This is a genomic window from Acinetobacter sp. Ac8 (assembly GCF_055392545.1).
Genome location: NZ_AP043689.1, coordinates 1206956 through 1322298, shown reverse-complemented (window position 1 = coordinate 1322298; position 115343 = coordinate 1206956). Strand labels below are relative to the sequence as shown.

Genomic DNA, 115343 nt, shown 5'->3' with positions numbered 1-115343 from the left:
GAATCAAGACTTAAACGCTTTTCTTCAAGCTTAACAATACGGTCTAAGCGACCTTGAAGCTGAAACTGGCTTTTTCGATCATTAGGCACAGACACTTCGACTTTATCTGCGGTATAGATCCAATTATTGATATAGGCATGTTGAGTCAAGACACCCAGTTCACCTGCATCTGTAACACTAATTTCGACATCTGCGAACGGGGTCCAAAGCGCCTCATCTTGTGTGCGATAAGCAATACCGCCCGTTTCGGAACTACCAAAAATTTCGGTGATGCTGGCATTGAGCAGCGGACGCACTCCAGCATCCAGTTTACCACCTGAAGAATAAACCACTGAATACTGTTCAAGTAATACATCAGAGGTCCAACGTTTTAAAAGTGCTGGGCTGGAAACCACATAATGATTTGAACCAAAGTGATCGTGGCTTAAATGCTGTAGCTTTTTTTGTGCTTCAACCACATCTTCAGGAAATGCCAATTGCGGATTATAAAAAGCTCTGCCACTGGCAAGTGGCCAAAGTAATTTAAATAATAGACCATAAATATGTTGATGACTGACTGTAGCAAGCGCCAGTGCATTTTCTGCTAGATCAAAACTTTGATCTAAACCCTGTACTTCATTAAGCAGCTGTTTTAGGCTACGCGGAATCTTTTTAGGTTGTCCTGTAGAACCCGAAGTATAAAAAAACACTGCTGCACGATTTAAAAAATCATCATTTAGATCAATGTGATGAGTATCTTCAACCACAGGATTAATCTGTTTATATTGTCGTTCAATAAAATAAATATTCTGAGCTGCTAAGCTTTTTTCCAAATCACGCACACGATTTGGCGGGAGAATCACCTGTTTATCTGCCAGTAAAACTGCAAAAAATAACACTAAAAAATCATAACTGTCATTTTGCCACAAGGCCCATGCACTTTCAGCGGATTGTTCAATGTGTGTTTTTTCACTCAACACTTCCTGCCAAAATTGGGAGAATGTTTTGACACTAAAATCAGAGGTGATACACAGACATTTTTCAGCATGAATGTGGCTTTGAAAATGACACAACATAAGCGTTTATTTTAACTCGTATGATTTTTAGCTTGATGAATTTTTCGCAGTACAAATTCACCTGCAAATAACAAACCCATCAAAAGATAAGAAATAAAACTATTATAAAGTACCCACATTTGAGTACTGCTAAATAACACTGTATAAAGCGCAATACAGGCATTTAAAATAAAAAAGCCACACCAAACAATCGTAACATTTTTGGTCCAGATCACCCCAGACGCGGGCAAATCAGGTTCAACCAAACGTGCAAAACGCTCAATCATTGAGGGTGGTTTGATTAAGGTGGTCGCAAAAATTATCAACGCGCCCACACTCATCAATACTGGATACAGCTTTAACCAAGCATGATCTTTTAAAATCAAACTCAGCCCACCACAAATAATGGCAAACCAAGTCAATGGCCACATAAGATCGCTTCTTTTAAAAAATAAGCGTGATCCACCAAGCAGAACCAACAAAGCACTCACCCAAATAAAATGACCATGCGCTAGGCTGTAGCCCACGATAAATGGGTAAAGTAAAAATAAGACGGTGACTCCACTGCGGATCAAATGCTTCATTCTGCAGACATATTTTGAATCACAACCACAACATCTTGCACTGTTCTGACATTTTTAAAATCTTCAGGTTTAACTTGCTTACCGGTTAATTCTTTAATTTTAACAACTAAATCAATAGCGTCGATGCTATCAACATCTAGATCAGAATACAGGTTTGACTCAAGCTGGATATCAGCAGGTTCAATTTCAAATAGTTCTTCCATCCACTCACGTAGATTTGTTAAGACGATTTCTTCAGATAACATAACGACCTCTTAAGCAGCGCGTTGCGCTTCAACCAAGTCCACTAAACTTTGCACAGAGGCGAAATGTTGCTTGGTTTCCTGTGATTCAGCATTTAAATGAATGTTATAGCGTTTTTTCAAAGCCAAACCTAATTCTAGGGCATCAATAGAATCCAGCCCTAATCCATCACCAAAGAGTGGTGCATTGGTATCAATATCTTCAATTGAAATATCTTCCAAAGCCAACACATCAATGATCATTTCTTTTAACTCATCAGCAAGATTGCTCATTTGTAGATAACTCTTGTTTAATTAACGCTTGATTAAATAAGTTGTGCAAAAAATGATTGAGCTGTTTCACCTGTTTTGAGTTAACAGCAGCATCATCCAATATATCCTGTACATGTACCGCATCTAACACTGTAATCTGAATGTGAAATGGTTCATTTGGAATGTGATACCACTTTTCATTTTTGGTCAGTGTCGAGGGCGTGCATTCTATCAAAATCGGACGAATTGGAACATTCGCTCGAATCGCAATATTTGACGCACCGCGTTGGAATTCATTCAGTGATGCACCCTTTTCTGTTCGTGTCCCTTCTGGAAATATCAATAATGAGGCTGCATCTTTTTCTTGGAGTTTTTTAACGCAGTCCAAAATGAATTGCTCAGATCCCTCATTTAAAATATAACCTGCACTACGCACTGGCCCCAATGTAAATGGATTACGCCAAAGTGCTTTTTTTACAATACAGTTGGCCTTTTCCATTAAGCCAATCAAAATCACCACATCAATCAAGGTTGGATGATTTGCAATGACTAACTCTTGACGGCTATGGGCCAGCTTTTCCAAGCCTTCGACCTCATAGGTCATGATGCCCAATTTAACCATCATTTCAGTAAAGCCTTTAAAGCTATATTTAATGGCTTTTTGCGCACGATCTTGTCTTTTTCTTGTATCAAATGTGCTGACTTTCACCAATGGTGCAACCACACCTCCAATCACAATTCCGCCCAAGCCAAAACTTGCAAAACTAAAACCTGTAGCACCAACACGCCAAGCGTAATTTAACTTTTTCTTTACTTTATTGATATTTAGCATTTGACCCAAGCACCCTTTTCTATCAGGTTTTGATTGTGCCAAAACGCATTAAAATCTTGAGCCTCTAAATATTTGCTCTGTTGCAGTTGCAGATTTTCTACAGCAATTTTTAAATTGGCATTTTCTAAACTGACCACTCCAGCCAATGAAAAAGCTTTAAAATTCTGATACTCATCATATATTTCTGGTAAGGCTTGGTCATAATAAATCACCAAGGCATTTTTGGCATTGTGGTGGGTTTTTAAATAAGCATAAGCTTCGACTAAAGCTTCAGACCATGACGCTGCCAAACTGGTCGCGAGCGTATTATCTTGACAAAATATAGAATACAAACCTGAAACTGCATTATGTACAGAGGTTGAAAAAAGTGTCGGAGATGGGGTTTGGTCTGACAAAACATCTTGTAAAATTTTAAGTGTTTTTTCTTCATCGCCATATTGTGAGCTCCAAACAATATAGTCGACCTGAATCCCCTGCAAACTTTGAATTGCACTATTCAGTGCAATTTTAGCAATACTTGATAACCGTCTACGTTGCATCGCAGGAATTTTTTCAAGTGCTAAAAATGTATCACCATCTTCGCTCAAGGTGAGCCTAGAAATATTTAATTGAAGCATGTTTTATTCATCAACATCAGCTAATTTAATTGGCTTAAAAAGCCTTCTTTAGACAAATTATAACATTTGAATAACAATAAATACAAAAAATACAATTGAACTTTGTCTAATAATTAGTTTCTTAATTAAAAGATCCTCTTGCAACACTATTTTTTACTGCAACAGTTTATTCAATCCCATTTCATCAAGTGGCGTATTATACTTATAAAACTTATTTTAAAAGCTTGTTTACTGTTAATTATCGCTAAGTAATGCTATTTTTTATATGACTGTGTTGATGACAGACTCAGGGTTTTATACAAAATATTAATTCGAAATAACACAGTATTTTGAACAGTCGATTGCTCTCTAAACAACATATCTTTGCTACAACAAACCGAAGCTTTGAACACAGCTATTTATACAACTCCAGATTGTAATTTTCCTGTAATTGCTGATTTTAAATCACAATGAATATTTTAAACTGAACATTAAAGATTTTTCATAAATCAAAAAAATGATCATGTGGAGTAAAGCAATTTGGTATTGAAAATTCCTTCTCCCTCGGGAGAAGGCTAGGATGAGGGGGATTTTATGTTGATCTATGGTTTTAAAAAGGACTTATGGAACAAATTTATTGTTGGCATCCCTTTGCCATGGCTGATTGATTGCTACACGTCATGATCAGCCAAACATACATCTAACAGATCAGCCTGCTGCACTTTCCGCAACCCATTGTGAAAATTTACTTGGAACACCTTTGGTATTTTCATCAAAGCCAAAGAACTTAACACCATCTTCAGTATCGGAATAAGCCGCCATGACTTTTCCTGTTTTGGTATTGATCGCAATGACAGCCTTACTCGAACCCGCCCCACGTGGGTCATAACCACTGCCTACCAGCCAATCACCCTGACGCTGCATTGCACTGGATACCACTAAAGCTGAAGTGAGATTTGCATATGATTTGCCAACTAATTGCTGAAAACGAGCTTTCCAAGGTGCTGCCTGTATAACGTCATGTGGGTGTTTACCATCTGGTTTCGCCATACCTGTTGTTGGAACAGGACGTGTACCGCACTTACTTTTGATTTCTGACTCATAGCCGATATTACCAACTTCTTGCACATCGATACTACGCCCAACCTTATCGGCACAGTCAGCCCATTGTTGTGGTGTTTTTGCCTGTGCAACAATTGGCGTGATCAGCATACCCGCCAATAAAAAACTAACAATTTTCATGATTTATTTCCTTTAAACTTTAAATATGTATTTAATTTAACATCGCGATAACAATGGTCTTTTAATAACCTGAGCTTTTAACCAGTTTAGCTGTATCTGCTTTTTGGACTGATACCAATTTTGCCAGATCAGTACCATCACTTTCGCCCTTATAAACCGCATATTCTCCAACCGTTACAGTTGCATGTCCTGTATAGCCAATATAGCCTTCCTTAGGCCTTTTATTGAGTTTCAATGCCTGAGCAGCTTGTTGAGTGTCACGAAAACAGAACCAACGAGAACGGCGATCATCCGGCTTACGCGGTATCAACTGATCTGAAGGTGCACTGGGATGAAAACAGATAACATCACCTGCCACTTCATCATCAAAATAATATGAATATTCTCCATTTACTGTAATTTGACCACGATATTGATCAAATTCCTGTGTGCTTTTTTGCAGTTTCAAGGCATCTGCATGTGCAAACAAGGGCAAAGCTAAAATACTGCCCAGTAAAAAACTAACCGCTTTCATCATTTTTATCCTTTAAAAAGATCCGATCTTTTATTTAAATATATTTTACTTCAAATACTTATCTCGGGTTTATCACAATAGGCGATGTGACTTAAAGCAGAACCGCTATGTATTACCACCAATAAAATATACTGACGCCCGGCTCGTAATAAGTACTACATGCTGAGTAAACCACTTTACACTCTTGCTTGTTTTTACTTTGACATTCATAAGCAGCTAATGCTTTGGCGCCTGCGGGCGTACGATCAATTCTAATCACAGACTCTTGACCACCTTGAGTCGGATCAGCCAAGGCAACACATTTATTGTTATAGGTAAAGATGACTTCACAATTTTTACCTCCCTTTTTTTGGCAATTTTCCAAGGCTACTTTTTTAGCCCCACGTTCGGTTCGTGTCGCTTGGGCATAACCTGTAGGTCGAGAAGGTGCTGCCTTATCTTCAGCAATCGCGCCCCAACGTTTTTCCCAAAGTGAGGGTTCCCATTTATATGTGCCACCACCGCCACCACCATTACTACCGCCACTTGGAATCGGTGCACACCCTTGCAGGCCTTGCCCACCAATTGGATAATAACCAGGAGGACAATTGCCCTCTGCGGCCACATGGCCTGACCACATCAAAACAACAAACGCCAACACAAGCGTGTTTGCAATCCCCATGAATTGTTTAAAATAGTGTTGCTCTGTGATCGTGAATGTTTTAAACATAATAAAAGCCCTCATGGCCAATAATCATTAACAAATTGAATGATTACTATCCAAAATAACAAACAATATATGATCAATTTTCTGATTGATGGAATGTTAATATTTTATCTAACGTTCAAACTTAGATTAAAACTTCTACAACTTTTTTCTGCAAGTCATTTTTATTCATTAAATTTTCTCTAAGCATTCCCATTAAGATTAAATGCAGAGCAGCTAAACACAAACAATTAAATCATGTGAAAAATCAATACAAAAACATGTTTTAAAACAGCAAAATACAGATAAATTTAACCACATCATCCTTAATTAAATCGCCAGTAAACATGCAACACGATATGATGACCAGCAGAAGTTGTGAAAACAATTCAACTGAAGCATTCCATGTATTGGCTAAAAGCAGACTGACCGATTTGAATAAAGCGATAAAACAAAAATCGTAATGTATTTACATAGCAAGGAATAAAATGAAACTGATAAGGATATGCACTTTACTGATATTGCCCATCGTTTTAACAGCATGCCAATTCAGTACGGTAAATAAGCTGATAAGAGAACTGCCCTCTCCTGATGGCCGTTTTCAAGTGGAAGTTCTTCAGTGCCGAGCCAATGATGTAATGTTTGGTGGCGCAACCCAAGTTCAGATTTCAGTTCTGAAAAAAGGTGAAACTGAAAAATGTCGTTCATTTATTCATGCTTTGGCGCAATTTGATGTAAAAACCATCGACTTTGGCGCAAAGGATAATGCTTTGCATATAGTGTGGCTGTCAGACACTGAACTTAGTGTGTGGCATCGTAGTTTTGCAACATCTCAAGGCAAGAATTATATAGGGCCTGATGTACAGCAAAGTCAGGCTAACTCTCCAATTAAAGTGATTTTCTCGCCTTTGGCTGCGCAAATTGGAATACCATCTCAAATAAAAAAATAAAGCGCTATACACAATCAACCGTTGTATAAATCGTCTAGTTTTGATTGCTGCTGTTATGCAGCAGAAGCTTATAGGGTAAGTCTGGCTTCCAAACTATAGTCAAACCATCTAATTATTCATACAAGTGATTTGCATCAAGTCATTGAACATAAATGAAGCTTATGTTTTGAATGAACTTTTATAAACAGTTGGTTATCAATTCATTTTTTGTACTTTTGAATCCTAGATGGTGATCATATCGTGGGGCATTGAAAACTTGATCTTCATACATCTATTTCTATGCGATGGTAAAAGTTTCATAGTTGATAAAGCTTAACTACATTTAGAAATCACTCCAAAGCTTCATTTGCAAAACTCTATTAAAAAACAATGATCTTGACGGAGTCTTGCTGAATTTTATTCAATTCCAGAATCAGCCTACCTCAGACAGTTGCAGATGACATTTCCGAATATCCTTTTTCATCAAGAATTTTTATCAAACTCAGCTTAGATCTACTCATTCAATGAGCATTTTTGATCAAAAAACCGTACTCACTTATATCAATAATAAGCAACAACACTGTACACAGCACATCTAAACCAAGCCCTCAGATTAATCACATTAATTCATATACTTTTCATAAAAAAAGATAAGGGCGTCAAATACAAATTAATTATGCACAAAATACAAAGTTATCTATTGTGATGTAAGTCACTATAACCCTGCATTTATTTAAGTACATTACTATTTTATTAAACAGTGCGACTAAGTGTAATTTATTGAAATCATAAAAAATGATTTTAAATAAATATTAAAAATCAACCTTCTAAAATGAATGGGTTTTACTATGAAATTAGCTCTATTAAGTACTGCAACTTTATCTGCTTTAACGCTTTCTGTTTCAGCTTTCGCTGCTGATCCTGTAACTGTTAACGGTGGAACAGTACATTTTACTGGTGAAATCGTAAATGCAGCATGTGCTGTAAGTACAGAATCTTCAAATCAAACTGTTGATTTAGGTCAATACCGTACTGCACGTTTAGCTGTTGCTGGCGATAAAACAACTCCAGTACCGTTCCAAATCAAACTTGTTGACTGTGATCCAACAGTTCAAGCAACTGCTGCTGTTGCATTTTATGGTCAGTCTGTAACGTCTAATGCAAACTTACTTTCAGTTGCTGCTGGTGGTACAAACTCTACTGCTGCAACAAATGTAGGGATTGAGATTGCTGATGACACTTCAAAAATCTTAGGTGTTACTGGTGCTAGTTTCTCTACACCTAAAACATTGATCACTGGTGATAACACACTTCAATTCAGCGCTCGTTATGTAGCGACTGGTGCATCTACACCAGGTCAAGCAAATGCTGATGCAACTTTTGTAGTGAAATATGAATAATTTATCTACTTAAGATAATTATTAAATATTTGATTACATGAGCTTATTTACCATGAAAAAGTATATAACCCTGATTGTTGGAATATTAGTAAGTACTCATATTTACGCAGAAAGTTATGTATTTGGTGGAAGAGCTCATTTTCAGGGAGTTTTGATAAATCAAAGCTGCTCAATCTTGATTGAGAATAATGCTGCTGTATCTATTAAAACTCCCAATTCTCCAATTCAAATCAATTTTTCATTATGCCCTGTAAGCATCTACGACAATCTCGCCATTGGTCTATCTGAACAAAATAAACCAACCCATGAGATGTTTTATACAGATCCAAAAGCAAGAAATGATTTTGATATTCATCAAGAATTAAACATTCAAGATTTTGAACAGACCCGTCTGGATCAGAAATTTATTCGACAAATTGATCGACCTGAACGTTATGACAGTTTCGCTAAAAATAGGATTGGTATTCTCCTCAACCAAACCTCAGAAAAGCCATCCGCTCAAGCATCGAATATTTTAATTTCTGTTTTTTATCCATAAATGAATTCTAAGGACTTATATGAAACTGAACTTATTTAAAAATGGTGTTCTTAGTATAACCTTAGCCTGCTTAGCATCCACCAGCTTAGCCAATAACAATATTATTGGCGGTATATCACTTGGGGCAACTCGTGTTATTTACCCAACCGATGCCAAGCAAGTTTCATTAGCGATTGTCAACAGCAACAATAAAGAACGCTTTTTAATTAACTCGTGGATTGAAAATAATCTAGATGAAAAATCAAAAGATTTTCTGATTACTCCTCCCTTATTTGTCGCAGAAGCAAATAGCGAAAATACATTAAGAATTGTCAATGTTGCTACCAACTTACCCCAAGATAGAGAGTCGGTATTTTGGGTCAATGTCAAAGCAATTCCTTCGATTGATAAATCGACTTTGATTGACAAGAATATTTTGCAACTTGCTGTTTTATCTCGAATCAAACTGTTTGTAAGACCGATAAATCTAAAAACTAAACCTGAAGCCGCATTAGAAACACTTAAGTTTTCAAAATCAGCAGAAGGCATCATGGTGAATAATCCATCTCCTTATCACGTTTCTTTTGTGAACGTTTTTGTTGATAACCAAAAAGTGCCAAATGTGATGGCGAGTCCTTTTGCCCAAACAAAAATTTCAGCGACTTCAGGCAATAAGCTGAGTTATCAAACGGTCAATGATTACGGTGGTTTAACGGCTAAAGTTGATTTAGAACTGAAGTAATAATTATGAATAGTCTATTTTCAATGCCATACAGTGTTGTATGCATAAGGAGAAATATCAAGCGATATCCAGTGGGTATCGCAGTGACTATGCTGATTTCAATCGTAGTCCCAAGAACCAGTCATGCAGAACAGGTATTTAACCCTGCATTTTTAACAGATAACTTATCCAATTCACAAATTTCTGATTTGAGCAGATTTGAGAAATCGACCCATCAATTGCCGGGCGTGTACCGGGTTGATGTGTATGTCAACGATCAATATGCGTTTACCCGTGACATCAATTTTATTGAAAAATCAGGTATTCAAGATACAACGGGGTTGTTTCCGTGTTTAGACAGCAAAACATTGCAGGGATTTGGGGTTAATATTGCCCAATACGAGCAATTGTCTAGCTCCAACCCACAATGTGTGGATTTTATTTCAATTATTGAAGGTGCAAACAGCCACTTTCAATTTGATAAACAAAAATTATTGATCAGTTTGCCGCAAGCGTCTTTACGCAACCAAATTCGCGGCTATATTCCACCCGATCAATGGGATGAAGGGATCAACGGCTTTTATACCAACTATAATATTTCGGGTTATGATAACTCTAAAACAGATACCAACAGTTTATTTTTACGTCTGGATAATGGACTCAATATTGGCTCATGGCAGTTCCGACATTCAGGCAGTTTTAACGCCAATTCACACAACGGTAAAACCACAAATCAATGGAATAATTTAAATACCTATGTACAAAAAACCATTATTCCTTTAAAAAGCCAGCTGGTAATTGGTGACGGTTCAACAAGTAGCGAAATTTTTGACAGCTTTGGTTTCCGTGGCGCACATTTGTCGACTTCTGAGGCAATGTATCCTGACAGTCAGCAAGGCTATGCGCCTACCGTTCGTGGGGTTGCAAAAACCAATGCAAAAGTGGTGATTAAACAAAATGGTTTTGTGATCCATCAGGTAAATGTCGCACCCGGACCATTCCTTATCCAAGATTTAAATCCAACCTCAATCAGTGGTGACCTTTTGGTTACGATTGAAGAAAATGACGGTTCGATTCAAAGCTTTCAAGTGCCCTATTCAAGCCTTCCGGTGCTACAACGTGAAGGACGTACAAAATATAGTCTGGTGGTGGGTGAGTACCGTAGCGGATTGGATTCTCAAGATAATCCGTCATTGCTACAGGCAACAGCAATTCACGGTTTAAAAAATGGTATATCCGTTTATGCTGGTACGCAATTATCAGAAAAATATAAGAGTGCATTGGTGGGTCTAGGTGCCAACCTCGGCGATTATGGTGCTCTGTCTTTTGACCTTACTCATGCGGACAGTGAGTTGGCGGATCGATCCACGAGCAGTGGGCAGTCTCTGCGCTTTTTATATTCAAAATCATTATTAAGCTCTGGAACAACTTTCCAATTATTGGGTTATCGTTATTCCACCAAAGGTTTCTATACCTTAAATGATGTTGCTTATAATCGTATGAGTGGCTATCACGTTTCCGAAACTCAAGACGGAAATCAAGCCAATACCCCGATCATTACGGATTACTACAATTTATATAATTCTAAAAAAGGTCGCTTTGAAGTCAATATCTCGCATTCACTTGGCAACTATGGTTCTTTATTTGTCTCCGGAAATCAGCAAACCTATTGGGACACCAACAAAAAAAATGAATGGGTTCAAGCGGGTTATGCAAACTCATGGAAAGCACTGAATTATTCATTCTCAGTCAGCCGTAACAAATATTCTGAGATTAATCAAAGTGACACCATGTATGCCATGAATATCTCCTTCCCATTGGACAAGCTATGGCCGAAAGCGAATTTCCGCAATCATCCAATCCAAAATGCATATAGCACTTTTTCAACCACACAAAATTCAAATGGTAATGAGTCTTATATGGCAGGTTTAAGTGGCACTTTACTGAAAGATCGTAATTTAAGTTATAGCATCAATCAGGGACAAGTCAGTAAGCAAGGCGATATAGGTTCAGTCAGCCTAAATTACAATGGTAGTTACGGTACGGTAGGTGCAGGTTATAGCTACGAAAAGAACTCAAATCAATTTACCTATAACGCATCTGGCGGTATTTTAGCGCACCGTGATGGGATTACCTTTGGTCAGCCTTTAGGCAGCACCTCAATTTTGGTCAAAGCACCCGGTGCCAAAGGTGTAAATATCGAAAATTATACTGGCGTTAAAACCGATTGGCGTGGATATGCCATCGTACCTTATGCCACTGAATATCGTGCCAATCGTGTTGCACTCAATTCAAATACTTTCAGTAATAATCTCGAGATCAGCAATAACGTTGAAAATGTCGTCCCAATCAAAGGGGCAATTGCCAGAGCGACGTTTAATACCAGTCTAGGTGTAAGAGCACTTATCACTTTATCCCATAACGGCAAGTTTATACCGTATGCAAGTAGTGTGATCGAAAAAGAAAGTTCAGCCACCAGTATCGTTGCAGATGATGGTCGAGTTTATTTAACTGGACTTCCGCTCAAAGGCACACTGGAAGTCAATTGGGGCGAATCTGCTGAAGGAAAATGTTTGGCAAACTACGATATTTCAGACATGGACCTCAGCAAACCCGTTATTCAATTTGATCTTGAATGTCAATAAGGAGAGATCATATGAAATTTAAACTTTTAATTTCCAGTATGTTGTTGCTTGCGTCTGCCCCATCTTTTGCAGTTGTCTGTTGGAACAGCAAAGGGAACGGTGTGGTGGATGAAGTTTTTTATGATCTGTCCAATAGTTTTAGCAGCTCGAATAACGCTGTAGGTAAAATTGTAGAGCTTAAAAAGAATTTTTCCTCGCAAGTTTATGGAACCTGCCCTGTTCATAATTCCAATATTAGTCGAAATAGAACTATGCGTAGTTATGTTTCCGACCTCTCTGTGGTAGAAACCATCGATCGCTATAAATACTTACCAATCAACGATTATTTGGTCGGTGCCATGAAAATTACCGATAGCTTTGCGGGAGATTTTTATCCTCCTGCAAATTATGTACAGATGGGTACAGATCCCAATGTAAGTAGAGGGCAACCCTTTGGTATTTGGGATTCAAACTTTACCTTCCGCCTCAAAGTGATTAAACCCTTTATTGATTTTGTGCCTATCCCGAAAAAAACCATGTTTACCGTATATGTCACAACGGGCTCAGCAGATCCTTTAAGTATCCCTGTTTATAAGATCAGTTACAGCGGTTCTATTACGGTTCCACAAAGTTGCAAAATTGGCACAGGTGACTTTTTAGAAATTAAGTTTGGGGAAATTCCAGCCTATGCCTTTAGTCAGGCGGGTCCTGGCAATAAACCCAACAATGTCAATAAACAGAGTCATACCTTAGCGATTCAATGTACCAATATTGATGCCCAAGCAATGCTGACACTTCGGCTTGAGGCTGAAAAAGCCACTGGAGATATGATGATCTCAGATAATCCAGATATTGGCTTTAAGATGTCAGATCAAAATGACAATGTGTTATTGCCCAATAATATCAATAGCGTGATTCCGTTTAATCTCAATCAACAACCAGCAAATGTGACCATCAAAGCTTGGCCCGTCAGTATCACTGGGAATAAACCAGTCATTGGTCCGTTTAAATCTAGAGGATATCTCAGAGTGGATTTTGATTAGGAGACGATAATGCAAAATAGAGCAAGATATATGGCTGCTGCCACACTGCTATGTTGTTTAAATATTCATCAGATCACTCATGCTCAAAATAGTAATGTAGAGCTGGGTCGAGTGAATATTGAACTTTCAGGGATTGTGACGACAGCAACCTGTGGCGTGTTAAGTTCTGAACAAGATAAATATATTCAGCTTGGCAGCGTTGCAAGCAAAGACTTACCAAATGTAGGTAGTCAATCAAAACCAACCCCGATTCATTTTGAGATGAGTAACTGTCCGCCGAATGGATCTGTGACCATCACTTTTGAGGGGCCTCGAAATACTGAAAATGCTGAACTTTTAGCACTCGATGCCTTAGCCAATAAGGCTGAAAATATTGCCATAGAAATCCGAGATCAAGATAAAAAAAGATTGCCTTTAGGCAAGAAAAGCGAAGCCTTTAGCACAGACATCAATGGCAATGTTTCGGCACTCTTTTATGCAAATTATATCGTGACCAAAGCACAAGCCCTCGCAGGGATTGCAAATGCAAATGCTCAGTTTTCTATTCAATATGATTGAGCACATAACGCGATTTATTATTGACGGTTAATACGATTGAGTATTCAAACTTTTTAAAGCACAGGGTTAGGAACTCATCCTTCTCATTTGAATGGCATAAAAAATAGCGGAGAACTTTATCTATTTTCATCATTCAAATCCCAGCCTCGCTTTAAAGAAAAATGAAGACCTCACACATAACGACAAATCTTTGATTACTTTAAATAAAAAATAAATACACAGAAACATCGAATGAATATTGGGAGAATTCATGAAAACTTTTTTTAAAATAAAAAGTGTGAATAAAGGAATGGCACTTTTATTAGACGATTTCTGTAAAAAAAAAGGCTTAGATGTTTCAAGCGATGCTGAATATCCACTCAATGATCACCTACCGTTTGGCGAATGGCTCAAGAGAATAAAACAAATCAATAAACAATATCCCCAAGTGGGTATTGGATTAGATATCGGTGCTTTGGTTCAGCCCAAACATATCGGCATTGTGGCTTATATGGCTCAGTCGAGTGATACATTATTTGACTATATCGAAATATTGGCTCAATACGAAAAGCTTTGGTTTAATTATATTCCCAAAAAAGTGCTTATTGAGGAAAACCACTTTTCAATCTCATGGGATAAACCTGCATATTTACAAGTAGGTTTATATCTAGAAGAAACCACCATCGTTGAAGAAATACAAGTGTCTAGCCTGTTTCACCACTTACAACAACTGACCGATTCAGATGCAAGTATTTTTCATTGTCTAGAACTTGCCATTCCCAAACCCATTGACACAAAAAAATACCAACAACTGTTTAATTGCCCGATTAAATTTAATACAAAGCAAACTCGTATCGTCATACCGAATTCTTTATTGCAAACCAAATTAAAATATTATGACCCTATTCTTTTAGAAATATTATTGAATCATGCCAACATATTACTCAGTAAAATGCCTCAGGAGGATTCTTTCTTGGAATTGGTTAATCTGAGTATGCTACAAGCACTTGAAAATAATAATGTCCAAATTCACTCTATTGCAAAATCATTAAATATCTCTGCGAGAGCACTGCAAAAATATTTAAAAAATAGAGACCTTTCCTTTAAAGAAATTCTCAGTAATATTCGTCAAAATTTAGCCAAGAAATATCTGCAAAATCAAAACTTATCCATCACAAAAGTTGCCTTTTTACTTGCCTATAAAGACCAAACCTCATTTAATCGTGCGTTTAAAGCATGGAATGGGGTTTCTCCTTCTATGTGGAGAAAGCAAAATATCAATAAAACATTAGATGTAAATGAAAAACATCATGTCAATGAAAGCTTTGAAACAGAGCTCAATAGACATGATGTTCAACTCAGCTAAAATAAGCTAAATCTCGCTAAAATGACCTAGAACATCCAACCTAAGTGATTGATTTCTTTTTATAGACTGGCGTGATAAAAGCAAAAGCCCATACATAAAAAACAAACTTTGTCGTGCTGGCTTTACCCTTAACCGACAAAGTTTGCTGGTTGTTACGCGCTGTTTAATGCTGATTTAATCCAAATGAACGGCCATACGCTTCGCGGTTTTATTCTTACGTGTCACCATCAGACCACAAATCACCACGATGGAGGTTACTCCTAAGGACAAAGTCGTTTCATAACTATATTGAGGCGATAAAAACATATAGCCCAATACACTCATAATCACCACAATGACAAACCATGTCAGCCAAGGAAATAACCACATTTTAAAGGTCACTTGAGCGCCTATTTTTTCCAGTTTAGCTCTTGAGCGTAGTTGTGACACAGCAATGACTAAATAAACCACTAAGGCAATTGAACCCGTTGTTGAAAGTAAAAATCCAAAAACTTGCCCAGGAAACATATAATTCACGGCGCAACAAATCAGTCCAACCAAGGTTGAAGCAAACACTGCGATTGTTGGCACACCTGCATCATTAATTTTAGTCACAACTTTCGGGGCTTCTTGACGTGCACCCAATGCAAACAGCATCCGTGAAGAAGTATATACAGCCGCATTCATACAACTTGCCACCGCAATAAACACCACCATGTCCATAATCAATTTGGTTTGCGGCACATTGAGGCTGACCAAGACATACTGAAAGGTCCCCAATTTTTGTAAATCAGGCGAACGCCAATCGACTAAAGCCACTGCTAGAAAAATCGAAACGACAAAGAATAAAATGATGCGATACAGCACTAGATTGGTGGCACGTTTAATTTTCTCTTGTGGATTTTTAGACTCTGCCGCAGCAATCGACAGAATTTCAACACCAAAAAATGAAAATGCTGAAATTAAAATCGCCGAGAGAACACCACCCATGCCATGCGGCATAAAACCGCCATTTGAAAATAAATGCCCCACACCACTGACATCACGAGCCAAAGGCCAAAGACCGAATACAGCCGATGCACCAATCACAATAAACAGCAGTATCGCAACCACTTTAATTAAAGCAAACCAAAACTCAAACTCACCAAAACTTTTGGTACTAAAGAAATTGGCTAAACTGAGTAAAATAATAAAAGCAAAGGCATAAATAGCACTGGAAACTTGAGGAAACCATGCATGTAAAATTTCCGCACCAGCAATTGCTTCAATAGGGATTACCAAAACCCAAAACCACCAATATAACCAACCCACGGTAAAGCCAGCCCAAGGGCCAATTGCTTTACGTGCATAAGTAGAAAATGAACCTGTATCTGGTTGAGCAACGGCCATCTCACCGAGCATACGCATCACCAAAAAAACAATAATACTGGTAATAATATAAGCCAGTACAGCAGCAGGACCTGCTTTGGCAATTGCAGCTGAAGAGCCGACAAATAAACCTGCACCAATAACGCCACCGATACTAATCATCGTGATATGTCGGTTGGAAAGTCCTTCACCTAATTTTGTTGTTTTAACACCATTCATATTTTATTCCTTAAAAATACTTTTAAAATCGTGATTTACATTATTAAATCCTTATTCAAAAGAGAGAAAATCGATGATCTTCCCTCTATACAGCAAAAATTAATTTAAAGTCGGCATTGAAAACTGCTTGGCTTCACGAACGTGTGTAGCTGGCCAGCGCTGGGTAATGGTTTTACGACGCGTATAGAAACGCACCCCATCTGGCCCATAAGCATACAAGTCACCAAATAACGAACGCTTCCAGCCACCAAAACTATGATAAGCAACAGGTACGGGCAATGGCACATTTACCCCGACCATTCCCACTTGGATATGATGGGTAAAATAGCGCGCAGCTCCCCCATCACGGGTATAAATACAGGTACCATTTCCATACTCATGATCATTAATTAACTGCATCGCCTGTTGCATGGTTTCTACGCGAATCACCTGTAAAACAGGGCCAAAAATTTCTTGCTGATAACTGGTCATGTCTGTTGAAACTTGATCGATCAGGGTCGGGCCAACAAAAAATCCAGTTTCATAACCGACAGGTTTGGCATCACGACCATCAACAACGATTTTAGCACCTTGCAGTTCAGCACTTTGGATAAAAGCTTGAACTTTATCTTTATGTGCTTGCGAAATGAGCGGTCCAAAGTCATTTTGTTGATCTGCATAATGACCAAACTTGAGTTGTTGCATTTCGTGGCTAAGTTTTTCAATCACCAGATCAGCAATTTCATCGCCAATTGCCACTGCTACAGACAATGCCATACAGCGTTCACCAGATGAGCCAAAAGCTGCACCCAATAATGAGTTCACCACATTATCGATATCTGCATCAGGCATGATAATGGCATGATTTTTTGCACCACCTAAGGCCTGACAGCGTTTGCCTGCCGAGGTTGCTGTACGATAAATATATTCAGCAATCGGGGTTGAACCAACAAAGCTGATCGCTTGAATGTTTGGATGATGTAATAAGGCATCCACTGCTTGTTTATCACCATTGATGACGTTAAACACACCATCGGGTAAACCCGCCTGTTTAAGTAATTCCGCCAAATATAATGCTGCGGATGGGGTTTTTTCAGAAGGTTTTAAAATAAAGCAATTTCCGCAAACAATCGCCATTGGGAACATCCACAATGGCACCATTGCTGGAAAATTAAATGGTGTAATCCCAGCAACCACACCTAAAGGTTGAAATTCACTCCATGAATCAATATCTGGGCCAACATTTTTTGAGTATTCACCTTTTAAAAACTCAGGTGCACCACATGCATATTCAACATTTTCAATTCCGCGTTGTAACTCACCTTGCGCATCATGGCAAATTTTTCCATGTTCCTGTCCAATCAACTCACAGAGTTTTTCAGCATTGTCTTCTAGCAGTTGTTTAAACTTAAACATCACTCGTGCACGTTTAATCACAGGGGTATCACGCCATGCTGGAAAAGCCTGTTGTGCAATGTGAACCACCTGATTGACTAAGTCGCTATCTGCAAGCGCAACTTCTTTGCTGATCTTGCCTGTGGCTGGATGATATACAGCTTGTGTTCTTGAGGTCTTGCTTACCAATCCCCCTTGAATAAAATGCCCAACCAGCGTGATCGGTTGTACTGCTTCAACTTTTTCGGTATTAGACAGCTCGCCACCACTAAAATTTTCTAAATTGTTCATTACTTTTCCTTGTCTATTGTCTAGCTGTTCCGTATTGATTTACTTAGAGGCACACCCTATTTATTTCACCTGATAAAGTGTCTCACCTACTGCATTCATCAAGCTGCTTAATTGCGCTTCTGTGCTGTTAAACATTGGGCCAAACTGAAGGGTATCCCCGCCAAAACGCACATAGAAACCTGCTTTCCACAGTTTCATTCCAATTTCAAAACCGCGAATCGTGGCATCACCATCACGTGGAGCCAATTGCAAGGCACCAATCAATCCACAGTTACGGATGTCGACAATATGGGGGGAACCTTTTAATTCATGAACAAGCTTTTCAAAGCTTGGTGCTAAGCCAGCGGATTGGGAAATTAAATTTTCATTTTCGAGTACATTTAAGGTGGCGAGAGCCGCGGCACAGGCAACAGGATGGGCCGAATAGGTATAGCCATGGGTAAATTCAATGGCATGTTCAGGCAGGTCTTGCTGCATAAATGCATTGTAAATTTCACGGCTTGCCACCACCCCACCTAATGGAATTGCGCCATTGGTAATCTGTTTAGCAAAGGTCAAAAGGTCTGGTGTAACTCCAAAATGTTCAGCCGCAGTCCATTTGCCGATACGCCCAAAGCCAGTGATCACCTCATCGAAAATCAGTAAAATATCGTGTTGGTCACAAATTTCTCGTAGGCGTTGTAAATAACCAACTGGTGGCACGATACAGCCTGCTGAACCTGAAACAGGTTCTATTATTACTGCTGCAATATTAGAAGCATCATGTAATTCAATCAGCTTGAGCATTTCATCTGCCAGCTCAACTCCACCTGTCTCAGCACAGCCTTTGCTAAAACTTAAATGCGCTTGCAAGGTATGAGGCAAATGATCCACATCCATCAATTGACCAAACATTTTACGATTTCCACCAATGCCGCCGAGACTGGTCCCTGCCACGTTTACACCGTGATAGCCACGCGCTCGTCCAATCAATTTGGTTTTGCTTGGTTTGCCTTGAATGCGCCAATAGGCACGTGCCATCTTGATCGCAGTATCCGCAGACTCTGAACCAGAGTCGGTAAAAAATACATGTTGCAGTTTTTCCGGCATCAGCTGAACAATTTTTTCAGCCAAATGAAAAGATAAAGGATGTCCAAATTGGAATGCGGGTGAATAATCCAATTTTGCCAATTGCTTACTTACAGCCTGTTGGATTTCAGGTCGTGTATGCCCTGCACCACACGTCCATAGCCCTGACAATGAGTCATAAATCTCACGCCCAGTACTGTCAATTAAATACGATCCTTTTGCACCCACGATCATGCGCGGATCTTTATGGAAATTACGATTTGCAGAAAATGGCATCCAATGGGCTTGATAATTTAAATTCATCTGCTCATTTGACTGACTGGCTTCCAATGCGTCATCGCGGTCATTTGATGTATCGATATCAAACATAAGTACTCTTCTTGTTTTGTGGTTATCTCTTGAGTGTACAAAGCGAGATAGTTTTGATAAATTCAAAATATCTTGAGTTTAGATATAAAAAAGCAAAACTAAATGAAACCTAAAAAATTAAATCAAGTTACTGATTTTGATATAAAATTACTTAAAATATTTAAAACAGTCTGTGACTGTCACAGCTTTACTGCTGCTGAAAGTATCCTAGGGATTAGCCGTTCTGCGATTAGTTTGCATATGAGTGATCTGGAAAATCGCTTAGGGATTCGCCTCTGTCAACGTGGTCGAGCAGGCTTTTCCATCACCGATGAAGGTCGGGAAGTTTTAGAATATATTGAAGTACTGACCGCTTCGATTGAGGACTTTCGTGCCAAAATCAATCAAATGCATAATCAGCTCAAAGGTGAATTTAATATTGGGATTATTAATAACTTAGTCACGATGCCCAGTGCTTATATCACCAATACATTGGCACAGCTTGCGGAAGAAAATACTGAGGTGGTTATTAATATTAGTATGAGTACACTGTCAGATATTGAGTGTCGTGTTTTGGACAATCGCTTACACGCTGGTGCGATTCCGTTGGTGAGCCCATTGTCAGGCCTCGATTATTTTCATTTATATAACGAAGAGTCTTCACTCTATTGTGGACAAAATCACCCGCTGTTTCAGCATTTAGGTGAAATAAGTTTAGATGACTTAAAACGATGCAATACAGTTCTTCCAAATTACGCCATTACCCCTGATGCAATGAAGTTGCATCAACGATTGAACTGTTCCGCCACAGCCAGTGACCGAGAAGGTATCGCCTTTCTGATTCTTTCAGGAAAATTTATGGGTTTTTTACCCGATCATTATGCGAAAAAATGGGTCCAAGATGGTTTAATGCAACCGATTTTACAAGAGAGAATGCATTACAGTACGCCGATCTGTCTAATTACCCACAAAGGAAAAAATTACAATATTATCTTAAAAACCTTTATGGATATATTAAATAAAACCGTCCAACCGATAAAATAATATACAAAGATTTAAAACAGTTTAAAATTCGATTATTTTTAATACAAATTAAAATATAATCCAACTAAAATAATCAGATTATATTTTAACTTATCACACAGCATAATTTTTAATTTATGTTATTTATATCACAAATTAATAGGCTTAATAATAATCTACCACCAGTATTTTATGCTGCTCACTTTCTAAATCTTGAATTTTTAAATGCGCCACACTATTGGCCTTCTTATCGATTAAGTTATTGAAATTAAAGCTATCTATCATGGTGGTTTTTCTCAGCACATCAATCGTATTATCAATCGCTTTGCAATTAGAATTATTAGAATCCTTTTCACATGTAAATTCTACAATCTGCCCTTGAAAATGAATCTCCTCTGCATAAGTGGCTAAACTTAAACTCGATATCGTTGTAAATGTTATTAATAAAAAGGATAGTTTTTTATTTAACTCCATCTCATTCCCCTCTAAAGAAATGGTGTAGTTAATTAATTACATAACCTTATTATTAATACAAGATTTTCCAATCAATAAATAAAAAAATAATTTTAAAAAATATGATTCACGTCAATTAATCATATTCAATTGTGACGGTTGCCATAGCTCGGACTTTTCCGGGCATCACTTTGGTTGCAGTCTGATAGTAACGCGCAGTCATTGGCACATTGTATTGAATATTATCATTTGACTTTAACGTGCCTAATTCTAGCTTGTCATTTTTAGCAATCACTTTATTCGAGTTTTTATATTGTGAAAGCAATTGTACGCCAACACCTGATGCACTACTTCCTGCGGTATTTGTATTCGCAAGTACATTTTGAGTGCTACTACTCACCGCATCATAATCAAAGCTTAGGCTGATTTTATTGCTTTCTTCATAACCACTCGGGTTTTTACCACCATTACACAAAATGTTGAGATCAAAGGCTTGCTCACCTTGCGTTGAACCGACACCTTTAAAATCAACCTTATTTACCGTTGGCAGTGTCACAGTTTTATTAATATTTCCCAATATTTCACATGAAGAAGACGCAATAGTAATCGCATTCCCATATACCGTACTGGTTAACCAAGGTGGGCTTTGGCGTTCACCAGAACGATAACTACTATATGTGCCTGGAACCAGTGCGCCAGATCCTGTTGATGTCGCCGTTTTAACAATTTCAACAATAAAAAAACCTTCTGCCAAAACACGTCTACCACTCGCACTTCGTGTATAAGGATAATAATCGGCAAAACCAGGAGCTGTTGGCGCTTCACGGTATAAGCGAATACCAATTCCATCAATATTGGTGTTATAAACCGAATTACCGATAGGGCTAAGTGAATAGTTTTGAGTTAAAACAGCCCCAAGTGTGCCATAACTACCACAACTATACGTCGAACCATTGGGTCTAATTGGAAAAGAGGCTTTGCGTAAAACCTTTCCGACAGGGTCACTTGGTCTCACCACAACACGTCCTACTGCCATGCTCACATCAACAGTAGAGAAACCACGATCTGGTATACATGCAGCATATGTCCCTGAACTCACAGTCCCAGCAATGAGCAAGAGAATACGATTTAAAACTTTACCGTTCATTGACATACACCTTCCGCCATAATCATATTTTGCTTTTTGTCTGCTGCTTGCGCAGAAACATCATATTGGATGTGGCATTGCTCGTTAGCATTTTCGCCCCATTTCACTGTAACCGAGTCTGCAGTAGTATTGGTTCTTAAGTAAACCATACTTCCTTGCGCAACCATTCCAATATTTTCACCTTTTGTATCAAATACTTCTGCTGCAAAAGGTAAAGTTTCACCATTTTGTTTTTTGCTGCGAATATAAATTGCTTTACCAGTTTTCGTCGCAAAACTCACTTGTGAAATTGAACCTGCATAGGGTGCGATACGCTGACTTGTACCATCTAACTCTACATCTGTCGACATTCCTTGAGGATCAAGGCTAATGTCATTTAAACGATATGGAGTTACATATGGAATCACCGCATAACCAGATTTATTGATACTTAAACCTGTCGCATTATTCACTTTTGCACCAGCAGCTTCAGGTGCATACACCAACACCATGGTTTGCCCCTGATCTGGTCCAAACAAGACACCTTCAGGATGAGCAACAATATTACCACGTGCAGTCAACATGGCTTGTTGATAACCATCAGCAGCACTGAATGAACCACCAACAGTCGCGTAGTTGGTACGATACTGAGCATTAAAATTGGCACTCGGATTATCACCATAACGCGTCGATACAGATGTACCATAGTTAAAACGATCGCCAACCACACCACTCACACCGACAGTCGCATTATCTTGCGTCATAATCGAGTTAAGGTTCGCTGAGCTTTTCTTAAATGAAAGTGGTAAGGACATGGTCAACATATACTCAGTATCACTATTGCTGATACTTGTAGCGTTGTTTTCAACAATACGTTTAATTGCTGACAACCCATAAGTCAAACCACGGTAGTTGTTGCTATAACCCACTTGATACTGACGGGTTGTTTCCTGACGATTCCAGTAATCTACCCACGAACCTGTTGCATAAATGTTGCCAAAATCACGTGGTAAACCCTGATTCAGGGTGATCTGAAATTCACTGCGCTGTTTACCTACATGAGCTGAACTAATGCCTTTATTGTCAAGGTCTTGTACCAATATTGCATCACGTAACTTATAAAAGTTTTCTGTAGAATAACGATATGCAGCTAAGGTTAAATTGGTATCTGTTGGGGTAATTAATTTACTATAACTGATACGGAAACTTTGCCCACTTTCACTTTTGCGACGTTCAAAATCTGCTTGTGAATGCGTTACATCAAGTGCAATTGCGCCAATCGGTGTTGCAAAAGCACTGCCCAATGTCACTGCTGAATAGTCTTCTGAGAACTGTACACCACCATAAGCAGTGATCGAGTTATTGATACCGCGTTGATATTTCCCTTGTACAATAAAAGGATCTAGATCGATATCTTTATCACGGAATTGACCCATTGACACAGAATAACGGCTCATTCCTGGACGGAGCATTTGTACAACAGATGCATAAGGAATTGAATAGCGTTGAATCTCACCATTGGCTTCTAAAATAGAAACTTCGAGTTCACCACCAAATCCTGTCGGATAGAGGTCATTGATTTCAAAACTACCCGGTGCAACCGTTGTTTGATAAATCAACTGACCTTGCTGACGTACTTCAACCTTGGCATTGGTTTTTGCATTACCGCGAATACGAGGTGCATAACCAATCATACTGTTGGGTAACATACGGTCATCACTGGAAAAATCGAAACCACGATAACCAAATGAATCAAAGATTTCACCATCAGTAAAGCTTTCACCTAAAGTCAATACACCACGGTATTGCGGGAATGCGCGTTGCACATAGGTGTTAATCGCGTCATAACTTGATTTAGATTGATTATCTGTGGTGGTGCGGTCTTGCCATTGCCATTGACCATTATGGCGCAATTGCCAACCAGCTAAATTTGCACCAGCAGTTATCGAAGTAAATGCGTTGGTGGTTTCTTGGCCACCTTGGGTTTTATTAAATGTTTTATATGCACTGGCATTATAAGAAAGAAATGCAGCATTGATCCCGCGATCCCAAACACTAGGGTCGACATAGCCTTGCGCATTTTTTTGCATCGCAACTTGTGGAATCGAAATATCGACACGTAAACGTGAAGTATCAAATTCATAAAACGAATCTTCAACCCACTGTTCGATTTTCTGACAACCTGTCAGAGCAAAGCTTTCGCCTTTTTTTAACACCTCTGCTTTAACGCCGTATTCTAATAATTGGTTTGAGCTAAAGCAGGTAAACGCATTTTGATTATTTTCAGTCGCTTTAAACACCATACGATGTTTACCAAACCAGTTACCATTGACATAAATATCCACATTATAGTCACCTGGTAACACAGGATTGCCATATTTAAAGCGATTTACATCTATCTTTTTGGCATCGCCAATTAAAAAAGCCGAATCAAATTCTGCTTCTGCAGCAGTCGGAGACTTTTCAGCCTCTTTTAAGTCAGTTTCAGATGCATTAACTAAAGCAGGAATGCTGAGCGTAATAACCCCACAAGCCACATAGTAACTGATATGTCGCTTGATCCACTTGTAGCTTTGTTCATTTTTTTGCATAAAGAAGTCTGCCTATCAACAAATGAATAGGTTTTTTTACTCGCTTACTCTCAGATAAATGAAATGATTAAATCATCATTGCGAAGGTGCTTTAAATTTCTTGCATTGAAGAAATTTAAAGACTTGTTCAATCTATTAAAATTTAATATTTCGCTCTACACGACCACCATAATCATTGATTGTGGTAAAGGTCATCTTAGCGACATTGGAATTTTTTAAACTCACCGTTCCATCAGAAAATGGTTTCAACATTAAACCTTGTGAAATCAAATCAACGCGTTTGCCTGATTGATCTTGCATAATAGAAGTCAAGGTAATGTGAAATGGTGTTGGGTTTTTTACGGTTAACTGAGTACCGTTATTGCTCCACTGTAATTTTTCAGGTGCCAAAGCGACATCTTCTTTAAGTCCAGCTGGGCGATAAAAAAACTTAATACGCGATCGAATCGCAAGTTGTAAAAAGTTATCTGGTACAACATTCTGATCTTTCGCAGAAGGCTTTGGTGGGATATCGAGAATATTTAACCAAAATAGCGTTTCCTGAGTTTTACTTAACTCATTTGCATTCGGCAAACTGGTAATACGTAAAGACTGCCCTTTTTTTGCTTCCACACGCGATATAGGCGGTGTAATCATAAAAGGCGCTTTCGACTGATCAGGCGTAGATTTCGCATCTCCCTCATCAATCCATGCTTGAACCAATGCAGGATTATTTCCGTTATTACTTACCTGTAAAGTAATTTCACGTGCATCAGATGGATAGATAACACGAGTACCATGAATGATGATTTCAGCATTCGCTGCACCAAACGGAATTAAAAATGCGAGTAAACCTTTTTTAAGAAAGGAATGATTCAAGAACATAACGATTATCTCTATATCTAAAATAAAGTAAAAGAGCTAGGTTGCTAGACAACCTAGCTCCGTACCATTCAATAAAAAATTATTGATAGATAATAGTATATTGAACAGACGTTGTTACTTTACCAGCAGCAGATGCATCAGTTGCATAATATTCAGCATAGTAATTAAGATCAGCTGCACCTTTGTCCGCAACATCTACCCATTGAGAGTTAGTTTGCGCGCCAGAAGCACCCGCAGCAAGTACAGGAATGAATTGGTTATTTGAACCTAACAATTGAACTTGAACGTTTTTCGCGCCAGTTGCATCTGTGTTATTTAAACGACCAGTACCAAAATCAACTGTTGAACCTGGTTCAAAATAAGTTGCAACTTTGCCTTCAGAGCAGTTAGCCAAGTTGATTGTGAATGGCGTACGGCCCGCGATATCACCAGTTTTAGCAAGAGTTTGCTTAGATACTGTAGGAAGCGTTACTGTGAAATCTTTACCTTGTGGAGTCACGATATCACAAGTTTTATCAGTTACTAGACCATTGATTGTGATTGTGCCGTCTGCTGCAAAAGCACTAGACATTGCTAAAATTGAAACTGATGCTGCTAAAAAAGTATTTTTCATACCAAGTATCCTATACAGACAAAAAAATGATTCGTTTTGATCGATGGGTATTATGCACACTGAGAAGAAAATGTAAACAAAGTCACACTTTGTGTATAAAATAGATACAAGTGTATATAAATTTGTGTTTTTTGAGAAAAATATTTTTATTATAAATTTCAATATATTAAATATTTATTACATTCATATTTCAGTTTTATTTAAAATATTTTTTTTTGTAAATTTTTTACATAAAAACAAAATTCACGTTATTTCAGCATAAATTCTGAATTAATCACATGAGTATAAATCATCGTTTTATGTCATTTGATTAAGAAAATTTGCTTTGAAATTCAGGCAAAAAAACAGCGATATCACAACTCACCCTCGCCCCCTTACAAAGCTAAAAGACCAATGAGTAGCAATGCTTTAACGACTATTTTACTGATTGATATTTCGCTTAAATTTAGAATTTCCACTGACCAATGTTTGACAAATCGCCCAGTTAGGATACCCAATAATGATGTTTATATATGAGTTTAAGGAATGAATATTTTTATTTTTCTATACAACATTCAACTTTTTTAATGTTAAAAATCATATAAATATTTTTCCCAATTAAAATGTGAAATAGTTAACATATTAATATGTGTTGTGTTTGGACCTATTTCTGAACAATCTATTCAGGACTACACCTCTTCACCTGTATTGTCTTTCTCACTTTATCTAGATAATCGCCTACATCAACATCTACCACTGCCCAGATCAAGCCTTTAAACTTTTCTTCATTCAGAAACGTACTTACTTCTGATGCTAAAGGAATATTTTTGCCATCTTCTGCAAGAATCTCCAAATGATCAGCAATTGCTTCTTTCGCATTGCTTAATGCTTCTTCAAAAGAATCACCCGCAGAGAAACATCCCTGAATATCGGGAACAATCACGCCATAGGCTTCATCGTTTGAACCTTTTTCTAATGCAACTGGATATAATATACTCACCTCTTTTGGAGAAAATGAAGTCTAACTGTACTGCAGCATTCTAGACCGCATACTTCAACATGCTTTTTAAAATGACAATTGGTCAATTCTTTATAGATAAGATACTGTAACTCAGCTCTATGCTAGACAGATTTCTAAACTATTAAATATTACCCCTGTTTAAATAATAACGAATCTTTCATTTTAAAATAAGCACCATTCTATTTACTTATACACCCAACCCAACCATTTTAAATAAATTAAGTATTATTTTAATACCACCTAAATGGCTTAATACCAATATTTTTAAAATGATTTTTATCCCTTTTCAACAAAACATAGCATAAATAAAATTTTCGCATCATAATTTAAATTTAAGCAATTTTAATATTTTGATGTTTAAAATATTATTCGGATATAAATTCAATCTATTTCAAAGATACCCTCCGATCAACACCACCCACATTAAATCAAATTGATTTAAAATTTAAAGTAAAACTTAAACAAGCCTTTTATAAAAGTAATAGATTATCGCCTTAAATAACACTATATTTTAAGCTAAAAAAGTCTTTATCTAAAATAAAATCGCTCTAAATTAAAACTTAAAAACCCAAAATATTTATTAGCAAGTATTTTAAATTTTATTATTTTACTTTTATAAAAAATCAGAATAAATTTAAAAAGATTAACCATAACATCAAACTTAAAAGTACTTAACTTTTCATATCCAAAAGATTAATTAAAAAATTAATTTTTTAAATCTATAACATATGGACTAGAACCATATAGAAAAATGATTTTCTTTTCCTCATGTTCGATTTTGTGAATTTCATAATCAATCAATCCGTTTACAGAGCTAATTTCAATTTCATTGGCGTCATCAATAACTCTCGACTTATTATTGAGATAATATTTGAGTTGAACAACGAATATCTTATCCAGATTGCTCATTTGTTTTGCCACAACCAATCTACTTGTTTTAGCCTTGTTATTCATTTTAACGTTCATATTCATTTAATCCTCACGAATAACATTGTCTGATGATTTTGAAAGTAGTCTTTGAATGACTGTTCTTGTTACCGAATACTGCTTAGCTAAAGAATAGACACTCTGTCCATTTTTAAATTTTTCTAAAACCTCATCTTTCTGGGTTTTATTCAAAATTTCTGGCCGACCTACTTTGTTTATATTTTTATTACCAATCTTTCTGTTCGATTGAAGCTTCCCATCGAAATCAGAACAGATTTTTAGAAAATGAAAAAAAATCTTTTTTATATCTCCTTTAATCTCCTTCTTTGAAAATTCCAAACAAACTAAACGTATTCCTTTTTTAAAAATAAAATTGACACTCGAATATATCTCTTTGAAATCACTTCCCAAAGAATCTATTCCATCTATTAATAAAAGATCTCCGCTTTCCAGTGTATAGTTAATCAAATTTATAAGTTTATGCCTAAAATCTAGGGGTATGCCTATTTTCACCTGTTCAAATACAAGCCTATTTTTCGGTATTTCATAACCATATCCAAGAATATAGTCAGCATAATTAAATTCATCCATTGAGAATTCATCAATTCTGAAGTATGCATAAGTCCGCACAATAAGCCCTCTTCAAATAATAACAGTTATATTCAGTATTTTTTAGAAAAACAAATATGTATAAAACATATAAATGATTTAAAACATAGAGAAATAATCATCTACCCTTATAATAAATAATTATTAAAATCCATATTTTAATTAAAAATTAAAACACAAATTAAGACAATAAAAGAATGATCAAAACACAAAAAAAACAAATATTATGCCAATGGCTGTGTTTTAAATAGCACTTCTAAATTATTTTAATATTGAGATATTTCACATAAAAAATGTATAATAAAAAATAAAATACACTTGTATATGTATAATAATGAATTTTAATAAATGGTTTAAATAAAGCAAACGGTTCGCATATTTTTATAAAAAAACATAATTAAAGAGAGTTTTTATTTAATATCAATAAAAAATAAACAGTAAAATTACCATTTAATAAAGCCATGATAAAAATGATTATCATGGCTTTATATCGTTAAAACTCAACATTTACCGTTATTGTGTCTGAATAATTACCAGCCGGCAGACTTGGTGAATTCGTGTCCAAAACTTTTGCAGTAAAGGAAAAACCCTGCTGGTTGGTATTATGTTGCCCCGGGTTCGTTGTCGCCTCGAGACTTGACCAACGCTCATTGACACTACTGCCCCAACGTTCCGTCGTTGCATTTTTATAAATCTCATAGCGTAGAAAATTATTGCTATTGCTTGCCTTCATTGCACGTTGATTGCCAGTTTGTGGATAGAGTCCATTATTTAAACCGACATGATAAGGTGTAAATACTGAGCAACGTACGCCTAGAGAGGTTTGAACTGGTGTAAAAACATCTGCAAAAGGTGATGTTCCAAAATTAACTGCATTGGTAGAAATACGACAATCAGGTAAAACGTCAATATATAGATTCAATGTTGCATCACTCCCGGCGCCCCAATTGAAAGCAGTAATTAGACCACCACGGTTAAAACCCGGACTTTCAAAAAAGGTGCCTACTCCTATAAATGCAAACGCAGGTACAGAATAATACCATTTGACTTTAAAGGATTTGTCCGCTGTGTATCTCCCAGGAGAGACATTTTGCCCTGCATTAATTTTGGCATAAAATGGTAATGCACCATTAGGTCCTGTAAAGAAATTGATAATTGTAAAGCTACTCATATCAACTTCTTTACCAAGACTTATTGCTCTATTATTGGTATCCAGATAATCCACTGTAAGAACTTCACCAGTCCCAGCATTTTTATAACTTACCGGCATTTGATCGACCCGATACTTCAGATAAGTGTTATTTAAAGCAGCCAAACTAAACCCTTCACATCTTAAACCAGCACTAAACTGATTAGATTGCGTGCCTTGCTCCGCCAATGTCATAGACGAAATCGCACCCATCGTCACATTACCACTTAAGGTGATAACACAAACCGCTTGACTCTGAGCAGTAAGCAATATCAACCCAGAAAATAATAGACCTGCCGGTATTAAATTTTTTAAAGTAATCATGGTTGAGTCACCTCACGACAAACAACCGACTTAATCACTGCAATCTGTTGTTGCGCTTGTTTTAAATCCAACGAAAAGTTTGCTTCACATATGCGCTGATCTGATAGTTGCACCCGAATGCTATTTTCTGCACTCAGATCTTCAAAATAAGCAATACCATCCATCCCCACATAACTCGATTCTTGATCGGCACGATGTACCACCGCACCCACTGGAACCGCTTGCCCATTGCTTTGCACCAAATACACATTTGCCGCATAAGACTGTTTGATTGGGAAGCCAATCACCACACCTGAACCTCGTTTTGCTGCGATCCGATTTTCAACTTGGGTTGCATTAAAGTTAGACGGTAAATCGATCGGGTTGATGCTGTATTTAGCCGCGTAATAAGGCGTCACTGACGGTACAAAAACATAACCCTTGGCGTTACTCCGCCCCACTAGATTGTTTTCATAATGCACGGGTACATCTGCAACTTTATTGGTATCAATCAAAGCAAAAGATTCACCCAGTCGATTGGCAACGAAAACATTACCTGACATCAACACCACCGAACCTGAAAGTCCAAACCAATAGTTGTAATCACGGCTACCCGACATGCCGACATCGGTATTAAAATATTGGTTACGGTAGCTCACACGTGCTTGATTGTAGTCATCGCTGTTTTCATTAAAACGTCGACTTAAATCAACACCAACACCACCATCCAATGGCACACTACGGTTATAGTTGATATAACCATAATCACCACTGGATTGTTGGCTATAACCTAGACTGGCAGTGGATCTGCTCTTGGAAAATGGAACCGATAACTGAAATGCAGCACTCCACTCTTTTTCCACAAAATCCCGATTGGCACTTAACGACACTGTCGCACCACGCAGATAGGACGGTAATACTGGTGCCCAAGACAGGTTCATCAGTTTATTTTTAATGTCGCGGTTCTTGGTCTGGATATAGGCCACCCCAAAAGTACCTGACTTATCTGTGGCAAAATAAGTATTGGCAACCAAACTTTTATGACTGTTGGCTGAGATCAAATTGCTATATTGCAAGCGCGAAAGGTCATAATAATCCTGATCGCGCTGGGTATGATTGAGACTAAATCCAAAACGCTGCTGGTTATAGCTATAGCCTAGCGTATATTGATTTCCCTTAAGGTTTTGACTATTGATCCGGTTAAACTCACGATCTGCCCGACTTTGAGTTGCCGAACCACTTAATACCCCAAACTGATTCAGCTTAAGCACTGAACCTAGTCCAGCCAACTGAATTGAATCGGAGAGTTCAACCCGTCCTTCAGCCGTGAGCCAATCGTTAATCCCGTAACGCGCATCCGCTGAACTGGCAAATTTGCCATATGCAAAGTTTTTAATCCCATAATCTTCTCGGATCTGCCCCATAGACACGGAATAATCCAATAAACCCGGTTTAAGCAAAGTATTCGAAATATAAAACGGCACTGAGGTTGCCACCTGACGGCCAACACTGTCTGTGGTGACAATCACCGCCTCGCCTTTACCATTAACAAACGGAACATTATTCAGAATAAAAGGACCAGATTGCACATCGGTTGAATTGGCTTTCTGCCCATTGATCAATAAGTCCACGGTACTCGGTAAAGCCGCTTGTCCTTTAAACTGGGGTAAAGGATAGGTAATCAAATCTGGACGGGTGCCAAAATTACGTTGTAACTGCAATCCACCTAAACGCACTGAACTTCCCCATGCGTTTTTACTTCCTGTAATCACATCGCCTGCTAAAAATGAAATCACACTGACAGGGTCATCATATTGCCAAGTGGTATCATAGCGACGATAACCATCACTGTTCTGATTGGATGACTCAAAATCAGTTTTGCTATAAATTCCTGAGTTTTTCAGTACACCATAGGGGGAGAAAAAGCGTTGCTCTGTAAAGAGTGTACTGCTATAGCCACCATTCTCTGGGCGGTAGGTATAAAAGTCATAGTTATTTAATAAACCAATACCCGACTGCGCTGTTTCAGGTTGATACCAAGAATCCAAGCCGCGTATCTGCACTGGCATCCAGCTGGCAGGTAGATCTAGACTAAAATACTGTTGCGCTGAATTGTACTCATACTTCAATTCGGGAATCTGATTGAGGCTGACCCAATCCAAAGCTTTGCCCGAAAAGCCTAAAGTAAATACATCCAGATCGGTCAAGTTTTTTTCTGACTGTTGCTGCAGTGCATCCGCAGGCAGCTTAATCTGTAACTCATCCAGTTTCGATTGCTGAATAAAGTAATGATCGCCTTTGACAATGACCGGTATCACCTGTCGCGTCGAATATTGATTGATCACCAAGTCCAGATAAAGCTTAAATAAGCTATTTACTTCTGAAACATCTCGTGGTGGCGGGGGTAAACCATTTGCATACACGTTACAGCTCAGCAATGGAATATTCGCAACCAATATCAATGTCAGGCTTTTGCATAAAAAAGAAGGGGGATTTAACCCTGATAGATAACGCATTTATCCTCCCCCTCCTTCTCTCTTAATCTCAAGCAACTCCTGTTTCACCCCTGAACTGTCAACCCCATACAAACTGCTTTGACCACTTAGGCTGTTGAGTAGCTTGTTGTCCAGATCAAACTTCATGGTGCTGTTTGCCAGCACATAACCAAAGGCAGTTTTACCAAAAGCCATTTGCTCTGAAGTCGGGGTTAATTTAATCCCAGCAAGCCGTGAAAATTTTGAACCAGTATTTTTAATATAAAGTTCAGGTTTGCCCTGTTCATTATTCTTGACCCACCAACTTAATATCGGTTTAGCCAAAGGATTTTTCGTATTGGTTTTTTGTGAAACTTCAGTTAAACCACTGCCAAGCCCTTTGCCATAGGCAAATAAGGGAATGGAATAACGCATTTGAAAACTGACTGTCGACGTTTCTTTTTCATTTTCTGGATTTACCTTGATGGGTAATTCATCAACAATAATTCGATAGGCAAGTTCTTTGGCATCAGGTACAGCAGCCGAGCGGGTTAAACGCAACATATGCTTTTCACCTGCTTTAATCTTTGCCACGGGTGGACTTGGAATAACCTCGGTTTGTTCCACATAGGCATCTTGCTGATGATTCTGATCCCATTTAAATACCCGAATCTGTACCATGGCATCAGAGTTACCGGTATTTTGTAGCCATACTGCAGTGGCTTTTTCGTTTTCTTCAATTTTTGGATAGATTGGCCAGATTAAAAAAGTGGCCTGTGCGAATACCGGTGAAGTGACCATCAATATCGCGGCCGCAGAGAAAGTCCTGCCCGACCATATTTTCATTTTATTTAAGCTCATAGAATCACCATGTAATCGTAATTGCGACCGTATCTTTATAAAGGCCTGCTGATCGTGGTTGATTGTTATTATTCAAGTCTGCAACAGCATAAACTGCAAAACCCAGTACGGTGTCCAAAGCAGTTGTTGCCGTGAGTGGATAAGTGTCTCCACTTGTATATTCACGCTGAGAATTACTGTCTTGATAAAGCTGATAAGACACAAACTCATTCTGCTGGGCATGTTTCATCCGTCGAAAGTTATTTGAAAAGTGATCACCACCATTCAACATTACCTTTACCGGTAGCCGTGCAGTACATTGGATATTCCAACTTTGTGTCGTATTGATCACTGATCCACTCAACTTTCCCTGCGTCACAACAGGATGACGACCAAAATCAAGTTGTTGTTCAACACTGCTTAACCCACATCCATTAGCAATGGTTGCTTGGACTGTAAAAGTTGCATCTGTTGCAGCATATACCCACTGCACAGCCAACATCAGCAGAACACTTAAACCTATTTTTTTCATGATTTCGTTCTTTAAAATTCGATGGTAATTGGAATAGTGTCGGTATATTGTCCAAGCGAGACTGACCGACCATTATTAACAGTTTGACCCATGAGATTAAGCGTTTGCGGCTGACCATTATTGGTCAAGGTAATCGATTGATTGGGTTTGAGTGCTTCGCGAGCAGTTCCATATAAGATGTTGTAGGCAAGGAAATCTGTGCCATTACTGATTGCACGAAAATAATTTGCACCAAAAGGTGCTGGTACCTTGCTGTCATTTTGCCCCGCACCAAAGGTCACTTTTATTGGGGCATTGCCAGGGCATTGAATGGTCAAACCTGATGTAGAACCCTGACTTAAACTGGTCTCTATCACCTGATTAAATGCAGCTGTGGTTTCTCCGAAATCCAGCTGTCCAAAATTCAGACCATTTGTTCCATTACTGACAGATTGATTATTAATTTCACATGAGGGTTCTAATTCAATCTGCAAATTTAATTTGGCTGCTAACTGTGCAGCACTGGTGAATGACGAAATAAGGCCACAAACCAACAATCCCACGCATTGTTTAAGTAACAGGTGCATACGTTCCTCCTTAAAACAGGTTTGTTCAACAACAAACCTGTTCACTGTTACGTATACCAATTAGAAATTAACAGTCACCAATAAAGTGTCTGTATAATCACCCTGTGCTTTTGCAGTGCCGCTATTTGCAGCAACAGCACCAAAGATTGGAACTTCTTGAGATACACCTGACGCTGCAGTGAAAGTCTGAGGCGTATTGATTGCATAAAGATTGGTACGAGCAGCATCACGATAAACGTTATAGCTGACTACATCTGCAGCAGTTGTATGTTTAAGACTACGATCAGCGCGTTGACCACCATCAATGGCAACAGTAAAGTTAACATCTGTTGTACCATCACATTTCACATTGAGATGGCTGCCCGTACCAGATGAAGCAACTTGTGCAGTAAGGGTATTGGTCCAAGTGCCAGAAGTTTTACCAAAATTCAATTCACCAAATTTGTTGATATTGCCATTCACAGTAGAACCTTCAACAGTACAGCCTGTTGAAACATTCAGTTTTACATCAACCTGACCCGTCACTGCTGCTTGTGTAGTCGCGATATACCCTGTACCCAATAAAATAGTAAGGGTTAGTTTTGTAAAAATATTCATATTAAATCCCATGATATGTATTATTTATTAACTTTTACACAAGAAGTGTGAAAGCATCTACATAATTGCATGTGACAAATATGCGTTCAATAAATACACTAAAAAACACCATCGATTAAATATAAGTTTTTATATTTTAAAATAAATTTTCAAATCAATATGAATTAAATTACACCAAAGATTTAAACATATAAAAAACACTAAAATAATTAAAATTATTATAGATATACGCTTATATCTAATTAGCTACAAAACTAAGATTTATAAACAAAATAAGCAAAAAAACCCATTCAATTTTTAGGGGGAGAATGGGCGACGATATGGCATTATAAAATGCTGATCGAAAACTTTTAATTGACAAAAAGATAAAATTCGTCAATTTAAATTTCAATAATTCAGCTTAAAAATAATTTTATAAAAATTCATCTCCTTCTTGTTCTTCCAATACATTTTGTTCTTCCACTCTCAGCGAAATATGCAAACCTAATGTAGCAACAGCATTATAAATAAAATCACTTTCCATAATATCTAAGTAAAAATGACTTTCCCTGCTCACTTCCTCATAAAGCCATGTGAGGTCATGTCTATTATCTTTCATACAACTCTGTTTAAAATCACCCAACTCACAATCAATCTCTTTTCTCAGCATTCGAATAAAATGCTGACGAGATGCCTGATTATTTACTGCATAAAAAAAATGAGAGTTTTCACCCATTCCTTTATGAAAAATCATTTCATAGATCTTTATCATACACACCCACTATTTATGAGTAGCGTTGTTTATCGCTCAATAGGTTGATGAAAAATTTTCCATTTCAAATTTGAGGGTATTATTTATCACCAAACTTACAATATTTCAAAGTTAAGTATTTAATTTCACTGAATTAAATACACAACAAATATAAAGCAAGTGTATAATTATTATGAAATTATTTACTACCAACAATCTATTGATCGTCGGTATTTTGAGTCAATATCTATCCTATTTCATCAAAATAAAAATATGTTATTCTATGAAAAAAAATAAAACCAATTGTAAATTAAATAAAATAAACCTTTATTTATCTATATTCCAGATAAACCAAAATAAAAATACAAAGCAATATATTAAATTTATATTTTTTGAGAACCTAATCATATAAAATAAAACGCCAATAGCCCAAAAAAATAAATCACAATTAAAAGCAAAAATATAATAATTATTATGTGATGATTATTATTAAACACAATTAACAACAAAAAATCAAGATAAAATTATTCAAAAAAAATCATAAAAAAATAAAATAAATATTCACCAGATTAATCCTATTATTTAAAGCACCAAATACTCACATAGAATAACTAAAAAACACAAAGCAAGCTTCAACTTTATCTTTAAAAATTAAATATCAATATCAGCTAGAGTTCTATTTTAATTAAAAATTTGATAAAATCAGGTTTTAAACCACCCTCTTAAATATTTAACAATGAGATTGAAGAATGGAACAATCGTACTATTTTATATTTAAAAATCACATAAAAATATTTTAATAATTCACAGATATTATTGATGAATTAATACAAACAGATCATAAAGTTGAACTTGAGATAACAAGTTGGACAGAAGCTTTTATTTTCAAAAAAGATGAAATCGAAATTTATTTTCAAAATTTTTATGCTGATAATTCTTGGTTTTCATTTGAATAATATACATTTGAGAAGCAAAATAATCTGATTTAAAGAAATTAAAAAACTTAATGGATCAGTTAAGCGCATATTCTTTTTAAACCCAACGATGAGTCTGGAATATTTTTAAACGAAATCTCAGAGCTATAAAAGATCAAATCATTTTACGAAGATTGTTAATCAGTCATTTGTAAGCTGCGTGTAAATTATCCATCAATTTGATTTCCAAACGCTCTCATCAGGACGTACCCCTCGCCCAACATAAGCAAGAATAAAGCATCGCCTATGCAAAAGTACTTAAACTTTGAATGTAAGGGGTGGCATTACAAGCATTTTTATCATCAAATAATTTTTTCTATACAGTTGATTTAATTAAAAATATTAATTAATCAAAATGATATTGATGTGTTTGAGTTTTTTGACAGGTTGACGATAGTACATTGATTACCATCAATTGAAATTCACCAACAGCAGGGATATCAATCAAGATCATCTTCTGAACGATTCAGATCAAGCGAGAGAGCTTATTGATCTCTCTGATGATCCTATGTAATTGATTTTATCAATAAATTTAAAGTAAGGCCGAGATTCGCCCCTTACTTTAGTAATTCAAATTCACGACAAGTAACGCCAACGCTGCTGGAATCGCTTGTATATAAATAATTTTCTTACTTGCAGTTAGGCCGCCATAAATCCCAGCAACCAATACACAGCCTAAAAAGAAATTCGCCAGTGGCAAGGCATAGATTGCAGGTGCAGATAAAGCCCAAAATAAACCTGCTGCTAAAAAGCCATTATATAAGCCTTGATTTTGTGCCATGACTTTGGTGAGCTGTGCTTTTTCAGGCGTATTCCCAAATGCTTTTAAACCGTAGGGTTTATCCCATAAGAACATCTCTAAAACTAAAATATACACATGTAGCAGTGCAATTAAGGCAATTAAAATTTGTCCAATCATCGTATTTTTCCTTATTTTTAAAAACGCTGATAGATCAGTCTTGCAACTGATCTATGTCAAATACATTTATGGTTTTAATAACACTTTGCCTTGGCGTGCACCTTGGGTTGCTTTGGTAGCGGCTTGTTGAATTTGATCAAAACTAAATACCCCTTCAACAGGCAATATTAATTTTTTCTGAGCAGCTAAAGTCACCAATTCTACAATTAACTCTTTTTTGCGTTCCGCAGACAATTGCTTATTGACCACACTTGCCCAGAAGCCTTTGACTGTCGCTTGTTTAAAAATAAGATCACCTGATGAAATTTGCATCAGTTCACCCGTCATACTACCAAATGAAACCAAGACACTATTTTCACTGAGTAAAGCCAACATTTCACCACTGGCTTTACCACCAATCGAATCTACCCCAGCGATTAAAGGTTGATCTGCATGTATCGCTTTTACTTGATCTTTCCAATCCGCTTGATCAGTCGCCACTACATTTTGAATACCTAAACCATTCATTTCTGCAATCGCATCACTACGGCGAACCAAATGAATGACTTTTTGACCACGGGCGTTTGCAATCATCGCAACAGTTTTACCCACAGCGCCATTGGCTGTGTTTTGGATAAGCCACTGATCTTGTTTTAAATCAATAAAATCTAACAACATCAGTGCACTAATTGGCATACCAATCAATTGTGCAGCGGTTTCATCATCTATTGCATCAATTAAAGGCACAACACCATGCGCAGGCGCAATAAAGTATTCCGCCCAACTGCCGTGAACTGCGGCAACTGCAATACGTTGCCCGACAGACACTGCATCGACACCCTCACCGACTGCATCAATCACACCAACCGCTTCGCTTCCCCCAATTGCAGGAAGTGTCGGCTTATAGCCATAACTTCCTCTCACCGTCCAGACGTCATGGTTATGCATTGGAGATAAAATCATTTTAATACGAACTTCGCCCGCTTTAGGCTCTGGCTTTGGCATTTCTGCTGCTGCTAATACGTCGACAGGTTCGCCAAAAACTTGATGAATAATACTTTTCATTTGTTATTCCTATATAGGTTTTAGTAATTGCTGTGTGGTTTCTAAAGCCAGATAAAGTGGCTGTTTGTTCTGTGCTAGTTTCGCCAATAAAGCTGCGCCTAACCAGAGTTGATACATGGTTTGTGCCATTTTCTCAGGCTCTATATGTTGTGGAATTGAGCTATCCTGCTGTCCTTCGCTGAGTAAATTTGCAATGCGTTCTGTCAGCTTTGTCACACCAAAATTTAAAATCTGACGCATATCTTCGGATAAGTCAGAGACCTCTGCTGCAAGTTTTACAATCAGACAATTCTCAGCCCAACCACCATCGTTATGGCATGGATCATCAATCCATGCTTGCCAAAGCGCAACTAAACGCGCATAAGCACTCCGCTCTTCTTGTAAAATCAATTGATCGATTTTCACTTTATAATCAGCAAGATATTGCTGTAAAAGTGCACAACCAAATGCTTCTTTGGAAGCAAAGTAATAATAGAACGAACCTTTGGGTACACCACAAGTCGTTAAAATTTCCTGTAAGCCGACTCCAACAAAACCTTTATGTAATACCAGCTTAAAACTGGTATTTAAAATATGTTGACGAGTCGCTTCACTTTTATCTGATCTTTTCATGTACACACTATAAATTAATAATAGACCAGTCGTCTATAAATTTATAAAAAAATTAATTCAGAAAATTTGCTGCAGTTTTAAGTGCTTTTTAGCGCTAGAATGAGAGATTGTTGGATAAAGCTGAATACATTTAATTCAAAAACATTAATTTAGATGGGATAAGACTAAGCCGTGTTTTATACAAAATAAACTGAGCTTTAAAAACCTATAAGTTGTTGAAAAACAATACCGCACTGCTGTAGGTCTAAGAAAAAGCTAATATTTTTATATTTTCTGATCATTTGATAACAACTTCTGCTGAATGTATTGAGCCAATCAGTCTCCAAATGAATTAAATAGGCGCTCCTGAGCAGATGACCTATTTAATTCTAATCACACGTTTAGATTAAAAATTATAACTTGCCATAATGTTTAAACGGTTATCTTCACCCTTTTTGCCATTAAAGGTTTCGCGTTCACCATATACATATTCAATTCCTAAAGTAACGGGTGTATAGGGCTTATACATCGTGTTTATCCATCCTTGCCATAAAGATTTATTCTGAGTTGAATTTTCGTAGTTTAAACGTGCAAACTCATTATTATCTTTTGCAAGCATGTAACCATAACCAATCGTAGAACGCAGTCGTGGGGTAAAGGTATGCGTTAGACCAAAGGTAATGCTATCAAATTCATTACTATGCATTTTTTGATTGCCAGCGATGGCATAACTATTATTTGACCAAAGTACATAACGTCCATCACCTTTTACATGGTAATAGTCACCCTTCAACATATTTTTCTCAGTAAACTGATATTGAACACCTAATCCAAGCCCCCAAGCCATATTGTCATCGGCATTGGTTTTCTTCTCTGCAACAAAAGTTCTCGCTGAAATTAACCCAGCTTTATCTGCAAACTGATGGTTTATACGAGCAACCAATGCAGGTAAACGAATTTTAGATCCTGGCTCGGTATGTCCCATATATTTTTGATCCTCGATACTGACGGCATAGGTCGTCTCTGTACCTAAACGATCACTATAACGAAGCAATGGTGTTCGTAATAACGCTCCACCCTCATAACCCAGTGCATCCACTGTTTCAGGCATAAATTCTATGGGTGAAACAAAGGTTGACCATGCTTGCCCAATTAACCATTTGTCAAAAGTTAAATAAGCATGGCGAATACGAAACTGATCCCGAGTCGCACCACCGACAAAATCCATTTCAATTTTACCGCCCACCGCGCCTATGTCTGTTGGTGTTTTAAAATCTAAACCAATCCGAGTTACACTCGGTGTTGATTTAAAGCGATTTTCTTGTTGACGAGCTTCTGGTGTATTTTCAATTGGTACAACATTGATATTATTAAACATCGTATCTGAACCAGCCGATTGATAGGTTGCATCCAAACGAATCAAACCATATAAATTGAGTTCAGTTCCTGATTTTAAAAGATTGATTTTGCTTGGCAATATTGCTTTATCAATATTCGATTGTGGCTCAATATTGGCAGGATTTTTTTCACTATTTTGTCCCTCCTTGCTATTACTGGTTGTCGCATACGCTGGCGATAACATTAATATTGCGCTACTTGTCCATAGCAGATTTTTAATGAAGAAATATATTGTTTTCATAAGAATTCCCTTCTTGATTTATTCATAAATTTGATCAACTTAAACATCTTTAAGACATTGAAATTATTTCAAATTTATATTTTTTTATGCGTAGCTGCACTTTGGCTGGCAGCGGTGGGTAAATTGCCAAACTTCCAAAAAACGAGGATTGCAATTAATGCCAAAATTACAGGTATGGTCACTGTTAAAAACAGATTTGGCGTTGACCAATTGAGACGAATCAATTCGGCACCCAATACAGGACCTAAAATTGACCCTAGCCGCCCAACACCCAATGCCCAACCAATTCCTGTTGAACGGACTGAAGTTGGGTAAAACACTGCACCTAATGCATTCAATGCAGTTTGTGCTCCGAGTACACAGAAACCTGCTGCTCCTATCACTAAAAATGCCATAGACAGTGTTGTCGCTGATTGCCCAATCATGGCAATGGCTATCGCAGCACCGATAAAGGTCAAACTCAATGTCCAACCAAAACCACGACGATCAACAAACCAACCTAAAATCAAATTGCCCAGTAGACCTCCTATCCAAAATACAGCCCCTGCCAACACTGCTTTTGAACCCGCATGACCCGCTTCAGTCATCAGCACAGGGAGCCAATTTGCCAAGAAGTAAGCAGCTAATAAATTCATAAAATTGACCACCCATAGCATGAGTGTCCCAAGTGCTAAATTGTCCTTAAATAGTTGCGCAATAGGTGCACCCTCTTTCGCCGATTCCCTCACAACAAATTTGCTCTCAGTACCAGCGGGTTCAACATAGCCCAAACGAGTCGCCCAAGTTTTTAACACATCAGGTTTACGATTTTTCAAGGTTAAAAAAGGCAATGATTCTGGCAGCTTAAACAACATAACCACGGCGAGGATCAATGGAGCAATTGCGCCTGTTAAAAAGATCGAATGCCACCCCCAAATTGGAATAATGGCAGCAGCCAGTACGCCACCCAAAACACCGCCAAGAATAAAACCTGAAGAAATAATCATCATCAGGGTGACACGGAAACGAGTTGGGCTATATTCTCCAGCTAAAGTGACACAATTCGGAATGATCGCCCCCATACAAATCCCCGTTATAAAGCGGTAACTCACCAATGCTTGAACGGACTCAGCCATCATGGTGACTGCCATACATACAGATAAGGCAAACATGGCGCCAATTAATACAGGTCGACGCCCGAACTTATCGGCAAAAGGGGCAAGAAATAATGCACCAAATGCCATCCCAATCAGTCCAGCACCAAAAACTGAACCTAAATCTGCTTTTGCAATTCCCCAATCTTGGATAATTGCAGGGGCAACATAACCCATTGCTTGAACATCAAAGCCATCAACGACCATACATAAAGCGCATAACAGCAACACCCATATCTGATGCTTGGTCAGCTTACTTTGGTCTATTAAGTCCGTTATATTGATGATATTCATCTATCTCTCCTTGTATTTTTTATCGTTATTGCATGCTGTCTTCCCAGACGTGCTATCTAAAATCAGAGCAAAACCTCTCTCAAAACTTTATAAAAAATAAAGTTCATTGTGGTTGCAAAATTTGTGGTTGTTCTTGCTTTAAATACGACATTAAATATTATTAAAATCGTATACTTTTAGTATTGTTCTACAAACTATTCCTCTGAAGCTTCAATAATTTTTTCTGCCAATAACACTGGATTGGTAAAAATGACTTCGTGACTACCAGACATTTCAACCAATTTAAATGTACCTAGGCGGCTTGATGTTTGTGGATGCCAAAAACCTGTTGGCATCGTTAAATCATCAAGACAATTTAAAAAACTCTTTGGAATATCTAATGTGTAGAATTTTTTTAAATCTAATTGGTCTAAAAAAGGTTGATAGGGTTCAGGATTCAATTTCTTATAGGTTCTTTCTGCCATCTCCTCATCTGCATCATTGATAAAAGTTGCTTTCCACACATCTAAAGGCAACATAATACTTTGATGATTAGATACTTGTGCTAACACACTAAACATCTTCCCATAATCATTTGGTAAATACTCGACCATACTTTCACCATCGTTCAGTACAAAGGCATTCCAGTAAATTAAACGCTGGATTCGATCCGAAATATCTTCAGCCACTTTAGAAATAATCGATCCAGCATAACTATGCCCAAGTAAAATAATATTATTTAAATTATGCTCGATAATATAATCCACAATTGATTGCGTACTTTGAGCATGATTCACATTACGATCTACGTTTGGACCATGACCTGCTGTTGTCGGTGTATGAACAGTATGACCTTTCTCTCTTAACTCCTTTGCAACCTCTTGCCATGAATCACCATCATGCCAACCTCCATGTATCAATACAAATGTATACATTTTTGTATTCCTCATATTTTAAAATTAAATATCCATATTAAAACTCTCACACAACGCTTTTTTCAGTATTGGCTTATATTCAATGACCCGCCAATAAAGCACCTGCATTTGGAACAACAGGCACAATGCCTAATTCATCCATCATTTTTCGTACTGTACATACAGCAGTTGATAGGGTTGGTATCCCTAACATGTCTTCAATTTTCTGAATCACAGCTAAGGATGGCATTTGTACACATGCCGAAGCGATCACCACATCAGCACCTTGTGTATTTAAATGCTTAACATCTTCTAATAACAACATCGGATCACGTCGCCCCACCTCCAAATTATCTGGGATCTCAAAGCAAATAGAATCAATCACTTCAATTCCTTCATGCTCGATATATTGCACCACCAGATCAGTTAAAGGTCGCATATAAGGTGCCATTAATGACACTTTCTTTGCGCCCAATTTTTTTAAACCATCGACCAATGCTCCAGCCGAAGTCATTACTGGGGCTAAACAATGGTTTGCCCGAACAACTTCCGTTAAGGCTTTTTCAGTTTCCCGATGGTAGCCTGCACCCATTGCCATAATGGCCACCAAACATGCTGTACTCATCACATCCACACGCGCATCTGCAAGCTCTGCGGCACAACGTAAACTTTCTGCATTCATTACAAGCAGTTCTTCTTTAGTCACTCGGTGCATCCGCATACGGCTGGAGTGAAAAGTAAATTGTTCATCTGGATAGAGTTCTTCTCTCATACGGAACATCGCTGGAATTTCAGTTTCCATCGTGGTATTCGAACTAGGGACGATTTGTCCTATCCGATAATTTGTCTTGCTCATTTCTAAATCCTTTTATCAATCATTAAAATCTGGATGCAGACGCTCGTATGCTGCAATAAACTGTGGATCGCGTTGCTTTAAATCCTGATGGCTGACTTTGCCTGTACGGCGCATATAGTCATAGGTAAAACTGATCGGATCTAAATCTAACCGAGTCGCAACATTTTCATACCAGTCAAGACTTTTAGCTGCGGCTGTCTGAAACGAGGAAGAGGCATGACGACGTTGCTGTTCAAACAGTTGAAAAGCTAAGGCAAGATCATCTGGAGCCTTGACGATCGCTTCATGTAATGCAATTGCATCTTGCATCGCCATACGTGTGCCAGATCCCAAAGAAAAATGAACAGTTCTTAACGCATCGCCAAGCAATACAATATTTTTATATGTCCAACACTGATTCTTAACAATATTGGCTTCAAACCATAAGGAACGGTTCGTAAGTAATTCATTGCCGCCTAAATCACGCGCAAAAACTTTGGCACAGAAATCTCGACTTTCATCTTCATTCATTTGGTCCAAACCGCAGGCTTTCCATGTTTCTGGGTCAACTTCAACCAAGAACGTACTCAGTTCTGAACTATATTGATAAGCATGCGCAATAAAGACACCAGCATCATGATATGGACGGAAAATCAGCGATACGGGATGGAAACGTTGCCGAGTGCCATACCAGACAAATTTATTACGACGTTGTTCAAATTGTGGCAGAAAGTGGGCTTGATATTGTTTACGAATCGCACTATTGCCACCATCAGCTGCAACCACGAGATCAACCTGTTGAGATAAAGTTTCGATATCTAGCATTTGATGTTCATACTGAATCTCAATACCAATCGCTTCACATGCAGCATTCAATGTATTTAACATATCAATTCGTGAAGTACGGGAAAAATGATTGCCATGCACCTGTACTCGGCTGTCTTGGTGTACGATTTCCATATAGTCACAGCATTCATGATGATCGGTGAATTCTTTAAAAAATTCCGGATCAGCGTCTTCTAAAAAGGCCAAGCCAATATCAGAAAACACCACGCCCCAACCATAAGTTGCACCACGGCGGTTTTGCTCATAGACGGTAATTTCATGCTGAGGATTATTCTTTTTAGCCAATAATGAGAAATATAATCCCGCTGGGCCAGCTCCGATCACTGCAATTTTCATAACTGGATTTCCTACGCCAAATTTTGTAATAAACACTGACTTTGATAATGTTCTAAAGCCAAACGAAATGTAGATGGGATATCAATCGAACGCCGCTCATCAACAGCAATACAGACAGGTGTAAGTTTTGAAATAAAAATTATCTTTTGATCTAAAGTCCGCCCTGTAATATTCAAAACATAAGTACGACTATGAATCTCTTCCACCATAACGGTCAGATCAAAGATTTCATCTGGTTTTAATGAACGCTTAAAATCAAAGCTCAATCCTCGAGTCGGGGTTCCAAAACCATGTGCTGACTTTGCCTTTTGTGAGTATTCACCCAGTAAAATTTCATAAAACCATTCCGCAGCCGAAACCACATAGTCTGAAAACACACCTGTAAAGACCACACCTGCTGGATCACATTCCAACCACCGTACACGGCGACGAATCACCACTGGCAGCGTACTGACCACCTGTTCATTACATTGCATCATAGGCACCTCTCGCTCTGGCCTGCTCTTCATGTAATTTTTCGGTGATGATCCGTTTTAGTTCAGGTTTATTCAGCTTACCAACATTGGTCAGAGGAAATTCAGCTATGATTTCAATACGCTCAGGGCACTTATATTTGGCAAGCCCCTGATCAATCAGAAATGCTGCCAACGCTGCCACGTTTGGCACAGTACAATTGAGATTCGCAATAATAAAAATGCAACCCTTTTCACCATATATTGGATCAGGCATTGCCACTAATTTAGCGTCGGCAACTGATGGGTGTTTACAGATGAATGCCTCTACCTCTTCACAGCCAATCTTTTCACCACCTCGATTGACGTTGTCACGTAACCGACCTTCAAAGGTATAACAAATGACACCACCCTCTATTTGATGCGCAGTCATCATGTCACCGGTACGATAAAAACCTGCTTGGGTAAAAGCACTGGCATTAATATCAGCTGCATTGTAAAAACCAGGTAATGTGGCAGGTCCTTTAAAACATAATTCGCCCATTTCACCCAATTTGACTTGTTGCTCTGATTCAGGATCGAGCAGACAAAATTCATCCTCAGGGCAACCCGAAACACCTTGGGAATGATGTCTTTGAAATATAGGCGCCTCAGCACCCGAGCCCAATAACAAGCCTTCAGTAATGCCATATAAATTGGAACACGGCACCCCTAAATGCTGCTCTAACATATCGGCACGGCACATGGTACAAAACAGTTTTAAAGAAGATAAATCATGTTGTTGAATGGCTTGATATGCCATCAGCTGCGGTGCAATTGGACCAATCGACAGTGCATGGGTAACTTTATGTATTTCAATCAATTGCAACATACGTTTAATATCAACCTTTGGCATAATGACTGCGGAGATACCAAAGCTAATCACCGACACCAAGGCATAAATTGTTCCAGCATTATGTACAATCGGTAAAGACCAAATCACCCTACTGTCTGTATCAATGCCATAGGTTCGCATCCAACCTAGACTATGGCCCTGATATTCAGCATGAAAACGTGGAATAATTTTTGGAATGCCTGTTGTACCGCCTGATAACTGAAAACTGAGTACATCTTCTGCACCCAGCAGCACATCTTGCATCTTTAGTTTTGCTGTTTCTAAATCAATTGTGGCAATCAGATCATTGAGATGAGTCAAACCCTCGTCTTGTCCACGAATCACAATCAACTTTTCAAGACTTTCCGATTGCTCCAGCATCGATTGGGCAAATGCCACCAAATCAAAATTAGGACTAAAGTCAGCTTGTACAAAGTAAGCCTTTGCCGCACTTTTCTCTACCAATTGTCGAATTTCAACTTCACGATGCTGAGGTAAAGAGCACACGGGGATAATGCCTGCTTTAAAACAGGCGACTAAAACCAGAATGGTCTCAATATTCGTCCCCAGCTGAAAAATTGCTCGATCACCTGTTTCCAAGCCATGATTGAGTAATGCTGCGCCCAATCTTTCTGTCAGATGATCCAGTTCCTGAAAAGTTAAATTGCGCTCATCACTGATAAAGGCCAATTTATCAGGATAACGTTGTGCAATTTTCCTTAGTGAATTTCCAAGCGTGTCATTAATCCACGCACCACTTTCAATCCATTTTTTAGCATTTTCAGCTGGATGATAAATAACACCTTTTATTGGGTTGAGTATCCTACTCATCTTGTTCTCCCTATTTTTTATGCGATCTTTTCCTGATCTAAACAGTTAACTCACAATTTGAATGACTCCATGGCTGGCACTAAACGGACTTGATCTCGATCATAACTTTCGATACGACCATGGATACCACCTGTAAATAGCCCCCACCAAACAGCGGGTTTTAATCCCAACGCTTTGCGGCGAAACTCAATAGGCGCATTGGATCGAATAATGTGATAGACAGGATGATCTGAGCTGACGGTACAACCTGCTTGCGTTTCAGCACTGCGTACCAAGGCAGAAAACTCCTCAACTTTTGGTACATAAATCTCAAGCTTTGCTTGAGGTACCTGTTCAATAAACATGGCCTTTTTATGCCATATCTGATCAATCTCAGTGATACGTTGTCCACACAACTTGGCTTCTTCTTCCGCAGCAATTGCGGCTGCTAAAGTCAGTGCAGCATCATCAGCATCCACTTGAACCAGTGGTCTTAATTTACGCGTAAACTCAATGAAGTAACCATTTGGATCACGCACATAAATTGATTCAATCACTTCATGCGTGGTTTCAGCAGAAACCGTTAAACCTTTAGATTCCAGATGTTGTTTCCATGCTTTTAATTCATCGGGGTTTTCTACTAACCAAGCCGTATGCGTTGCATCAAACGCATGATCTTCGGGTAATGGCGCAGCATTGTCTCTGCCCTGCATTTGTTCTGGTGCATCACTACCGAGATAGTAGAAAAATGCAATCGTGCTGCCATGACCACTATCAAAGAAAAAGTGTAAAAAATCTGGATGTGTAGCAGGTCCCCAGCCTCGGGCTGAAATCACATGAATGAGGGGCAAGCCTAGAATATCTCGATAAAACTCGACCGTTTCTTTTAACTTCCATGTCGGTCTAGCAGTATGGTCTACACCACAAAGCACCAATTTTGATGGAGAAGCGGTTTTCATCATAAAACTCCTCAACTTGTCTCGTTGAATATCAATTTGGAAAAGTACGCTTAAGCCAAACAGCAATCTGCCGTCCTGCCTCCAAACGCCCAGGTTCATCTTCGGGATTTAAGGCACGACCGTGATGATCTCCTGCAATACATAAATGTTGTTTATCTTGCGTCGGTAGGGCTTGAAAAACGTGCTGAACTTCTTCGGGAAAGCTAGCTTGATCACCTGTATATTCAATCACCAAAATCGGTTGATGCAGGGATGAAATGGTTTTTTCTAAGGTTGCATTGGAAGATAAACCTGACCATGTAGACAGCCAGCTTTCAGGGGTACATTGCCGAGCAAAACCCACTGCACCATAATTTGAGGTAAATGGATCACTTCCCCACAAAGACCCAAATTTACGCAGAGAGGGATCAAGTGACAGATCAAAGCAACGTAAATCGGCATCTGTACGCCACACATTAAAAATCGGAGTATGTGCAGCTAAACGGCGGTCTTCTATGGTTGCTGATGTTCCTGCTATTTTGACTCGCTTACGGGCTTCAAGTCGGCGGTTAATTAATTCATGAGCATACACATCTAAACGGGCGACTCGTGCTTTTTGTGCAGCACGATAGCGCGCAATAAATTCAGCACGATAATGGGTATTTTGTTTTCCTTTATAACCATTCTCTGGATTAAGCGGGTCCAAAGATGGATCGACAAGCAAAGCATTGTTTTCATCAATAACCGATGGATCAATACAATTTAAAAGTAATGCGCCTTGACCTGGATGAGGGCCGACAAAAATTAAACCATCTACTTTCGGCATATCGAGTTGTTCAAGTTTTGTAGGTCTCCCTCCCGGCGTATGCTTAATTCTTTGTTCTGGGGACAAACTAGACTGTTGAACATAAAAAGAAAATAGCCCCACACCTCCAGAGTTTCCTAACAAGACAATTCGCTTAAACCCTTGTTCCTTTAAAAAATGCAATCCAGCAGCGACATCGTGTAATGCCAATTCATGTTCAAGGCGTAAATCATTGCCAACAGAGCGTGGAAACTGCGACCATGCAGCATAACCCGCCGCAACAACATCAGGGATTAAATAGTGACACGCCATAAATTCACGTGGATGCATAATACAAACAACCGTATCAGTTCCTTGTGCTGGCATATATAACGAACCACCTGTAGCGGCTTGGTCTGCTGTGCGCAATACCACATTACGCGTCAATGTATCCGTAGGGATATCTCTTGGATTCCAATCTGTATTTAAAAATCCAGCAATCGCTTGCACGGTTTTTTTTGTTGAATTCATCATGAATCGCTTACCTACATTCCTGTATTGATTTAATCTAGAACAAACTGACACATATGTCAAATATTTTACATAATAGTAAAATAAATAAAAGCATCACAAGAACAAGCATTAAATTGATAAAAAAAATAGAAAAATAAAATAGTAAAAACAATAGATTATAATTTTTATAAAAATATTAGACGTCTATTTTATTACTGTAAAATTTTTTACATATCTGTAAATTTATAAAAAATAAAATTATAAAATGGATAAATTTAAAAAATTCTTAAGTTTTTATATCTAAGAGAGATAGATTTTGTTGAGGCAATATTTTCTTAGATCTATCAGTATTTATTGCAAGAAATCATTTAAGCCTGAATGCTTTCTTTCATAGAAGCGAGTTTTGTTTTTGAATTTTTTTAAATTTGTTTTGTGAAGCTCAATTATATGGGCTCGATAAAACACACAGAATTATAGGTAAAATGAGCGCTATCTAAGGTCTATACAACCTAGAAAAACCGACAAATCACCGACTTCTGCAGTTTTGAATATGAACCGTATCTTTTTATTCTATAAAGTAAAAATTATATAGTGAAATCAATATCTTACCAAATTTTCATCAAGATTAATGTTCTATATTTATGGCAATTGGCTCTCTAAAATATCTAATTGATCTCTAAGAATTTGCAAACTCTCTCGTGGAGAAGTCGAACGAAATTCTGATTGTTGTTGTTTTAACACTGAACGAAGTGCCAATTCTGCAATTTGCTGTGCGATTTGACTGGCTTCTTGAGCATCGCCTTCAAACCACCATGCCGTCCAATTACACATACCAATCATTGAAAAAGCAGCCATATGAGCATTTGCTACTTGGAAAACACCCGCATTTACCCCCATTTTAATCACATGTACAAAATTTGATAGCACTGATTTTCTTGAAATCTCAGCAGTCGCTCTACCCTTTTCAGATAAACTACTCTCACTACGTTCTACCACTCTAAACTGTATAGGATGGGTGAGTATTAACATCGCATGTTTGATAATAAGCTCTCGAAGTAATTCTTCTGGTGCGAGATCATTCCGATCTAAGATATTCTTGGTTAGATTACTTGCTTCACGCGTAATTTCATCCGTCAGTGCTTCTAGAATTGATTCTTTATTTGGAAAATAGTAATAAATTGCAGGACGTGTAACAGCTAATAATTCAGCAATATCATGCATACTGGTACCACCGAATCCTTTTTCGATAAACAACTTAGATGCTGCTTTTAAAATAGATTCTCTTTGCATTTCATTACGCCCATTATGACGGCTCTTCATCGGTTTTGGCTTATCGAACATAAAACTACATGAAACCTGATCAATTATTAGAATTGTAGTTTACTTATATTTCGTTATTTGTGTTAATTTTTACTTTAAGCATAAAAGGCCTAACCCTAGCACTCGCCAAAGGTGTAGGCATTGCGCTTATCTCTTCAATTGTATTCGCTCTTTAAAGTACAAAACGATAGTCAACAACTAAGAAAATTCATCCAGCAAAAATCTAAAATAACGCTAAACGAACATTAAAATAAGTTTTAATAATTGTGTCTCTTCCTGAAAATGGCTGAAAATATCAGCCATCCTTCGATTTATTTAAAACTTTGCACGTAAGGTGAGCGTCGCATTTCGAGGATTACCAAAACGAATAGTTCCATCGCTATAAATTTGTGAATAATATTCTTTGTCAAAAATATTATTGATATTTAATGCAATATTCACTTTATCACTTAGTGGATAGCTTGCCACCAAGTTAGCAATCGTATATCCAGGCTGACTATAAGGATGTTCGCTATAACGGCCAACCTTCCAAGTGCTTTGATAATTTGCACCACCACCTAGGATTAAATTATTTGCAAACTTATAGGTCGCAAATAAACGTGCAATATGTTCAGGCGTATCCTCATTAAAAACCAAACCTTGATTTGTAGGATCGTTCGCATATTCCGTAGTATTGTATGTGTAGCCAAAACTCAAATTAAGATTGGGTATAATTTCACCACGAATCTCAGTTTCAATCCCTTTACTGATCACCTCACCTGATGCAACATTACAATAAGCCTCGCCACCGTTAAATGGGCATTGGCCTTTGGTGCTTTCATCTCGTATTGAGCGATTAATTTGATTGGTTTTAAACCCAGCAACTGATGCAATTAAACGATCATCCCAAAGTCCTGCTTTTAATCCAATTTCATAAACATTCCCCTGCACTGGATCAAGTAATGTCTCATTACGATCTTTGACATTTTGCACAACAAAAGTATCGGTATAACTCGCATATGCAGTCAATGCATCATTGATCGCATAAGTAAGCCCAAAGTATGGTGTTAAAATATTTGATTTCTTATATTCATTGACACTTTCATAATTGCTTTGGCGCACACCTGCAATAACTTTGAGCGGATCAATAATATTTAAACGAGTGGTGAGGTAGTATCCTGTCTGGCGTACCTGATCAGCGCTGGTATTTTGATAACGTGGTGCGATATAAGGTAACTGATAAGGACTGTAATTTTTAATATTGACGTATAAATAGTCACGTGTCGGTGTTTCCCCTCCACTAACCAAACTATAATCTTCTAGCACTTGGTCCCAACTTGTCCATGCCCCTGTAATATTACTTTTACTGTGATTTGCACCAAATACCAAGTCATGCTCACGACCGAATAATTGATATGTCCCTTTTGCAAAAAAATCATAAATATCTAATTTTTGCTCATAGTTATATCCGTACTTATAAACAGTTGCTAAAGCATCATCAGCACTTGTGGTTTTTGGAGCCACGCTCAATGAAGTAAATGCCATATCCATGGCATAGTTTGCCTTCATATAGCTGGCTTTTACTTCCCATCCATTAATAAATTTATGGCTTATATCTAAGAAAGCTTGCGTATTGGTTTTATCCCAAAAATCTCTGTAATCGCAACCACAATTAGAATTATCGATGCCTATTTTGGTTCCATTGAAATAGTTAGGAATTGTATTGACGGGAACTGCATGTTCACCTTGACGTGAATATCCAATATTCAATAGCGTATTTTCAGTTAAATCACTGCTCACAATTCCATACAAAACATTAGAATCACGAGTAACAGATTTCATAAATGAATCACCATCTTGACCTGCCACCACTAAACGACCACGCACGCTTCCAGATTGATTCAACGGACCAGAAACATCCATTTCTCCACGTACAGTATTCCATGAACCATAACTGACAGCGCCACTTGCCTGAAAAACTTCTGTTGGTTTTTTACGAATAAGATTAATTGCACCAGACGGGTCTCCAGAACCTTGCATTAACCCTGCTGCCCCTCGTAATACTTCAATACTTTCAATGGTTGCCATATCTGGTTTAGAGGAGGTGACATTACTTGCATTTACAGCAACACCATCATATTGCAATATATTTGAATTCCAACCATCTCCAACATTAAAGCCTCGGATAGAAAAGTTGGTCCTCTCTGTATTATCCCCTGTAAGCAAAATTCCTGTTGTATTTAAAAGTGCATCACCCAAATTTGTCGCACCCATATCTTCGATTTGTTTGCGGGTAATCACTGAAACCGATTGTGGGGTTTCTTTTATACTCAAATCGAGTTTAGTCGATGTACTGGCATTCTTTTTAGTGTAGTTATTTTCTGTATTGTTTTCTGCTGTGACAACGATCATGGGTAAAGCATGTGTTTGTTCCGTTGTTGCTTCTGTCGCAGCATAAGCTGACCCAATCCAACAACTATAAAGTGCAAGATAAATTGCACTTTTAGCAAAGATTCGATTTTGAGAAATCCATTTATTCACGAAATAAAACTCTTAATCTAAATAAAAATCATTATCGTTATATTTCACACAAAAACAACATATATCTCTATATTTCTCCATTATTTTCTACTTCAAATTCGTTTTGTTAGACAAAGCTATAAAAGGAACAGCCTCTCAATATGAAAGGCTAAAAAGAAGGTTTCTCAATGATATTACTGAATAAAATTTGATATGACCTGATGTGAATCCCTCACCTCAGCGTAAATCATGTCATCGTATTTATTTGATAATTACTCTAAAAACATGAATATAAAAAAATATTATTAATACTTTTCAAGCAAACCAATAACCCCAGTTGCGATCATATCAATCGCAATTGTGCCAATTAACAAGGCAGATAAGCGTCCAACAATATCAAAATAGCGATCAATATATTTCGCATGGCTATAACGTAAGTGGTCATGCCCATACTTCATGATCATTAAAATGCCACAGCTAATAAATAAGGTAAAAGCAATCAACACAGCGGATTCGAGTAAAGACATACTCGCTCCTGTTACGACAGCCGCACTGATTGTGCCAGGACCAATCATAAATGGCATCGCCATGGTACTGGCCAAATGCGCAGGCGTTCCTCTCATTTCTCCGATAGTATCCGCGCCTTGAAATACAAAGCGATAACCAATCACTAAGAAAATTAGTCCACCAAAAATCTGAAATGATTCAAAACGAACATTTAAGTAAGTGCTGAAAATTGCTTCACCACCCCATGCAAAAAGCATAAAAACCACATAAGCAATCAAGGCACCTTGAGCCAAACCTTTATTGAATACATGGGTTTCAGTATGGCGAATCATCCCGATCATATAGATACTCATTAAAAACGGATTGAGTAATGAGAAAAACAAAACAAATGGATGGATATAATTTGAAAACATAATGGCTTTCCATAAAACAAAATCAGGAAACAAAATCAAAAAAAGAGCTTACTTTGCTAAAATTGTACTTCTCAACAAGGGGATACTTTGTCTAACTAATCATTAAAATTGTAAATTTTATTAAGATTCAGTCACTTATTTTTACAAAAAATATAACCAGGACTTACACAAACGAGGTTCAGCAACGAGTCAAGGACTTGCATATATGAAACGAACAGAGATATTCAATAATTTTCAATGTCCATTTATAAATGGAATTTTTCTGCACAATGGAGAAATATTTGTTCTCGATTATAGAAACAAAGATAACGCAACTGTGGATATCGTAAGGAAATTAAATTTCTTTGATGATGAAGTAAAGAAAGCGGATCTTATTGATTTTGATTATATGGGGCAGATTAGTTATGCAGACTATCAGATAAGATATGGTGAGGGTAGTTTTGGTGGGGATGGTGTGGTCGGTCTGTTTTTAAAAAATGAGTTAGTGTGGTTTTTGTTTTTGGAGAATAGTAACCCTTTTTGTAAGGCGATTATTAAAGACCATATTGTTTTTGTTCAAAGTACCAATGGAGTGATATTCTCAATTCCAATCGATAATCCTCAGCTGTTGCAGGTTGTCAAAAATCCGGATTTTTTATAATTCGACTTTATAAGTATAAGTTTTATATGAAATAATTTTTTGATGTTTTTTGCTGAATTGTGAGGATCAATGCCTATTCATTGCTTTAGTCACCATCCTAATACCCTGTTTCTAATCTCAGTATTTTTTTATGATTCAATTTAGTTTTAAGCATGGTTAAAACAAAGTTAGCTAAAGGAGACACAACTGTTATTCACAAGCCTTTTGATTGATTTATATACGTTAAACTTATTACATAATTGCATCAGATCTCATACATTTTGTTCATGATTACCCAACACATAAAATTCACAAAAAAACTAAAATTATAATCAATTGATATTTATTAAAATTCTATGACATTGAAATCTTAAATGTAACCTAGCGTTATATTTTTTAATCATTTCTGCTCATGATGAATTTTTTTTGATTGTGTTTTAAAGAGGTTTTTTTAACACTGTCATTCATTAGGATTAAGCCATTTATGTATAAAAGAAAAATCAAACCACTTGAAATCGATGATGTCGAAATTATTGATTATGATAAGACTAAAAAAGCCATTAAAGCCGCAGCTTTAGGGAATGCCATCGAATGGTTTGATTTTGGTGTGTATGGCTATGTCGCTTATGTATTAGGTAAAGTCTTTTTCCCCAATTCATCACCCAGTATACAAATGATTGCGGCCCTTGCCACCTTTTCTATACCCTTTATATTTCGACCTTTGGGTGGATTATTTTTCGGGCATTTAGGCGATAAATACGGTCGTCAAAAAATTCTGGCAATCACCATTATTATCATGTCGGTCAGTACCTTTGGTATTGGTTTGATTCCATCTTATGAAAGTATAGGGATTTGGGCCCCTATTTTGCTACTCATTGTAAAAATTGCTCAAGGCTTTTCGGTCGGGGGTGAATATGCTGGAGCAGCAATATTTGTAGCGGAATATTCTCCAGATCGAAAGCGCGGTTTCATGGGAAGCTGGCTGGATTTTGGTTCGATTTTAGGTTTTGTTGTTGGAGCGGGCGTCGTTTCAATGATCAGCTTTTCCATGGGCGAAGCCGCCTTTGTCGATTGGGGCTGGCGTATTCCTTTTTATTTAGCGCTACCGCTGGGACTGATTGGCTTATATTTACGTCACTCTTTAGATGAGACACCAACCTTTCAGGCACATGCTGAAGAACAGTCACAATCGAAAAAACCGCAAAAAGTCGGTTTTAAACAAATTTTCCGTGAACATAAACGCAGTCTACTGGTCTGTGTTGGACTCGTACTATGTACCAATGTCACCTACTACATGCTACTCACCTATTTACCAAGTTATTTTTCACATAACTTAGGCTATTCAGAAAATCACGGCGTTCTAATTATTATTGCCGTAATGGTCGGAATGCTCTTTGTACAGCCGTTTGTAGGCATGCTTAGTGACAAAATTGGTCGTCGCCCATTTGTCTTTGCAGGCAGCATTGCGCTGATTGTCTTGTCATACCCTGCCTTTATATTGCTTGCCACTAATAATGTTTATTTAATTTTCTTGGGTCTGTTGATGTTGGCACTTTCACTGAATATGTTGATTGGAATAATGGCTTCTACCCTACCCGCATTGTTTCCAACTGAAATTCGTTATAGTGCACTTGCAATCGCGTTTAATATTTCTGTGGTGATTGCAGGTTTAACCCCGACCATCACAGCAACATTGGTTGAAACCACTCAAAATATTATGGTGCCTGCCTATTATTTGGTGATTTGTGGTTGCTTTGGGGTGATTACTGCAATTTATCTTAAAGAAACAGCCAACTTACCGCTTAAAGGTGCAAAACCGATGGCTGTTGACACTGAAGAAGCTGAAGAACTTCTCGAACAATATCATGGAAATATTGAGCAAAAAATCGAAAAAATTGATCAAAAAATTGAAGAGTTGCAAGAAAAGCGTGATCATCTCGCCAAGCAGCATCCTGATATTGATTAATGATCTTAAATGGGCTTATTCAATATGGTTGAGTTGGATAAGCCATTCAATGCAGCATCGTAATAACCAGACTCGTAAGCATTTTGTTTAAACTAGGCAACATTATACTCATCCTCCCTTTTCAAAAGGGAGGATGAGTTGCCTAGTTGAGCATTGGTTTTAGATGAGCAGTTTCCTCCCCACCTTCATTTACGACTTAATACTTATATTTCACACTGAGCATAAAATTACGTGGCTCACCATAGACCCCAGAGTTATAGAAGCCGATGTTGGTAAAGTAGTGTTGATCAAAAATATTATTTAAATTAATCGCAGTGCTTAAATGTTCATTAAACTGGTAGTTGGCCATTAGATCGACCAATACAAAGGCTTTCTGATCAATCACTTCACTACGTTTTTTGACATTGTTATATACCGTTTGCCATCCGTGGTTCTGCCAACGAACATTCCCGCCCACGCTTAAACCTTCGAGCTGCTGATCAAATTTATACTGGGTAGAGATATTAAATTGATGTTCTGGTTCCCATGTTGAAATCTTTTCACCATCATGGTCCTTAATTTGCTTATAGGTATAACCACTTTGCACTTGGACATTGGGGAAAACCTCACCAGAAGCTTCAATCTCTACCCCTTTAGTTTTGGCTTTCGCACCAATCCATGCAAAATCAACAGCGGGATTACTTGGCGCACCATTATAAACAATGTCCTCAATGGCACGATTGGATTCATGGATTTCAAAATAAGCGATACTGGCATTTAACTTGGCATCATCAGATTGAAACTTAAAGCCGCCTTCGTAGTTTTTACCTTCGTCTGGATCTAGAATTTTATTGGCTGAAGACTTATACCAGATATCATAAGGCATAAAGATATCGCTGAGACTGGCATAAGCACTGACTCGATCAGTGATGTCATAGACCACCCCAACATAGGGAATGAAGCGATTCTTTTCCTCAACCACACCTTGTAAGCCTTTCATTTTATAGTTGATCATACGGGTGCCTAAGAGCACCTTTAAATCATCTGCCAGATTTAAACGTGTACTGGCGTAGGCACCATATTGTGAAGTACGGTCATGGGTATAGGCATTTGGCTCACCCCAATTTGGCTGTGCAATATTGCCATCCCATTGGCTAAAATCGGGAATATGTGAATCATAACCCTGCATGCCACCATACCAATCTTTCCCCTTCCAACGTGAATAAGCCCCACTTGCGCCTAAGACCAAATCATGTTGCCGACCAAGCAGCGCAAACTTACCTGTGCTATACAACTCCAATGAATCACTGACAGTACGACCGATATATTGAGAAGGCCAAAGATTAGCAGAACCATCTAATTTAGGATAATAGCCTTGGATGGTGCCTAGTGTTGCATCATAGCCATTAATTTTATGATCATATTGCAGAGTCAGTGCCCAATCGTCATTAAATTTATGATGTACATTGGCAAAAATGGTGCGGGTATATTGTTTCCATTCACTCCAATTGGCACCATTATTAAAGGAGCGATCTGGATCAGGATTACGTTCCCCTTCACCATTAAATAAAGGAAAAGAGCCTGACCATGTCGATGCTTTAGGGTCATTGTTCTGGTAATCAGCACCCAGTGTAACTAAAGTTTTATCGCCTAAATCTGCTTCGACAATGCCATAAAATACAGCACTTTTACGTTCATAACGATCCATAAAAGATTCTTTGTCTTGACCCGCAGCCACAAAACGTCCACGAATAGTTTGCTCATCATTCAGTGAACCACTGACATCTGCCATAGCACGGTAATTATTCCAAGAACCTGCGCTTAAACTCAGCGATGCTTGAGTCTCTGCGGTTGGTTTTTTACGTACTAAGTTGATGGTTGCCCCTAAAGATCCCACCCCTGTAAGTAAGCCCGTTGCCCCTTTGAGTACTTCGACACGGTCATAAATAGCAGAGTCACTGAGCGTATTACCCGCAGCATAACCGACATTTCGAGTCGTAGAAGGAATGCCATCATATTGGAAATTATTAATGGCAAAACCACGAGAGTAATAACTGGTCCGTTCACTATCGTAAGCTGATACGGTAATCCCGGGGGTATGCGACATGACTTGATCAATATTATTTAACTGAAAATCATCCATCAACTGTCGCGTAATCACACTAATGGTTTGTGGTGTTTCTTTCGGTGTAAGCACTAAACGCGTGGCGGTGGCAATTTTACCTGGCGTATAAGAACCACTGTTTTCAGTAATTTCCCCCAATTGATTGGCAGTCACGACAATGGTCTCAAGTTTCGCTGTTGGATTGTCAGCGTGAGAATTTGTTGCCACGGCTGAATCCGTTGCCGTGTTTGCAACTGTTGTGGTTTTCGACATCTGACGTCGTTCAATTCGCCACACCCGTGGACTTTGTTGAACAAGCTGTAGATCTGTGTCTTTTAATAACTGTTGAAAACCCTGAGCAATATCAAAACTGCCACTTAAACCGTTGGTTTTATACCCCTGCGTCAGTTTCGGATCAAAAGACAATGCAATATTAGACTGTAGAGCAAAATTAGAAAGCGCTTGCCCCAAATCCCCTGAAGCCACTTGATAATGCTTTTGAGTTGCTGCTGTTTCAGCATGGCTAAATGCACTGACACCCAACATGCTGCTCAGTACCAATAAATGCATGACCGAATAACGCATTTTTTTCTCGCGGCTTATTTTATATGGTTTCGGTTTTTTCAAATTTTTTGCGTGTTGCAATGCTAGAGACACCATAACCCCCTATTGAATACCAATGAGTTCTCTTATTAGCCTTGCCAGTTGAGTTTTAAAAAAGTGTCAGCATTAAATTATTTTTTTTCACCAATACTGACCCAATAGCCTTGTGCATAGCGATTGATGTTTAACTTATAGGTGACAGCCAACATGCTATATAGCGTTGGCAAATCATTGATTGGATAAGTCCCTGATATTTTAATCTGAGCAATATCATCATCTAAAGCAATATAACCCTTTTGATATTTTCCTATACGCTGTACGAATTCAGACAACGGCAGATCATTCACGATCATCCAGCCCTGCGTCCAACTGTTGCGTGTAAGATCCGCACTTGTAACCTCGGCGGCCTGCTCGCGATTCAAATGACTTTGCTGACCCGCCGCAACAATCACTGCCTGAGTTGGATGACGTTGTGGTTGTAATTTCACTGCACCTTGCTCGACGAACACCCAAGACTGCTTTGGATCAAGCTCTACTGAAAATTCAGTACCCAAAGCCTGCATTTGCCCATGTTGAGTTTGCACAAAGAATGGGCGTTGCTGTTGATCTTTCGCAGTTTTAATCCAGATCTGACCTTTTCTTAGCACGACATTACGTTGCTTAGCGCTATAGTCCAGATCAATTGCCGATGCGCTGTCTAAATACAGTTCACCACCATCGGGGAGTTTAATTTTTTCAATTTTACCCACTTTTGTACGATAGTCTGCCGTCCATTGTTGTTGCTGATTTAAGCTATAGCCTAAATACAGTAACGATAGACCAGCCAAAACCCACATGTAATGACGGCGTTTTTTCCATGAAGATGATGTGCTTTGCTCTAAAATAGGCCGTGCTACTTCTGTTGGGAGTTGATCAAAAGTATGATGCAGTTGCTGCATTTTTTGCCAAACTTTGGCATGCACTGAACTTTGTTGCTGCCAGATCTGTAATTGCTGTAATTCTTGCGGACTCAATTCGCCTTGGTTTAAACGCATACACCAATCAGCCGCTTCATTTAAAATTTGTTGCGTCTGTTTTTGATCTTGTTTTTGATCTTGTTTTTGATTGTGTTGTCGTTCAGATTCATTCTGCTTTGACATTGGCTTAGTCGTCCAGCATGGCAGACAGACAATGTACATACGCTTTTTTCATATAGCGTTTGACTGAACTTAGGGAAATATCCAATTTGACTGCAATCTCATCGTATTTCAGCCCTTCAAGCTGTGCATAGAGAAAAGTATCGCGTACCACCACAGGCAGTTGCTCTAGCAATTGTGTCACTTCAAGCAAACTTTCGATAATCAAACAGTGTTGTTCTGGAGAGATTTCTTCGAGTTCAGGTTGTAGCGCCAACACATCTAAATATGCCCGCTCAATATGCTTACGTTGAATCCAATTGATCATCAAGCCTTTGGCTACAGTGGTCAAATAAGCACGTGGTTGCAATAATTCAATTTGCTGTCGTCGTGCCATCACTCTTAAGAAAGTATCTTGTGCCAAATCAGCTGCATCAGAGCTATTGCCTAACTTTTTATATAGCCATGCATATACCCAAGAATGATGTTCTTGATAAAGCTGAGCAATATCATGATTGGAAAGCGACGCAGACATGGAAAAAGTTTATTTAAGCGAATGATAATTATTATCAGTAATTTAATAGCTAAATTCAATCATTATTTTCATCTTAACCACGTCCTTGTCCAACTCGCTTTTATTGCACAAACCCAAGCTACATATCATCCATAAAGGTCTATCATCGACAATGGCATAAACTCCACAGATGAAATTAAAATTCTTCAGAATTAACGATCATCTATTAAGGAAGTATTATTTTTTCATCATGATTAATTTATAGGGATTTTGATTGTGCTTTTAACTCAATTAAAGGGCAATTCCTGCAGAAATAAAAGCAATATGATCTACAATACCTGTTCAATCTAAATCACTCTTATCGCCTAAGTATTCTTGCAAGCCATTTTGATCGTTTTGATCAATTCCAATAATATAAACCATACAACAAGCCGACTCATCTTCATTCAAATAATCCTGCTTACTAGAAATTTAAAAAAATGGGCAATATCCATCCCCCCATTCCTATAATATTTGGGTAAAACTTACGAGATGTATTTAAATCAAAAGTATGAATAGAATAATGGGGATTTTTTTTGTTTTTTATTTCAATATCTTATATATCAACTGATAAATTACAATCAATTGAGAATGCTAATATAACATTCTCAATTATTCAAATTAAGGTTTCAAAGCGATCTTAATAACACCATCACGTTGGCTTGCGAAATGTTCATAAGCATCCACTACATTATCTAGCGAATATTGATGCGTAACTAAATGGCCAAATTTAACACGCTGACTAGATACAATATTTAATAATCGTCGCATTCTCTCCTTTCCGCCTGGACAAGTCGATGTAATAATTCTTTTTTGGGCTAATCCTGCACCAAATCCATCCAAAGGAATAGGTATATTTTTTGAATAGACTCCAACACTTGAAATCACGCCACCTGGACGGGTTACATTCACACAAGTAGCTAAAGTTTCATCTATTCCTAAACATTCCAACGCAACATCAGCACCAATGCCATTAGTTAATTTCAACACCTCCTCAACGACATCACACTCATTTGGGTTTAAAACCACATCAGCTCCCATACCTTTGGCCAGCTCTAATCGGTTTAGGTTTGTGTCAACAGCAATAATCAATCCAGCACCACAAAGGCGTGCACCACTAGTTGCACATAAGCCAATTGGCCCTTGAGCAACGACCACAACAACATCACCGATCTTAATATTTGCAGATTCTGCCGCTGAAAAACCTGTACTAATGATATCAGGGACTAAAAGTACATCCTCATCAGATAAATTATCAGGAATAATTGCCAGATTCGCTTGCGCATCTGGCACCACAAAATATTCAGCTTGGCAGCCATCTAAATAATTTCCAACCTTCCATCCTCCCGCTGATTTCCATCCCGTTTTAGATTCACTACCACATTGCGCATGAAAACCTGTTAAGCATGATGAACATTGCCCACATGGCGTCACCGCAGCACAAAGAACACGTTGCCCTTCATGGTAAGCTTTTACTTGAGATCCCAGTTTTTCAATAACTCCAATTGGTTCGTGGCCTAAAGTCAGACCTGCTGTTACAGGATATTCTCCTTTTAAAATGTGAATATCTGTACCACAAATTGTTGTAGTTGTAATTCTTACCAATGCATCTGTAGGCCCAATATCTGGGATAGGTTTGTCTATAAGCTCAATACGACCGGGCTCAACGAATACTGTTGCTTTCATTATTGTCATTTTATTGCTCTCCATTGCAAAACATCATTTAAAAACAATAGATTTTTCAAATACAAATTTTTATTTATCGATTGATAAATAAAAATTATATTCTATATTAAAATTGATCAAAATACCAACAACAATACTTCCCTAATTAATATCTAATAAGAAACAACTCAACACTTAAAATGTAAAAATATTAATAATTTACCTAAAAGTATTTAGCAAAAAAGCTGATAATTAGACAATTTTACTTATTAATTCCATTCAGCAATCGGTGTTGGCATATGTAGTGCCAACTGAGCATCTTTGATCACATCCATTCGTAAGATTTTTTTAGCACCGAGTTGATCCAATAATTGACTGACTGGGCCACCATAACGATTTAACTCAACATGTTTTGGAAATAACTTTTGAGCAAAATTTTGGTTATTTGCCTGAACGTATGAACGATACCAAATACCATCAACCTGATTCAGCATGGTTTTCTTTTCTTGCTGTGATTGATTTTTTACAGTTTTAAGTTTTGGTGTTGGCGCAGATAGGCTGATGTCGAGATTGCCTTGAGTATCATATAAATGCGCTTGGACCTGATCAGCTATTTTTAAATCAATTGCAGTGAGCCACTTGGGTAAATCATAAGCATAAACACCACGTACACGTGCAATTTCAGTATCGACAGGTAGTGCAAGGACATAACCATAATAATCGCGTGTACGTGCAGATTTGATTAACTCTAAAATATTGGCGCCTTTTGCATGAGGACGGCGAACCACAACAGCAACAGATACTTCATCATAAGGATCATTATCACAGACATCATAGGCAAAAAAAGTAAGTGAGACCAATCCATAGCCAGGTATTGGGCTTAGGGGTTCAACTTTAGCAGGCAACTTTGCTTTTAACTTATCTAATGGTGCAAGCATCAACAGTTGAACATTGCTGGTTTTATAATAATAGTTTGGCGACCACACTTGACCTATACGTGTTTCAACCAGTTGCTTAGGAATCTTTCTAAAGAAATCTATATTGCCAATACCAGATTCTTTTGCAACTTGATCTAAATTTGGTTGCATATGGAATCGGTCATAAAAACCACCTTTAGGAACCAGTACCTTATGCGGTCCAAATTCAACCTCTACAAACGCTTTTGCATTTGGATATTGAGTGGTTGGTTGCTTTGCATTAACTCGATTGGTCATTACAGTATTTATATTTTGCATCGCTGTATTCTCTGGTGAATGTGAGATGTTACTGAGCTAATTGTTTGGGGTAAGATCATTTGCTGCAAAAGCAGAATGTATGAATACCAAACCTATAAAAGCGTTTGCGTTGTTCGATTTAAATTAAAAAATTTCAACATCGCTTTCACTCTAATTCAGCATTGAGTTCATGCTATGTTTAAAGTGGACTTTAAGGTCAATAGGGTTTATTTGTTTTTTAATTCAAATTGAATTGTGATTAAAATTCATACACAAAAAAACCGCAGCTCAAATTTAAAATGATGAATATAGATTTGATCGCACTTGCAAAAGATCAAATTAAAGCAAATGCTGAATGACGCCCAGAGTCAGCACTTTATGGGTAAAATGCCATTCATCTAAAATAGACAAAAAATTAAAAAACAGGCTTGACCTTAAAGCTTACTTCAATCTTATACTCACCATGAAACAACTCAGAGGAAATCATGATGACAAATACTTGGGTTATTAAGCATCGTATAATTCAACAGTTATTGGTTGTTTTAGCAGCATTATTTTCAGTGTCTTTTGCATCTGCGAATGATAACAGCAGTTCAAAATCAATTTCGAACCCATCTTCGTCAGGATCTAAAGGAAAAATATTGGTTGTGATGACCAATCATGACCAATATCCTTCACGTGAAGATACTACAGGGCTATGGGTAACTGAGCTCACACATTTCTATGACGTTGCGTATAAAGCGGGTTACCAAATGGATTTTATTAGCCCTAAAGGGGGTGCAGTGCCACTGGATGAGCGTAGTCAAAAATGGATCTATATGGATAAACAAGCACGCGCTTATTTAGCCGATCCTGCATTTATGTCGCGGTTAAATAACACTTTGCAGCCAACTGAGGCAAAAGCGTCTGACTATAAAGCAATTTATTTTACTGGCGGTCATGGTGTGATGTGGGACTTTCCAAATAATCCTGAGTTAACCGCACTGGCTGAACAAATTTATCGTCAAGGTGGTGTGGTATCCGCGGTATGTCATGGTGTGGCAGGTATACTTTCCCTAAAAGATGAACAAGGCAAAGCGCTCATTGCAAACCGTAAAGTGACAGGATTTTCAAATCGTGAAGAATCACTGTCAGGGATGAAAAAACAAGTGCCCTTTTTCCTTGAAAATCAGTTGAAATCAAAAGGTGCAAAATATTCTCAAGGATTTTTTCCATTTACCTCTTATGTCATTGTCGATGACCGTATTATTACAGGTCAAAATCCTCAATCACCGCGTGAAGTAGGCGAAGAAGTAGTCAAAAAATTGGTGACTATACAATAATTTAAATTAGCTAGATTGGACATATTTTGTGAGTGAAGGCTTGTAAAATATTGCTTCATCTTAAAGACTTGTGTGACAGCAATAAAAATTTTCCACGCTTAAAAAATGGGCACCACCCGAATCTAATTAAAAGACATTTCATCAATTCACAATAAATATCAACATGCTAAACAGAAATATTATATTGACTCAGTTTTTGTATTAGATTAGTATTTTAATGTAAATAATTATCATTATCATATAGCCAACAAAGCCTTGCCCTTTCTAGCCACGATAATTGTCCAGTTTTTTTATCAAGCAAAGGATAAAGCAATGTTGTTATCTAAAATGAAAATAGGTCATAAAACGCTGATTGCGAGTTCAATCTGTACCATTCTTGCGGGTTGTGGAGGCGGTGGTAGTAGTGGTGGTGGAGACAGCAAACCGAGCAATACTGCGCCCACAATTGATGCAATCAGCCCATTGACCATACAAACCCTAGACAGTAAAAAAATTAGCGTAACGGCGAAAGATGCTGAGAACAACGCGCTCACCTATAGCATCAAAACTGCGCCAAAATTAGGCACTGCCAGCATTGACAGTAAAACAGGTGTGATTACTTATATTGCAGGCAATGTGGTTGGCGCAGATACACTTGTGGTGAGTGTCAGTGATGGTTCACTGAGCACAGATCTGAGCATTACGATTAATACCCAAGTTGAGTCGGTGTTTGATTATCAATTCTACAAAGTCGCCAACCCTGAAACAGGTAATTCTCAAATTGTTCGTTATGACCCTAACAACGGCAAACAGGAGTATTACAGCAGTATCAGCAATGTGATTTTAGGCAATCGTGTCTTTGTAATGAGTGCTGCAAAAGATGGCGATAAGGCGGTTTATAAAAAACGAGAATATGCGATTTTCCTTGACCCAAATGCATCTAAAGAAACGCGTAATTACACACCAGCTGGCGCAACAACAGCAACTGAATATACATTCTATACCGACAATATTCTAAAACGATTTGATGCAAGTAATCCAAACAGTCAAGCCACCATTTTTAGTAGTGCAGCATTACCAGCAGCATTAAAAGCCGCAGAAATGAAAGTGATTGGCGATACACAAACCATGTATCTCAATGAAACAGATATTGATAATTCTTATGTGCAATTGCGTACTTTTGCCAAACTACCCGATATTTTTAGAGGCGAACTGTCTGACAATATTAAAAATGCCTATATCACTGTGCGTTTATCAGATGGCAAAGTGACACAGGGTCGAACCATTAAACAGGTTGTCAATAACACGACTGGTAAAACTGATTCAGTATTGGTCAACTACAGTGCTGCCTATGTCAAAGGAAGCTACCCAACCGCAAGTAATGAAGCTGCACGTTTACAAAGCTGTACCGTTGATTTGGTCACCTGTACTGATATTGGTGGAGGAACAGGTCAATACTACTTCTTAGCGCAAAATGATAGCCATATTTATCTGGCAAAAGAAGGGGTAAAAACACTTTATGCTTATGATAAAACTGCAAAAACCTTAGCGAATGTAACAGGTGCAGAATACCCTGCAAATTATAATCCTGAACATCATCAACTTAAATTTGGTGGTGGCCATGGTGGTGCGGGTATCTTTAGTAATTTCTTTAACATGCCAAATGTAGTCGATAATTTGGCAGAAGGTAATACTGGTTATTTATTGATTAATTATAACCTTGATACACAAAATGCAGCGATCACCCATTCCATATTTGGCAACGCCTATGTCTTTAAAAATGCCGAAATTCTGAAATTGACAGGCACCAGCGCAAGCAAAATTTATGATAATGGCACTGGTACGGATTTAGCCAATAATTCAAGCAATGTGGCTTTGTCATATAACCTCAACCTTACTGCGGTCAAAAATGGTTATTTATTTGTCGAAGCGGCCAAGTTATCTAAAGACAAGATGAACCTTAACTATCAACAATGCTGGTTAAATACTGCAACCACAACCACAAAAACAGCGTTGGATAATGCCGTCATTGATCAGGATATTCCGTACTTTACTTCAATGCGAGTACCTGCGGTGGCAGTCGGTGATTATGTCTATGTCAATGAGACCAATCCAACTGCAGCAGCAACCCGTGTTTATAACGTTTATAAATTACCACTCAATGCGCCAACAGCCAGCAAAACCAGCGTCACCCCAACGTTTGGCCGTATGTACTTTGAACGTACTGCATTCCGTGCCAATGGCGTTTATGAAGGCAATGTATTGTTATGGAATAAACGTGCCAATCAGGCAACAGATCCAACTGACACAGTCGGTAGTATTGTCAATGCCACCACGGGCAAACTCATGGGTAACATCAAGGATTTAGAGGGTGGAGGTGGAATTACCAATGTCACTGCTGACGCTTCAGGTAATGTCACTTTGGCTGGGATTGGTGGTCTATTTGGCTTGCATATGACAGGTACTCATACTGGTGTTCCTTTACTGACCAGTGGCTTCTCAGAAAAAGAAAAATCATTGAAAAAAGTCAATGAAATTAATGGTTCTTGGATTACTGACTAAGCCATACGTACTCATTCAATCGGGTTGCTGTTTCCATTCTTAAGATGGGGCTGCAACCCTGCGTTTATTTTGACTGGATTTCTGTCATGAACACACCTCCCTTTCTCCCACGATATCTATTATTGAACCTGTGTATTGCTGGTGGATACTCTCCTTTCTATCATCTCTATGCAGCAGAAAATAAGAAAGATACCGACATAAATGATGAACACCCCACTAAACTGCCTGTCATTGAAGTTACAGCAGAAAAAGTCCTCAAGGCAGAGCGACAAAATCAACAAGAAATGTTTAACAAACCCTATTCCAAACAGATCATCAGTCAGGAAAAAATTCAACAGGAAGGCTTAGCCGATGTCAAAGAAGCGATTCGGGATATTCCTGGTGTTTCCATTACCGAAACTGGGGCTTTCGGTAAAAATGTAAAAATTCGTGGTCTGACTGGGCAACGCGTGGTCAGTGTTGTTGATGGCATCAAAATCGCCAATCAAGGTTTAGACCATTCAGGTTCCGGTGAAATCAATCAGGTGGATATTAACAACGTTGAAATGATTGAAGTGGTAAAAGGTAGTCCTGCGGTGATTTACGACCCGGGTGCATCAGGTGGCGTCATTATCGTCAAGACCAAACCTATACAAATGAGTCAAGGCATCGGGGTCAGTCAAAAATTCGCTTATGATGAAGGTTATGACAAAACCAGTTCCACCACCAGTCTAAACGCAGGCATGGATAATTTTGGTGCAAAGGTCACTTATACCAAAGAATCGTCCAATGACTATCGAGTCCGTGGTGATGCTGATAAAAAATATGCGATTAGTAAAACCAATGCATTAAATGCAGTGAATAGCACAGTAACCGTCAAAGATTTGGGTTATGACGCCGAATCACTGAGTGCCAAATTATCAGGAAAATTTGCTAAAGATAGCCAAATTGATCTCGATTATGATCAATGGATCGGTAAAGATATTGCATCAGCACATGGGAATACCATGCAAGATGCAATGGTGATGCTGTTGGCACGCAAAGAGCGTGAATCAAAATCCATCACTTATCGTAAAGACAATCTGGGTATTTTTAATAACTTCTCATTTAAATATAACAAACAATCCTTATTAGAACGCCAACAAGAAGGTGGTTATACCGAAACCTTAGACAGTGATAATTTTAATGCCAATCTATTTTTAAACTGGCATCAATTACAAGCCAGTTTTGGTCTGGAAGCTGTTTTGGATAAAGCCGTCACTGCGGTGTATTCTGAACAAGATTATTATGCAGGTTTTACGAATTTAGAATATGACTTCGGCACATGGACAGGTTTTGCAGGAGTACGCGCCAATTATTGGGCAACCCGACAAAAATTACTGCCAGGTGCAAATGCTGAACTTGCCTCGCAACTCATCGGTATTTCGGGAATTACCCCTGAAAAAACCATATTCGAGCCAACATGGGCGCTTGGAGCACAATATCACCTCACCGATACTCAAAATATTTCTGCCAACATCAGCCGTACTTTCCGCGCACCTGATTTGTATGAACGCTATACGTTTGGAGGCTTTTTGGGTGGAGGTTTAGCTTTACAACCTGAAGAAGGCTACCATGCCGAAGTGGCTTGGAAATACCTCAATGATCATTGGGCCTTAAATACCAGTGTGTTTTATAGCGACTTTGACCAATATATTTGGACGAAAACCAATCGTAGAGTTATTGATCGGGCTGGTTTGGAAAGTTGTATTCGTATAGGGAAATGCAATATAGCGACAGGCGATTTTAATGATCGTGAATCTGACTTTTTCCAAGACACCACCCGATATTATAATGCCGACCAAGTCAATAATTGGGGTATGGAATTCAGTGCCAATTATATGGATGAAGTGCATGATTTTGGTATTTCAGGCAGTTTTAATAAAATTGATTCTGAAGATGTTTTTGTGCAAGCTGCGGCACATCCAATTGATATTAACAGCCATTATAAATATACCTTTAGCCAATTGCCGTTACAGCCATGGGTGAAAGGCAAAATTCAGACCGTATTGAATGAACCTCAAGTCATACAAAAAGGCGGCTTTGATTCTTATACCATCGGTAGCCTATATGCGGGTTTTAATCATAAATATGTCAATTTAAGTGCAGGGATCCGTAACCTCGGTAATACCACCTATAGGGCTGCGTATAGTGGTTTAAATGGTCTGGAACGTACTTATTTTATCAATGCTGAATTTAAATGGAATAATTATAAATGAATGTAAATTTTTGGATTGTTGCCCTTGTCTGTGAAAAGAGATTCAACATGATGATCATCTAATCTGTTCTATTTCAATCCAAAGTTTATATAGGAGACGTGAAATAAAATCAAAGCAAAAAAAAGACCCTTAACAATTTAAGGGTCTTTTAAATATTTTGCGGAAGCGGTGTTCTATAACAAATATTCGTGGTGCTGGAATGCTTTCAGACATGTCTCTGACTACTTTAATGTGGCAAAAATGATAATTTTTTATCCAACTTCACATCTCGTTCACACTGATTTATCTACAGTATTAAATAAAATTCAAAATGGATAATGATCATGAAAAACCCAAAAAAAATCTTTGCCTCTATGTTGGCACTGATGTGTTTATCAGGATGTAAAAGCATTCCAAGTTATTCCTCAGATTATAGTTCCGCCAGAAATAATATTACGGGTATGACATTGACAGAAACCCAAGCATTAGAGATTGGCACTCATTTCATATCTACCTTCAATACTTTAGGTACACCAGAATTCATAAATAAAGCCAGTTCTCTATATGCAGAGCACCTTTTTATCAATGACACACTTTCCCAGTTCTCATCACGACAAAATTTACTAGAACATTTCAAAGGTATGAATAAGCGTGTTAGAAATGTCAAAGTAAAATTATTAAATACTACCCATCAGCAAGACTCTGCATATATACATTGGTATATGGCTTATGAGTTCAAAATTTTTGGTGTGCAAAGAAAAATGGCGTCATATGGTATTAGTGAAATTAAAGTAAATAAAGATAATCAAATTATTTTTCAACAAGACTTTTGGGATCCTGCAAATGGCCTATATCGTCAATTGCCTTATGTAGGAGGTGCTTATTCATGGTTATTAGCATTCAAAAAATCATCTTAAGTGTTGCGTGTATGACTGGTTTATCCGTCAGCACGTCAACAATTCATGCTGCATCTGTACAACAATGTGCAACAGCTGCCCTTTTAATCGGGAAAAAACAAGTCGGTCAAGTAAGCTACTTTGCAGAGTCTTGTAAAAAAGCCTGGGATATGCAAAGTATTCAAATGAATTTTTCTTATACTCAAGATATCCCAGAATGGGCATTTAAACGTGCAGCCACACATTTTTTAAAGAAAAATATTCCTGATTTTAAAGAGACATCTCCCCTGAACCAAATTACACAGCTTTATAAACCAGTTAAAAATGGCGATTTATACACTTTAAGCTACGTCCATTCGTCCCACACATTGACACTTTTACTGAATCAGAAAACATTAGGTCATATCCAAAATGATCATGCCAATCAATATTTTAAAATTTGGTTAGGTTCACAGCCTTTTAATGCTAAATTGAAACAACAGCTCTTAAATTAACGACATAAAGTTATTGTAATGACAAAGCATTTTATCCTTATGGTCGAAGACCATTACGAATTAGCATCTACCCTCTGTGAGTTTTTAGAGACACATGGTTTTGTAATAGATCATGCCCGTAATTTAGACACAGCTCGAAATTTATTAAAACACAATCCTTATCACATTCTGTTATTGGATATTAATTTACCTGATGGCTCAGGTTACGATCTCTGTCATTGGTTAAGGAAAGAACAAGGCTTAGACATCCCTGTACTAATGCTCACAGCACGTGATACCTTAGATGACAAAATGAAAGGTTTTACTTCAGGTACCGATGATTATTTGGTCAAACCATTCGACTTTAACGAATTGGTTATGCGAGTTCGGGCTTTGATTAAAAGATCAATGGGTGAAGTTTCTAATAGCCAATTACAAATTCACGACCTAATTTTAGATAGTGCACGACAAACTATTAGCCGTGCTGGTCAAAATATTGAACTTCCACCAATTCAATTTAAGCTCTTGAAGTTATTGATGAGAAACTCACCTAAAGTCATTACTAAACAAGAAATTGTAATAGAATTATGGGGTGATACAGAGCCTGAAAGTGATGCACTGCGCAGCCATATTTATAATTTACGTAAAATGGTTGATAAGCCTTTTAATCAGAAATTGATTCATACAGTGTCAGGTGTTGGCTTAAAAATTTCGCTTGAACTAGACTCACTTAGTTAAGATAAACCACCACGACTAATCCCGTGGAAGGCATTAAAGTAATATCATTGTGAATAGTTAAATAATATTGACGATCAAACAACTCCACACGCCAACCCAATTGCTTAGACAATTTCTGTACTAATTGTAGTCCAATACCATGCCCTTTGGTTTGTAACTTTAATTGAGGGCAAGATAACTCGCGTACTTTAACGTTATTGGGTAAATTGATGCCTATACCATTATCGGCAATCAGGACCTTATTTTTTTGCACAATAATATCAATTTCTGAACCTTGAGAATAATTTAAGGCATTACGTAAAATATTACCAAAAACCATTTTTGTCATAGATGGATACAGTAGCCGTGTCTGTTCATTCGGATCTTGTTGAAGATTAATCTGTATTCCTTTGACCTGACCCACACTTTCTAAATCAACTTGTAATTCATGTAATATATTGAAGATTGATCTATATTCTGGAGTGAGCGTATTGGTGGTATTACGCGCAATTGCCAATAAGGTATCAACCAGTAACTGCATGTCTTCAATGGTATTACCCAGACGAATAAAGGCTTTGTTATCACCATAACGGGCTTGGCAAATTTGAACATTACCTTTTAGAACTGTTAAAGGTGTCCGTAGTTCATGACTGACATCACTGCTAAACTCACGTTCACGATTAATAAATTCATTCAAAACCTGATGATATTTCTCTAATGCTTGTTTTAAATATTCTGCTTCCATATTTGCATCAGTACTGATGTCCTTAAAAGGTGATGCTTCTTTGTTCTGATGTTCCCAATCGATGTTTTCTAAAGCATTGGCAAGTCGAGTGATCGGAGAAAAATAACGGCGCGCACGCCGATTCCACCACCACAACACACTATAAAGTACAAACAAACTCAGCATTAACGGTGCTAAACCAAACAACCATATCAGTTTATTGACATTACTTTCACCAAAAACCAAAAGAACATGCTGTCCATTACGCTCTCCATAGACGGTCATACGTTCTTTACCATCCACAAAATGACGGCCAACTCCTGGTTTTAAATGTATGTTTTGAAAGCTAGTGGGGGTCACATTATTCCAGCGATATCCATATAAATTTTTGGTGTCAGGCAAATCTGCATTTGGATTATGCTCTATACGCATCCAATAATGCTCCATTTCCTGTTCAAGCGCAGTTTTCAATAATGTGCCTTTAATCACCCATGCACTACATGCAATACCAATCACAATCGACAAAGCGATCAATCCAATTTGCAACCAGTAATAACGATTAAAGACTTCACCCAAGGGATGAGCACGGTTGCTCTTAAAAAGCCTCAGCATAAATATATCCCTTGTATGACCCACTGAACAACAGATTCAATTTAGATTATACGGCTTTCTTATGAAACAAAAAGTGACCAATGACCCATTCTTGGCCTTGTTCAAAACCAAACAGTTCAGCACAAGCCATAAAGAAGATTCGCCAACGTTGCCACCAAGCTGCTGCATCTTTGCCATAGGTCTTTTCAAATAATGGTTTTAAACGTTGTTGGTTCCGATCCATATTTTCAAGCCAGGCATTGGCCGTTCTTTCATACTGCATACCTGACCACTGCCAATGCTGTTCTAACTGCAAGTGATCTTGAAAATGTAAGAAAGTTGACGCAGACGGCATCAATCCACCACTAAAAAAGTATTTCGACATCCAATCATATTCATTTTTAATTTCAAATGGATAATGCAAAAATCGATGGCAAAAAATATGACACCACAATAATCCATCAGGTTTAAGCCAGGTATTTATTTTTTCAAATAGCTTTTGATAATTACGCACATGCTCAAACATTTCCACCGACACCACGCGATCAAATGAGCCACCTTCAAGTTCTAACACATTGACATCGCAAGTGATGACCGTCAAATGATTGAACTGTCGTTGTTTGGCTTGTTGTTGAATATAGGCACGTTGCGTTGAAGAGTTCGATACAACAGTTATCTTTGCATTTGGATAATGCTCTGCCATCCATAAACTTAAAGATCCCCAACCACAACCAACTTCTAAAATGTGTTGACCATCTTTTAATTGTGCCCGTTCACAATAACCTGCTAAGGCTAACTCTTCAGCTTCGTCCAAACTCGTTTGAGCATCGCTAAATAAACTCGCACTATATTTTAAGCGTTTACCCAGTACTGCCTGAAAAAACTCAGTGGGAAGCTCATAATGCTGTTGGTTGGCTTTATCAGTTTCAATCGCAATTTCACTGCGCTTTAGCATACGGAGGACATCCATATAACGCTTGCTGCCCTGTTCAGGATCATAACGACCTTCTTGAATTAAGCGCTTTTTACTTAAGCTCCGTATCGCTGCACGTATCGCCTGATCTGGAACCAATCCACTTTCGACCAGTTTTAAAGACTGCTGAATAATAAAATCCATGTTGTGATCTACTCTTTAGGTTGCCACGGAATAAACATTGACGTTCGTTGTTGATAATCTCGGTAATTTTGACCACGATGACGTAATGCTTGTTGTTCGCTAAACGGAATACCTGTGATGTAATATAAAAATGCCCACATCAGTAATGGATAAATCCATAACAGATAAAGCCCTGCGGCCAAACCTAAAATGGGGTAAGCAAACCAATGTAACCATTCAAAAAAATAATTCGGATGCCGTGAATACTTCCATAAACCTTGATCCATGGTTTGACCGCGATGATCTGGGTTCTGTTTAAAATGATACAGCTGTTGATCAGCAGTGCTTTCACCAATGAAAGCCAGTAGCATAATGATTATCGCAACGATCAGCGCCCAATTCGTCCATTCATTCCACTGTATTGCGGGGAAACTCAGTAAGGACAGCATCGGATAGGAAAACAAAAGCGCCAGTCCTGCTTGAAACATAAAAAAGCACAAAAAGCCTAAATGTTTAAATTGTCCCATTGCACGACGCATATTGGCATAACGACGGTCTTCTTCTATTTCATGCAAGTAACGGCGTAATAAATGCCAAGTCAGACGTAAGAACCAAATGCTACTAGCAAGCCCAATAAAGATACGTACAGCTAAGGGTGCTGTATTCAGCAAAAATGCTGCAATGATGACATTCAGCGTAATACAGAAACTCCATGCAACATCGACTAAACCAGCACGACTGTTATAGGTCACGATGAGCCAGCATATCAGCATAATCACGACATCAAGTAACAACAACTTGAGTAACATTTTGCTCACTCCTTGGCATTTGGATGCTTAAAAGTTAATAAACGTTGGCTTCAAACAACATATGCACATCACTAATCACTCCTTCTTTAAAACCACCCTCGCAATAGCACAAATAAAAATCCCACATCCGAATAAATTTTTCATCAAATCCAAGCGCTAGAACCTGTTCACGGGCAGCTAAAAAGTTTTTCCGCCAAAGATGTAGCGTTTGTGCATAACTTTGCCCAATATCTTCTAAATGTTTTAAACGCAATTTTTGTTCAGATGCAGTTTGAGTTAATACACTGATGCACGGAATAAAGCTGCCAGGGAAAATATAACGTTTAATATAATCCACAGTTTTTAAGGCTTTTTTATAACGCGCATCTTCAATGGTAATCGCTTGAATCAGTCCTAGCCCTTGCGGCTTCAACAAATTGCGACATTGTTTAAAATAGGTTGATAAATATTGCTCACCTACAGCTTCAATCATTTCAATGGAAACAAGTTTGTCGAATTTACCTTCCAGTAAGCGATAATCTTTTAATTGCACCTCTACCCGATGTGCTAAACCTGCTGCTTGAATCCGGGCTACTGCTTCATCATATTGCGCTTGTGAAATAGTAATCGTAGTCACTTTACAACCATAGTTTTGTGCAGCATAAAGGGCAAAACCGCCCCAACCACTCCCAATTTCGACCAAATGATCCATCGGCTTTAGTTGTAATTTTTGACAAATCAATTCTTTTTTATACTCAGAAGCCTGTTCCAAAGTCATTTCAGCATCTTTAAACACAGCACTGGAATACATCATTGATGGATCTAGAAATAATTTAAAGAAATCATTGCTCAGGTCATAATGATCTGCAATATTTTTACGGCTGCCGTCAATTGAGTTCCTGCGTTTTTTATACCAAGCTTTTAAAAAAAATTGACTCGCCTGAGCAATAATATTTTGATTTAGCGTATCCAAAAGATCACGATTACGTGCCAAAATTTGAACCATCTCAACCAAATGATCAGTACTCCAATAACCTCGAATATAGCCTTCGGCGGCACCTAATACGCCATGCTTAAAAATCAATTCCACCAGTTTTTTATCATGGACCTGAACAACCGCAATTAACTCCATATTGTCGCCGACAAAACCATTCCACACCCCTTGAAATATAATTTGACCATGACGTAGCTTTAATAAACTTTGTAAAACCAAAGGCAGTGAGTCTTGTTCAGTGGAAATAAGTGCTTTCATGGCATTGTTTTTCCTTTGTCTTTTTTAGGATGTCGATAAAATGGTACTTTTTTCTTCCATAAGCGAAAAGCATTCAGATAAATTCCTGCCATCATTTTGAAAGGTTCAAAGACACTATAAATAGCATATCGATGCTGCTGTGAAGAAACTGTGATGGGCACTAATATAAATCGCATAGTCGCGTCAAATTGCAGTACATCCTGTTGAAAAAGCTGCATATGAATGACATTTTGCTGAGTAGAAAAATTAAAATTCCACAGGTAATTCATGTCCATTGGCATAAAAGGCGAGACATGAAATGATTTTTTAAACTTGAATTGATAACTGCTAAACTGCGAATGTTGTACTACGTTGTTACGGCAATCATGCACATATACTTTACGTTCATCCCAAGGCGTATTGGTTATTTCACTCAGAATAAACAGCGGCTTTTCATTGGCATCAAAAATAAAATAAAATACCACTGAGTTAAAACGAAAACCTAAAGTCCGTGGTAACGCTAAAACTCGAATCTGCGTATCTAAAGCCACTAAACTATTGGCTTGTTTTAATATTATTTTTTGAATTTTTTGCCGAATTGAACCGTGTTCTTCGATTAAAAAATCATTTGGATCAAGTTTAAGCAGATTCCATCGGCTAGATGACCATAAATAAGATTGCTGGGTAATCGATAGGATTTGATCTGGATCAAACCATAAATAATTCAACTGAGCTTCAAATTTATGTGACTTAGGCAAATAGCGTCGATGCCGTATCACTACAGGGGCTACAGCGAGTTTAGTCATCAACATTGCCTACTCCTAAATCACATCAGCCATATGTTTTTCTAATTGCTCTACTACTTGAGCAGCACTGCGTACCCCATCCTCATGGAAACCCCAGCCCCAATAAGCACCGCAAAATGATGTTCGATTTTGGCCATTAATATCTGACCAGCGTTGTTGCGCTTCTATAGCTTGGGCATTAAATACAGGATGGCGATAATCACGTTCGACTAAAATTTGCTTTGGATCAATTTGAAAGTTAGGATTTAACGTGGCAAATATTTGTGTTTGACAGGATAAGTTTTGTAGTTTGTTCATCCAATAAGTAAACGCGTAATGAACCGTGGACTTCGAACTTCGCCTATCAAAGTTAGCTTGATCTGCAGTAACATGCACATGCCAACTCGCCCATTGAGATTTACACTTTGGCATAATAGTCAAATCACGATGTAGCACCATTTTGTTATCTTGATAAGTAAAATTAGACAACACCTCTTGCTCTTGTGCGGTAGGATCATTTAATAACTTTAGGCTATCATCGGCATGACTAGCCAAAACCACCCAGTCAAATTGCTGTGTATCACATTCTGTTTGCACAATCACTTGATCAGCTAAGCGAGACACACCGATTACCGCCAGTTTTTTAAACTCAATATTTGCTGACTGCTGCTGGATGGCTTGAACATAACGTGCAGAACCACCTTTGACGGTTTGCCATTGTGGACGATCTCTAAGCTGTAACATGCGATGATGTTGAAAAAAGCTCACAACGAATTTATAAGGAATTTTTCCCACTTGATCAATTGGACATGACCATAATGCCCCGCACATTGGATATAAATGCTCTCGGCGAAAAGCATCGGAATAAGCGTTTTGATTTAAATAGTCTTCAATACTCAATGTCGTATCATGCTCATCCACAATGACGTCTTTATTTGCGGCATAAAATTTAAAAAGATCAGAGAGCATGGCTCTAAAATTAGAATTTAAAAAGTTTTGTGGTCTACTCAGCAAAGAAATTTTTTTCGACGGATTATATTGTAACCCAGTGACCAGATTGTTGACTGAAAAACTCATATCACTGTTTTGTACTTTTACCCCTAACTCGGTGATCATTTGGCTAAACAATGGATAATTGTAATTATTGAATACGATAAAACCGCTATCGATAGCAAGTTTTTGCTCATCAATCATCAAGTCGTGAGTATCAGTATGTCCTCCAAAATAATTATTTTTCTCAAATACAGTTACCTGATGATGTTTTGAAAGTTTCCATGCGGCATACAATCCGGAAACACCTGAACCAATAATCGCAATTTTCATGAAGATTCCCCAGTTTAACTTTTCTTGGTCTTTGTTTTAATAAATATGTTTACTTTACTTGCTGATTGAGCAATTTTACTGACCTCATACACTCGTGCAGGAATTGGCTTTAATTCCCAGACCAAACCGACCCAAGACATAATTTTTAAAACATAGTAGGTAATATCAATTTGCCACCAATAAAAACCTTGGCGTGCGCTCCCCGCATAAAAATGGTGGTTGTTATGCCATCCCTCGCCCAAAGTAATAATGGATAAAAATAAGTTATTCCGACTTTGATCTTCTGTTTCAAAATCTCGACTTCCATATAAATGTGCCAGAGAGTTAATACATAACGTCGCGTGAATTAATAAAACGGTTGAAACGACGAATCCCCAAACCAACAGCTGTAAACCAGTTGTTGCAAGTGATGGATACACGACCGCGAGCCATTCACCTAAAGCATAAATTGCTAATGCAGTCAGAAGCACAATGATCAAACTAAAACGATCCAACCAAACTAGTTCAGGATATTTGAGCCAATCTTTAATCACTTCTTTACGCGTGGCAAAATTATAATCATTTAAAAACCACCCTACATGACTGTACCAAAAGCCATGTGTAGACGAGTGTGGATCCTGTGCTGTATCCGTAAATCGATGATGATAACGGTGATGCGCTGCCCACCACAAAGGCCCACGCTGGGCACTCATTGTTCCAATCAATACAAAAATAAATTGAACGACTCGATAAGTTTTAAAAGTCTTGTGGGATAAATATCGATGGAAAAATGCAGTAATTGAAAACATCCGAATCAGATAAAACATCAACATAAAAGCAAGGGCAAACCAGGATATCCCTACGTAAAAAACCGCCAGACATGCAAGATGCAGAAGGATAAAAGGAATAATACGCACCCATTGAATTTTTTTATTATCAGGTGAAATGGTCTGTGCCTGAACCGGTTTGGACCAACTGTCTATCCATTGCATAACACGATTCAACATAGACTGATCCTAATTTTCTAATCATCAGATTTTGTATGAAAGAGTTTAATCAATTCGAAATGAAATTTATGTGAAGTAAATAATTTTTTTTAATGGTACTGACAAGTGAATGGAGCTAGCAACATCAGTTTTTAGACCTTTTATATTCACTTTAATAAGATACCCTATAAGGCTGCGAACAAAACATCATGAACAAAAAACAATCAACTTGATATGATAAAATTATTAACTTAGCTGTAGATTCAAAGAATAAAACAAATTTTTAAACTGATGCTGATCATAAAAAAATAAATCAAATTTATGAAAGCTCGAAATAACGGCTTGTTTACCTTATTCACAGCACCTTGAGCGCAAGCAACTTTATATTAAAGAGTCTCGCTACCTACTTACCATCATCAATATTTTTAAATGCTTTAGAGAGCTGACTTAGTGTTTTAACTTGTTTTCCATAGCGGCGGCATGAACGGCAAAGCAATAAATGAATTTGTAAATTGCCCTGCTCTCGAAATTGAAGTGTTCGATCTAATCTTTCAGATAATAACTGGGTGGCTTGACGACAGGTTAACATGAGCAATCATCCTTCAATAACCATTTATTTTCTAAACATTCACGTAATCTTGTTCGACTTCTATACATGAGCACATTTAAATTAGTCACAGTCAGTCCTAGCTTTTCACAAATTTCATCTGAACTTAGTTCAATCATTTCTCTAAACATGAAAACTTGTGCATATTTGGCTGGTAAATGATTCAAACAGGCATCAAAAATAATCCAAAAATCTTGTTGCTCCAATATTTCTTCTGGACTGGGCCATACTTGAGGTACTTCATATTTATTCCAATGCCCAGAAGCATCAAATAATGCATCTATACTTTGTTCACTGTCCTCATCATTAAACAATTCACTCATCGTCATTAAACGAGATTTTTGCCGAATTAAATCAAAAATCTTGTTTTTTAAAATCGCAAAAACCCACGTTTTAAAAGCTGCTCGGCCAGTAAAAGAATCAATATGTTGAAATGCGCTCATTAATGCTTCTTGAACAGCATCTTCAGCCTGCTGTAATGATGACAGTTGTAGAATTGCGAACTTCAGCATTTGTTGTCGTAACTCTATTACAAAGGCTGGATTTTGTAGTTGTTGTAATATTTCTTGATTCACATTTTCAGGCTCTACGCTCATCCATTTTCCTCATCATTTGTATGGGGTAGATCTAACAATTTCAATCGAATTAATAGTACTTTTAACTCATCGATCTGGGTTTGAATCTGAACGCTAGAAAAATCAGGAAACGTCGCTTTTATTAAACTTCTAATATCTTGTTCAACTAACTCTTGTTGATTGAGTTGTTCAATCACCGCAGCGAATAAAACAGATAAGCTTTCTACGCAGATATTATCTTGATCATTTCGCCAAACCAATATGGCACTAGGCATAGGCTCAACTTCAGCAATGATCGTGCTTGATGACCATTGGTAGACTGGATATTGATAAACGAGCACCCAGACTTGAGTATTTAACTGCCATTCACTCTGCCGAGTAAGGCGTTTTTTTTCAATTTGAACTGTATCTAAATAAAGTTCAAGCCATTCAAACTGTAATAGCTCAGCTAACCAGGGGTATTCATGTAAGCTGGGATGCTGACAATCTGTCAGATACTCTCTAAATTGTAGGGAAATATCATTATAAAACGGTGATTCACATTGCGCTTGTTGGAAAAACTCAGTTAATAACTTTTGCCACTGTATCGCAGGCAATATTGCACGAGTAATGGGATAGACCAAGTCAATAAAAGAACAAACATTATTAAAAAGTAAATCTCGATAAATCTGCATTCGTTCCGCAGGAAGAGCTTTTGGTAACTCAAATTGAGGAAAGCGAATCCAATTACAAAACTGCTGCTGTGTAGCTTGGAATGATATTTGCTCTGTTTTCATCACCGCCCTCCTGCTGCTGAATTGTTTTAATTCTCGTCATTTCATCTTGTAACTCTTGCCATGATGGAATATTAAAATCACGCTCAAGTAATGTTGGTTTTACACCACACACTTGATAAGTATATTGTAATAATTGCCAGACAGAATCGCATACTTCAGCACCATGCGTATCAATCAATAGATTTTGTTCAACTTGTTCATGCCCAGCAATATGTATATAACGAATCCGCTCTTTTGGCATTGCTCGAATAAAGGCATACCCATCACTGCCGTGGTTTATACTGTTTACATAGACGTTATTCACATCGAGTAATAACTCGCAGTCTGCTTGCTGAAGTACTTCAGATACAAAATCGGCCTCACTCATTTCAGCATTTGGCATCAAATAGGTTGAGACATTTTCGATCACCAGCCTTTTACCTAAAATATCTTGGACACGTAAAATACGTTCGGCTACATATTTAACTGCCGCCTCAGTCATTGGAATTGGCATCAAGTCGTATAAGTAGCCACGATCATGGGTATAACTTAAATGCTCGGAATAAATCGGGATATGATAATCTTCTAAAAACCCTTTAATTTTTTGAATAAACTCTAAATTGAGTGGATGTGGCCCACCAATGGATAAAGACAGCCCATGACAGATTAAAGGTGCTTTTTCCACACACCGAGCTAATAACTTTGCATGCCGACCACCAAAACCTATCCAATTTTCAGGCGCGATTTCAATAAAGTCTGGCACTTTTTTAGCACTTAGAAACTCATCAATAAAATCCCTTCTTAGCCCAAGCCCTACACCAGCCAAATTAACCATGGTGATACTCCAACTTTGGAAATGATGCCGTCTATGTGATTCACAGCGACATCATTCTTTAACTGATTGACTATTTACTACCACACTTACCATCAGCAACTTTTTTATCAGCACCACATTTCGCATCCGTTGCTTTCTTCGTTGCACCACATTTACCATCTGCTGCTTTTTTATCAGCACCACATTTTGCTTCTGCCGCTTTTTGTGATTTCGTCATTTTGTTCGATCCACACTTGGCTTCACCACATTTTGCATCACTGGCTTTCTTCGCATGGGTTTCTGTCGCATGCGTTGTTGGGGCTGCTGATACTTGAGTTACACCAGCAACAGATAAAGCTAGCAGTGCTGCGACTGATGTGATTGAGTTGAGTTTATTCATTGTTCTATTCCTTTAAGATAATTTACTTGCTTGTACTTAGGTACATATAGTTAGACGACCTAAACTACCATTTATTACAGTCCAAATTAAAAATTATGAATTATGTAAGAAACACAGTTACCAATCGACTAATTATTATTCAATCTTAATGGGTGTGAAATTTTCATGAATAACGCTATCTATGCTTTATCTGAAAAATACCAAAAATTTTGTAGTCTCATAAAACATGGTGACGGTATCGTAGCACTTACACTGAGACTTTATTTAGTCCCTATATTCTGGATGGCAGGTACAAACAAACTTGCGCATTTTCAACAAACAGTGGAATGGTTTGGTAATACAGATTGGGGCTTAGGTTTACCATTCCCGATGCTGTTAGCAACCCTTGCTACTTCAGTTGAAATTATAGGAGCAATTCTATTAGCCCTTGGTTTCTTGACCCGCTTAATTAGCATTCCACTCATTATCACCATGCTTGTTGCCATCGTTACAGTACATTTACCAAATGGATGGCAAGCAATTGCTGATTCCAATGCTCCATTTGCTAGTGCTCAAGTCCTCGCTTCAACTGAAAAGTTAGAAAAGGCGCGTCAAATCTTAGAAACGTGTGGAAATTATGATTGGTTAACCTCAAGTGGATCATTTGTCATCTTAAATAATGGTATTGAGTTTGCCGTAACCTACTTAGTCATGCTGTTAGCATTAATTGTGTTGGGCGGTGGGCGCTACCTAAGTCTAGATTATTGTGTGAAGCGTTTATTTTTAAAAGAAAAAGTGTAAAAAGAATTATAGCTAAATAATTAAGGTATCGAATATTGCTTTAATTTAACTCATCTCAAAACTTGCATTACTAAAGCAGCCTTACCATCTGATATTAAGCCATTTGATTAAGCCCAAATGAGACAAGCTATATGGAGATATTAAAATAAAAATAGAAGAAGCAATTTCAGTGATAAAAGTTCAGGAATTAGATTCAAAAAGTTAATTATAAAACAGAGAATTAAACTGGAGTCTAAATCTATCCAATCCATTCTAATTCGCTCTATTCAATCCAAAATTTATATAGGAGACGTGAAATAAAATCAAAGCAAAAAAAAGACCCTTAACAATTTAAGGGTCTTTTTAAATATTTGGCGGAAGCGGTGTCCGTCTAACACCAATCCTAAGAAGTCCAATCCAATATTATAAATTAATATTTTTCAATTAATTACAATTACACCCATCCAACTCAGTCTTGTCTAATCCGACTATTTCCAGTATTTTATGAGGGGTAATTTGAGGGGTAGACAATAACATGCCAAAGAAAGCTAAAGAACTATCTGCGCTTAGTGTAGCAAAAATTAAAGAGACTGGTCGATATCACGTAGGTGGTGTTGATGGTCTTTGTTTAAACGTCGAAGGAACTTCCCGTGTCTGGATTTTACGTGCGGTGGTGGGAAAACATCTGGATAAAGATGGAAAATTAAAACCTCATCGACGTGATATTGGTATTGGTCCATACCCTGAAGTTTCTTTAGCTGAAGCTCGTGCTAAAGCCACTGAATTAAAATTACAAATACGAAGTGGTATTGATCCAATTGTCCATCAACAGGAACAGCTTGCAAAGCTTCATGTTCAGCAACTACGGAACAAAACATTCATGGAATGTGCAAAAGTTGTTATTGCCAATAAAACCCGTGAACTCAAAAATGAAAAACATATTGGACAATGGTCATCAACACTAGAAACTTATATTTACCCAACTTTGGGCAATCTTACTATTAGTAACATTACCAAAGCCGATATTGCTGAAGTTTTAAGACCTATTTGGGTTGAGAAAAACGAAACAGCCAAACGTATCCGTGGTCGTATAGAAACCATTTTTGATTATGCCAAAGCAATGGGATATTTTGAGGGTGACAACCCTGCCGAATGGAAAGGCAATCTTGAACCTATATTAGGTAATTTAAAGCAGGAATCACGCCCTCACCCATCCCTGCCCTATGAACAGGTTGCTGAGTTTATCCAACACTTAAGACAGAAAAAAGGAATTTCACCAAAAGCTCTGGAATTTGCAATTTTAACCGCCTGTCGCTCTGGTGAGATTTTTGGGGCGAAATGGCAGGAAATTGATTTTAAGAATAAAGTCTGGATTATTCCTAAAGAACGTATGAAAGCAGAAAAGGAACATCATGTGCCTTTGTCGAAAGAAGCGATAAGTTTGCTTGAATCAATTCAAAATCATACTCTAATTCAAGATTTCATCTTCCCTGCGCCACGGAGTGGTGAGATGCTTTCTGATATGTCTTTGACGACCCTAATCAAACGACTGCATGAGCAAAAGCTTAAAGAAAATGGCTTAGGCTATATTGATCCCAAACAAAACCGAGTCATTACAACGCATGGCTTTCGGTCTACTTTCCGTGATTGGTCGGCAGACAAAACAGATTACCGTAGAGAAGTGTGTGAACATGTTCTCGCACACAAACTTCCAGATAAGGTTGAAGCTTCTTATTTACGTGGAGGCTATTTAGAAAAACGTAAAGGCTTAATGGCTGATTGGGCAACATATATCATGCACAAATAGCCTGAAGCCATGTGGTACAGCTCAAAAAAGTACAATCCCAATTACAAAAACACTTAATATAAAAATAAGAGATAAAGGAATTTTATCTCTTATAAATCTGAATTTTAATTGCTCATCCATCCAACTAATTTGATGTTCCCAAAAGAATTTGTAATGAGCATACCAATTACTAAAAAGGATCTGCTTACTTATCCCACACTCGCTTTAAGTAAGCGAATCCGAAATAGAGAAACGCTGGCGTAACACTATAAGTAGCTAAATAAAAAAACAATATAGAAAATCTAACTCCACCCATGAGAGGTGGAGTTAGCTTGATTTATTTCAGTGAATGTATTGATTATTCTTGATTGTCTAAATACTTTTCAGCATCCAATGCTGCCATACAACCCGAACCAGCCGAGGTAATCGCTTGACGATAAATACTGTCTGCCACATCACCCGCAGCAAATACACCCTCGATAGATGTAGCTGTTGCATTACCCGTAGTTCCACTTTGGACTTGGATATAGCCATCACGTAGGTTCAATTGACTTTCAAACATTCCTGTATTGGGTTTATGTCCAATCGCAACAAACAAGCCTTGCACTTGAACATCTTGGATACTTGCATCTTGAGTGGATTTAATACGTACCGCCGTTACACCTGTGTTGTCACCTAAAACCTCATCAACTTGATGGTTCCAAATAATGCTGATTTTGCCCTCTTTTTCTTTGGCAAAAAGATGGTCTTGCAAAATCTTTTCAGAACGCAGACTGTCACGACGGTGTACCAGTGTCACATGTGCAGCGATATTTGACAGATATAAAGCTTCCTCAACCGCAGTGTTACCACCACCAACCACCATGACATTTTGGTTTTTATAGAAGAAACCATCACAGGTTGCACAGGCACTCACACCCTGCCCCATGAAAGCTGCCTCTGACTCAAGACCTAGATATTGAGCCGTTGCACCTGTTGCAATAATCAGTGCATCACAAGTATATTCACCCATGTCACCTTTGAGTACGAATGGGCGAGTTTTGAGATCCACCTCATTGATGTGATCATAGACCATTTCTGTACCAAAGCGTTCTGCATGCGCCTGCATACGCTCCATGAGTACAGGACCAGTTAAGCCCTCAGCATCGCCAACCCAATTATCAACTTCAGTCGTTGTTGTTAATTGCCCGCCTAATTGTAGTCCAGCAATCAATGTTGGTTTGAGGTTGGCACGAGCTGCATATACGGCTGCACTATAACCCGCAGGTCCCGAACCTAAAATAATTAAACGAGAATGTTGATTTTGCATTTAATTTTCTCCAGCATTCTACAAACTTCGCTGATTAACACGTTTTGATAATTCTTCAGCAGATTCTTTACGCTCAGAATAACGATCAGTTAAATACTGACTTTGCCCCCGTGTCAGCAAGGTGAATTTATACAGCTCTTCCATCACATCCACGATACGGTCGTAATACGATGATGCTTTCATTCGCCCATCTTCTTCAAACTCTAAAAATGCTTTTGGAATTGAAGACTGATTCGGAATCGTGATCATCCGCATCCAACGCCCTAAAATACGCATTTGATTGACACTATTGAAAGATTGCGAACCACCACTGACTTGCATTAGTGCCAGTGTTTTTCCTTGAGTGGCACGAATCGCACCACCTGCCAATGGAATCCAATCTATCTGTGACTTAAAGATCGAACTCATTGAACCGTGACGTTCAGGCGAACACCACACCATGCCCTCTGACCATGCCAAAAGCTCATGTAGTTCTTTTGCTTTTGGGTGTTCCATATCCGCATCTTCTGGCAAAGGTAGCCCTTTCGGATGAAAAATTTTAACCTCAGCACCAAACTGTTCCAAGATTCGACCTGCTTCCATCACGGCTAAACGACTATACGAACGCTCACGGTTAGAACCATATAACAACAAAATACGTGGCGCATGATCTAACGATTTAGCTTGAACTTTTTCCAAAGTTGGCTGTTCAAGTAGCTCCATATCAACATTAGGAAGATTCATTACAATTACACCGATTTAAAATACTTTTTTCTGAGCCATAGAGACACACTCACTAAAGCGATCAATACAGGTACTTCAACTAAAGGACCAATCACGGTGGTAAATGCCACAGGTGAAGCCAAACCAAAGGTTGCAATCGCTACAGCCAAAGCCAACTCAAAGTTATTACCAGCAGCCGTGAAAGAAATTGCTGTGGTTTTAGGATAGTCATTGCCCATCCATTTACTCATAAAGAAGCTGATGAAAAACATCACAATAAAATAAATCGTGAGTGGGATTGCGATACGCAGAACATCCAATGGTAAGCTCACTACATCACCACCTTTTAGGCTAAACATTGCCACGATGGTAAAAAGAAGTGCCAATAAACTGAGTGGGCTGATCTTGGGTAAAAAGACATTTTGATACCAATCTAAGCCTTTGGCTTTGACCAAAACCAAACGAGTCAAGAAACCAAGAAGAAATGGAATCCCCAAGTAAACCAACACCGCATGGGTAATCGTCCAGAAATCAACATTGATCACTTGCCCTGCAATACCGAAATAGGGTGGCAAGAATGTGAGGAACAGCCAAGCATAGGTACTAAAAAACAGAATCTGGAAAATACTATTGAATGCCACCAACGCTGCTACATATTGGTTATCACCACAGGCTAAACCATTCCACACCAAGACCATTGCAATACAGCGAGCCAAACCGATCAGGATCAAGCCTGTCATGTACTCTGGATAGCTATGTAAAAAAATAATTGCTAATGCAAACATTAATACAGGCGCAATCACCCAGTTCTGCACCAAAGACAAAGTTAAGGTTTTCTTGTCTTTAAACACTTGTGGCAAAGTAGCATAGTCCACTTTGGCTAAAGGTGGATACATCATCAGAATCAAACCAATCGCAATTGGAATATTGACGGAATCCACACTCATTTTGTCTAAAGTAACGGAAGCTTGCGGAAAGAACACACCTATCGCAATCCCCAATGCCATGGCGATAAAAATCCATAGAGTGAGGTTACGATCTAGAAAAGATAATCTTTGTTGAGCCATGATGTTCTCATTCAATATGCGAAATTTGATTGATTGCTGCAATCAAATCTGGGCGAGACATATGAGTTGTATCTAGTGCCAATAAAGCGTCTAAGCGGCGGTTGATATGATCAACAGTAACTTGGAATGCTTTTAATTTTTCTTCTTTCGGCAAATCTAAATGTGAAGGATCAGCCAAGCCCCAATGTGCCTTAATCGCTCCACCTAAATAAAGTGGACACGCTTCTTGAGCTGCTGAATCGCAAACAGTAATCACGACGTCAGGTTGATATTGTTCGCAGTCATCAATGGTTTTACTCCACAAACCATCTGTTGAGAGACCAAGATTTTCTAAAGTTTCTATAGTCAATGGATGTACTTGCCCTGATGGCTTACTACCTGCACTGTATGCTTTCCATCCTTCAGGCGCACGACTGTTAAAAAGGACTTCTGAGAGGATGCTACGGCAACTATTTCCAGTACACAAAAAAAGAAATTTCATATTCTATTACTCACAATAGCTATTTATTTGGATATTTTGGGAATCTTTATTTACTATGGTTTGACTGCTTACCAAAAGATTCAGAACGTCATGGCACCACATTGGTAATTGCGGATTAATGCTGTAATACACCCATTGGCTTTGTCTCCTGTCCTGTAAGAGACCAGAAGAACGCAATAACGCTAAATGCCTAGAAATCTTTGGCTGACTCAGTTGCAACTTTTCAGTCAAATCACAAACACATAATTCTTTATTCTCAGCGACTAAAGTCACGATATTTAGTCGAGTTTCATCTGATAAGCATTTAAAAAAATTAACTTGGTCCATTCTTAACTCCCATTCACTTATTTGGATATGCGGATAATCACATACAAAAAGTAAAATTTTTAATTCACTCGTTGACCATTTTCATCAATCACTTTTTCACCATCCTCTTTCGTAAAGGCACCCTTCTGAGGTAATGGTAGAATATCTAAGACAACTTCAGAAGGACGGCTTAAGCGAGTGCCTAATTCAGTAACAACAAATGGTCGATTAATCAATATTGGATGATCAAGCATAAAACTAAGTAACTGCTCATCACTCAAATCACTACGATCAAGGTCTAAATCCCGATAAGGATCTACATTCTGGCGAATGGCCTCTCTTACTGTTAATTTTGCATCCTGAATCAATTTAACTAATTCGTCATGACTAGGTGGTGTAATGAGATATTCAATCACAGTTGGCTCAATCCCTGTATTACGGATCAAAGCCAAAGTGTTGCGAGATGTCCCACAAGCTGGGTTGTGATAAATCGTCACAGTTGATGAAGTTGTCATCGAATTGAGCTCTTTTGATAATTTATAATATCTTTATATTCGAATTACCATATATATGCAATACCATATGTTTTGTTTTTTATTAGAGAATAAGGCTCTTTTGAAAAGAACCTCATTACTATCAAAATTCTATCTACTAAATCATCCTATTTTTTTAACTTAGCAGCTACGACTGTGTATGTTTCTCCCTCAGCCTTTAATTCAAAATCAACTTTTTGCCCTACTGCAAGCCCATTCAATAATGCAGGATCAGCAACTTTAAAGCCCATGGTCATCGCAGGCCATTTAATCGCAGGAATTGCCTCATGATCGAGTGTCAAAATATTTTCTTTCGTATCAATAGCCGTAATCACTCCAACTGCTTGAGTTGTCGTTGCTGTAGATGATTCTTTACTCATCTGCTCCATAGGCGCTTCCGCTTTCTTTTGCTCTGACGCCTCATTTTTACTACATGCACTTAACGCAGTAACAGTGGCAACAAGAGCGACAATTTTAATAAATTTAAACATAATAAAACCTCTTTGAACGAAATAAGAAAACTATCAAGATTTTGATAGTTTTCTTTTGATTAAAAGCTGATATGCAGCGGGAATAACAAACATTGATAAAAGTGGAGCTGAAATCATGCCCCCAACCATAGGTAAAGCAATACGACTCATCAATTCAGAGCCCGTTCCAGTTCCTAAAAGGATAGGAATCAAACCCGCCAGAATGACAGCTACAGTCATCGCTTTAGGGCGAACCCGTAGTACTGCCCCTGTACGAAGGGCATCATTGAGTTGCTGCTCAGTTAAAGATGATAAATTTTGTTGAGCATGTTCTATCGCCTGCTTTAAATAAAACAACATGACCACTCCAAACTCTGCGGCAACACCGGCAAGTGCAATAAAGCCTACTGCAATGGCAATTGAGAAATTATAACCACTGAAATACATTGCCCAAATACCACCAATTAAAGCGAATGGTAGAGTCAGCATAATCAGAGCAGCATCTTGTACTTGTCTAAAAATCAGATACAGCAATAGAAAAATGATCATCAAAGTGATTGGTATTACTACCTTTAGGCGAGCATTTGCTCTTTCCATAAATTCAAATTGACCTGAATAACTAATACTCATACCCGCAGAGCGTTTCACTTGTTGGTCAATAGACTGTTTCAAATCCCGAACAACGGAGGCTAAATCACGTCCTTGTACATCAACATAGACCCAACCACTTGGACGAGCATTCTCACTTTTTAACATCGGAGGACCATCTGTGATTTGAATGTTGGCAACACTACTCAAAACAATTTGCTGACCTGATTCAGTCAGAATTGGTAAATTTCTTAATGCCTCAAGTGAATCTCGAATTTCTCGCGGATAACGTACATTAATAGGATACCTTGCTAACCCTTCAACAGTTTCACCAATATTTTCCCCACCAATTGCTGATGACACAATTTGCTGTACATCGGTGATATTGAGACCATAGCGTGCAGCTTCCATTCGATTAATATCGATATCAACATATCGCCCACCAGTGAGTCGTTCAGCTAAAGCTGAGCTAACACCGGGCACTTTTTTGGCAACCTGTTCAATTTGTTGTGCTACCCGATCAATATCTTGCAAATCATTTGCTGAAATCTTGATCCCGATTGGGCTTTTAACCCCGGTCGCCAACATATCAATTCTGTTACGAATAGGCGGCACCCAGATATTTGTTAAACCCGGTACTTGAACAGCTTTATCCAGTTCTTTTATCAACTTATCTGGTGTCATACCTGAACGCCATTCAGATCGTGGTTTAAACTGAATCGTGGTTTCAAACATTTCTAAAGGTGCAGGATCTGTAGCCGACTCTGCTCGCCCAGCTTTACCAAATACAGTGGCAACCTCTGGAACAGTTTTAATCATTCGATCAGTCTGTTGAAGTAATTCAGAAGCTTTTGCTGCGGACAATCCCGGTAAAGCTGAAGGCATATACAGTAAATCACCTTCATCCATATTAGGCAGGAACTCTCCACCTAATTGCGTTAAAGGAAAAAGACTGATAAGAAAAATGAGTAACGCACCTAATAACGTTGTCTTTGGATAAGCTAAGACTTTATCTAACATAGGACGGTATATTTTGATGAGAAAACGGTTTAATGGATTCCGTTGTTCAGATGGTAACTTCCCGCGAATCCAGTATCCCATCAAAACTGGAATCAATGTAATAGATAGCCCCGCAGCAGCAGCCATGGCATAAGTTTTAGTAAATGCCAATGGAGAGAACAATCGTCCTTCTTGTGCTTGCAAAGTAAAAATGGGAATAAAGGATAAAGTAATGATGAGTAAACAGAAAAATAAAGCAGGCCCAACCTCACTGGCAGAACGTGTAATGATGTCCCAACGCTCTTGTATTTCTAAAACTCGATCAGGATGTTCATGTTGCCAAGCTTCGATATGCTTATGTGCATTTTCGACCATAACCACAGATGCATCAACCATAGCACCAATCGCGATTGCAATCCCACCCAATGACATGATATTGGCATTTAGTCCCTGATAATACATCAATAAAAAGGCTGACAAGATTCCCAAAGGCAAAGAAACAATCGCAACCATTGCTGAACGTAAATGCCAGAGGAATAGCCCACAAACCAAAGCCACTACAATAAACTCTTCAATTAATTTATGGCTGAGATTCTCTACCGCCCGATCAATCAATTGACTGCGGTCATACACAGAAACAACTTGTACACCTTTCGGTAGACTTTGTTGTAATTCAGCAAGTTTTTCTTTTACAGCAGTAATGGTTTCACGTGCATTTTTACCAGCACGTAAAATCACAACACCTCCAACAGTTTCCCCTTGTCCATTGAGTTCAGTAATTCCACGACGCATTTCAGGACCGAGTTGAATCGTTGCAACATCTCCAAGAGTGATTGGAACACCTAAATCGTTTGTACGTAACGGAATCTGCCGAAAATCTTCTAATGTTTTTAAATAACCTGAAGCTCTCACCATATATTCAGTTTCAGCCATTTCTAGGACTGAACCGCCAGTTTCCTGATTTGCCTTTTGAATTGCTTCAATTATGCTTCGCTGAGTTATACCGAATGCTGCCATTTTGGTTGGGTCTAAAACAACTTGATATTGTTTAACCATCCCCCCAATTGTGGCGACCTCAGCCACATTTGGTACTGTCTTCAGTTCATACTTCAAAAACCAATCTTGTATGCTTCGCAGTTGTGAGAGATCATGTTGCCCTGTTGGATCAACCAAAGCATATTCGTAGATCCAACCAACACCTGTAGCATCTGGTCCTAATGAAGATTTTGCATTTGCAGGCATTCTTTCTTGTATTTGATTGAGATATTCCAATACACGAGAACGTGCCCAATAAAGATCAGTATGTTCATCAAAAATGACATAAACAAACGAATCACCAAAAAAAGAATAGCCCCGAACAGCTTTAACACCGGGTACTGATAACATGGTCGTTGTTAAAGGATAAGTCACCTGATTTTCAACAATTTGTGGTGCTTGACCGGGAAAATTAGTTCGCACAATCACTTGTACATCAGACAGATCTGGCAAAGCATCAACCGGAGTATTCTTGACAGCCCAAGTTCCCCAAACGGCAAGAACTACAGCAGCTAATAAGACAAATACTCGATTTGTAATTGAAAAACGAATAATACGGGCGATCATAATGGTTCTCCCGTTTAGTTCTGCATAGATGTCATAGACATCTTGGAAATGTCAGAAATAACATAAGCATCCCCAACACGTGTAAAACGAAAACTGACCTGCTCGCCTTGCTGAATTTGGGTAAATGGTTGTACTGGTTGTTTAAAGCTCATGGTCATAGCCCCCCACCCCAATTCAGCAATTGCATGATGTGAAATGGTAATGTCTTGAGCTGTAACTTTTTCCACTTTACCAATGCCTTGGTATATTGATGCCTTAGTCACTTGAGATGATGTAATCGATTGTCCAGTGTTCAGCTTATCCAGTACACCCTGTAAATTGGCCTCAGAATCAATTAGGAATTGTCCCGAAATCACGATTTTCTGACCAGCGTTCAAACCCTGTAGAATTGCTATTTTATTTCCGTCACTCTGTCCTAACTGTACAACAACAGGTTCGAAACGCCCTTTTTCATGTGCGACAATAATAATATTACGAGTACCTGTACGTATAACAGCTTGCTCTGGCACAACTAAACTGCTTTGAGGATTGTTGGAAAATTTGACAGAAGCAAACATTCCGGGCTTGAGTTGCCCCTCTCTATTGGGTAACTCAATACGAACTTTTATGGTTCTGCTTGTAGTATCTAATGTCGGTAAAATATCAATGACTTTGCCAGACACTTTTTGAGGGTACGCAGCAAAAGTTGCTTCGATTTTATCTCCTCGCTTTATCCCAGCAATTTGCGTTTCAGGCACTGCTGCTTCTAACCAAATTGGATTCACGCCTTTAATGGTGGCAAGTGTTTGCCCCATAGCTAAAGCCATTCCACTACGAACTTCTAGTGAGTCAATGAATCCACTCAAAGGAGCACTCAAAGTCATATTAGACTGTACTTGATGTGTCCGTTCGACTTGATGGATCACATTTGGTGGGATTCCCAGAAGCTGTAGGCGTTGTCGACTTGCTTGAATAAGAGAACGGTCTCCTATTTTAAGTACTGCCAAAAACTCAGTCTGTTCCCCAGTCCACTCAGGGATTGAAATATCAGCAATCGGACTCCCTTGAGTCACTATATCCCCGACTGCTTGGCCATAAACACGCTGAACAAAACCACTTGCTCGTGTTTGCAGAATTGCTACCTGTCGTTCATTCGCTTGTAATATGCCATTGGTTAACAAGGTATTGCCCATTACAGCCTGTTCGACTGTGGCATAACGAATGGCTAGATTTTGTTGAAGAGCTGGATCAATCTTTACTCCTGCACTTTCAGTTATTCCAGAAGTACTTTCATCCGCATACTTAGGGACTAACTGCATATCCATAAAAGGGGATTTCCCTGGCTTATCAAAATGCTGTTCTGGTTTCATTGGATCGTACCAGTACAACACTTTAGCAGTTGCCTGATCACTTACAGTTTGCTTTTCATCATTTTGATGCGCATACCAATATCCAATCCCACTACCGACTCCCAAGCTGCCCACAATCAAGCCAGCAATTACAAATGCCAATTTATTTTTTAACATTATCTTGACTCCTCAGCATGGTTTAAGGTGGGTTCTACAAAAGAAAAATAGAGCTGGGCTTTGATAATTGCTTGCTGTTGTTGTAAATCGATGAGACGTAATCGCTGATTTAGTAATGCTTGTCGTGTCTCAATGACATCTGACAAATTGGCTTTACCAGCCTGATAACTTGCTAACTGTAAAGTTACTTTTTCTTTAGCCAAAGGAAGTGTACTTTGAACGGTACGTTGGATTTGTCTTTCAAGAGCTTTTAAATCCGATAGCCCCTCATCTAACATGGTGAGATGGTCGCGGTATTTTATCTCCTGATCTGCTGTAATCCGATTTTGTTCAGCTAATGCTGCCTGAATGAGCGGACCACTACGTTTTTTTGAAAATATTGGTAGTTCTGTTGTCAGTTGTACACCAATCATATCTCCAAATTCAGGAGCACGATGCTGATAGGCAAGCTCAATACCCCAATCTGGTTTTTGAAGGGCTTGGGCTTGCTTAAGCTTTGCTTCAACAGTTTGCTTTTCTGCTTGGAATGCTTTTAGTTCAGGGTGTTGATGCAGATGATGATATAAACGTGATGTATCAAAATTAATTATAGGTTCTTGGGTAGGCAAACTTTCTATTTCAGTTGTACCACTAGAATCCTCACTGATTAATCGGTGTAATTCTAGTTTTGCCTTATTTATATCTCGAAGCAAATCATCTTTTTGATCAAGCAAAATAGTTTTGTCCAGCCTAGGGGAAATTGTATTAGCAACCATGGTTCGACCAGACGCAACCTGTGTTTGTGTAATCTGGGATAGCAATCCATTTTCTGAAAGAAGGTCATCATATAACGCCAGTTTACGCTCAAGATAAAAACGTTTAAGCCATGCCGATGCTACTTTTTGACGTAACTCAATTTGCAGAATTTCTGTTTGAGCATTTGCTGAACCCAATTCAGCTTTTGCTAATTCAACTTCAGCTAATCTTTTGGCACGATTTGGAAAATCTTGCATGATGCCAATCTTTTGCATCGTCATCCCCTCTTGTGTGACAGACCATGCAGCATCACCTGATACAGGGTAATTATCGAGACCCACAAATAGTTTAGGATTGGGCAAAATACCTGAAGCTGAAACTATATTCTCAGCACCTTCAATCTGAGCACTATTAGCTCTTAGAGCAGGCGCATATCGCTCAGCAAGCTTCAATGCTGTATCCAAAGTCAGTGGCTGGGCATAAGCATGTCCATAACTCAAGAAAAAACAGATCGTCGCAATCGAGCATCCACCCCATTTTAGGGACAGCTTTCCTTTATTAAAGTTCATATTTTTAGCTCTAAAATGATGTACACGCGCACGTGCAGAACACCCATAGAAAACTCTATGAATGATGAAGAATCATCAAATTAGTTAAAGCGTGGGGGTTTCCATAAATTGGAAAGATCAGATGAGATGAAATTTTGATTTAATGGAGAAAAAGTAGACTGTTCCGCAGGTAAAAAAATCATCGACTGCAAAACATCCAGCGCTGTAGATGTATATGCAATTTTAGAAAATGACATAATACAATCTTGCTTAGACATACATGATGGATCATGTAATTGCTTCTTAATCTTTACCTCAGCTTTCATACAATCCATGTGCATAGCACTTGCTTTTTCATGATCTTCAGAATTCATCATTTGCATGGATTGTGTATCTTGAGATGACATTAAACATGGGCTATGTACAGATGCAGCAGCTGCTGCCGATCCTACAATTAGGATAGCAAAAGATAAAAACAGCGATAAGCATGTCCTTAACAAGTGCATAACATCAAGACCAAAATTTAACCTTTTTAGTTTTACAGATTATCCTGTAAATAACAATCCTATAATTAATTAAACTAATTCATTAAACAGCGGTTGTTGGTTTATATCAACAACCGCCTTCTAAATTAAAACCGACTTATAACTTGATAAGTTATAAAGGAAAATAAATAAGCCAATGAAAAGAGATATACAGCCATTACGACTGGTTGTTTCCAACTCCCTGTTTCTCTTCGAATGGTCGCTAGTGTTGCTAAACAATGCGGGGCAAAGATAAACCAAACTAACAATGACATACCTGTCGCTAGCCCCCATCCATCCGGACCAGATATTTGAGATAATAAAGTCTGGGTAACTGCATCTTCATCACCAGACATTGCATAGATCACCCCTAACGCAGCAATAATCACTTCACGAGCTGCCATTGCAGGAATCAAAGCAATACAAATTTCCCAAGTAAATCCAATCGGAGCAAATATTGGATGGATTAGATGCCCTAACTGTCCAGCAATACTATAATTGATTGGTGGCATTGTTGGATTATCAGGTGGTAAAGGGAACGTTACCAAGAACCATAATAAAATAGAAAGTGCGACAATAATTCCACCAACTCTTTTTAAGAATATAGTTGCTCTATCATAAAGCCCCAAAGCTACATTTCGAACATCTGGAATACGGTATGTAGGTAATTCAAAAATGAAAATACTTTCAGTTTTATCTTTTCTGACTAATTTCAGGAATAAAGAAACCAATAAAGCGGATACGATTCCTGACATGTAAAGCCCGAACAGAACTAGACCTTGTAAACTGAGCCAACCATAAACCAACTTGTTTGGAATGAATGCAGCGATCAGCAAAGCATATACAGGTAGTCGTGCAGAACACGTCATTAAAGGTGCAATCATAATCGTTGCTAAACGATCTCTTTCAGAGCTAATACTTCTAGTCGCCATGACTCCGGGAATTGCACAAGCAAAGCTCGAAAGTAGTGGAATAAATGAACGCCCACTTAAACCAGCTTTAGACATCAGCTTATCTAACAAAAAAGCAGCTCTAGGTAAGTATCCCGATTCTTCTAAAATTAAAATAAAGAAAAATAAGATCAGAATTTGAGGCATGTACGCGAGTACACTACCAGCACCTGCAATTACACCATCAACGACCAAACTTCTTAAAAGTGGATGAGTAATCAGAGGTCCTATCGCCCCACCAAACCATGAAATCGAATCCTCAACAAAGGAAATTAACGGTTGAGCCCAAATAAAGACAGCCTGAAACATTACAAACATGGTAAAGGTCAATATTAATAATCCAAAAACTGGATGTAAGAATATTTTGTCCAAGAAAGCCGTTCGTTTATCACCATTATCATTTTTCAAGATGACTTGTTTTGTAATATATTTGATTTGGTCAAAGTGACTCAGATCAGAATGATAAGGGGCAACAAACAAATTCTTTTGATCCAATTGGGTCAATAGCCCCTGAATGCCTTTTGTTTTTACAGCTACTGACTCAACAACAGGAATACCTAAAAGCTGAGATAGCTTCGTTGTATCAATTGAAATCCCACGCTTTCTAACCTCATCCATCATGTTAAGAACAAGTAACATTGGTCTGTTTAAAGCCCTGACTTCAAGTACAAGACTTAAATGAAGATGAAGATTCGTAGCATCGACAACACATACAAAAATATCAGGTATAACTTCGCCTTTTAATTCACCAAAGCATACTGCTCTAGTTACCTCCTCATCTAAACTGCTCGGTTTTAAACTATAAGTCCCAGGCAAATCCAATACTCGAACGGTATCACCAGATGGCAGTTTAAAAAATCCCTCTTTCCGTTCTACCGTTACCCCAGCATAATTTGCAACTTTTTGACGAGTCCCTGTGAGGGTGTTAAAAAGTGATGTTTTACCGCAATTAGGATTACCAACAAGTGCAATATTTTTAGTGTCCATTGGTAATCTCTACAAAAATTCGTTCTGCTTCATTTTTTCTTAAGGCGAAACGTGAGGTTTCGATTTGAACCAACACAGGATCACCACCAAAAAGCCCTTTCGCAAGCACTTGTAAGGATTCACCTACTCTAAAGCCCAGCAGTTCTAAACGCTCCAGAACAGGATCATTTTTATCTTGATACTGTTCACCCTTTTTAAGATCAATGATTTTTACAGTCTGGTCTTGCTTTACTTGAAATAAATTCATTGTCAGCACCCTACTTCAACGCCAAAATTTTTCGAGCGCCATTCAGTACAAACAGTGAAACAAGAATACCAATAATCAAATCTGGGTAAGCTGAACCAGTCCATGCAACAAGTACACCTGCTAAAATAACCCCCATATTTACTATTACGTCATTAGCTGAAAAGATCCAACTCGCTTTCATATGGGCTCCGCCATCTCTATGCCCAGAAATGAGATACAAGCACGTCACATTGGCAATAAGTGCTAAGAAGCCAATAATGATCATCAAATCTGACTCTGGTTCACTACCGAACATGAAACGTCTGACAACATCAATAATAACGATCAAAGCTAATAAAAGTTGAATCCATCCTGCAAAATGAGCTGCTTTTAATTGGTATTTAGCCGCTTTCCCTACCGCGTAAAGTGCTATACCGTAAACGGCCGCATCAGCAAACATATCAAGAGAGTCCGCAATGAGCCCCGTCGATGCGGCAATAATTCCACTTATGAACTCAATAAAAAAAAGAACACCATTAATCGCTAGTAATAATTTAAGGACTTTCGCCTGCTTAGTCGGATCTGGTGTTTCAGGCAATTCCCCAGTGGCTTTTACTGTTTCCACGAGCTTTGCACCAAAACCTAGGGCTTCAAGTTTTGTGGTAATTTCATTAATCCCATTGGTATGGAAAACAACTAACTGTCTTTGCGCCAAATCAAAAGATAAACCTTTAACTTCATGCAAGGGAGAAAGTGCCATTCTTACCATTTGCTCTTCTGCCGAACAATCCATCTTCGGAATCAGAAAAGTACTAGCTTCTTGTGCTTGTTCTTTATTTTCATAAGCTTCAGTTTTATTTAATTTTGCCCCAAATCCAAGAGCTTCAAGTTTTGCAGTGATTTCATTACTTTCACCATTATGCAGAACTTTTAGGTTTCGGTTCGGCAAATCAAAAACCAAGCTCTTAACATCTACCAATGAAGATAAAGTCATCCGAACCATTTGTTCCTCTGCGGAACAATCCATTTTCGGGATGCTATAGTCACTGATGAAAGTCGCTGTATCTTCACTCCCCCTAATCTTTTCAGGTGAAGTTATCGAATCCGAACCACAGCATGAATTCGACTGCTTACTACCGCATGAATCTTTTTCATCAGGGTTAGGTTCTTGCTGTACCTCATTATCGCAACAAGAACTTTCACTTTCTTCTGTAGCTAAATCTTTAATTTTACAAGAATCTGTTTTTGATTCATTTTGTTTTTGCTTAGTGTCTTCACAAGAACTTTCTTGATTACAACCGCAACCACTCATTGATGTGCCTATAGTCATATCTTCACGTATTGCATATTAAAATCCCTATAGCTACTATAGAGTCAATAGATCAGGTGACTTGAAATGAACTTAAAAATTGGTGAATTATCTCAGCTATCCGGTTGCCCTGTTGTTACAATACGGTTTTATGAAAAAGAAGCTTTATTACTAGCCCCTAATCGTTCGGAAGCTAATTATCGACTTTATAACAAAGACCACTTAGAGCGACTTCTATTTATTCTTAATTGCCGAACTTTGAATATGAGCTTGGACGAAATAAAAATTTTATTAGCATACAAAGACAAACCTTGTGGAAACTGTAGTTCTATTAACATCTTAGTTGATAAACATATTCATCAATTAGAGCAGAATATCCAAAAACAGATTCAGCTTAAGCAACAACTTTCTGATTTAAGAAGCAAATGCTCTGGTTTTTTGGAAATTAACTCTTGTAAAGTACTTGAAGGGTTATCCGTAAGTTTAAAATAATTAAGAATGAATAATGGAATATCACCATTATTCATTCTTAATAAAATATTTAGAAAACTAATTCAATACCTGCCCCGTATAACCACCCCTTTTCAGAATTTGTAGCTTCTTGAAAAGTTGTTAATTTCTGTCCTTTTTCATATTGATAAGCGACATCAACAAATGGTCTTATACGCTTATTAATCTCGTAACGAGTTTTTAGACCTGTCTTTAACTCAGACAAACCTGACTTTGTAGCAAAATCAGAATTATCATTAAACACAATATCTGCTGCAATATATGGCTGAGTAATTAGCTTTTGAGTGAGTAATAGATCTCGATCAAACTCAAAACTGGCTCCCCAAAAATTATTTTCACCACCATAAAGGTAGGCTTTTGTCTCAAAGAAATAAGGTGCAAGGCCTAATAATCCAATAACGCCATCAATGCGATTACTATTACGGTTATTTTTGTCCTCACTATACCTTACCCCAGCTTGTACATCCCAAAATGGTGCAACATTTCTACTGTAAAGAGCTGATACATCATATTTGGGATCATTACTCTCCGCTTTATTCATATTAGCTTCAACAAACATTCGATTTTCATCTGTTCCAATCAATGCCTCGAAACTCGAACCTAAGCTGCCCTTTCCATCTTTATCAACTATCCACTCATTGGAAAATTTAGTTGTCTGATAAATTTGCCCACCATGCTCGTTCATATGATTTTGGCTAAAAGCTAAAGTTTCAGACCCTTTGCTGTTTGAAGACTTTTGATCAGTATTACGTTCAACATAGCCTAATCCGCCTGATTCGCGTAAAAGCACACTCATACTTGACGTACTCTTATTTAGATTTTCAGTCGAATTATCATTCGCAAATGCCATACCCGCTAAGCCAATTAAAGCAACAGATAAAATTGTTTTTGAATATAACTGTTTAGTGATGTGCATGTTGATTCACTCCCTCATGGCTAGTTTGAGGTTGGGCAACGATACTTTTCGTATCATCATCATTGCTATCTACATTTGCCACAATGAGTTTGTTCATCATTCCAGCTGCCATGTGATATAACAAATGGCAGTGGATAGCCCATTCACCCAATTCATCAGCAGTAAGTAAAGTTGTAACTGTTTTCCCCGGTGGCACAATGATCGTGTGTTTATTTGGCATATTACTTGGATCTTGACCATTTTCAAGCTGCATAAACATACCGTGCAAGTGCATTGGGTGAGCCATCATACTGTCATTCACAAATTTCAAGCGTATACGTTCCCCGTATTTCACTTTGAATGGTTCTGTTTCATTAAACTTCTTACCATTAATTGTCCAAATATAGCGCTCCATGTTCCCACCAAGACGGATTTCCATTTCACGTTCAGGGGCACGAGTATCTGGTTGAGGCTTTAAAGATTGTAAGTCACTATATTGAAGTGCTTTTTGACCAACAGGTGTTGAAGCATTTGCCCAGCCATATACAACATCACCATTCTTTTCTTGTGTAGGTGCATTAGATGTAGTCATTTGCATGCCATGGTTCATACCTGACATAGATTGATCTTTTGAGCTGTCTGTCATAGACGACATATCGTGATCCATGCCTTTCATTGAAGACATGTCATGGTTCATTCCAGACATTGACTGATCTTTTGAGCTGTCTGTCATAGACGACATATCGTGATCCATGCCTTTCATTGAAGACATGTCATGGTTCATTCCAGACATTGACTGATCTTTTGAGCTGTCTGTCATAGATGACATATCGTGATCCATACCTTTCATTGAAGACATGTCGTGATTCATGCCCGCCATAGAAGACATATCATGCCCCATCCCCATATCTTCCATAGTTAATAAAGAACGAGGACGTGACTTCGGCATTTTGATTTGATTTATTGGAGGAGTATTCTCATCATGTAAGGAACCAACTGAAAAACCACTCCTATCAATTGATTCTGCTTCAATTTGATAATTTGATTGTTTGGGTTCTACAATAACATCATACGTTTCAGCCGTCCCTATTCTGAATTCATCAACCGGAACAGGTTTCACTGGTTGCCCATCTGCACTGACTACCGTCATTTTCAAGTTAGGGATTCTGACGTCAAAGAATGACATTGCTGAGGCATTAATAAACCGAAGACGTACTTTTTCACCCGTCTTAAAATTACCAGTCCAATTTTGTTCTGGAGTCTTACCATTCATCAAAAAAGTATATTTTGTCACATCAGACATATCTGTCTTGAGCATTCGCATCTGGTTCCACATCGAACGGTCTTGCCATGTTGCTTTTAAACCATCTTTTTTAATTTGTTTAAAAACATCAAAAACAGTTTCACGACGGTTCTGATAATAGTCAGCTTCTTTCTTTAGATTATTCATGATTTTATCACTAGTTGAATCATGAAAATCTGAAAGTAATACGACATAATCCTTATCTGTTTTCTCAGCTACAGTTAAAGGTGTCCTATTTTTGGGGTAAATGACTAACGGACCATACAAGCCCTCTTGTTCTTGACCTTTACTATGCGAATGATACCAATAGGTACCATTTTGGCGTACCTTAAACTTATATTCGTAGGTCTTATTAGGGGCAATACCGTCAAACTGATTAAATCCGGGTACGCCATCCATGATGCCCGGTAGAATTAACCCGTGCCAATGAATAGAAGAATCTTGTTTTTTTAGCTTGTTATGGACACGAATAATAGCATCATCACCTTCCTCAAACTCAAGAAGAGGTGCAACAAATTTCCCATTAACCGTAATTCGTTTTAAAGGCTTACCTGTGATATTCACCGTTTGCTCAGCGATTGTTAAATCATATTCTTTAACTGCTGCCACAACCCAAGTTGATGAAAATAAACCGACTCCTATTAAAAGGACATGCGTTAATTTTGTAGACATTTATTTCACCTATCTAATATAAGGATGGGAGAATCAAGCAAACCTATTATTCGCTTTAATTTCCCCCGATCTTTCATTTATCGTATTTGTTATTTATTTGATGTATTTGACATGTTCATCTTTGAGTGGTCCATGTTCATCATACTGGAATTATCCATATTACTCATTTTAGATTGCCCCATATTCATCATCTTAGAATGATCCATCTGAGACATATCCGTCATGTTACCATGCTCATGCTGACTATGATCCTGTTGGGTTTTATCATCATTCTTCATATTACAAGGTTTTTGACATTTCTCTTGCGTCTTTGAATCGGCTTTAATTTCAGACACAACTGTAGTTCCTTGTTTCACATCTGCTGCCCAAGACTGAGTTCCTACAATTAAAGTACCAACACACATAAGAGTGGTTAAGCTACGGCTGAATAGAGTTTTCATGTTTTGCTCCAAAAATTAACTTTATGTAAATACCTTAAAGGCCTTCACTAAACATCTATGTGACATGAAAATGACATTTTTGTAATCTACAACGAATCACGTATTTATAACGTTATTATGTTCTTAATGAGTGATATGGGATTTTTATCAATGAGAATCTTACTAGTTGAAGATGAACAAAAAACCGGTGACTACCTTAAACAAGGTCTATCTGAAGCTGGGTATATAACGGATTGGGTAACGGATGGATTATCTGGTAAACATCAAGCGCTTTCCGAAGAATATGACCTCATCATTTTAGATGTGATGCTTCCAAAGCTAGATGGTTGGGATATCATTTATGATATCCGAAAAAGTGGCAAAACTATGCCTATTCTTTTTCTTTCAGCACGTGATCAAATTGAAGATCGTGTGAAAGGCTTGGATTTAGGTGCTGATGATTATCTAGTCAAGCCTTTTGCTTTTGCTGAGTTATTAGCACGAATTAAAAGCTTACTCCGACGGGGACAACAAAAAGAAGATAGTAACCTTATTACAATTGCTGATCTTGAACTTGATCTTCGTAAACGCCGCGTCACTCGCGCTGGGCAACGTATTGACTTAACAGCTAAAGAATTCGCGCTGATGGAATTATTTATGCGTAGACGTGGTGAGATATTACCTCGTACGCTCATTGCCTCTCAAATATGGGACATGAATTTTGATAGTGATACCAACGTTGTAGAAGTCGCTATCAAACGTTTGCGCAGTAAAATTGACAGTAATTTTAGCCCAAAGCTGATACAGAACATACGTGGAATGGGGTATGTTTTAGAGGTAGAAGATGACTCGTAAATTGTTTAATGCAATCAGCTTTCGTATAGCAATCATCTTTTCTCTTTCTACTGTTATCATCTTAATGATTATGGGGTTGGTTATTCACAAGCTCGTAATGCATCATTTTGAAGCTCAAGACCGAACTCAATTAGAAGGCAAAATTCAACTTATAGAGAATCTACTTGAACAGAACCCATCTAACTCTCAAGAACTAAATTTATATTTAAAAGATGCCTTAATTGGACATCACGATCTGATTGTTCAGATTGAACGTCCAACAGGTCAAGTTATTTTTAGCTCAGCACCATCAGTAATTCATCCCCAAGCACTCAACAAATCAAAACAAGATCCATGGCTTGAATGGAAAATTAAAAATAAGACTTATCGTGGATTAATTTATAAAAAGACTTTTGATCATAATGACTCGTTTATATCAGCTCAGATTATTGTTGGAATCGATACCTCTGAGCATCTACATTTCTTAAATGACTTTAGACGTCAACTTTTATACATTGGATTTGTGGGTACAATTTGTTTAATGTTCTTAGGGTGGTTCGCAGCATGGCGAGGGCTACGTCCAGTACAACAAATGGCAAAAGTAGCAGAGGGTATCTCAGCCCAACATCTTTCTGAACGTTTAGAAGTCGAAAATACTCCAACCGAACTTAAATCACTGGCTGTCGCTTTTAATGATATGTTAGATCGGCTAGAAGCCGCAGTAGAAAAACTTTCAGATTTTTCATCTGATCTTGCTCATGAAATAAGAACACCTATTAACAATTTGATGACTCAAACTCAAGTATGTTTATCTCGTAGTCGAAATATTAATACTTATCAGGAAGTTCTATTTTCAAATTTAGAAGAGTTTGAGCATTTAGCTCGCATGGTCTCTGATATGCTATTTTTGGCAAAAGCAGAACATGGTCTACATTTACCTAACCTACAACAGGTTAATTTAGTTAAAGAAGTTTCAGCATTATTTGATTTTTATGATGCTATCGCTGCTGAAAAGGGAATGTCACTCGAACAGAGTGGTTCAGGTAGTATAAAAGGTGATCCTTTAATGCTACGCCGCGCTTTAAGTAATTTGTTATCGAATGCAATTAAATATGGCAAATCAGATTCGGTCATCAAAATCAATTGCCAACAAAGCTTTGATAAAACTGTTTTTACAATTGAGAATGAAAGCTCACCTTTATCATCAGACCAGCTAAATCGATTATTTGACCGTTTTTATAGAACAGATGCTTCCAGACAGCGAGTTGAGGAAGGTACTGGCTTAGGGCTAGCAATTACCAAATCTATTCTTGATGTGCATGGAGCTTCCATTCAAGCGACTTATAACGAGGGACATATTTCTTTTAAAATTATCTTTAAAAATTAGTGATATCTCGGTTATTAAGCACTCATTCTAATGATGCTTACCACTCATTAACTTACGCTAATGAGTGGTAAGTCGTGATTATTTTTGATGACGTAATCGTAAGGCATTACCAATTACCGATGCTGAGCTTAGGCTCATTGCTAATGCAGCAATCATAGGCGAGAGTAACCAGCCAGTAAATGGATATAAAATACCCGCTGCTAAAGGAATACCTAAAGCATTATAAAGAAATGCGAACATAAGGTTCTGCTTCATGTTTTTAATGGTTGCTTCTGATAATGAACGAGCAATTTCAATACCACGTAAGTCACCTTTTACTAATGTAACTTGGGCACTATTCATTGCTACATCAGTACCCGTGCCCATTGCGATTCCAATATCAGCTTGAGCCAAGGCTGGTGCATCATTAATTCCATCACCAGCCATAGCAACAATTCTCCCTTCTTTTTGCAATTTTGTGACCAAATCTAATTTATCAGCAGGTTTAACCTCACCATAAACCTCACTAATTCCTAACTTAGCCCCAACTGATTTTGCTGTAGTTAGCCCATCACCTGTTGCCATGATGATTCTTAAACCTGAGTCTTCCAACGATAAAAGGGCCTCTGGAGTGCTTGCTTTGATTGGATCTGAAACTGCCAGAAGACCTAGCAGTTTTCCATCGGCTGCCAAATACATAACACTGGCACCTTCAGCTCTTAATACCTCTGCTTGTGGAATAAGAGTGTTAACAGATATCCCTAATTGCTTCATCAGTGCCGTATTGCCTAGCGCTAATTTTTGTCCGTTTATCTCTCCATTAACACCAATACCTGAACCTGATTCAAATGAAGTAGGTTTACTTAAAGTAAGATTTCGCTCACGGGCGGCACGTACAATTGCATTTGCTAAAGGATGCTCACTGCCCTGATCTAAACTCGCAGCTAAACGGAGGACTTCATTCTTTTCATATCCTGAAGTGGCTACTACTTTATTGAATGATGGTTGTCCTTCTGTCAAAGTTCCTGTTTTATCAATAATCAATGTATCAATTTTACGTAGATTCTCTATTGCGGCAGCGTCTCGAAAAAGTACTCCATTTGATGCACCTCGCCCTGTTGCTACCATAATTGACATTGGCGTAGCTAATCCCAAAGCACATGGGCATGCGATGATTAAAACAGCTACTGCATTGATTAATCCATAAACCCAACTAGGTTCAGGTCCGAATAGCCCCCACCCCAAAAAAGTTAGAACAGCAATACCTATAACCCCCATAACAAATCGTCCTGCAACATGATCCGCCATCCGCTGCATAGGTGCTTTTGAACGTTGAGCCTGAGCAACCATTTGCACGATTTGAGAAAGTACGGTTGATGATCCAACTTTTTCTGATCGCATCACCAATGAACCATTCATGTTCATTGTTGCACCAATGACTTGATCACCCACACGTTTTGTAACTGGCACAGGTTCACCAGTTAACATCGATTCATCTACAGAGCTTGAACCTTCTGTAATGACTCCATCAACAGGAACTTTTTCACCGGGGCGTATCCGTAATAAATCGCCTACGTGTACATGAGATAGTGGAATATCTTCTTCTATACCATCAACACTGATTTTTCTTGCTGTTTTAGGTGCTAGCCCAAGTAGGGATTTAATTGCCGCTGAAGTTTGGGAACGTGCTTTTAACTCTAGCACTTGACCTAACAATGTGAGAGAAATAATCGCTGCGGTCGCCTCAAAATACACAGCAACACGCCCCATAGATACAAATGAGTCTGGAAATACTTGAGGTACTATTGTTCCAACAAGGCTGTATATAAAAGCAGCTCCTGTACCTATTCCAATCAAGGTCCACATATTTGGACTCCGATTCCAGATTGACTGCCAACATCTCACAAAAAATGGCATTCCTGCCCACAAAACAATTGGTAAAGTCAGTACCAGTTCAATCCAGCTTTGCACCTGCATTTCGAACCAGTTCAATTGATGACCAAACATTGCTAAGAAAACTACAATAATGGTTAGCGGTAAGGTCCACCAAAATCTATGCTTAAAATTCTTGAGTTCTGGGTTTTCATCAGCGTCATCTAAGTCAGGAAGTAAAGGCTCTAACGACATACCACAGATCGGACAATTTCCCGCATGGTTCTGTCTAATTTCAGGATGCATTGGACAAGTGTATATCGTGAAGGTATTAACATGAGCAGGCTGATTAACTTCATTTGAATCCTCACCATCCCTCTTTTGTGGTTCTTTTAACGTAACTACATTCTCAACTTTAGTAATATAAAAATGAGGATCACTTTTAAACTTTATGTGGCATTTCTCACTACAAAAGTAAAAAGTTCTATTTTTAACTTCTTCATAAAACTTGGATGCTTCTGTAACTGTCATACCACAGACAGGGTCAGTAAGTCTGTTATTGAGTACTTTGTTTTCATGATGATGGTCCATAAAAGCCTCCTTCATATTTAATTTTTTAAATTAATAATTTCATTAAGATGGAAATAGACTCCCTCTTATTAGTTTGTTTAGTGATCATTGTTTTCTTTAAAGCCAGTGTACCACTTGTGGTTTTTTAATTTTTAAAATGACAAAAATGTAATTTTGAAGTCATCGGGATGTTTCTCTCATCCTTTAATAATAAGCGTGAGAAAGGTGATGACCAAGCAACCAATTGATGCATTTCATTCGGTCATTACTGAGCCCAAGATTAGTTTAAAGAGGATGAAGAAATGAAAATTTTCAAAAATAAAATGTCAGCTCTACGTAACACTCTCGTAGGTGCAACACTGATTGTTACTGCTTCAAGTGCATTTGCACACGTGAAACTTGAAAGTGCAATTCCTGCGATCAATGCTTCTGTAGCAAGTCAACCAAAAAACATAACACTCAATTTTGGTGAAGAAGTCATGCTAATGAACGTTAAGTTACTTGATGCCCAACGTAAGGATATCCCTTTGAACTACCAAATAACTCATGATATGAAAAAATCATTTGACGTAGCGGTTCCAAAACTAAAAAAAGGAAAATATACGGTGGTTTGGACCACAATGGGTACCGATGGCCATAACATGAATGGTGAATATAATTTCACTATTAAATCGGCAAAATAACAATGAGTGAAAATAGTCAACATGCCAGCAGCTTGCTGGCATGTTGCTATAATAAAGGGAGAAAAATATGATTCCTGAGACTTGGATATATGCAACATGGTTGGTTAAAGTCATTTTATATTTAGGGATTGCATTTGTTATTGGCGGTGCTTTCTGCTATTTCTTACTTGGACGTTATGTTGAAATCAAGGAGACTATTCTAAAATACATGACTATTGGTACAGGTTTAGGCCTTTTTTCAAGTGTTCTCGGCTTCTTCATTCTTATAGGAAGTTTTGCCAACACTGGCCTTTCAGGTATGTGGGATAGCAACTATATAAATATACTAGTCAATACTCCTACTGGACATGTCTCTATCATTCGATCAATCAGTTTTGCACTTTTACTCATATTTATGATAGTCAAACTTAGTAAAGGGACGATTGATATTTCCAAAACTGAAGGAGCAATCTTTACCATACTGCTCACACCAATCGTTTTAAGTTTTTCACAACTCGGACACGTCACGAATTTACCCTTATTCGCTCAAGCTTTGTTATCAATACATGTACTTGTAATGTCCTTATGGATGGGGTCGCTTTATCCATTATGGAAAACAAGCAAAAAAATTAATGGCTTACCACTTAAAGAACGTATGCATCTATTTGGGCAAATAGCAGCCTTTATTGTAGGAATACTCATCGCTTGTGGTCTTAGTATTGCTTTATTACTCTTTAAAGATTTTAATACTCTAATCAATACACCTTATGGGCATGGATTTATTATTAAAATATTATTTGTCCTAAGTATTTTATTGTTAGCAGCCTTTAACAAATGGTATTTCACACCTCGCTTACAAGACCCGAAATTTGCGAAACAATTGGGCTATGCCATTTTATTTGAGATGTCATTAGGTCTATCAATTCTTTTAGCCACTGGTTATATCACCACTGTAGTCGGTATTGAGTAAAAAAGGATCACGCTATGACTTCATGGATGAAGTACAATTTATTATTTTTCATTTTTTTGAATACGACATCATGGGCTGAACCTAGCACTTCAAAAACGATTCGCTCCTTAGATGATACCGAATTACGTAATATCACTGATCATAATCATGGCGACACCAAAGTCGAAGAGAATAAAGACCATCATTCTAAAGATAAACAACTACGTAATGAAGATAGTAGACAACAAAAAGTTATAAATGGATTAATGTTACAAAAGCCTAACGTACTACCGCCCTCCAAATAAACGATACTTAAGTAATGTTTATTGATTCAATAAGTAGTTCAAATTTTTTAATAAAAAATAGTAGCAATATTACTGTTGGGGGCTTCTTAGCCCCCAACAGTATTTAATTCAGAGCTTGAACCGACTGCTGTAAGCCTTTCTGAATATCTTGAACATGAGTGAGATCATGCGTTTGCTGATGCTCTGTTTGAGATTCAACGCTGTAAAACTCCTCCACTATATCCAAACCCTCTTCACCTCCCACCTCAAAGCAGGCATTACCATAACCCTGCCGTGCCACATGATCCAAAGCCTCCTGATAGAACCCTGCTGTCTTACTTTGTTCATCCATCTGTTTGGCTGAACTAATCGCATCTTTCAGGTTTGTGCCATCACGTAAAGTCAGATCCACGTAGTAGATCGGGGTACGGTAACTTTGTGTGGTGCTTTTACCTCGCAAGGTCAATTGCAATGGCAAACAAGAAAGTAAGTCACCCGATGCTGCGTGATAGTAACGAAGTCGAGCTGCCAAAGTGCGGATGCTGTTAAAGCCTGTGGTTCTAAAGATGAAAGTACCAAACTCATCTGATTCATCTAAGTTGACGTAGAGTCTGCCATAGGGCTTGCATAATCCACCCTGTGCCAATGGACATAAATCAGGGGATGGACAAGGATGTTGTTCAATGCCATTTTGACCGAGTCGCTGACAGCTTTCGCCATTGCCTGAACAGATTAAACGTCCAGTTTGGCGGTCAAATAGGCTGTACTCTGCTCTTAAGTTGAGATCGGGATCATTGAAGATCATGCGGACTGGAATGCTTCTCAGCTTTTGGTTCTGATTGGGCGCTTTGGCACGTAGTTGCTCATCCAGTGGATGTTTGACCCACCCATCTTTATTTTGGATTTGGCTGGTAATGGTAAATTGATCATCTTTTTCAGGCAGACGTTTTCCATTCTTTTCGACAATTTTGCCGATACTGATACGCCCCAACACAGGTGGGGTAATAGCTAAACCTTTAATCATGATGATGTACTCTATATAGATGTTGAAATGGCGTTTAAATTTGGATAAATAAATTTTGGGCATAAAAAATCCCATACTTGTTTGGGGTATGGGATCAGTTGGTTGGGGTGTTAGTTAAATTGAAATGGGTTACTTGGGTATCAGCCCTATCCACCATTCGGATAAATCTGAAAGCGTCGTGTTCCTGCTTTGGTTTGGGGAAATTGCTGTAGGTATTCAGGATGCTGTTTAAGCAATGATTTACTGTCTAGGCTGATTGAGTCTTGTGATTTCTTCCATGTGACTGAACCACCTGTAAATACCGCTCGCTCTGCTTCTTTCATCATCATTTGTAGTTGATGTTTCAGTTCATCAAAATACTGCTGGTGTTGTTCAACTTTATGTCGCTCCTCTAGTAACTGATTAAACAAATAATTAGCTTGTTCATTTTGGGTCAGGTCTTCTACTGTTAATGGAATCTGTTCAGGATAAAGTTGTTGCAAGGCTTTAGCTGCTGAATCCGAAGCATCTACACTGGGTGGAATACCTGTTTCGACACATTGCCAGAAATGACGTTCCGCATTAATGATGTGCTGAATCACAGTTTCATTACGAGTCACTTTATAGATTTTGGTTTCATGCCCACAGATCAAGGCACAAATATGCGCTGCCTGTTTACCTGTCACTGCCAATTGATGCTGTACCTGACACAGCACATATAAAGGCACGCCATCTCGCCATAGTTTTGCGCCATATTCCCCCACGGTTTTACATTCCAAAATTTGCACTTCTTCATTACCGACTACAGCATAATCCAAGTTCGCCAACATAAACTGTTTGTCTTCATCAGGGTGTTGCAATACTGCATTAACTCGACGGACTTTATGATTGGTGTGCATGCTGTAGTATTCAGCCACCAAAGGTTCTAGCTTTTTTCCCCAGTACAAGGGTGCGTAACCTGCACTTTCATCCTCGATGTTTTGTTGCATCCGCCCTGTCTTGATCATCCACAGTTCCAGCATCGACATATAGGGATTCAGTCCACAGGCCGTTGCTGCATCACTGCTGCCAATACCCTGTTTTCTGACTTCTAACCATTGTTGATAGTTCATCTGTTTGGTGTTGGCAAGTCTTTTTGCTGTAAGGGCTTTGGTCTTTCGTGGTTGCGTATTCGGTCGATCTCGTTTGGTTCGGGTTCCCACCTCAATCTGCTGAATGGATTGATTTAGATTCGGTAAATAGGGTTGTAGTGGTGGGTTATTTAGCGTGTTTTGAATTTGAGTATGACTATTCATTGCAATTATTCCTGTATCGATAAAATCGTAAAAGCTGAATTTTGGGCATAAAAAAGCCGCATGAGGGTGCGGCTAAAGGTGTTGCTGTGCTTGTACGGTGTTACTGTATGCTTAGGCTAATGGAGCTGGCTTAATTGAAACTGAATTTAGGCAATCATTCTCAATGCCTGTTCCAGACCACGCTGTTTAATGGCAGCCCCTGCACCAAACCATGCTGAATCGAGTCGATGATCGGTACTCATCGCTCGACGTTCATGGTCACAGAACTCGGTGATGCTGCACAATAATCCATAAGCGGTATCCTTGGCTGAACTCAGTTCTGCACCACGTCCATGTCCGTTAAACATGGTCATGACTTTCGACATGGCACGTCCATTTGGCTCGGTTTTATTGTCCGCTTTGGTTGGGGTGTTGATGCCTTGGTTTGGCATAGCAGCATTTCGATAGAACTGAATGATGCTTTCATCTTGTTCAGCCATAGTTAGGTTGGTATTGTTAAACACCGCATCAAAGAAGGCTGCTGCTTCCTGCTGAGTTACCTTACGCTGGCTCAGTTGTTTCATTTCATACATGTGTTCATCCCATGCACGGACTGAAATACCCAACTGTTGTTTAACTTTCTCAGCATCGAAACGAGTGCTGTGTGGGACTTTAACCACACCTGCACTGGTATTTTGTCCTTTGAGAGCAATTGCCAAAGTATTGTTACATACCACCCGGATACTGGTGAACTGTGCAGTGGTTGCTAGAGTGCCATCACAAGCCGTCGCTAGTAGAATATAGCCATTACTCACATCCTTACCCTTGAGTGCTGAAGTCTGTCCAGTCTTGGCTAATGCCCAGAATTTCTTGCCACCTTTCAGTACCCCTGCGGTTTCCAGTTCAAAGCCTGATTGCTCCGTCAGGTCTTTGTAGAAGTGTAGGATTTCCATCGGTTGGACTTCTTGAAAGCGTTGGCTGACCACGGATAAAGGTGCATGCGTATCTGAACGGTAAAGCACTCGTTGTTCTTCAAAAGGCATGATGATGCTTTGTCCACGTTCATTCTGTGCCATGTAATTGACATCCGAGGATTCTATCCGCCAGTCCATGCCTGCTTGTTGTGCCCAAACCTCGATGGGTTGGTTTGGTGTGAGTTCATTGCCTAACCCATGCCAAGGGGTTTGTCCAGTGAATGCCATAGTTTCAACTAAATGTGCCATAAGAATAATTCCTGTATCGATTTTGAATGGGTAAAAGGGTTCGATTTAAATTTTGCTAAATACTTAATTGCGTAAATTCGGGCTAAAGCTGCGGTCACAGTTGTTGCAGTAATACTGTTTGCGATAAGTTGGGTGAAGCGGTTGTTGCTGTTCATCTTCAGTGATCAACATCCAGATACCGCCAATCAGTACCCCAACGATTGCACCTGCAATTGGAGGAATATTCAGGCTTTTGGAAACACTCACTCCTAATGTGGCAAGTGCCATCGGTGACATCACACTATTGGAAATGGGGTTATTGGTTGAGGTACTGGGTAAATGTTGGGTTGATTCAAGCAGTACCGTCTCTCGGGACTGGCAATAAGGACATGGCAAACTCATTGTGGTATTTCCTGTAAATGAATAAAAAAACCTGCTGGGGAAGCAGGCAAAATGATTGCAATGTAGCTGAAGCATGTATTGGTGCTATCTCAAATGGAGAAACACTGTTCTCAATTAGATGCTATGTATTTGTATTTTTTTAGAATGCGTTTTTTTTCATCAGTTTTAGGCAATTTTTGAATGATGATTAAACAGATCAATTGACCTGTTTTTTAGCAGCGATTATGATGCAAGGGCTGACCTACATTGTCAGTCGGTTTTGACAGACCGCTCATCTAGCGCATCGG

The 115343-nt window shown here is 38.2% G+C and carries 106 protein-coding genes and 1 pseudogene (1 of these 107 cut by a window edge); 25 read left to right on the top strand and 82 right to left on the bottom strand.

Annotated elements, in window-relative coordinates:
* The 9 genes from ACZ5QH_RS06370 to ACZ5QH_RS06330 all read right to left on the bottom strand — a co-directional run.
* Positions 1–1055 carry the 5' portion of an AMP-binding protein gene (locus ACZ5QH_RS06370; RefSeq protein ID WP_303577270.1) on the bottom strand. It extends 634 nt beyond the left edge of the window, so the window shows 1055 of its 1689 coding nt (coding positions 1–1055); the start codon lies at positions 1053–1055; the stop codon falls past the left edge of the window.
* An 11-nt stretch (positions 1056–1066) separates the two neighbouring features.
* A complete protein-coding gene (locus tag ACZ5QH_RS06365; protein WP_303577271.1) occupies positions 1067–1618 on the bottom strand; it encodes a COG4648 family protein in 552 nt (183 codons plus the stop codon).
* Positions 1615–1863, bottom strand: a complete 249-nt coding sequence (locus tag ACZ5QH_RS06360; RefSeq protein ID WP_004819854.1) for an acyl carrier protein — start codon at positions 1861–1863, stop codon at positions 1615–1617. Before ACZ5QH_RS06360 ends, ACZ5QH_RS06365 begins: the two co-directional genes overlap by 4 nt.
* A 9-nt stretch (positions 1864–1872) precedes the next feature.
* Positions 1873–2133, bottom strand: coding sequence for a phosphopantetheine-binding protein (locus ACZ5QH_RS06355; RefSeq protein ID WP_004819853.1), 261 nt, complete (start codon positions 2131–2133; stop codon positions 1873–1875).
* A complete protein-coding gene (locus tag ACZ5QH_RS06350; protein WP_151956574.1) occupies positions 2117–2944 on the bottom strand; it encodes a lysophospholipid acyltransferase family protein in 828 nt (275 codons plus the stop codon). The genes ACZ5QH_RS06355 and ACZ5QH_RS06350 overlap by 17 nt, the downstream gene beginning before the upstream one ends.
* Entirely contained in the window at positions 2938–3561 is a 624-nt protein-coding gene (locus ACZ5QH_RS06345; protein ID WP_303577272.1) for a beta-ketoacyl synthase chain length factor, read from the bottom strand. Before ACZ5QH_RS06345 ends, ACZ5QH_RS06350 begins: the two co-directional genes overlap by 7 nt.
* A gap of 687 nt (positions 3562–4248) precedes the next feature.
* Positions 4249–4782, bottom strand: a complete 534-nt coding sequence (locus ACZ5QH_RS06340; RefSeq protein ID WP_270386104.1) for a hypothetical protein — start codon at positions 4780–4782, stop codon at positions 4249–4251.
* A 61-nt stretch (positions 4783–4843) separates the two neighbouring features.
* A complete protein-coding gene (locus tag ACZ5QH_RS06335; protein WP_034613998.1) occupies positions 4844–5299 on the bottom strand; it encodes a hypothetical protein in 456 nt (151 codons plus the stop codon).
* A 109-nt stretch (positions 5300–5408) separates the two neighbouring features.
* Complete coding sequence (locus tag ACZ5QH_RS06330; protein WP_303577274.1) at positions 5409–6005, bottom strand: DUF4189 domain-containing protein; 597 nt, start codon at positions 6003–6005, stop codon at positions 5409–5411.
* Between the two features lie 464 nt (positions 6006–6469).
* Between ACZ5QH_RS06330 and ACZ5QH_RS06325 the strand changes: the two genes are divergently transcribed.
* The 8 genes from ACZ5QH_RS06325 (at position 6470) to ACZ5QH_RS06290 (ending at position 15118) form a co-directional block, all read left to right on the top strand.
* Positions 6470–6931: a hypothetical protein gene (locus tag ACZ5QH_RS06325; protein ID WP_303577275.1), complete on the top strand. Its 462-nt coding sequence runs from the start codon at positions 6470–6472 to the stop codon at positions 6929–6931.
* 827 nt (positions 6932–7758) lie between these two features.
* Positions 7759–8310 carry a type 1 fimbrial major subunit FimA gene (fimA, locus tag ACZ5QH_RS06320; protein ID WP_016539504.1) on the top strand — a complete coding sequence of 184 codons (552 nt, stop codon included), beginning with the start codon at positions 7759–7761 and terminating at the stop codon, positions 8308–8310.
* 52 nt (positions 8311–8362) lie between these two features.
* Positions 8363–8848 (top strand): hypothetical protein, encoded by a 486-nt coding sequence (locus ACZ5QH_RS06315; RefSeq protein ID WP_303577276.1) that lies wholly within the window; start codon positions 8363–8365, stop codon positions 8846–8848.
* A 19-nt stretch (positions 8849–8867) separates the two neighbouring features.
* Positions 8868–9569, top strand: a complete 702-nt coding sequence (locus ACZ5QH_RS06310) for a fimbria/pilus periplasmic chaperone (protein WP_004722216.1) — start codon at positions 8868–8870, stop codon at positions 9567–9569.
* Between the two features lie 5 nt (positions 9570–9574).
* Positions 9575–12193: an outer membrane usher protein FimD gene (fimD, locus tag ACZ5QH_RS06305; RefSeq protein WP_303577277.1), complete on the top strand. Its 2619-nt coding sequence runs from the start codon at positions 9575–9577 to the stop codon at positions 12191–12193.
* 11 nt (positions 12194–12204) lie between these two features.
* The gene (locus ACZ5QH_RS06300) at positions 12205–13215 is read left to right on the top strand and encodes a fimbrial adhesin FimH (RefSeq protein WP_004819837.1); all 1011 of its coding nucleotides are present in this window, start codon (positions 12205–12207) and stop codon (positions 13213–13215) included.
* 9 nt (positions 13216–13224) lie between these two features.
* Complete coding sequence (locus ACZ5QH_RS06295; RefSeq protein ID WP_239046181.1) at positions 13225–13773, top strand: fimbrial protein; 549 nt, start codon at positions 13225–13227, stop codon at positions 13771–13773.
* Between the two features lie 250 nt (positions 13774–14023).
* Positions 14024–15118, top strand: coding sequence for a helix-turn-helix domain-containing protein (locus ACZ5QH_RS06290; protein WP_239046182.1), 1095 nt, complete (start codon positions 14024–14026; stop codon positions 15116–15118).
* Between the two features lie 174 nt (positions 15119–15292).
* On the opposite strand, the gene ACZ5QH_RS06285 is transcribed toward ACZ5QH_RS06290, so the two are convergent.
* The 3 genes from ACZ5QH_RS06285 to aptA form a co-directional block, all read right to left on the bottom strand.
* The gene (locus ACZ5QH_RS06285) at positions 15293–16684 is read right to left on the bottom strand and encodes an amino acid permease (protein WP_004819829.1); all 1392 of its coding nucleotides are present in this window, start codon (positions 16682–16684) and stop codon (positions 15293–15295) included.
* Between the two features lie 99 nt (positions 16685–16783).
* The gene (locus tag ACZ5QH_RS06280) at positions 16784–18349 is read right to left on the bottom strand and encodes a CoA-acylating methylmalonate-semialdehyde dehydrogenase (protein ID WP_303577278.1); all 1566 of its coding nucleotides are present in this window, start codon (positions 18347–18349) and stop codon (positions 16784–16786) included.
* 60 nt (positions 18350–18409) lie between these two features.
* Positions 18410–19786 (bottom strand): omega-aminotransferase AptA, encoded by a 1377-nt coding sequence (gene aptA, locus ACZ5QH_RS06275; protein ID WP_303577279.1) that lies wholly within the window; start codon positions 19784–19786, stop codon positions 18410–18412.
* Positions 19787–19888: 102 nt separating this feature from the next.
* Between aptA and ACZ5QH_RS06270 the strand changes: the two genes are divergently transcribed.
* Entirely contained in the window at positions 19889–20809 is a 921-nt protein-coding gene (locus tag ACZ5QH_RS06270; RefSeq protein WP_303577280.1) for a LysR family transcriptional regulator, read from the top strand.
* A gap of 144 nt (positions 20810–20953) precedes the next feature.
* On the opposite strand, the gene ACZ5QH_RS06265 is transcribed toward ACZ5QH_RS06270, so the two are convergent.
* From ACZ5QH_RS06265 to ACZ5QH_RS06120, 30 genes and pseudogenes are all read right to left on the bottom strand, one after another.
* Complete coding sequence (locus ACZ5QH_RS06265) at positions 20954–21262, bottom strand: hypothetical protein (RefSeq protein WP_303577281.1); 309 nt, start codon at positions 21260–21262, stop codon at positions 20954–20956.
* Positions 21263–21377: 115 nt separating this feature from the next.
* Complete coding sequence (locus ACZ5QH_RS06260) at positions 21378–22388, bottom strand: fimbrial protein (RefSeq protein ID WP_035370891.1); 1011 nt, start codon at positions 22386–22388, stop codon at positions 21378–21380.
* Positions 22385–24958, bottom strand: coding sequence for a fimbria/pilus outer membrane usher protein (locus tag ACZ5QH_RS06255; protein WP_303577282.1), 2574 nt, complete (start codon positions 24956–24958; stop codon positions 22385–22387). Before ACZ5QH_RS06255 ends, ACZ5QH_RS06260 begins: the two co-directional genes overlap by 4 nt.
* Before the next feature lie 135 nt (positions 24959–25093).
* Positions 25094–25822: a fimbrial biogenesis chaperone gene (locus tag ACZ5QH_RS06250; protein WP_004722241.1), complete on the bottom strand. Its 729-nt coding sequence runs from the start codon at positions 25820–25822 to the stop codon at positions 25094–25096.
* Between the two features lie 79 nt (positions 25823–25901).
* On the bottom strand, positions 25902–26435 hold the full coding sequence (locus ACZ5QH_RS06245; RefSeq protein WP_004819818.1) for a fimbrial protein: 534 nt from the start codon (positions 26433–26435) through the stop codon (positions 25902–25904).
* A 691-nt stretch (positions 26436–27126) separates the two neighbouring features.
* A pseudogene (locus ACZ5QH_RS06240) lies at positions 27127–27408 on the bottom strand (type II toxin-antitoxin system HicB family antitoxin); the annotation flags it as partial.
* 732 nt (positions 27409–28140) lie between these two features.
* The gene (locus ACZ5QH_RS06235; protein WP_004819816.1) at positions 28141–28407 is read right to left on the bottom strand and encodes a hypothetical protein; all 267 of its coding nucleotides are present in this window, start codon (positions 28405–28407) and stop codon (positions 28141–28143) included.
* A complete protein-coding gene (locus ACZ5QH_RS06230) occupies positions 28408–28992 on the bottom strand; it encodes a recombinase family protein (RefSeq protein ID WP_004819814.1) in 585 nt (194 codons plus the stop codon). It lies immediately after the preceding gene.
* Positions 28993–29464: 472 nt separating this feature from the next.
* Positions 29465–30484 (bottom strand): Csu type fimbrial protein, encoded by a 1020-nt coding sequence (locus ACZ5QH_RS06225; protein WP_303577284.1) that lies wholly within the window; start codon positions 30482–30484, stop codon positions 29465–29467.
* Complete coding sequence (locus tag ACZ5QH_RS06220; protein ID WP_303577285.1) at positions 30481–32979, bottom strand: fimbria/pilus outer membrane usher protein; 2499 nt, start codon at positions 32977–32979, stop codon at positions 30481–30483. Before ACZ5QH_RS06220 ends, ACZ5QH_RS06225 begins: the two co-directional genes overlap by 4 nt.
* The gene (locus tag ACZ5QH_RS06215) at positions 32980–33783 is read right to left on the bottom strand and encodes a fimbrial biogenesis chaperone (protein ID WP_303577308.1); all 804 of its coding nucleotides are present in this window, start codon (positions 33781–33783) and stop codon (positions 32980–32982) included. It abuts the gene before it with no gap.
* A gap of 19 nt (positions 33784–33802) precedes the next feature.
* Positions 33803–34309 (bottom strand): Csu type fimbrial protein, encoded by a 507-nt coding sequence (locus ACZ5QH_RS06210; protein ID WP_275059580.1) that lies wholly within the window; start codon positions 34307–34309, stop codon positions 33803–33805.
* A gap of 11 nt (positions 34310–34320) precedes the next feature.
* Entirely contained in the window at positions 34321–34875 is a 555-nt protein-coding gene (locus ACZ5QH_RS06205; protein ID WP_004819809.1) for a spore coat protein U domain-containing protein, read from the bottom strand.
* Positions 34876–34935: 60 nt separating this feature from the next.
* Positions 34936–35472 (bottom strand): Csu type fimbrial protein, encoded by a 537-nt coding sequence (locus ACZ5QH_RS06200; protein ID WP_239046198.1) that lies wholly within the window; start codon positions 35470–35472, stop codon positions 34936–34938.
* Between the two features lie 412 nt (positions 35473–35884).
* A complete protein-coding gene (locus tag ACZ5QH_RS06195) occupies positions 35885–36205 on the bottom strand; it encodes a hypothetical protein (RefSeq protein WP_464016780.1) in 321 nt (106 codons plus the stop codon).
* Between the two features lie 1533 nt (positions 36206–37738).
* Complete coding sequence (locus ACZ5QH_RS06190; protein WP_303577287.1) at positions 37739–38095, bottom strand: DUF1304 domain-containing protein; 357 nt, start codon at positions 38093–38095, stop codon at positions 37739–37741.
* A gap of 66 nt (positions 38096–38161) precedes the next feature.
* On the bottom strand, positions 38162–39139 hold the full coding sequence (locus ACZ5QH_RS06185; RefSeq protein ID WP_303577288.1) for a zinc-binding dehydrogenase: 978 nt from the start codon (positions 39137–39139) through the stop codon (positions 38162–38164).
* Positions 39140–39148: 9 nt separating this feature from the next.
* Positions 39149–39751, bottom strand: a complete 603-nt coding sequence (locus ACZ5QH_RS06180) for a TetR/AcrR family transcriptional regulator (RefSeq protein WP_303577289.1) — start codon at positions 39749–39751, stop codon at positions 39149–39151.
* 385 nt (positions 39752–40136) lie between these two features.
* On the bottom strand, positions 40137–41369 hold the full coding sequence (locus ACZ5QH_RS06175; RefSeq protein WP_419761928.1) for a DcaP family trimeric outer membrane transporter: 1233 nt from the start codon (positions 41367–41369) through the stop codon (positions 40137–40139).
* A gap of 74 nt (positions 41370–41443) precedes the next feature.
* The gene (locus ACZ5QH_RS06170) at positions 41444–42796 is read right to left on the bottom strand and encodes an MFS transporter (protein WP_004819796.1); all 1353 of its coding nucleotides are present in this window, start codon (positions 42794–42796) and stop codon (positions 41444–41446) included.
* A gap of 194 nt (positions 42797–42990) precedes the next feature.
* Positions 42991–43710: an alpha/beta fold hydrolase gene (locus tag ACZ5QH_RS06165; RefSeq protein ID WP_151957760.1), complete on the bottom strand. Its 720-nt coding sequence runs from the start codon at positions 43708–43710 to the stop codon at positions 42991–42993.
* 79 nt (positions 43711–43789) lie between these two features.
* Entirely contained in the window at positions 43790–44545 is a 756-nt protein-coding gene (locus ACZ5QH_RS06160; protein ID WP_004819792.1) for a maleate cis-trans isomerase family protein, read from the bottom strand.
* Between the two features lie 15 nt (positions 44546–44560).
* Positions 44561–45706, bottom strand: coding sequence for an FAD-dependent monooxygenase (locus ACZ5QH_RS06155; RefSeq protein ID WP_303577290.1), 1146 nt, complete (start codon positions 45704–45706; stop codon positions 44561–44563).
* An 11-nt stretch (positions 45707–45717) separates the two neighbouring features.
* Positions 45718–46185 (bottom strand): acyl-CoA thioesterase, encoded by a 468-nt coding sequence (locus ACZ5QH_RS06150; protein ID WP_419310517.1) that lies wholly within the window; start codon positions 46183–46185, stop codon positions 45718–45720.
* A complete protein-coding gene (locus ACZ5QH_RS06145) occupies positions 46172–47863 on the bottom strand; it encodes an AMP-binding protein (RefSeq protein WP_303577292.1) in 1692 nt (563 codons plus the stop codon). The genes ACZ5QH_RS06150 and ACZ5QH_RS06145 overlap by 14 nt, the downstream gene beginning before the upstream one ends.
* Positions 47864–47913: 50 nt before the next feature.
* Entirely contained in the window at positions 47914–48801 is an 888-nt protein-coding gene (locus tag ACZ5QH_RS06140; protein WP_303577293.1) for a VOC family protein, read from the bottom strand.
* A gap of 31 nt (positions 48802–48832) precedes the next feature.
* Entirely contained in the window at positions 48833–50098 is a 1266-nt protein-coding gene (locus ACZ5QH_RS06135; protein WP_303577294.1) for an alpha/beta fold hydrolase, read from the bottom strand.
* Positions 50099–50716: 618 nt separating this feature from the next.
* Positions 50717–51418, bottom strand: coding sequence for a TetR/AcrR family transcriptional regulator (locus tag ACZ5QH_RS06130; protein WP_004819783.1), 702 nt, complete (start codon positions 51416–51418; stop codon positions 50717–50719).
* Between the two features lie 294 nt (positions 51419–51712).
* Positions 51713–53917, bottom strand: coding sequence for a TonB-dependent siderophore receptor (locus ACZ5QH_RS06125; protein WP_303577295.1), 2205 nt, complete (start codon positions 53915–53917; stop codon positions 51713–51715).
* 284 nt (positions 53918–54201) lie between these two features.
* The gene (locus tag ACZ5QH_RS06120) at positions 54202–54816 is read right to left on the bottom strand and encodes a MarC family protein (RefSeq protein WP_034615920.1); all 615 of its coding nucleotides are present in this window, start codon (positions 54814–54816) and stop codon (positions 54202–54204) included.
* 205 nt (positions 54817–55021) lie between these two features.
* Between ACZ5QH_RS06120 and ACZ5QH_RS06115 the strand changes: the two genes are divergently transcribed.
* Both ACZ5QH_RS06115 and proP read left to right on the top strand, forming a co-directional pair.
* The gene (locus ACZ5QH_RS06115) at positions 55022–55456 is read left to right on the top strand and encodes a hypothetical protein (RefSeq protein WP_051671061.1); all 435 of its coding nucleotides are present in this window, start codon (positions 55022–55024) and stop codon (positions 55454–55456) included.
* A gap of 463 nt (positions 55457–55919) precedes the next feature.
* A complete protein-coding gene (gene proP / locus ACZ5QH_RS06110; RefSeq protein WP_056516445.1) occupies positions 55920–57401 on the top strand; it encodes a glycine betaine/L-proline transporter ProP in 1482 nt (493 codons plus the stop codon).
* 196 nt (positions 57402–57597) lie between these two features.
* Here proP and ACZ5QH_RS06105 read toward each other — a convergent pair whose 3' ends face one another.
* The 5 genes from ACZ5QH_RS06105 to ACZ5QH_RS06085 all read right to left on the bottom strand — a co-directional run bounded on the left by ACZ5QH_RS06105 (position 57598) and on the right by ACZ5QH_RS06085 (position 64655).
* Complete coding sequence (locus ACZ5QH_RS06105; RefSeq protein WP_419761929.1) at positions 57598–60144, bottom strand: TonB-dependent siderophore receptor; 2547 nt, start codon at positions 60142–60144, stop codon at positions 57598–57600.
* A gap of 74 nt (positions 60145–60218) precedes the next feature.
* Positions 60219–61226: a FecR domain-containing protein gene (locus ACZ5QH_RS06100; protein WP_303577297.1), complete on the bottom strand. Its 1008-nt coding sequence runs from the start codon at positions 61224–61226 to the stop codon at positions 60219–60221.
* A gap of 4 nt (positions 61227–61230) precedes the next feature.
* Positions 61231–61737, bottom strand: coding sequence for a sigma-70 family RNA polymerase sigma factor (locus ACZ5QH_RS06095; protein ID WP_239046211.1), 507 nt, complete (start codon positions 61735–61737; stop codon positions 61231–61233).
* Positions 61738–62376: 639 nt separating this feature from the next.
* The gene (locus ACZ5QH_RS06090; protein WP_303577298.1) at positions 62377–63450 is read right to left on the bottom strand and encodes a zinc-binding dehydrogenase; all 1074 of its coding nucleotides are present in this window, start codon (positions 63448–63450) and stop codon (positions 62377–62379) included.
* Positions 63451–63689: 239 nt separating this feature from the next.
* The gene (locus tag ACZ5QH_RS06085; protein WP_419761931.1) at positions 63690–64655 is read right to left on the bottom strand and encodes an acetoacetate decarboxylase; all 966 of its coding nucleotides are present in this window, start codon (positions 64653–64655) and stop codon (positions 63690–63692) included.
* A 467-nt stretch (positions 64656–65122) separates the two neighbouring features.
* On the opposite strand from ACZ5QH_RS06085, the gene ACZ5QH_RS06080 reads away from it, so the two are divergent.
* From ACZ5QH_RS06080 to ACZ5QH_RS06055, 6 genes are all read left to right on the top strand, one after another.
* On the top strand, positions 65123–65956 hold the full coding sequence (locus ACZ5QH_RS06080; protein WP_303577299.1) for a type 1 glutamine amidotransferase domain-containing protein: 834 nt from the start codon (positions 65123–65125) through the stop codon (positions 65954–65956).
* Positions 65957–66268: 312 nt separating this feature from the next.
* Positions 66269–68497: an Ig-like domain-containing protein gene (locus ACZ5QH_RS06075; protein ID WP_303577300.1), complete on the top strand. Its 2229-nt coding sequence runs from the start codon at positions 66269–66271 to the stop codon at positions 68495–68497.
* An 86-nt stretch (positions 68498–68583) separates the two neighbouring features.
* A complete protein-coding gene (locus tag ACZ5QH_RS06070; protein WP_303577301.1) occupies positions 68584–70734 on the top strand; it encodes a TonB-dependent receptor in 2151 nt (716 codons plus the stop codon).
* A gap of 323 nt (positions 70735–71057) precedes the next feature.
* Positions 71058–71630 carry a DUF2358 domain-containing protein gene (locus tag ACZ5QH_RS06065; protein ID WP_303577302.1) on the top strand — a complete coding sequence of 191 codons (573 nt, stop codon included), beginning with the start codon at positions 71058–71060 and terminating at the stop codon, positions 71628–71630.
* Positions 71600–72103 (top strand): chalcone isomerase family protein, encoded by a 504-nt coding sequence (locus ACZ5QH_RS06060; protein WP_004819755.1) that lies wholly within the window; start codon positions 71600–71602, stop codon positions 72101–72103. Before ACZ5QH_RS06065 ends, ACZ5QH_RS06060 begins: the two co-directional genes overlap by 31 nt.
* A gap of 18 nt (positions 72104–72121) precedes the next feature.
* Positions 72122–72820, top strand: a complete 699-nt coding sequence (locus ACZ5QH_RS06055; RefSeq protein WP_034617843.1) for a response regulator transcription factor — start codon at positions 72122–72124, stop codon at positions 72818–72820.
* Here ACZ5QH_RS06055 and ACZ5QH_RS06050 read toward each other — a convergent pair.
* The 12 genes from ACZ5QH_RS06050 to ACZ5QH_RS05995 form a co-directional block, all read right to left on the bottom strand.
* On the bottom strand, positions 72813–74135 hold the full coding sequence (locus ACZ5QH_RS06050) for a sensor histidine kinase (RefSeq protein ID WP_004819752.1): 1323 nt from the start codon (positions 74133–74135) through the stop codon (positions 72813–72815). The genes ACZ5QH_RS06055 and ACZ5QH_RS06050 overlap by 8 nt on opposite strands.
* A 46-nt stretch (positions 74136–74181) precedes the next feature.
* Positions 74182–75231 (bottom strand): SAM-dependent methyltransferase, encoded by a 1050-nt coding sequence (locus ACZ5QH_RS06045; RefSeq protein WP_004819750.1) that lies wholly within the window; start codon positions 75229–75231, stop codon positions 74182–74184.
* A gap of 8 nt (positions 75232–75239) precedes the next feature.
* Positions 75240–76019, bottom strand: a complete 780-nt coding sequence (locus ACZ5QH_RS06040; protein WP_004819746.1) for a DUF1295 domain-containing protein — start codon at positions 76017–76019, stop codon at positions 75240–75242.
* Positions 76020–76053: 34 nt separating this feature from the next.
* The gene (locus tag ACZ5QH_RS06035; protein WP_004819745.1) at positions 76054–77250 is read right to left on the bottom strand and encodes an SAM-dependent methyltransferase; all 1197 of its coding nucleotides are present in this window, start codon (positions 77248–77250) and stop codon (positions 76054–76056) included.
* Complete coding sequence (locus ACZ5QH_RS06030; RefSeq protein ID WP_004819743.1) at positions 77247–78041, bottom strand: DUF1365 domain-containing protein; 795 nt, start codon at positions 78039–78041, stop codon at positions 77247–77249. Before ACZ5QH_RS06030 ends, ACZ5QH_RS06035 begins: the two co-directional genes overlap by 4 nt.
* A gap of 9 nt (positions 78042–78050) precedes the next feature.
* Positions 78051–79337, bottom strand: a complete 1287-nt coding sequence (locus ACZ5QH_RS06025) for an NAD(P)/FAD-dependent oxidoreductase (RefSeq protein ID WP_004819742.1) — start codon at positions 79335–79337, stop codon at positions 78051–78053.
* Positions 79338–79351: 14 nt separating this feature from the next.
* A complete protein-coding gene (locus tag ACZ5QH_RS06020) occupies positions 79352–80323 on the bottom strand; it encodes an acyl-CoA desaturase (RefSeq protein ID WP_004819737.1) in 972 nt (323 codons plus the stop codon).
* 382 nt (positions 80324–80705) lie between these two features.
* Positions 80706–80891, bottom strand: coding sequence for a zf-HC2 domain-containing protein (locus tag ACZ5QH_RS06015; RefSeq protein WP_004819735.1), 186 nt, complete (start codon positions 80889–80891; stop codon positions 80706–80708).
* On the bottom strand, positions 80885–81505 hold the full coding sequence (locus ACZ5QH_RS06010; protein ID WP_303577303.1) for an RNA polymerase factor sigma-70: 621 nt from the start codon (positions 81503–81505) through the stop codon (positions 80885–80887). The genes ACZ5QH_RS06015 and ACZ5QH_RS06010 overlap by 7 nt, the downstream gene beginning before the upstream one ends.
* Complete coding sequence (locus ACZ5QH_RS06005; protein WP_303577304.1) at positions 81502–82260, bottom strand: HvfC family RiPP maturation protein; 759 nt, start codon at positions 82258–82260, stop codon at positions 81502–81504. Before ACZ5QH_RS06005 ends, ACZ5QH_RS06010 begins: the two co-directional genes overlap by 4 nt.
* Positions 82211–83074, bottom strand: a complete 864-nt coding sequence (locus ACZ5QH_RS06000; protein ID WP_105713410.1) for an HvfB family MNIO-type RiPP peptide maturase — start codon at positions 83072–83074, stop codon at positions 82211–82213. Before ACZ5QH_RS06000 ends, ACZ5QH_RS06005 begins: the two co-directional genes overlap by 50 nt.
* 70 nt (positions 83075–83144) lie before the next feature.
* Positions 83145–83453, bottom strand: a complete 309-nt coding sequence (locus ACZ5QH_RS05995; protein ID WP_096733471.1) for an HvfA family oxazolone/thioamide-modified RiPP metallophore — start codon at positions 83451–83453, stop codon at positions 83145–83147.
* 165 nt (positions 83454–83618) lie between these two features.
* On the opposite strand from ACZ5QH_RS05995, the gene ACZ5QH_RS05990 reads away from it, so the two are divergent.
* Positions 83619–84233, top strand: a complete 615-nt coding sequence (locus ACZ5QH_RS05990) for an HvfX family Cu-binding RiPP maturation protein (protein ID WP_303577305.1) — start codon at positions 83619–83621, stop codon at positions 84231–84233.
* A 514-nt stretch (positions 84234–84747) separates the two neighbouring features.
* A complete protein-coding gene (locus ACZ5QH_RS05985) occupies positions 84748–86019 on the top strand; it encodes a tyrosine-type recombinase/integrase (protein WP_004699746.1) in 1272 nt (423 codons plus the stop codon).
* A gap of 21 nt (positions 86020–86040) precedes the next feature.
* On the opposite strand, the gene ACZ5QH_RS05980 is transcribed toward ACZ5QH_RS05985, so the two are convergent.
* From ACZ5QH_RS05980 to ACZ5QH_RS05910, 15 genes are all read right to left on the bottom strand, one after another.
* The gene (locus ACZ5QH_RS05980; RefSeq protein WP_324097330.1) at positions 86041–86199 is read right to left on the bottom strand and encodes a hypothetical protein; all 159 of its coding nucleotides are present in this window, start codon (positions 86197–86199) and stop codon (positions 86041–86043) included.
* A 157-nt stretch (positions 86200–86356) separates the two neighbouring features.
* Complete coding sequence (gene trxB, locus ACZ5QH_RS05975) at positions 86357–87307, bottom strand: thioredoxin-disulfide reductase (RefSeq protein WP_004699744.1); 951 nt, start codon at positions 87305–87307, stop codon at positions 86357–86359.
* 18 nt (positions 87308–87325) lie between these two features.
* The gene (arsH, locus tag ACZ5QH_RS05970; protein WP_004699742.1) at positions 87326–88030 is read right to left on the bottom strand and encodes an arsenical resistance protein ArsH; all 705 of its coding nucleotides are present in this window, start codon (positions 88028–88030) and stop codon (positions 87326–87328) included.
* 5 nt (positions 88031–88035) lie between these two features.
* Positions 88036–89076: an ACR3 family arsenite efflux transporter gene (gene arsB / locus ACZ5QH_RS05965; RefSeq protein ID WP_004699740.1), complete on the bottom strand. Its 1041-nt coding sequence runs from the start codon at positions 89074–89076 to the stop codon at positions 88036–88038.
* Between the two features lie 7 nt (positions 89077–89083).
* Positions 89084–89557 carry an arsenate reductase ArsC gene (locus tag ACZ5QH_RS05960; protein ID WP_004699737.1) on the bottom strand — a complete coding sequence of 158 codons (474 nt, stop codon included), beginning with the start codon at positions 89555–89557 and terminating at the stop codon, positions 89084–89086.
* Between the two features lie 6 nt (positions 89558–89563).
* Entirely contained in the window at positions 89564–89884 is a 321-nt protein-coding gene (locus ACZ5QH_RS05955; RefSeq protein ID WP_004699734.1) for a metalloregulator ArsR/SmtB family transcription factor, read from the bottom strand.
* A 59-nt stretch (positions 89885–89943) separates the two neighbouring features.
* Positions 89944–90378 carry an arsenate reductase (glutaredoxin) gene (gene arsC / locus ACZ5QH_RS05950; RefSeq protein ID WP_004699732.1) on the bottom strand — a complete coding sequence of 145 codons (435 nt, stop codon included), beginning with the start codon at positions 90376–90378 and terminating at the stop codon, positions 89944–89946.
* Between the two features lie 146 nt (positions 90379–90524).
* Positions 90525–90887: a copper-binding protein gene (locus ACZ5QH_RS05945; RefSeq protein WP_004699729.1), complete on the bottom strand. Its 363-nt coding sequence runs from the start codon at positions 90885–90887 to the stop codon at positions 90525–90527.
* Positions 90888–90920: 33 nt separating this feature from the next.
* Complete coding sequence (locus ACZ5QH_RS05940; RefSeq protein WP_004699728.1) at positions 90921–94055, bottom strand: efflux RND transporter permease subunit; 3135 nt, start codon at positions 94053–94055, stop codon at positions 90921–90923.
* Between the two features lie 14 nt (positions 94056–94069).
* On the bottom strand, positions 94070–95560 hold the full coding sequence (locus ACZ5QH_RS05935; protein WP_016651922.1) for an efflux RND transporter periplasmic adaptor subunit: 1491 nt from the start codon (positions 95558–95560) through the stop codon (positions 94070–94072).
* Positions 95560–96864, bottom strand: a complete 1305-nt coding sequence (locus ACZ5QH_RS05930) for a TolC family protein (RefSeq protein WP_016651921.1) — start codon at positions 96862–96864, stop codon at positions 95560–95562. The genes ACZ5QH_RS05935 and ACZ5QH_RS05930 overlap by 1 nt, the downstream gene beginning before the upstream one ends.
* Before the next feature lie 80 nt (positions 96865–96944).
* On the bottom strand, positions 96945–97349 hold the full coding sequence (locus ACZ5QH_RS05925; RefSeq protein ID WP_004699723.1) for a hypothetical protein: 405 nt from the start codon (positions 97347–97349) through the stop codon (positions 96945–96947).
* A 125-nt stretch (positions 97350–97474) separates the two neighbouring features.
* A complete protein-coding gene (feoB, locus tag ACZ5QH_RS05920) occupies positions 97475–99304 on the bottom strand; it encodes a ferrous iron transporter B (protein WP_004699721.1) in 1830 nt (609 codons plus the stop codon).
* Entirely contained in the window at positions 99294–99551 is a 258-nt protein-coding gene (locus ACZ5QH_RS05915; RefSeq protein WP_004699719.1) for a FeoA family protein, read from the bottom strand. The genes feoB and ACZ5QH_RS05915 overlap by 11 nt, the downstream gene beginning before the upstream one ends.
* Positions 99552–99561: 10 nt before the next feature.
* Positions 99562–100842 carry a cation efflux transmembrane domain-containing protein gene (locus ACZ5QH_RS05910; RefSeq protein WP_004699717.1) on the bottom strand — a complete coding sequence of 427 codons (1281 nt, stop codon included), beginning with the start codon at positions 100840–100842 and terminating at the stop codon, positions 99562–99564.
* A gap of 84 nt (positions 100843–100926) precedes the next feature.
* On the opposite strand from ACZ5QH_RS05910, the gene cadR reads away from it, so the two are divergent.
* On the top strand, positions 100927–101331 hold the full coding sequence (cadR, locus tag ACZ5QH_RS05905; RefSeq protein ID WP_004699715.1) for a Cd(II)/Pb(II)-responsive transcriptional regulator: 405 nt from the start codon (positions 100927–100929) through the stop codon (positions 101329–101331).
* A gap of 49 nt (positions 101332–101380) precedes the next feature.
* Here cadR and ACZ5QH_RS05900 read toward each other — a convergent pair whose 3' ends face one another.
* The 3 genes from ACZ5QH_RS05900 to ACZ5QH_RS05890 form a co-directional block, all read right to left on the bottom strand.
* Complete coding sequence (locus tag ACZ5QH_RS05900; protein ID WP_004801527.1) at positions 101381–102265, bottom strand: copper resistance protein B; 885 nt, start codon at positions 102263–102265, stop codon at positions 101381–101383.
* On the bottom strand, positions 102252–104219 hold the full coding sequence (locus ACZ5QH_RS05895) for a multicopper oxidase domain-containing protein (protein ID WP_151956188.1): 1968 nt from the start codon (positions 104217–104219) through the stop codon (positions 102252–102254). Before ACZ5QH_RS05895 ends, ACZ5QH_RS05900 begins: the two co-directional genes overlap by 14 nt.
* An 89-nt stretch (positions 104220–104308) precedes the next feature.
* Positions 104309–104659 (bottom strand): hypothetical protein, encoded by a 351-nt coding sequence (locus tag ACZ5QH_RS05890; RefSeq protein WP_004801531.1) that lies wholly within the window; start codon positions 104657–104659, stop codon positions 104309–104311.
* Positions 104660–104809: 150 nt separating this feature from the next.
* Here ACZ5QH_RS05890 and ACZ5QH_RS05885 point away from each other — a divergent pair, with 150 nt between their 5' ends.
* Positions 104810–105493: a heavy metal response regulator transcription factor gene (locus ACZ5QH_RS05885; protein WP_004722337.1), complete on the top strand. Its 684-nt coding sequence runs from the start codon at positions 104810–104812 to the stop codon at positions 105491–105493.
* The gene (locus tag ACZ5QH_RS05880) at positions 105483–106859 is read left to right on the top strand and encodes a heavy metal sensor histidine kinase (RefSeq protein ID WP_016651919.1); all 1377 of its coding nucleotides are present in this window, start codon (positions 105483–105485) and stop codon (positions 106857–106859) included. Before ACZ5QH_RS05885 ends, ACZ5QH_RS05880 begins: the two co-directional genes overlap by 11 nt.
* A gap of 78 nt (positions 106860–106937) precedes the next feature.
* Here the strand turns inward: ACZ5QH_RS05880 and ACZ5QH_RS05875 are convergent, their stop codons facing one another.
* Positions 106938–109301: a heavy metal translocating P-type ATPase gene (locus tag ACZ5QH_RS05875; RefSeq protein WP_016651918.1), complete on the bottom strand. Its 2364-nt coding sequence runs from the start codon at positions 109299–109301 to the stop codon at positions 106938–106940.
* Positions 109302–109582: 281 nt separating this feature from the next.
* Between ACZ5QH_RS05875 and ACZ5QH_RS05870 the strand changes: the two genes are divergently transcribed.
* The 3 genes from ACZ5QH_RS05870 to ACZ5QH_RS05860 all read left to right on the top strand — a co-directional run bounded on the left by ACZ5QH_RS05870 (position 109583) and on the right by ACZ5QH_RS05860 (position 111196).
* Entirely contained in the window at positions 109583–109963 is a 381-nt protein-coding gene (locus ACZ5QH_RS05870) for a copper resistance CopC family protein (RefSeq protein ID WP_004722340.1), read from the top strand.
* Positions 109964–110030: 67 nt separating this feature from the next.
* Positions 110031–110912 (top strand): copper resistance D family protein, encoded by an 882-nt coding sequence (locus ACZ5QH_RS05865; RefSeq protein ID WP_004801541.1) that lies wholly within the window; start codon positions 110031–110033, stop codon positions 110910–110912.
* 14 nt (positions 110913–110926) lie between these two features.
* Positions 110927–111196 (top strand): hypothetical protein, encoded by a 270-nt coding sequence (locus tag ACZ5QH_RS05860; RefSeq protein WP_004722342.1) that lies wholly within the window; start codon positions 110927–110929, stop codon positions 111194–111196.
* A 103-nt stretch (positions 111197–111299) separates the two neighbouring features.
* Here the strand turns inward: ACZ5QH_RS05860 and ACZ5QH_RS05855 are convergent, their stop codons facing one another.
* From ACZ5QH_RS05855 to ACZ5QH_RS05840, 4 genes are all read right to left on the bottom strand, one after another.
* Positions 111300–112199: a recombination directionality factor gene (locus ACZ5QH_RS05855; RefSeq protein WP_004801544.1), complete on the bottom strand. Its 900-nt coding sequence runs from the start codon at positions 112197–112199 to the stop codon at positions 111300–111302.
* Positions 112200–112345: 146 nt separating this feature from the next.
* Complete coding sequence (locus ACZ5QH_RS05850; protein ID WP_004801545.1) at positions 112346–113473, bottom strand: YqaJ viral recombinase family nuclease; 1128 nt, start codon at positions 113471–113473, stop codon at positions 112346–112348.
* Positions 113474–113619: 146 nt separating this feature from the next.
* Positions 113620–114675, bottom strand: coding sequence for a DUF932 domain-containing protein (locus ACZ5QH_RS05845; protein ID WP_004801549.1), 1056 nt, complete (start codon positions 114673–114675; stop codon positions 113620–113622).
* A gap of 63 nt (positions 114676–114738) precedes the next feature.
* Positions 114739–115056, bottom strand: coding sequence for a hypothetical protein (locus tag ACZ5QH_RS05840; RefSeq protein ID WP_004801552.1), 318 nt, complete (start codon positions 115054–115056; stop codon positions 114739–114741).
* Between the last annotated feature and the right edge of the window lie 287 nt (positions 115057–115343).

Coding starts and splice junctions, on each gene's coding strand:
- ACZ5QH_RS06365 (WP_303577271.1), bottom strand. CDS start 1,618: ATGAAGCATTTGATCCGCAGTGGAGTCACCGTCTTATTTTTACTTTAC.
- ACZ5QH_RS06360 (WP_004819854.1), bottom strand. CDS start 1,863: ATGTTATCTGAAGAAATCGTCTTAACAAATCTACGTGAGTGGATGGAA.
- ACZ5QH_RS06355 (WP_004819853.1), bottom strand. CDS start 2,133: ATGAGCAATCTTGCTGATGAGTTAAAAGAAATGATCATTGATGTGTTG.
- ACZ5QH_RS06350 (WP_151956574.1), bottom strand. CDS start 2,944: ATGCTAAATATCAATAAAGTAAAGAAAAAGTTAAATTACGCTTGGCGT.
- ACZ5QH_RS06345 (WP_303577272.1), bottom strand. CDS start 3,561: ATGCTTCAATTAAATATTTCTAGGCTCACCTTGAGCGAAGATGGTGAT.
- ACZ5QH_RS06340 (WP_270386104.1), bottom strand. CDS start 4,782: ATGAAAATTGTTAGTTTTTTATTGGCGGGTATGCTGATCACGCCAATT.
- ACZ5QH_RS06335 (WP_034613998.1), bottom strand. CDS start 5,299: ATGATGAAAGCGGTTAGTTTTTTACTGGGCAGTATTTTAGCTTTGCCC.
- ACZ5QH_RS06330 (WP_303577274.1), bottom strand. CDS start 6,005: ATGTTTAAAACATTCACGATCACAGAGCAACACTATTTTAAACAATTC.
- ACZ5QH_RS06325 (WP_303577275.1), top strand. CDS start 6,470: ATGAAACTGATAAGGATATGCACTTTACTGATATTGCCCATCGTTTTA.
- fimA (WP_016539504.1), top strand. CDS start 7,759: ATGAAATTAGCTCTATTAAGTACTGCAACTTTATCTGCTTTAACGCTT.
- ACZ5QH_RS06315 (WP_303577276.1), top strand. CDS start 8,363: ATGAAAAAGTATATAACCCTGATTGTTGGAATATTAGTAAGTACTCAT.
- ACZ5QH_RS06310 (WP_004722216.1), top strand. CDS start 8,868: ATGAAACTGAACTTATTTAAAAATGGTGTTCTTAGTATAACCTTAGCC.
- fimD (WP_303577277.1), top strand. CDS start 9,575: ATGAATAGTCTATTTTCAATGCCATACAGTGTTGTATGCATAAGGAGA.
- ACZ5QH_RS06300 (WP_004819837.1), top strand. CDS start 12,205: ATGAAATTTAAACTTTTAATTTCCAGTATGTTGTTGCTTGCGTCTGCC.
- ACZ5QH_RS06295 (WP_239046181.1), top strand. CDS start 13,225: ATGCAAAATAGAGCAAGATATATGGCTGCTGCCACACTGCTATGTTGT.
- ACZ5QH_RS06290 (WP_239046182.1), top strand. CDS start 14,024: ATGAAAACTTTTTTTAAAATAAAAAGTGTGAATAAAGGAATGGCACTT.
- ACZ5QH_RS06285 (WP_004819829.1), bottom strand. CDS start 16,684: ATGAATGGTGTTAAAACAACAAAATTAGGTGAAGGACTTTCCAACCGA.
- ACZ5QH_RS06280 (WP_303577278.1), bottom strand. CDS start 18,349: ATGAACAATTTAGAAAATTTTAGTGGTGGCGAGCTGTCTAATACCGAA.
- aptA (WP_303577279.1), bottom strand. CDS start 19,786: ATGTTTGATATCGATACATCAAATGACCGCGATGACGCATTGGAAGCC.
- ACZ5QH_RS06270 (WP_303577280.1), top strand. CDS start 19,889: ATGAAACCTAAAAAATTAAATCAAGTTACTGATTTTGATATAAAATTA.
- ACZ5QH_RS06265 (WP_303577281.1), bottom strand. CDS start 21,262: ATGGAGTTAAATAAAAAACTATCCTTTTTATTAATAACATTTACAACG.
- ACZ5QH_RS06260 (WP_035370891.1), bottom strand. CDS start 22,388: ATGAACGGTAAAGTTTTAAATCGTATTCTCTTGCTCATTGCTGGGACT.
- ACZ5QH_RS06255 (WP_303577282.1), bottom strand. CDS start 24,958: ATGCAAAAAAATGAACAAAGCTACAAGTGGATCAAGCGACATATCAGT.
- ACZ5QH_RS06250 (WP_004722241.1), bottom strand. CDS start 25,822: ATGTTCTTGAATCATTCCTTTCTTAAAAAAGGTTTACTCGCATTTTTA.
- ACZ5QH_RS06245 (WP_004819818.1), bottom strand. CDS start 26,435: ATGAAAAATACTTTTTTAGCAGCATCAGTTTCAATTTTAGCAATGTCT.
- ACZ5QH_RS06235 (WP_004819816.1), bottom strand. CDS start 28,407: ATGAATATGAACGTTAAAATGAATAACAAGGCTAAAACAAGTAGATTG.
- ACZ5QH_RS06225 (WP_303577284.1), bottom strand. CDS start 30,484: ATGATTACTTTAAAAAATTTAATACCGGCAGGTCTATTATTTTCTGGG.
- ACZ5QH_RS06220 (WP_303577285.1), bottom strand. CDS start 32,979: ATGCGTTATCTATCAGGGTTAAATCCCCCTTCTTTTTTATGCAAAAGC.
- ACZ5QH_RS06215 (WP_303577308.1), bottom strand. CDS start 33,783: ATGAAAATATGGTCGGGCAGGACTTTCTCTGCGGCCGCGATATTGATG.
- ACZ5QH_RS06210 (WP_275059580.1), bottom strand. CDS start 34,309: ATGAAAAAAATAGGTTTAAGTGTTCTGCTGATGTTGGCTGTGCAGTGG.
- ACZ5QH_RS06205 (WP_004819809.1), bottom strand. CDS start 34,875: ATGCACCTGTTACTTAAACAATGCGTGGGATTGTTGGTTTGTGGCCTT.
- ACZ5QH_RS06200 (WP_239046198.1), bottom strand. CDS start 35,472: ATGAATATTTTTACAAAACTAACCCTTACTATTTTATTGGGTACAGGG.
- ACZ5QH_RS06195 (WP_464016780.1), bottom strand. CDS start 36,205: ATGATTTTTCATAAAGGAATGGGTGAAAACTCTCATTTTTTTTATGCA.
- ACZ5QH_RS06190 (WP_303577287.1), bottom strand. CDS start 38,095: ATGATTGGACAAATTTTAATTGCCTTAATTGCACTGCTACATGTGTAT.
- ACZ5QH_RS06185 (WP_303577288.1), bottom strand. CDS start 39,139: ATGAAAAGTATTATTCATCAAGTTTTTGGCGAACCTGTCGACGTATTA.
- ACZ5QH_RS06180 (WP_303577289.1), bottom strand. CDS start 39,751: ATGAAAAGATCAGATAAAAGTGAAGCGACTCGTCAACATATTTTAAAT.
- ACZ5QH_RS06175 (WP_419761928.1), bottom strand. CDS start 41,369: ATGAAAACAATATATTTCTTCATTAAAAATCTGCTATGGACAAGTAGC.
- ACZ5QH_RS06170 (WP_004819796.1), bottom strand. CDS start 42,796: ATGAATATCATCAATATAACGGACTTAATAGACCAAAGTAAGCTGACC.
- ACZ5QH_RS06165 (WP_151957760.1), bottom strand. CDS start 43,710: ATGTATACATTTGTATTGATACATGGAGGTTGGCATGATGGTGATTCA.
- ACZ5QH_RS06160 (WP_004819792.1), bottom strand. CDS start 44,545: ATGAGCAAGACAAATTATCGGATAGGACAAATCGTCCCTAGTTCGAAT.
- ACZ5QH_RS06155 (WP_303577290.1), bottom strand. CDS start 45,706: ATGAAAATTGCAGTGATCGGAGCTGGCCCAGCGGGATTATATTTCTCA.
- ACZ5QH_RS06150 (WP_419310517.1), bottom strand. CDS start 46,185: ATGATGCAATGTAATGAACAGGTGGTCAGTACGCTGCCAGTGGTGATT.
- ACZ5QH_RS06145 (WP_303577292.1), bottom strand. CDS start 47,863: ATGAGTAGGATACTCAACCCAATAAAAGGTGTTATTTATCATCCAGCT.
- ACZ5QH_RS06140 (WP_303577293.1), bottom strand. CDS start 48,801: ATGAAAACCGCTTCTCCATCAAAATTGGTGCTTTGTGGTGTAGACCAT.
- ACZ5QH_RS06135 (WP_303577294.1), bottom strand. CDS start 50,098: ATGATGAATTCAACAAAAAAAACCGTGCAAGCGATTGCTGGATTTTTA.
- ACZ5QH_RS06130 (WP_004819783.1), bottom strand. CDS start 51,418: ATGTTCGATAAGCCAAAACCGATGAAGAGCCGTCATAATGGGCGTAAT.
- ACZ5QH_RS06120 (WP_034615920.1), bottom strand. CDS start 54,816: ATGTTTTCAAATTATATCCATCCATTTGTTTTGTTTTTCTCATTACTC.
- ACZ5QH_RS06115 (WP_051671061.1), top strand. CDS start 55,022: ATGAAACGAACAGAGATATTCAATAATTTTCAATGTCCATTTATAAAT.
- proP (WP_056516445.1), top strand. CDS start 55,920: ATGTATAAAAGAAAAATCAAACCACTTGAAATCGATGATGTCGAAATT.
- ACZ5QH_RS06105 (WP_419761929.1), bottom strand. CDS start 60,144: ATGGTGTCTCTAGCATTGCAACACGCAAAAAATTTGAAAAAACCGAAA.
- ACZ5QH_RS06100 (WP_303577297.1), bottom strand. CDS start 61,226: ATGTCAAAGCAGAATGAATCTGAACGACAACACAATCAAAAACAAGAT.
- ACZ5QH_RS06095 (WP_239046211.1), bottom strand. CDS start 61,737: ATGTCTGCGTCGCTTTCCAATCATGATATTGCTCAGCTTTATCAAGAA.
- ACZ5QH_RS06090 (WP_303577298.1), bottom strand. CDS start 63,450: ATGACAATAATGAAAGCAACAGTATTCGTTGAGCCCGGTCGTATTGAG.
- ACZ5QH_RS06085 (WP_419761931.1), bottom strand. CDS start 64,655: ATGCAAAATATAAATACTGTAATGACCAATCGAGTTAATGCAAAGCAA.
- ACZ5QH_RS06080 (WP_303577299.1), top strand. CDS start 65,123: ATGACAAATACTTGGGTTATTAAGCATCGTATAATTCAACAGTTATTG.
- ACZ5QH_RS06075 (WP_303577300.1), top strand. CDS start 66,269: ATGTTGTTATCTAAAATGAAAATAGGTCATAAAACGCTGATTGCGAGT.
- ACZ5QH_RS06070 (WP_303577301.1), top strand. CDS start 68,584: ATGAACACACCTCCCTTTCTCCCACGATATCTATTATTGAACCTGTGT.
- ACZ5QH_RS06065 (WP_303577302.1), top strand. CDS start 71,058: ATGAAAAACCCAAAAAAAATCTTTGCCTCTATGTTGGCACTGATGTGT.
- ACZ5QH_RS06060 (WP_004819755.1), top strand. CDS start 71,600: ATGGTTATTAGCATTCAAAAAATCATCTTAAGTGTTGCGTGTATGACT.
- ACZ5QH_RS06055 (WP_034617843.1), top strand. CDS start 72,122: ATGACAAAGCATTTTATCCTTATGGTCGAAGACCATTACGAATTAGCA.
- ACZ5QH_RS06050 (WP_004819752.1), bottom strand. CDS start 74,135: ATGCTGAGGCTTTTTAAGAGCAACCGTGCTCATCCCTTGGGTGAAGTC.
- ACZ5QH_RS06045 (WP_004819750.1), bottom strand. CDS start 75,231: ATGGATTTTATTATTCAGCAGTCTTTAAAACTGGTCGAAAGTGGATTG.
- ACZ5QH_RS06040 (WP_004819746.1), bottom strand. CDS start 76,019: ATGTTACTCAAGTTGTTGTTACTTGATGTCGTGATTATGCTGATATGC.
- ACZ5QH_RS06035 (WP_004819745.1), bottom strand. CDS start 77,250: ATGAAAGCACTTATTTCCACTGAACAAGACTCACTGCCTTTGGTTTTA.
- ACZ5QH_RS06030 (WP_004819743.1), bottom strand. CDS start 78,041: ATGTTGATGACTAAACTCGCTGTAGCCCCTGTAGTGATACGGCATCGA.
- ACZ5QH_RS06025 (WP_004819742.1), bottom strand. CDS start 79,337: ATGAAAATTGCGATTATTGGTTCAGGTGTTTCCGGATTGTATGCCGCA.
- ACZ5QH_RS06020 (WP_004819737.1), bottom strand. CDS start 80,323: ATGTTGAATCGTGTTATGCAATGGATAGACAGTTGGTCCAAACCGGTT.
- ACZ5QH_RS06015 (WP_004819735.1), bottom strand. CDS start 80,891: ATGTTAACCTGTCGTCAAGCCACCCAGTTATTATCTGAAAGATTAGAT.
- ACZ5QH_RS06010 (WP_303577303.1), bottom strand. CDS start 81,505: ATGAGCGTAGAGCCTGAAAATGTGAATCAAGAAATATTACAACAACTA.
- ACZ5QH_RS06005 (WP_303577304.1), bottom strand. CDS start 82,260: ATGAAAACAGAGCAAATATCATTCCAAGCTACACAGCAGCAGTTTTGT.
- ACZ5QH_RS06000 (WP_105713410.1), bottom strand. CDS start 83,074: ATGGTTAATTTGGCTGGTGTAGGGCTTGGGCTAAGAAGGGATTTTATT.
- ACZ5QH_RS05995 (WP_096733471.1), bottom strand. CDS start 83,453: ATGAATAAACTCAACTCAATCACATCAGTCGCAGCACTGCTAGCTTTA.
- ACZ5QH_RS05990 (WP_303577305.1), top strand. CDS start 83,619: ATGAATAACGCTATCTATGCTTTATCTGAAAAATACCAAAAATTTTGT.
- ACZ5QH_RS05985 (WP_004699746.1), top strand. CDS start 84,748: ATGCCAAAGAAAGCTAAAGAACTATCTGCGCTTAGTGTAGCAAAAATT.
- trxB (WP_004699744.1), bottom strand. CDS start 87,307: ATGCAAAATCAACATTCTCGTTTAATTATTTTAGGTTCGGGACCTGCG.
- arsH (WP_004699742.1), bottom strand. CDS start 88,030: ATGAATCTTCCTAATGTTGATATGGAGCTACTTGAACAGCCAACTTTG.
- arsB (WP_004699740.1), bottom strand. CDS start 89,076: ATGGCTCAACAAAGATTATCTTTTCTAGATCGTAACCTCACTCTATGG.
- ACZ5QH_RS05960 (WP_004699737.1), bottom strand. CDS start 89,557: ATGAAATTTCTTTTTTTGTGTACTGGAAATAGTTGCCGTAGCATCCTC.
- ACZ5QH_RS05955 (WP_004699734.1), bottom strand. CDS start 89,884: ATGGACCAAGTTAATTTTTTTAAATGCTTATCAGATGAAACTCGACTA.
- arsC (WP_004699732.1), bottom strand. CDS start 90,378: ATGACAACTTCATCAACTGTGACGATTTATCACAACCCAGCTTGTGGG.
- ACZ5QH_RS05945 (WP_004699729.1), bottom strand. CDS start 90,887: ATGTTTAAATTTATTAAAATTGTCGCTCTTGTTGCCACTGTTACTGCG.
- ACZ5QH_RS05940 (WP_004699728.1), bottom strand. CDS start 94,055: ATGATCGCCCGTATTATTCGTTTTTCAATTACAAATCGAGTATTTGTC.
- ACZ5QH_RS05935 (WP_016651922.1), bottom strand. CDS start 95,560: ATGTTAAAAAATAAATTGGCATTTGTAATTGCTGGCTTGATTGTGGGC.
- ACZ5QH_RS05930 (WP_016651921.1), bottom strand. CDS start 96,864: ATGAACTTTAATAAAGGAAAGCTGTCCCTAAAATGGGGTGGATGCTCG.
- ACZ5QH_RS05925 (WP_004699723.1), bottom strand. CDS start 97,349: ATGCACTTGTTAAGGACATGCTTATCGCTGTTTTTATCTTTTGCTATC.
- feoB (WP_004699721.1), bottom strand. CDS start 99,304: ATGGACACTAAAAATATTGCACTTGTTGGTAATCCTAATTGCGGTAAA.
- ACZ5QH_RS05915 (WP_004699719.1), bottom strand. CDS start 99,551: ATGAATTTATTTCAAGTAAAGCAAGACCAGACTGTAAAAATCATTGAT.
- ACZ5QH_RS05910 (WP_004699717.1), bottom strand. CDS start 100,842: ATGAGTGGTTGCGGTTGTAATCAAGAAAGTTCTTGTGAAGACACTAAG.
- cadR (WP_004699715.1), top strand. CDS start 100,927: ATGAACTTAAAAATTGGTGAATTATCTCAGCTATCCGGTTGCCCTGTT.
- ACZ5QH_RS05900 (WP_004801527.1), bottom strand. CDS start 102,265: ATGCACATCACTAAACAGTTATATTCAAAAACAATTTTATCTGTTGCT.
- ACZ5QH_RS05895 (WP_151956188.1), bottom strand. CDS start 104,219: ATGTCTACAAAATTAACGCATGTCCTTTTAATAGGAGTCGGTTTATTT.
- ACZ5QH_RS05890 (WP_004801531.1), bottom strand. CDS start 104,659: ATGAAAACTCTATTCAGCCGTAGCTTAACCACTCTTATGTGTGTTGGT.
- ACZ5QH_RS05885 (WP_004722337.1), top strand. CDS start 104,810: ATGAGAATCTTACTAGTTGAAGATGAACAAAAAACCGGTGACTACCTT.
- ACZ5QH_RS05880 (WP_016651919.1), top strand. CDS start 105,483: ATGACTCGTAAATTGTTTAATGCAATCAGCTTTCGTATAGCAATCATC.
- ACZ5QH_RS05875 (WP_016651918.1), bottom strand. CDS start 109,301: ATGGACCATCATCATGAAAACAAAGTACTCAATAACAGACTTACTGAC.
- ACZ5QH_RS05870 (WP_004722340.1), top strand. CDS start 109,583: ATGAAAATTTTCAAAAATAAAATGTCAGCTCTACGTAACACTCTCGTA.
- ACZ5QH_RS05865 (WP_004801541.1), top strand. CDS start 110,031: ATGATTCCTGAGACTTGGATATATGCAACATGGTTGGTTAAAGTCATT.
- ACZ5QH_RS05860 (WP_004722342.1), top strand. CDS start 110,927: ATGACTTCATGGATGAAGTACAATTTATTATTTTTCATTTTTTTGAAT.
- ACZ5QH_RS05855 (WP_004801544.1), bottom strand. CDS start 112,199: ATGATTAAAGGTTTAGCTATTACCCCACCTGTGTTGGGGCGTATCAGT.
- ACZ5QH_RS05850 (WP_004801545.1), bottom strand. CDS start 113,473: ATGAATAGTCATACTCAAATTCAAAACACGCTAAATAACCCACCACTA.
- ACZ5QH_RS05845 (WP_004801549.1), bottom strand. CDS start 114,675: ATGGCACATTTAGTTGAAACTATGGCATTCACTGGACAAACCCCTTGG.
- ACZ5QH_RS05840 (WP_004801552.1), bottom strand. CDS start 115,056: ATGAGTTTGCCATGTCCTTATTGCCAGTCCCGAGAGACGGTACTGCTT.